We start from the raw sequence: 114,696 nt of genomic DNA, 5'->3' as shown, positions 1-114,696 counted from the left end.
ATGGCCTGCAGCGCCCAGGCGAGGCCGCCGATATCGACGCCCATGTCGGAGGCGCGCTCGCGGTCGATAGTGATCGAAAGCTGCGCCTGGTTGGCCTCGTAGTTGAGCCGGACGTTCTCGAAGCGGCCGGTGTCTTCCATCTGGCGCACCAGTTTCGCCGCCGCATCGCCGAGCTTGTTGTAGTCGTTGCCGACGAGCGCCACCTGCAGGCCGCTGCCGGCGCCGCGAATGCCGAGACTGTTCGGCTGGATCGCAAAGACGCGAACTGAGGGAATGCGCGCCGTCACCCTGTTGATCTCGGCGACGATCTCCTGCTGGCTTCGGTCGCGCTTCTCCCAGGAGGCGAGCGTCAGCACCATGAAACCGCTGTTGACCGAACCGCCCTGCCCCGAAATCGAGAAGATGTTGTCGATCTCGCCGGATTTGACCAGCGGCTGCAGGCCGTCCTCGATGCGGCGCATCTGCGCCTGGGCATAGTCGAGTGAGACGCCCTGCGGCGCGTTGATGCGCATCATCACCTGCGAGCGGTCCTCGCTCGGCGTCAGCTCCGATTTCAGCGTCAGGAAGCCGGCAGCCCCCATGACCGTGAAGAAGGCGGCAACGACAAAGACGATCAGCGGCGAATTGAGGCAGGCGCGAAGCGTCACCCGGTAGAAGCCGGCGGCGCGTGCCCCGAACCGCGCCATCGGCCCCGGCACCGTGTGCTGCTCCTTCGTCAGCATGCGCGAGGCAAGCATCGGGCAGAGTGTTAGCGACACGAAGGAGGAAAGCAGGATCGAGAAGGCGAGCACGAAGCCGAACTCGCGGAAAAGACCGCCCGTCTGCCCCGGCAGGAACGACAGCGGTACGAAGACGGCAGCAAGCGTCGCCGTCGTCGCCAGCACCGCGAAGAACACTTCGAGCGTGCCGTGCACGGCCGCTGCCCGTGGACCGAGCCCCTCGGCGCGCCGCCGCACGATGTTTTCGAGCACCACGATGGCGTCGTCGACGACGAGGCCGGTCGCAAGAACGATCGCAAGCAGCGTCAGGATGTTGATGGAGAAGCCCGCGAGATAGATCGCCGCCACCGTGCCGATCAGCGCGATCGGCATGCTGATCGTCGGGATCAGCGTCGCCCGCCAGTCGAGCAGGAACAGGTAGATGACCAGCGTCACGATGAAGACCGCGACGATCAGGGCGATCTCCACCTCATGGATGGCGCCGTTGATGAAGACCGCATCGTCGCTGGTGATCCTGAGCTGTGTGCCCTCCGGCAGGATCTGCGTCTGGATCGTATCGACGACCTTGCGCACGCCCTCGGAAATATCGACCGTATTGGACTGCGCCTGGCGCACGATGCCAAGCCCGATGCCCTGGCGGCCGTTGGAGCGCAGCGCCGTCGTGCCGGTATCGGGACCGAGCGTCACGGTCGCCACGTCACGTAGGCGCACATTGTTGACGAGGATCAGGTTTTCGAACTGCTCCGGCGTCTGCAGGTCGGCCGTGGCGCGCACGGAGATATCCTGGCTGGCGCTGGTGAGCTTGCCGGCCGGCACGTCATAGGAGGCGTTGGCAAGTGCTGTCCGGAGGTTTGCCACCGTCACCCCGCGCCCGGCGAGCTTCGCCTGGTCGAGGTCGATGCGGAAGATCTTCTCCTGGTCGCCATAGACGGCGACGTCGGCCACGCCTTCGACGGCAGCCAGCCGGTCGCTGATCTCGTTTTCGACGAGCAGCGTCATGTCTTCCATCGACATGGTGTCGGAGGTGAGCGCCAGCCGCATGATCGGCTGGCTGTCGGCGTCGGCTTTGACGATGCTCGGCTCGTCGACATTGTCCGGAAGCTGGTTGCGCACCCGGCCGAGCGCGTCGCGGATGTCGTTGGAGGCCTGACCGATATCGGTCGTGTCGGAGAATTGCAGCGTCACGCGGCTGCGGCCAAAGGACGAGGTCGACGAGATGTCGCGGATGCCCTGCACACGCGAAACGGCACCTTCGACGACTGAGGTCACCTCGCGGTCCATCGTCTCGGGGGCGGCGCCATCGAGCGTGGTGGTCACCGAGATGACAGGCTGGTCGACCTGCGGCAGCTCGCGGATCTCGATGCCGTTCCAGGCGGCAAGGCCAGCAACGACGATCAGCGTGTTGACCACCAGCGCGAAAATCGGCCGGCGGATGAAGAGTGCGGTAAAGCCGGTCTTGCCGCGCTCGCGGGCGGACGTCTTGCTGTGCCCTTCGCCGCCGCTCACTTGGTTTCCTCCGCGACCTTCTGCGCAGGTTCTTGGCTGCGCTCGCGACCGGCGATGCGCACGTCGCCGCCGTCACGCAGGCGCTGCACGCCTTCGGTCACGATCTCGTCGCGTTCGTTAAGGGCCGCGTCGACGAGCACCTTGTCCGGATTGCGCTGGATGATCTTCACCGGCACCTTTTCGCTCTTATCGCCGGCAACGCGCCAGATGTAGGAGCCTTCCGAGCTCCACTGGATCGCCAGCGGATCGACGGTCGGATAGGTGTCGCCGTCAAACGCGACGGTAACGGAGAAGGACATGCCCGCCCGCAGCATATCGTCGGGGTTTTCGAGCCGTGCGCGCACACGCAGCGTGCGGCTTGCCTGGTCAAGGCGGTTGTCGATCGCGTGGATTGCGCCGTCGAGCTGGTTGCCCGGCTGGGCGATCGCGAAAGCCGTGACCGGCTGGCCGACGGTGATCTTGTTGGCGAAGCGTTCCGGCACCCAGAAATCGACGAGGATTTCCGAGCGATCGTCGACAACGGCGATCGGCGTCGTGGTCGTGACATAGTCGCCGACATTGACGGTGATGATGCCGACGACACCCTTGGACGGCGCGACGATATCGCGGCGCTTGAGGTCGAGTTCGGCAGTCTTCAGCGCCAGTTCGGCGGTCTGCATCGCGATCTCGGCATCACGCACTTCCACCGCCGTCACCGCCCGCGCCGTGCTGAGGTTGCGATAACGCTCGACCTTTTCGCGGGCGCTGTCGCGGTTGAGCCGCGCCTGGTCAGCGGCGATCTTCTGGTCGTCGCTGTCGAGCCTGGCGATCACCTGGCCCTGGGCCACCTTTTCGCCGGAGCGCACCAGGATTTCGGTGAGATTGCCGGTGGCCGTCGGGGTCACGGTGACAGAGTGGATCGCTTCGCCGTTGCCGATCGCGTTCAGCCGGTCGTTGACGACAGCGGTCGCCGAGGGGCGAACCATGACGAGGATGGCATTGTTGCCACCCTGGCCGCGACCATTTCCGCGCTCGCCGCCCTCGCCGCCGCCGGCGCCGGGCTTGGACAAGGCATCGATCAGCGGGTGCGAAACGCCGATGGCGGCGAGCGTTTCACCTGCGCCGGGCACGAACCGTACCCAGACGGTTGCGCCCACGAGAAGCACAGCGGCGCTCACCGCAAGCTGTTTCCAAACCCGCATTCAAGTCTCCAGATTAAGCATAAAACACGCCCCAGCGCGGCGCGGCCGGCGGTTCGTTCCGAATGGGCGGAGTATCCCCGTTCGCGCGCGTCGGGGCAATGACGGAATGCCATCATTACGCAATTGTAATAAAAGCGAATTTGGTGGCGGCATGATGACGTGCGGAGCATTTGTACCGCAGCTTTCAGCGTGAACCGCACTTTGCTGCATAGGTCGGCATTTACAGCGGCTTCTGTCGCGCTATCCTGCAACCGCCGGCCGCGTTTTCGAGCGGTTTCGCCGTCTGGTTTTCAAGTTTCTTGAAGGAGAGCAAGAGCGATGTGCGATGTCTGTGTGATGGAAACAGTGAAGGCGCGCATGCTGTCGCGCCGCAGCTTCTTCAAGGCCGCAGCAGTTGGAACTGCCGGCCTTGCCGTGGCGAGCACCGGTGCGGCACCCCCGGCATTGGCTCAGGGACATAGTAATGTCACGGACTTGACCCACGAGCTGCACGAGGATTTCCCGACCTTCTTCGGCCAGCAGCAGTTCTTCCGCGAGCAAAAGTTCAGCTACGCCAAAGAAAAGTTCAATCTGTTCGAACTGCGGGTGAACGAACACACCGGCACCCATGTCGATGCGCCCCTGCACTTTTCCGCCGATGGCCTGTCGGTCGCCGAGCTGCCGGTGGAAAAACTCGTCGTGCCGCTCTGCATCGTCGACATCCGCGAAAAGGCTGGCGCCGACCCCGATGCGCAGGTGACACCCGACGACCTCAAGGCCTGGGTCGCCACCAATGGCGAGATCCCGGAAAACGCCTGCGTCGCCATGCTTTCGGGCTGGGCCGCGCATATGGGCACGGAGAAATTCCGCAATGCCGATGGCAACGGCAAGTTGCACTTCCCCGGCTTTCACGCGGAGGCGGCGAAGTATCTGATCGAGGAGAGCAAGGCCGCCGGCATCGCCGTCGATACGCTCTCGCTCGACCATGGCCCCTCGCCGGATTTCGCCACGCACTATGCCTGGCTGCCCGAGGGTCGCTGGGGGCTGGAGGCTGCCGCCAACCTCGACAAGCTGCCGGCCAAGGGCGCGACGCTCATCCTCGGCGCGCCGAAACATCGCGGCGGCACCGGCGGCCCGGCGCGCGTCTTCGCCCTTGTTTGATCCATACGCTTCAATCCGGCGGCGCAAGGCCGCCGGCAACCCCCATGGAGGAAAGCCCATGAGCACCGTTACCCCGCCGAAGAACCCGGAAGCCGACCCGCGCGTCAAAGCCGTGTTCGACGATATCCGCGCCACGCGCAAATCCGATTTCATCAACAATATGTGGCTGTGGCTCGCCTTCGACCCGGATCTGCTGGAGAAGACCTGGCGCGACGTCAAGGCGGTGATGGCAACGCCTTCTGCGCTCGATCCGCTGGTGAAGGAGATGCTCTATATCGCCGTCTCCGTCACCAATGGCTGCGGCTACTGCGCCCATTCCCATACCGCCGCAGCAAGGGCGAAGGGCATGAGCGATGCCGAGCACGCGGACCTCTTGCGGGTGATCTCGCTCGCGGCCCGCACCAACCAGCTTGCGACGGCGCTGCAGGTCCCGGTCGACCCCGTCTTCGACAAAACGGCTGGATAAAGCACACCGCGCAAAAGTGCGCAGCGGTTTTGCGATACGACAAGCGACAAATCAAAACGTGCGACCAAGAATAAGCGGTCTCGAAATCGCCTGTCTTTCCACAGGCTTGGTGCGGCTGGCGCAGAAAACGGAATAAAAGAAGAACATCCTTTCTGGCCTTTCCCCACCGAATCACTACATTGAGCCGCATGATGAGTGGTTTCGACGACATTCCTTTTTTCGACGAGGAGCCGGCGCCGCGCAAGCAGCCGCCAGCCCCCGGAGGTATCCCCGCCGCCGGCGGCATTGCCGCGCGCGCCATGGCTGCGCGCGATCGCGCCCAGCCGCGCCCGGACTATCTCTCCGGCCTCAACCCGGAACAGGCCGAGGCGGTCGAAACGCTTGACGGTCCCGTGCTCGTGCTTGCCGGCGCCGGCACCGGCAAGACCCGCGTGCTGACGACCCGCATCGCCCACATCCTTTCCACCAACCGCGCCTTCCCTTCGCAGATCCTTGCGGTGACCTTCACCAACAAGGCGGCGCGCGAGATGAAGGAGCGCATCGGCGTGCTCGTCGGCCATGCGGTCGAAGGCATGCCCTGGCTCGGCACCTTCCACTCGATCGGCGTCAAGCTTTTGCGCCGTCACGCCGAGCTCGTGGGCTTACGCTCCGATTTCACCATTCTCGACACCGATGACGTGGTGCGGCTGATCAAGCAACTCATCCAGGCCGAAGGCATCGACGACAAGCGCTGGCCGGCCAAACAGTTCGCCGGCATGATCGACGGCTGGAAGAACAAGGGCCTCGATCCCGCCCAGATCCCCGAGGGCGACGCCCGCGCCTTTGCCAATGGCAAGGGCCGCGAACTCTACGCCGCCTACCAAAACCGGCTTTTGACGCTGAACGCCTGCGACTTCGGCGATCTGCTCCTGCACCCGATCCGCATTTTCCGTAACCATGCGGACGTGCTGAAGGATTATCACGACAAGTTCCGTTACATCCTCGTCGACGAGTACCAGGACACCAACACGGCGCAGTACATGTGGCTGCGCTTGCTCGCCCAGCGTCCGAAGCCGTCGAGTGCCGCAGCTCATCCGGGTGCAGCCCGGCAAGGCCAAGCGGCCGCCGCGCCTGATGGCGCGCCCCCGCGGAGCGAGCCGCGCAGCGGCGACAGCGTGAGCGCAAACAAACAGCAGCAGATCAATATCTGCTGCGTCGGCGACGACGACCAGTCGATCTATGGCTGGCGCGGTGCGGAAGTAGACAACATCCTGCGCTTCGAGAAGGATTTCCCGGGCGCCAAGGTGATCAAGCTCGAGCGCAACTATCGCTCGACCGAACATATCCTCGGCGCTGCCGGCCACCTGATCGCCCACAATGAAGGCCGCCTCGGCAAGACGCTCTTTACCGACCGCACCGATCCGGACGACGAAAAGGTGCAGGTGCACGCCGCCTGGGATTCGGAAGAGGAAGCCCGCGCCGTCGGCGAGGAAATCGAGCAGCTCCAGCGCCAGAAGCACAATCTCAACGACATGGCGATCCTGGTGCGCGCCTCGTTCCAGATGCGCGAGTTCGAAGACCGCTTCGTCACGCTTGGCCTCAACTACCGCGTCATCGGCGGCCCGCGCTTCTACGAGCGCCTCGAAATCCGCGATGCCATGGCCTATTTCCGCCTGGTCTGTCAGCCGGCCGACGACCTCGCCTTCGAGCGCATCATCAACACGCCGAAGCGCGGCCTGGGCGACACCACCGTGCGCACGCTGCACGACTATGCCCGCGCCCGCGATATCCCGATGCTGGCGGCTGCCAGCGACATCATCGAGACCGACGAGCTGAAGCCGAGGGCGCGCAAGGCGCTGTTCGACGTCGTCACCGACTTCCGCCGCTGGCAGAGCCTGCTCGAAACGACTGTGCACACCGAGCTTGCCGAGCAGATCCTCGACGAGAGCGGCTACACCGCGATGTGGCAGAACGACAAGTCGGCCGAAGCTCCCGGGCGGCTCGAAAACCTGAAGGAACTCATCCGCTCGATGGAGGCCTTCGAGAGCCTGCGCGGCTTCCTCGAACACGTCGCCCTCGTGATGGATGCCGAGCAGAACGAAAACCTCGACGCCGTCTCGATCATGACGCTGCACTCGGCCAAGGGGCTGGAGTTCGACACGGTGTTCCTGCCCGGCTGGGAAGAAGGTCTCTTCCCGCACCAGCGCGCGCTCGACGAAGGCGGCCGCTCCGGCTTGGAAGAAGAACGGCGCCTTGCCTATGTCGGCATCACCCGCGCCAAACACCGCTGCCACATCTGGTTCGTCTCCAACCGTCGCATCCACGGCCTGTGGCAATCGACGCTGCCCTCGCGCTTCCTCGACGAGCTGCCGCCCGCCCATGTCGACGTGGCCGAGAGCGAGCAATCCTATGGCGGCTATGGCCGCGGCGGTTACGGCCAGTCACGCTTCGACAAGGCCGACCCCTTCCAGAACACCTATTCGACACCGGGCTGGAAGCGCGCCCAGCAGCACCGTTCCGACGCCACCCGCGACAACTGGGGCACCCGCTCCGGCCACGCGGTCGAGCGCATCGGCTACGGCGAAAGCGGGCCGCGCGGCCGCACCATCGACGGCGAGCTGGTGGCGAAATCGACGGCCACGGAACCCTCGCGCTTCTCGGTCGGCGACCGCGTCTTCCACATGAAGTTCGGCAACGGCAACATCGCCGCGATCGAAGGCAACAAGCTCACCATCGACTTCGACCGCGCCGGCCAGAAGCGCGTGCTGGATGGGTTTGTCGAGAAGGTGTGAGGAGGTCAGAGCTCTCCTCACGTGCATTCCCAGTGACCGCGCAACCATCGATCTCATGGCGTCGACCGGCGAAGTGCACTAATAATTGCAGGCACAATTCTCGCGTTTGAACGAAACCTTGTACCGATCTCCCTCGACGCGAAGTGGATGGAGACATGTCCTGGACGAGCGCTGTTCGCGGCCTGCTGGAGGTAGGCGCTTCACATGCTGCCGAGGATGACCGGCAAGGCATTCTCGTTGCGAATGTCGCGGCGTGCGTGATCGTCGTCACCACCACGGGTTGCTCTCATCTACGCACTGCACGGCGAACCAAGTCTGGTCCCGCTCGTCTATGCCAATCTCGCTCTGGCGGCGGCCGCCGCGCTGACGCCGCTCTTTCATCGGTTCGGGCGCGTGGCATCCGGGCTTTGGGAGTTCGGGATCTGCGTCGTGATCCTCGTGTGGATCGCCTCCTATGTCGGCAGAGACTCCGGCGTGCTTTTGACGCTGCTCGGCGCAACGCCGGTCGCCTTCGCGATCCTTGGGTTCCAGAACGTCGCCCTGGTGGCGGTCTTGAGCGCCACGGCCACGATCACGGTCATCGCGGCATCCATCGCGTTCCCGGAGGCGCGGTCAGGCATCTATGACGCCAGCGGCTTCCTGCAGCTCATCTATTCCTCGTCGATCGTCACCCTCACCCTCATGTGCTTCGCCACGATCTACTATGCCTTCCACCTGGCGAGAGAAGCACAAGGGCGGCTGGCCCGCCTCATGGCGTCGATCATGCCGGACGAGATCGTGGCGCGCCTGCTTAGGAATGAGCGGGAAACGATCATCGACGAGTTCGAGCACGCGACCGTGGTCCTGACCGACATCGTCCAGTTCGTGAGCCTGTCAAACAGCCTGGGACCGGAAAGGACCGTGAGCCTGCTCAACGAACTCTTCAGCGAATTCGATCGGCTGGCGGCGGCGGTCGGTGTTGAGAAGATCAAGACCATTGGCGATGCCTATCTTGCCGTGGCCGGCGTGCCGACCCGACACCCTGCCCCCGAGAAGGCGGCCGCCGCGTTCGGCTTCGGCGCCATCGCCGCTGCCCGCGAGATCGGCGACCGCTATGGCGTCATGCTGAGGCTTCGCGCCGGCATGGCGTCGGGATCGGTAACGGCCGGCGTGCTTGGGCGAACGAAATACGCCTACGACGTCTGGGGGGCGCCGGTGAACCTCGCCGCGCGCCTGGAAGCGATCGGCAAGCCCGGCTGCATCACGACGACCGCGGAGATCAGGCGGCGCCTGAACGAGCACTTCCGCTTCGAATGCTCGGGCCATGAAGACATCAAGGGCTTCGGCTCGACCGAAATCTGGACCATGCAGTTACCGAGCCCCGGTACAAACGAAGTCGGCAACCTCGCGAAGGCGGATATGTGAGGTGCCGCACACCGCTTTGTCGCGCTGTTCGCGCGGCCCCAAGCATGTCGCGCAAAGGTGCGCAGCGGTTTTGCGATAACGACGCGCGAAATACCGAAAACTTAAAGTGCCTGGAGCGATCTGAAAGATCGCGACGTGCCTTAAGCGCCTCAAACCATCTTGCGATAGACGATAAATCCCGACTTCTCCGCCACCTTGTCGTAGAGCGCCATCGCCGTCTCGTTGGTCTCGTGCGTCTGCCAGTAGACCCGCGGCGAACCGGCGGCCCGCGCCGCCTCGTAGACGCCCTCGATCAGCGCTCGCCCGACGCCCTTTCCGCGTGCCTCGGCGTTGGTGAAGAGGTCCTGCAGATAACAATTCGGCTGGATCGCCGTCGTGCTGCGGTGGAAGAGGTAATGGGTGAGCCCGATCAGCCGTCCGTCGCTCTCGGCCACCAGCGCATGCATGGGCTCATAGGCATCGAAGAAGCGCGACCAGGTCATGGCGGTGATTTGCGGGTCGAGCGCGGTTTCGCCGGATCGGCCGTAAAAGGCGTTGTAGCCGTCCCAGAGCGGCAGCCATTGCTCGTAGTCGTTCCCTTGAAGCGGGCGAATGCGAAGTGCGTCGGTCATTATCGGTCCTGTGATCGATTGGATGGACTGGCACTGCCGCCCTAGCGCTTGGTCATCGCCGTGGTGATGGCCTGAACGTCGGTCATGATCGCATCGCCCATGAAGACGATGTTTTCCATCGAGCGTTCACCCGCCTCATGATGCCCTGCCCCGCAGGCGTCGCGCACCACGATGGGCACCAGGCCAAGGTCGGTGGCGTGGCGCACCGTCGGGTCGATGCCGATTTCGGTGGCGATGCCGCAGATCGCAAAGGAGGTGAGCCCGAGATCACGCAGGATCATGGCAAGCGGCGTGCCCTCGAAGGCGGAGAACGTGATCTTGTCGAGGATGGCCTCGTCTTCGCGAGGCGCAAGTTCGGGCACCAGTTCGAAGCCAGGCGTGCCGCGCAGGAACCAGGGATGCACCGCATCCGGATCGTCCGTCCGCTGCCACGCCATCGCCTGGCGCATCTGGAAGGCGCCCATCAGCGGCTTCGGCATTGAGAGGTGCCGAAGGAAGATCACCGGAAAGCCGCCTGCCCGCGCTGCGTCCAGCACCTTCAGCACCTGGCCAGTAATCTCGGCACCATTCTTCATCTGCCTGGTGATACCCACCTGCATGTCGTAGACGACCAGCGCCATGCGCTCCGGACGACAGAAATCCTCGAGCGTCTTTCCAATTTCCAGCTTCGCGGCCATAGTCCCTCCTCAGGGTCGCCTCCTCCGGCGCCCACTCCGCCAACATCTCGCGCCGGGAATGTGGCGCGTGAGGCCTGCCGTTGCAATACGGCCAGCGCGCTTCATGCAACTATTCGGACGGGTTTCGGCGTTCACGGCAACCGAGGCGCCAGCGTCGACGCATTCAACTCTCGTCTTCCCGCCGTGCCTTCTTCATCAACGCGATCACTTCTTCATCGCTAGTCTGCTCGAAGTCGCGGTAGTGCAGGCCGACGGCTCGGAAGGCAAAGGGCGTGGCGAGGCAGATGACGCGGTCGACGGAACTGCGCAACTCGGCAAGCTCGCCTTTCGGCGCCACCGGAACCGCAAGGATCAGGCGGCGTGGGCTTGCCCGGCGCAACGCCCTGATCGCCGCGCGCACGGTCCCGCCGGTGGCAATTCCATCGTCGACGAGGATCACGTCGCGCTCCCTGGGTGAGATCGGCGCGCGATCGCCGAAGTAGAGGGTGCGGCGCCTCAGGATTTCGGCATGCTGGCGTTCGGTTTCCGCCTCCACATAACCCTTTGCCGGACGCACAAGCCGGATCGCCTGGCGGTTGAGAACCAGTTCGGGCTCCTCGCCGTCGACCAGCGCGCCGAGCCCGAATTCCGCGTGCCCCGGCGCGCCGATCTTGCGCACGATCAGGATGTCGAGCGGCGCGCCGATGCGAACGGCGATCTCATAGGCAACCGGCACGCCACCCCGCGGCAGCGCCACCACCAGCGGATCGATCAGCGTCTCGCCCGCGATCGCCTCGGCGAGCTGCCGTCCGGCATCCGCCCTATCTTCGAAGAGCCATGTTCCTGTAAACACCTCATCTCTCCCAGGTGTCCACCGTGACCGCGGGTCGGATCCCCATCCAGTGGACGAGGAGGTTGGCCCGCAGACGCGGAATGAGGAAAACTCGGTCGGGTTCCGCCCGCGCCCAGTGCTTGCTGTCCGCCCGGCCCGCCCGTCGTTTCGCGCAGCCCGCGTCCCGGCCGGAGGGGACCTTTGAACCTATCGTCCAGGCGCGCCTGAAGGCCGGGATGATCCACCATCTGTCGGTTGCCGGGGTGCGCATCTGAACAACCGTGCCAATCCCGACAAATCGGTAAAATTGCATCGGATTTCACCGGGTTTCGTTAAGGCGCCCTCGCTACCAATTGGCCTTGCATATCTGGCTGAGACGCAAGCCGCCTTTGTTGACTTTAGCACGACAGGCCGTTTCGAAATGAGCTTTCTCCCTGCCATATCGATCATCGCACTCCTGGCGATGCTCCCGGTCCTGATTTCGCTGCGGGCCTCGATGGTCGAGGGCGGCACGGACTTCGCCGCGGCCTGTGCGGTGGCCAGTGCCGCGACCCTGTTCATGATGCTCTCCGCGTTTCCGGCGCTGCAGCCTCTGTCTCTGATCGGCCTCGTGTTTCTGGCCGGCGCCTGCCTGCTCGTGCTCCTCGGTTTTCACCACGCGCTCGGCGTTCAAAGACGCACCTCGACATCCCTCGTCGCGGCCGCGTCCATGGCGTTCGTCGCGCTGTTGATTGCCGCATTCGGTGCAGAGAGCCCCACCTTGCATGCGCTCTCCGTCATCGGCATTGCCGCCGCCTTCGTGCTGATCATCGCCGTCTGTTCGCAGCACCGGCGCCAGCCGCCCGGGCCGATAGAGCGGCTCTGCGTCATCGCCTGCGTGGCAACCGGCTGCTCGACGCTGCTCGCGGTCACCGTGTTTTCGCCTGTCGCCCACGCGACCGCATCGGTCGCGCCTGCACCCGTCAGCTGGGATTTCGCTTGCGCCGTCATGCGTTACTTCTACCTGCCTGCGCTGTTCCTGGGCGTCATCCTGATGATCCAGAACCGGGTGATCACCGAGCTCAAGACCACGATCGCGCGCGACGAGCTGACGGGCGTTCTGTCACGGCGTGCCCTGCTTGATCTCGGCCAGCGCGCCCTCACCACCAGTCTCGCACGACAACAGCCGGTATCCTTCCTGCTGCTGGATCTCGATTACTTCAAGCAGATCAACGATCGTTATGGCCATGCGGTCGGCGATGCCGCCCTCGGCCATTTTGCCGGCACCGTCGCCACCTGTCTCACCGGCCGCGGCACGCTGGGGCGCATCGGCGGCGAAGAGTTCGGCATCGTCCTGCCCAATTGCACGGAGGATGCCGCTTTTACGCTTGCCGAGGAGATCGGCCGCGTGGTGCGCGACACGCCGATCGGCCGCTTCGATCGGCCGATCCGGCTGACGGTGAGCATCGGTCTTGCCGAGGCCGTGCCGGGCGACACGATCAGCGACATCATGATCCGCGCCGATATGGCGCTCTATGATGCCAAGGCCGACGGGCGCGACCGCTGCACGATTGCCGGCCGCTTCCAGCCGGACGCGAGCGCGCGGGCGCTCGCGGCTGCAGCCGCACAGATGCGGGCCGCCGATAGCCGAAGCTTCGAGCCGCGGCTGCTGCGCGATACCGGCTGACTGACCCCCGCGGCTTGTAATGCCGCTTCCCGAACCTATGTGAGCTTGGCCCAATGCATGTCTCCTTGGACCGCAAACGATCCAAGGACGAAACATGCAGCCATCGAAACGCTACGGCGGCCTCTCACGCGTCTCAGTGACGCGCGTCGCTGCAGGAGGACATCCATGTTGCGTGCTGTTCGCGCTCTCTTCGTCGCCGGTCTCGCCGCCTTTACGGTGACCGCCCTGCCCGCCCGCGCCGAAACGGTCGGCGAGGTCGGCGTCGACTGGCTCGGAAACGATATCATGATCGATGCCGTCACCGACCCGAAGATCAAGGGCGTCACCTGCCACGTCACCTATTTCGACCGCAGTGTCATCGACAGGCTGAAGAACGGCAACTGGTTCGAAGACCCATCGAACAACTCGATCGCCTGCCGGCAGACCGGCCCGATCGAAATCGGCGACATCGAGCTATCGAAGGAGGGCGAGGAAGTGTTTCGCTCAGGGCTGTCGCTTGTCTGGAAGAACCTGCTGGTCACAAGGATTTACGACCGGAAGAACGATACGCTGATCTATCTCGCGCATTCGCGTGAATTGACCGACGGCTCGGCCAAGATGTCGATCACCACCATTCCGCTCTATGGCCAGACGGTGACCTGGCAGAACGGAAAGCCGCAGTAAGCGCTTCCCTGCCGCCTGCGTCAGCCGGCAAGGATGTCCGTCCCAAAGCTGCGAAGCGCCCGCCCCTTCACGGGCGCTTGCGAAACCTCATCAGAGCGGAACAGGGCGAAGTGTCTGGGAGCACCTCATTCCGCTTCAGCGTGCATAGAGCGCCGTGCGTTCGCACGAACGCACAAAGGACGCTCTAGTACTTTGATTCTAGCGCATCTTTCCGCCTCCAGTGACTCCACTTGAGAGCGGGATACTCTAGTAGGAGTTCGGCGGGACGATGCCCTGATAGTATTCGCCGTCGCCACCATTATATCCGCCAAACGGCTGGCGATCGCGATAGACGGGCGCCGGTGTGGTGGGTCGGTTGATGCTGCCGGTTGACATCGTGTCAACCGGTGCGGCCGATCGATTCATCAGCGGCCTGTGGCTCTGCGTTCCGGGAGGATTGTTGGTGTCGATGCCCTGATAGTAGCTGTCAGCCAGCGCCGGCCCGGCCATGAGCATGGTTACGGAGAGCGCTGCAATGAGTTTCCTTACAGAGATTGTCATGAGTCCAACTCCTGTTGTCGGGACCAAGCACCCGGCCTCCGTTCGGGCACCCAGCAACAACGGTAAGTTAGTACAAGTATTCCAGCTCGCCACATGACGATTTGTCACATTGGCATCGCCCAAGCGTGAAGATCATTGCCGAAGTTTAACTTGACCGGCGCGATCCACTACCTGCCGAAACGAAAAACACCCCGGCGGAGATCCCGCCGGGGTGCCCATCAATTCTGCCAGGTGTCGAACTCAGGCGGCCTGGGCCAGCTCGTCGGCAATGACCGTATCGAGGTTGAGGAAGCAGACCATGGTCTTTTCCAGAGCGACGATGCCGCGGCAGAAGGCGCGCTGCGCCTCCGGAATGATCTCCGGCGCTGGCTGCAGGGCTTCGCTCTTGATCGTCATCATGTCGGAGACCTGCTCGACCAGCAGGCCGACCAGCTTGCCGGCGATGTCGGTGACGATGATCGCCGAGCGTTCCGACGGCTCGGTCATCTTCATGCCGAGGCGGGCGGCCATGTCGATGACCGGGATCACCGCGCCGCGCAGGTTGATGAGGCCGAGCACGTAAGGCGGCGTGTGCGGCATCGGCGTCACCGGCGCCCAGCCGCGGATTTCGCGGATCGCCATGATATCGATGCAGAATTCTTGGTCGCCGAGATGAAACGACACGATTTCGAGATAGGCACCGGACTGCTTGAGTGCGTTGGTCATGATCAGAATTCTTCCCAGTTTTCACCGGAGGCCGTCGTCGACGGCACCGAGCCCGGTTTGTTGCCGAATGCGCCCGCGAGCTTGCCCATCAGGGCCTTTGCGGGAGATGGAGTTGGAAACGAGGCCATTTTAGCGGTGCCGATCTTGCGCAGCGGCACCGGTTCGCCGGTGCCCTTGGCGGCCGGCCGTTGAACGGCAGACGCCGAAGGGGTTTTCGTCTGCACCGGAGCAATTGCCGGCCTTGCCGGTGGTGCCACTGGCGCCAGGGTGGGCATGGCGCGCTGCATCGTATGGCCTTCTCGGAACTGGCCGACGAGGCCGGTCAGGCGCTCGGCGTCCTGCGCCAGCGTGTGGCTCGACGCATTGGTCTGCTCGACCATCGCGGCGTTCTGCTGCGTCATCTGGTCGAGCTGGCCGACGGCGGTGCTGATCTCGTTGAGGCCGGTCGACTGTTCGCGCGCAGCCATGACGATCGAGGTCATGTGTTCGTTGATGCGCGCCACGTCGGCGCCGATACGGCCGAGCGCCTCGCCCGTCGCCTGGACGAGCTTGACGCCGCTGCCGACCTCGTTGCCGGAGCGGCTGACCAGCGCCTTGATATCCTTGGCGGCCCCGGCGGCGCGCTGCGCCAGTTCGCGTACTTCCTGCGCCACGACCGCAAAGCCCTTGCCGGCTTCACCAGCGCGGGCCGCCTCGACGCCGGCATTCAGCGCCAGAAGGTTGGTCTGGAAGGCAATCTCGTCGATGACGTTGATGATCTTGCCGATCTCGTTCGAGGCACTTTCGATCCGCGCCATGGCGGCGATCGCCTCGCCGACGATGCGGCCGGATTCCTCCGCATTGGTGCGCGTCTCGCCGACCATGCGGCTTGCCTCTTCGGCGCGCTGGGTCGCGGTGCGGACCGTGACCGTGATTTCGTCGAGGGCTGCCGACGTCTGCTCCAGCGAAGCCGCCTGTCGTTCGGTGCGACGCGCGAGATCGTCGGCGGCCGTGCGCATCTGGCGACCGTTCGATTCGATCGAGAGCGCATTCTCCTTGACGCTCGAAAGCACCACGCGCAGCCGCTCGACCGTCTGGTTGAAGTTCTGGCGGAGCTGATCGAGATCGCCGTCGAAGGGCCGGTCGATCGCAACGGCTAGATCGCCGTCGGCAAGCTGGGTCAGGGCACGGCCGAGATTGTCGATCGCCGCCTGGATACGGCGCACCGCTTCCTCGCGCTCGCTCTGCTGCTCTTCGCGTTCCTTTTCGATTTCGCGCCGGCTGAGCGCGGCGCTCTGTTCCAGCGATTGCTTTTCGATGGCCGAAAGGCGGAAGAGATCGACCGAGCGCGCCATCACGCCGATTTCGTCGCCCCGGTCGAGCGCCTCGACCTTGGTTGAAAGATCGCCGTTCTGGATCCGCTGCATACCGTTGCGCAGGCTGAGGATGCCGGCGCGGAGCGTGCTGCCGTGGAACCAGAGCAGATAAAGTAGTGTCGCCATCGCCAGCAGCCCAGCCGCCACCTGAAGCTGGAACGCCTGGTCGGACACAGTGCGCGCCTCGGCAACGCGCGTCTGCACCAACTCGGTCGCCGCTTCGGAAAGTCCGGTCAAAGCCGTGGCGACCCGTTCGCCGGCGCCATCGATCGAATCGTCGATCTTGCCGAAGTCGTCGGCCGAAGCCTTACCTTCGATCAGCGTCTTCAGGTCGGTACCGATCGCCTTGCGCAGTTCCGCGACATCGGCGTCGAAGGTCGAAAGCACCTCGCTGCGGCCCAAGAGCTTGGCAAGCGCCTGGATCTCGACGGACTTCGTTTCGAGCAGCTTCAGGATCTCGGCAATGCTGGCGGCCCGCGCCGGCTGGATCGCGCCCTCTTCTCTGTCGATGATGCTATCCATCGCGTTGAGCACGAGATTGGTCGTCGCCAGATGGACCTCATCGACGGTCGTCAGCCCGTTTTGCGCCGCGACAGCGCCCTGCAAGGCGCTGTTGGCTTGCCCGCCCTGGTACCAGCCCACCCCGAGCACGGAGCCAAAGCCGACAAAAGCGGCGCCGGCAAGCGTCGCCAGCCGCTGGCTCACGGAAAGATTGCGTTTCAGGGAGGGAGATGTGGCAGTCATAGGGAGTCCATGGTCACGGATCCGCGTGAAGCGGAGTCCTCCTACGATCGATACGGAAAACCGGGGCCGATAAAGCCGGCTGACCTCATGTCATATCGGAGCACGAACACTCCGACCGCGTGGAAAAACAGTGTCAAACAGACCTTAAGCATTCGCTAAGGCGGCCGCCCAATCCCCAGCGAAATCGGCTATTTCAATGTTTGCGCATATGCGCTGCAAGCTCTGGTTTCCCGGCATTTGCGGGCACAATCGACCGGAGCCCCAGACGCGGTTTTCCACCGTTTCCTGCACCGGGCGGAACGCGCCTACGGGCGCACCCGGCAAATCGCCCGGCTTCCCCTTGCCGCGCGAGATGTTATGATGACGCCATGAACACGAAGACCCAGCGCTCGATCCGCCTTCCCCTTGCCGCAACCCTTACGGCTGCGATCGCGGTTGTGCTCCTGCTCGCCTTCCGCGGCTGGGTCGAAAATGGCGCCGATATCTTCCTGGCGCTCGCCCAATCCGGCCTTTCCTGGTGCTTCTAGGACGGCCCAACAGCTTCGAGGCCCGCCTCCGCCCCTCACCCTAACCCTCTCCCCGCTTGCGGGGAGAGGGGACGAGCACGATCGCTGCGTCAGAGCGCCAAGAATCACTGTGGAGCACGGGTGCGCAACGCGGTTCCTTCTCCCCGCTGGCGGGGAGAAGGTAGCGGCAGCGGGATGAGGGGCAGCCCTTAACGAGAGGCTCCGCGGCCACAACCTGCGGCAATTGTCCCATTTGCGCGGCCCCGGTGAAGGCGGTATCAAGGGCCTATCAACCGGACATGGCCGTCTTCGGCCCCAACAAAATCGGTAGCACGCATGAAAACCATCCGCATCGTCCTCTGGGCCGCCGTCGTCGTCATGGCGGGCATTCTGGGCTGGCTGACCTATGAAATGACCCAGTCGAAGCAGCAGGCCGCCACCGGCCCCTTCGGCGTTCCCTTCACGCTGGTCTCGCAGGACGGCAAGGAGATTACCGAGAAGGCGTTTACCGGCAAGCCGACCGCGCTCTTCTTCGGCTTCACCCATTGCCCGGAAGTCTGCCCGACGACGCTGTTCGAACTGAACGGCTGGCTGGAAAAGGTCGACCCGGAAGGCAACAAGCTTCAGGCCTATTTCATCACCGTCGATCCCGAGCGCGACACGCCCGAAATCCTCGGCCAGTACGTCTCCAACGTTTCCAAGCGCATCACCGGCATTTCCGGCCCGGCCGACAAGGTGATGGAGATGGTCAAGGGCTTCCGCGTCTACGCCAAGAAGGTGCCGGTCGACGCTGCCCAGCCCAACGGCGACTACACCATGGACCACACGGCCTCCGTCTTCCTGCTTGACGCCAACGGCCACTTCTCCGGCACCATCGCCTATGAGGAAAACCCGGAAACGGCGGTCAAGAAGCTGGAAAATCTGACCAAGGGCTAACACGCGCCCTCGACCGATCGATTGCAAGCGCCGGCCCTGCCCGGCGCTTTGCGTTTGCGGGGCAATCGTGATAGCGCACAGCGCACGATTGCCGACGCTTAGCGCACCCCTCCACGGTTTGATGCGGGCGGCGGATTTCCCAGCCGAAGGACAGGGCCTTGAGCGAGATCAGACTTTTCGTCACCACCACCGAGAAGCAGGCGGAAGCCGTGCTCGACCGCCTGAGCGAGGTCTTCGGCGAAGAGGACTTTGCCATCGGCACGACGGAAGTCGACGAGAAGCGCGATGTCTGGGAAGCCTCGATCTACATGATGGCAGTCGACGAGGAGAGCGTGAACGAACGCCTCACTGACGCACTTGCCGAAGACTTCGCCCATCTTTCGATCGAGCGCGAAGTGCTGCCGGATATCGATTGGATCGCCAAGTCGCTCGAGGGCCTGGCGCCCGTGCGCGCCGGCCGCTTCGTGGTGCACGGCTCGCATGACCGAGACAAGGTGAAAACCGGCGAGATCGCCATCGAGATCGACGCAGGCCAGGCCTTCGGCACCGGCCATCACGGCACCACAGCCGGCTGCCTCGAAGTGCTCGCCACGGTTGCCCGCACCCGCACCGTGCGCAACGTGCTCGATCTCGGCACCGGCAGCGGCGTGCTTGCGATCGCCGCCTGGAAGCTCATGCACGTGCCGGTGCTTGCCACCGACATCGACCCGATCGCCACCCGCGTCGCGGAAGAAAACGCCCGCGTCAACGGCGTCGTCACCGGCATGACGTTTGCCACCGCCCCCGGCTTTCATTCGACGGCCTTCAGCACCAACGGCCCCTTCGACCTGATCATCGCCAATATCCTCGCGCGCCCCTTGATGAAGATGGCACCACAGCTCGTCGCCAATCTCGCCCCCGGCGGCTCGGTGATCCTGTCCGGCATTCTCGCCGAACAGCGCTGGAAGGTGCTTGCCCACTACAACGGCCAGCACCTGCGCCACGTGCGCACCATCTGGCGCAACGGCTGGGTGACGATTCATCTGGAGAAGTGATGCGGGCGCCACGGCTGGGCGACCGTCACAGACGCGTGCCGTCAGGCCAGATACGTCCCATTCGTTGTTGAGGTAATAGCCCCTCACCCTAACCTTCTCCCCGCAAGCGGGGCGAAGGGACCTGCGGCGCTCTCTTGCCCAATCACAACCGCCGGCTTGTCGCCAAGCCGTGCGACCCGCGTCCCTCGGGGGGGGTGTGCCGGGCTTCGGGCACGTCCCCTCGCCCCGCCTGCGGGGAGAGGGTTAGGGTGAGGGGCTTGGGTCGACATATAAACGCGCACCAGGCAGCAACGACCGCCTGGGAATTGTGAGCATTAAAGGGCTGTCACAGGGCAGGATGTTGGGTTTCCATCAGCCACGTAAACCTGACCAGCGCTTCGCGCTCGGCCAAATCTGCATCTCCAAAGAGGCCGAACTCACCGTAAATCGGCTTCCACCCTTCTGCGACGAGTTCCCCCTCGATCACATTTTGATACCATTCCTCGGGCTTGATGACGTACACGCCGTCGTAGCGCTGGACGATCCAAACACGCCTCAGACTGTCGCCGCCTTGAAGAAGTTTGACTGCTTTGTCTGCAGTGGCAGGCTCTGACCGCATCTTTTTCCATTCTCCTCAAAAGCAGCGTGGCGTCCATCAAACGCATAGGGAGCACGACAAAAATGTCGCCCCGCTGTTCTACCTAGTAGCGGAAAAACGAAAAGGCCGCCACGTCTATCATGACGGGCGGCCTTTCGAAACAAAGGCGATGCCAGGGGCATCGCCTGCTGGTTGGCTTGTGGCCAACCATGCCCGCGAGCCTGAGGAGGAGGAGTGCTCGAGCGGGCGTCTACCGTTCCGAAGCTGGCCACCCTTGAGGGAGGAGGAGAACAGAATGACCAACTATTCTCGGAACCGCAGTCTTTTGAACCACCGGATGTTCGTCCGTGTTCGTTGAGGCGGCTTATAAACTATCATTCCGATAGAGAAAGAGGCTTCTTAGCATGGGTGCCATGCGCTGAGCGCATATGTATGGTAAATGGGCAATTGCTCTCCAGCCAAACTGCAACCAGAAGCGTCACTGTGTACTGGATCGCAGGATATCGCCTCTTTCCCGGCACGGGCGATTTCCGCTAACATGCCTCCCACATGTTTCCCGCGGTTAGCCGCTCAATCTACCGGAATTCCCCCATGTTTCAGTCTTTTGAAGTCACCTCCACGCCGCAATTCGGCAAGGAGCGCACCGAGGCCCTGCGCGCGTCCTTCGCGGCCCTCGGCATCGACGGCTTTCTCGTGCCGCGCGCCGACGAATTCCAGGGCGAATATGTGCCCGCTTCGTCCGAACGCCTCTCGTGGCTGACCGGCTTCACCGGCTCCGCCGGTGTTGCCCTCGTCACGCAGCGTGAAGCGGTTGTCTTCGTCGACGGACGTTACGTCACGCAGCTGAAGGAACAGGTCGACGGCAGCGTTTTCATCGGCGGCGATCTCATCGGCGAGCCGCCGCATCTGTGGCTGGAAAACCATGGAGCCAAGGGCTTCAAGCTTGGTATCGATCCCTGGCTGCACACCGGCGCCGAAGTCCGCCGGCTGGAAAAGGCGCTCGCCGTCATCAGCGGCTCGCTCGTTTTCCTCGATCACAACCCGCTCGACAGGATCTGGACGAACCGTCCCGCCGCACCGCTCGGCAAGGTCAGCATCCAGCCGATCGAACATGCCGGCGAACTCGCCAAGGACAAGATCGCCAGAATCGCGGCGGGCCTTTCCAAGGCCGATGCCAGCGCCGTGGTCTTGACGGACCCCTCCTCCGTCGCCTGGACCTTCAACATCCGTGGCAGCGACGTGCCGCATACGCCGCATCCGCTGGCCCGCGCCATCATCCATGCCGACGGCCGCGCCGAGCTCTTCCTCGACAAGCGCAAGACCGGCATCGAGCAGGAAGCCTATCTCACCCAGATCGCCGACATCGTCGCCCCCGCCACTTTCGACGATAGCCTGGCAGCGCTCGGTGCCGCCGGCACCGCCGTCATGATCGATCCGGACCTCGCCTCCTTTGCCATTTCCGAGCTGATCCGCTCCAAGGGCGGCAAGGTGGTGGAAGCGGTCGATCCCGCCCGCCTGCCGCGCGCCCAGAAGAACAAGGCCGAGATCGACGGCTCGACCCGCGCCCACCTGCAGGACGGCGCCGCCATGGTCGAGTTCCTCGCCTGGCTGGACAGCCAGCAGCCCGGCACGGTCAGCGAGATCGCCGCCACCAACCAGCTGGAAGCAGCGCGCGCCACCGTTGGCGAGCGCATGCAGAACCCGCTGAAGGATATTTCCTTCGACACGATCTCCGGCGCCGGTGCGCATGCCGCGATCATGCACTACCGCGTCACCACCGCCACCGACCAGGCGATCGAAGCGGGCACCATGTTCCTGATCGATTCCGGCGCGCAATACATCAACGGCACTACCGACATCACCCGCACGGTGGCGATCGGCGCGGTTCCTGAAGAACAGAAGCGCTTCTTCACCCTGGTGCTGAAGGGGATGATCGCGATCAGCACGGCGCGCTTCCCCAAGGGTTCGCGCGGCGTCGACCTCGATCCGCTCGCCCGCATCGCGCTGTGGAAGGCGGGCGCCGACTATGCCCACGGCACCGGCCACGGCGTCGGCTCCTATCTCTCGGTGCATGAGGGCCCGCAGCGCATCGCCCGGCTTTCCACCCAGGAGCTGCTGCCCGGCATGATTCTTTCCAACGAGCCCGGCTACTACCGCCCTGGCGCCTTCGGCATCCGCATCGAAAACCTCGTGGTGGTGCAGCCGGCAACGATGGTGGATGGCGGCGACCTGCCGATGCACCGCTTCGACACCCTCACCTTCTGCCCGATCGACCGCCGCCTGGTGTTGCCGGCGCTCCTGACCGACGAGGAGCTGGATTGGCTCAACGCCTACCACGCCGAGACCCGTGAAAAACTGCTGCCACTTCTTGCCAGCGAGGAGACCCGCGACTGGCTGAAGGCGGCAACGGAAGCGCTTTCACGCTGAGTCAGGCGTTCCGCCTGGGCTCCTGCTGTCGCGGGAGCCCAGACAACGAGACGTCACGCAGCCGATTCCGTGCTGCGCCTCTCCTGCCAGACCTTGGTCTCCGGAAATCCCGGTTTCTCGTTCAGATGCCCAGAAGCTTCTTCGCTTCGCCAAGGGTTGCCTCCGAAGCGGCGTGATCGCCAGCCTGGTGTTGTTCCTCGCCCTTGGCACGCAACTCCTTGACCTTGGCCATGTCGGCGTCGGACAAAGAGGCGGTCGGCATGGCCGCGTCGATCGCAGCCATCATGGTCGGGCATTGATTGGCAAAGGCGGTTGCCGGCGCGAGCGCCAGCAAAAGGGCAATCGATATCCTGTTCAACATGGTCGCTCCTCCACCGCCGGGAGGCCGCGCCTTGCAGAGGCAGCGCAGATGGCGCGTGCGGCTCTGTCGTGCCTCTCCGGCAACCGAAGAATGATAGTCCAGGATGCCTTCGCCGCCAAATAAGACGGGCGACTCGGATGGATGACCTACATCACCACATGCCGGATCAGCATCACCACCACCCAGCCGATGACCAGCATGCGCAGGGTCGAGAGGTTGAGGCCGAGCGCGATGGCGAAGGCGACGAACATCGCGATCGTCACGTCGAGCCCGCCATAGACGAAGGCCGGCGCCACCAGCGTCGTCAGGACCGCCGCCGGCACGGCGTTGAGCGCCGCTTCCAGCCGCGGCGGGATCTCTTTCATCTGGGTAATCAGGATGTAGCCACCGACACGCGTCAGGAAGGTCGCGACCGCAGCTGCGATGATCAGATAAATGAGGTTGAGGTGTTGCGGATCCATGATCACGCCTCCTTCTCGACGCCGGTTGGTGCGGTGGCCCGCTCGCTCGGCGGCAGGCAGGCGGCAAGCACGATGCCGGCAAGCGCCCCGATGCTCACATGCCAGGGCGAGCCGACGAAATGCATGCCGGCGACCGACGCAAGCGCCGAGACGGTGACGATCGGCAGGAAGCGGTCGCGCTTGCGGAAGCCCATGACCAGCCCCATGAAGTAGACCGGCAGCAGCACATCGAGGCCGATCGCCTTGGGATCGCCGATCATCTGCCCGAAGATCGCGCCGACCAGCGTGTTGATGATCCAGGGAATGTAGATGACGAGGCCGAAGCCGAGATACCAGGCAAAGGTGATCGGCAGGCCGCGCTCGCCGCGCTTTTCGGTCTCGGCATATTGCGGATCGACCAGCAGGAAGAAAGCCAGGAACTTCTGCCCGAAGGTGAAGTGCCGGACATATTTGGCGATCGAGGCCGAATAGAGCACGTGGCGGAAGTTGACCGCAAAGACCGAAAGCACGACGAGCCAGGGCTGGACATGATTGCCGAAGAGCTCGATGCCGACCATCTGGCTGGCGCCGGCATAAACGGTCGCGCTCATGAACACCGCATCCGCAATCGTAAAACCGTTGTCGACCGCAAGCGCCCCGAACAGCGCGCCAAAGGGCGACGCCGCCAGCATGATGGGAAAGCCGCCACGCATGCCTTCCCAGAATTGATCTTTTGTCATGGAAACCTCCGCCGGCCGAGGCGATGAAAGCGCCGTGCGGCCGGTGCCGGACTGATAGGCGCTTGCGCCCCCGGCAACAATTCAAATGCGCTGATACATTGATTGAATTTTATGATGCCTTGCCCGAACAAGGCTTGAACAAAATGCGCACCGATCGGGAAACCGGTGCGTTTTGCAGGTGCAATTCGGAGGCCCGTGCGGGGCTGGCGTCCTACTTCTTGACCTGGAACGTGTGTTCGATGCCCGGGAAGCTGCGCGCCTTCACTTCCGCCGCGTAGTCTTCGGCAGCCTTCGAAATCGCCGGCGCCAGCTCGGCGAAGTGCTTGACGAAGCGCGGCTTGAAGTCGTTGAAGAGGCCGAGCATGTCGTCCGAGACGAGGATCTGCCCGTCGCAGGCGGGAGACGCGCCTATGCCGATGGTCGGCGAACGCAGTTCCGCGGTGATGTCGCGGGCGACCGGTTCGACCGTGCCCTCGATGACGATCCCAAAGGCGCCGGCATCGTCGATCGCCTTGGCGTCGCGGCGGATCTTCGCCACTTCCTTGTCGTTGCGGCCGACGGAGCGATAGCCGCCGGTCGTGTTGACGAGCTGCGGCATCAGCCCGACATGGCCGAGCACCGGAATGCCGCGGCTGACGAGGAATTCGACCGTCTCGGCCATCTCCGCACCGCCCTCGAGCTTCACCGCGCTGCAGCCGGTTTCTTTGAGGATACGCGCGGCGCTGCGAAACGCCTGCTCTTTCGATTCCTGATAGGAGCCGAAGGGCATGTCGATGACGACGCAGGCGCGCTCCGAGCCACGCATGACCGCCTGGCCGTGAGCGATCATCATCTCGAGCGTCACGCCGACTGTCGTGTCCAGACCATAAAGCACCATGCCGACGGAATCGCCGACAAGCAGAAAATCGACATGCGGATCGAGCAGCCTTGCGATCGGCGTCGTATAGGCCGTGAGGCTGACGATCGGGCGCTCGCCCTTCAGCGCTTCGATGTTGGCGGGGCTGAGCCGGCGCTTGGCGGTCTGGACGCTCATGTCAGGCAACCTTTGCAAATAACGCGGATTTCGGGGCGATCACGCGGTTGTCGAGCAGCTTCGTCGTGCCGAAGCGGACGAAGAGCAAAAGCAGCACCGGCCGGTCGCCGATCGTCTCGATGGTTTCGAGCGTTTCGGGATCGCGCACGGCCACGACCTCGGGCCTGGCCAGCGGTTCGCTCGACAGAAATTCGGTGACGGCATTTTCGAGCGCCGCCACGTCGCTGACGCCCGACGCCACCAGGCGCTGCGCCTCTTCCAGCGCCTTCGGCACGATTGCCGCAGCCCGGCGCTCCTCGGCCGTCAGATAGACATTGCGCGACGAACAGGCGAGCCCGTCGGCCTCGCGCACTGTCGGCACGCCGATGACCGTCACCGGCTGGGCGAGATCAGCGACCATGCGGCGGATGATCTGCAGCTGCTGGAAATCCTTCTCGCCGAAATAGGCGCGATCCGGCTGGACGATGTTGAAGAGCTTGGTGACGACGGTGGCAACGCCGGCGAAATGTCCGGGACGAACCGAGCCTTCGAGTTCGCTGCCAAGCGTCGGCACATCGACGACGGTCTCCATCGGCCGCGGATACATGTCGGCAACACCGGGCGCAAAGAGATAGTCGACCTTGCCTTCGTCCAGCATCGCCTGATCGCGGGCGAGATCGCGCGGGTACTTGGAAAGGTCCTCATTCGCACCGAACTGCAGCGGATTGACGAAGATGCTGGCGACGACGATGTCGTTTTCCTCACGCGCGCGGCGCATCAGCTCCATATGGCCGACATGCAGGTAGCCCATGGTCGGCACGAAACCGACCGATTTGCCTGCCCGGCGATGTTCGGCAAGTGCTGCACGCAGCTCGGCAATCGTGGTGAAAGTCTTCATGTCCGGACCCTCCAATCCGCGCCGGCGCCCTGCCCTTAAGGGTGCTGGCGCGCTGCCTTCGGGACTGGCGACGACCCTGCTCCGCGAAAAGGCATTTGCACAAAATTCGGCTGCAATCCTCTATCTTGTGCAGCGCAAAAAAACAATCGGATTGATGACAGGTTGATGACGCTCAGCCGTGCTTGACTTCCATCGGCAGCCTGTCACGGTTGGCCATCGACGCCACTGCAACCCACGCTGGAGAGCGAGATGAAACCCGGCCTGCGCCTTCTCGGCATTCTTGTCCCGCTGCTTGCCTTCGCCGGTGCGGCGGAAGCGAAGATCCCCCTCGTCAACGCCACCTGCCCCGGCAAGATCGAGTTCCACGCCGATGAAGGCGGCCCGATCTACATCAACGGCAAGGAAACCAAGCTCAAGGTGTTCAACGAGAACTATTACGAGGCGCACGGTGCCGGCGTCACCATCTCCTTGAGCATCAATCCCGACGGCTCACCCAGCGTCTCCTACACCGGTAAGGGCGGCGCCAATGGCGTGTGCACGCTGAAATAGTCGGCTGCACTCGAAGCATTTCGGAGCTATCCAAAGTCCTCACGGGGGGCGCGAAAGGCGCCTCATTCTCCCTCATCCTCGCCCTCGTGGCGGGGATCCAGCGACCCGACGTCTGTCGGGTCAAAGGACTTCTCAGCCCAAGGACTTGGGCTGATCCCGCAGTTCCACGGAACTGCTAGAGGATTCCTGTGACGAGCACAGGAATGAGGGAGGGTGGTGTCAAAGCCGAGTTCTCCCCGCGACTTACGCCGAGAACGCGATGCCCGTTTCAGCAAGCGACGGCCATCACCTACGCGGCACGCCGCCTATCTCCCAACGCGCTGCTGCAGATGCTGCGGATAGCGCGCGCCCTGCACTTCGACGGCGGAGAGCGCCGCCTGGATGTCGCCAAGCTCCTCGGACGTCAGGATGACATCGGCAGCACCGAGGTTTTCTTCGAGCCGATGCAGCTTCGTCGTGCCGGGGATAGGCACGATCCATGGCTTCTGCGCCAGCAGCCAGGAAAGCGCGACCTGCGCTTTCGTTACACCCTTGGCCTCGGCAATCACGCCCAGGAGATCGACCAGCGCCTGATTGGCTCTGCGCGCCTCCGGCGAAAATCGCGGCACGATCGTGCGAAAATCGCTTTGGTCAAAGGTCGTATCCTCATTGATCGCGCCCGTGAGAAAACCCTTGCCGAGCGGGCTGAAGGGCACAAAACCAATGCCGAGTTCTTCCAGCAGCGGCAGGATTTCGGTTTCTGGCTCCCGCCACCAGAGTGAGTATTCGCTCTGAAGTGCGCTCACCGGCTGGACTGCATGGGCCCGGCGGATCGAGTCGGCGCCCGCCTCCGACAGACCGAAATGCCCGACCTTGCCTTCCGCAATCAGCTCTTTCACTGCGCCGGCCACATCCTCGATCGGCACGTTGGGATCGACACGGTGCTGGTAGAAGAGATCGATGCGGTCGGTCCGCAACCGCGTCAGTGCGGTTTCGGCAACCTCGCGAATGCGTTCGGGGCGGCTGTCCAGGCCCTGGCTGACGTCGCCATTGACGAAGCCGAACTTGGTGGCGATCACCACCTGGTCACGGATCGGCGCCAGCGCCTCGCCGACCAGATCCTCGTTGCCGGTATAGGCCTCGGCACTGTCGAAGAAGGTGACGCCAAGCTCATGCGCCGCACGGATCAGCCGGATCGCCTCACTGCGCTCCGTTGCCGGGCCGTAGCCGTAGCTGAGGCCCATGCAGCCAAAGCCGATGGCCGAGACTTCGAGGTTGCTCTTTCCAAGCTTGCGTTTCTGCATTGTCTTGCTCCTTGATCAGGCCGCGAGGTCTGGGGAAACCGGGTGGCAATTCTGGCAGGCGACGGAACGTCCGATCGCCGGACGCTCCACGCGCTTCGCATTGTGCGGCCGTACGATCAGCGCGACGACGGCAAGCGCCAGCGCCAGTAGGACCGTGCAGCCGATGAGAACATTATCGACCCGATGGGCGAGCAGAGCGCTGCCACCAAGCCCATCGGCACCGAAGGCGGCGACGGCGACCAGCACGCTGAGACCGAGCGAGTTGCCGAGCTGGTGGGCGACATTAACGACGCCGCCGGCAGCCCCGGCGTCACCGGGCGCCACACCGGCAATGCCGGCGACCGTCAGCGGGCTCAGGGTGAAGCCCTGGCCAAACCCGATCAGCATCAAGGGCGGCGCCATGCCGAAGAGATAGGACGTATCCGCCGAAACCTGACTGATAGCGATCATGCCGACCAGAGCCGAGATCAGGCCAAAGGCAAGCAGACGTCGATTGCCGAACCGAGGGGTCAGCCGTGGCACCGAAATCGCCGCGACAAAGTTGACGAGCGTGGCGGGTATGAAGGCAAGGCCGGAGGCGAGCGGATCGAAGTGCAGGACTCCTTGCAGATACTGGGTGAAGAAGAAAAAGAAACCGATCATCGCCGCCAGAAACAGGACGCGCGCCAGATAGGCGCCGACGCGCTCGCGGCTGGCAAAGAGCCTGAGCGGCATGATCGGCTGCCTGGCGTGCCGTTCGTTGGCGACGAACACGGCAATGAGCAGAAGGCCCAAGGCGAGGGTTGCGAGCGTCAGCGGATCGCGCGCCCCCTCTTCCGCCGAGCGGACGATGCCATAGACCAGCGCCGTCATGCCGAGCGTCGAACTCACCGCGCCCGCAAGGTCGAATTCGCCGGTGCGCCGTTCCGTCGCGCCGACGTACTTGCGCGCTGCGAGCATCAGGGCGATGCCGATCTGCAGGTTGATGAAGAAGCCGACCCGCCAGCTGAGCCAGCCGGCAAGCAGACCGCCGAGCACCATGCCGAAACTGGCGCCATGCCGGCGACCGAGCTGTAATAGGCGACCGCCCGCGTGCGTTCCGGTCCTTCGGAAAAATGGGTCTGGATCAGCGCCAGCGTGGCGGGCGCCAGGATCGCCGAGCCGAAGCCCTGCACGGCGCGTGCGCCAAGCAGCCATTCCGGCGACGGTGCCAGCCCGATCACCACGGAGGCTGCCGTGAAGATGACAAGCCCGGCAATGAACATGTGGCGACGGCCGAGAATGTCACCCGCCCGCGCCCCCAGCAGCAGGAAGCCGCCAAAGGCCAGCGTATAGGCGCTGTGCACCCAGGAAAGCCCGGCGTCACTGAACTGCAGCTCGTCGCGGATCTTCGGCAGGCCGGTGATCACGATCGAAATATCGAGCACGATCATCAGGTAGCTGACGATGATGATCGCCAGCACGGCCGTCTTGCGGGTGGGATCGTTCTTCACAGAGGTGACGTCCATCGTCGTGCCTACTCCGCCTGCGCAGCGCCGTATTGCGCGTCCGTCACCTTTTCCATCCAGTCGACGGCCTTGCCGTCGAGCGTCTCCTGGATGGCGATATGGGTCATGGCTGTCGTCGGCGCTGCCCCATGCCAGTGCTTCTCGCCCGGCTCGAACCGCACGACATCGCCCGGCCGGATCTCCTCGATCGGTCCGCCCTCCCGCTGCACCCGGCCACAGCCGGAAACGACGATCAGCACCTGGCCGAGCGGATGCGTATGCCAGGCGGTGCGCGCGCCGGGCTCGAAGGTGACGGCATTGCCGGCCGCGCGCGCCGGCTCCCGCACGGCAAACAGCGGGTCGATGCGTACGGTTCCGCTGAACCAGTCCTCTGGCCCCCTGGCCGAAGGTTGCGAGCCGCTTCTGCTGATATCCATCGTTTGTCTCCTTGGCGAACCGGGACCGTCCGCCGCCTGTTCTGTTGCTGCGCACAATCTAGCCATGGCTGCCGCCAGCGATTAGATGGTATAAACGGCATGAACCTATGAGAAGGATTCATGAATGCTGCGCGAGAACATCAACGACCTGCTCGCCTTCGCGGCCGTTGCGCGCGAGCGCAGCTTCACGCGGGCCGCGGCCCAGCTCGGCGTTTCACAATCGGCGCTCAGCCACACCATGCGGGCGCTCGAAGCACGTCTCGGCGTCCGCCTGCTCACGCGCACCACCCGCAGCGTCTCCCCCACCGAGGCCGGCGAGCGGCTGCTTGCCACCCTCGTCCCCCACTTCGAGCAGTTGGAAACCGAACTCTCGGCTCTGAGCGACGTTAGGGACAAGCCCGCAGGCACCGTGCGCATCACCACTGCCGAGCACGCGGCCGAGACCGTTCTCTGGCCGAAGCTCGAAAAACTCTTGCCCGATTATCCCGATATCAAGGTCGAGATCATCATCGACTATGGCCTCACCGATATCGTCGCCGAGCGTTACGACGCCGGCGTCCGGCTCGGCGAACAGGTCGCCAAGGACATGATCGCCGTGCGCATCGGGCCGGACATGCGCATGGCCGTCGTCGGCGCGCCCGGCTATTTCGAGAAACACCCGAAGCCTGTCGTCCCGCAGGACCTGACCCAGCACCGCTGCATCAACCTGAGGCTTCCGACCTATGGCGGCATCTATGCATGGGAGTTCGAAAAGGACGGCCGCGAACTGAAGGTCCGCGTCGACGGGCAACTGGTCTTCAGCCGCCTCGCCCACCGGCTCACCGCCTGCCTCGCCGGCTTCGGCCTCGCCTTCGTACCAGAGGAATCGGCCCTCACCCACATCGCCGAAGGGCGGCTGATCCGCGTGCTCGAAGACTGGTGCGACCCGTTCCCCGGCTACCACCTCTATTACCCCAGCCGCCGCCAGTCCTCGCCGGCCTTTGCGGTGCTGGTAGAGGCACTGCGCTATCGGGGGTAACGGAATACGGACCGGCCGGCCGCGCCCCCTTGCTAGGACTCTTGAATGCCCAGGGTTGCGCCCCACATCAGCCCGGCTCTAAAAAATCTTTGAGCCGGTGTCGGGATCGTCGGCCGGCATTCGTCCTTAGGGCAATTCCAGGAAAAGTGCGAAGCGGTTTTCCGTCCGGAATTGCGCAATTTCAAAGAGTTGGATCATTTCACGGATGGTGTGAAATGATCTGAGGCGTAAACACAAAATCCATTCCCAAGGAGCAATTCATGCGCATGATATTCGTAAACCTGCCGGTCAAGGATCTGAAGGCTTCGCGCGCGTTCTTCGCCGCGCTCGGCTTCACCTTCAACGAGCAGTTCTCCGATGACACCGCCGCCTGCACGGTGATCTCGGACAATATCTTCGTCATGCTTTTGACCGAGCCGAAGTTCCGCGACTTCATCACCGGCGAGATCAGCGATGCCCGCAAGGGAACCGAAGTCATCACCGCGCTTTCGGCCGGGAGCCGCGCCGAAGTCGACGACATGCTCGCCAAGGCGCTTGCCGCCGGCGCCAAGCCCTGGAAGCCGGCGATCGACTACGGCTTCATGTACGGCATCTCCTTCCAGGACCTCGACGGTCACGTCTGGGAATTCATGTGGATGGACCAGGAGGCGGCGCAGCAGCAGGGCTGATTGCCGAACTGATCAAGACGTCAGAAACCGCCCAGGCCTCCCGGGCGGTTTTTTGTTTGTGATGAGGTATCGACGCTTCGGCATCCGCTTGGACATGACAGAGTCTTCTCGCCCGGCCGATCCGCGGCTCACCCCCCGATCAGCGCCAGCCACTCGTCCTCGTCCATGGTCTCGACGCCGAGTTCGCGGGCCTTGTCTAGCTTGGAGCCGGCACCCGGTCCGGCGACGACGATGTCGGTCTTCTTCGATACCGATCCGGCGACCTTGGCCCCCAGGCTCTCGGCCTTGGCCTTGGCCTCGTCACGGGTCATCTTTTCGAGCGAGCCGGTGAAGACGACCGTCTTGCCGGCGACCGGGCTGTCGGTTGCAACCGGTGCTTCCGCCGCCTCCGGCGTCACCTCGGAAAGCAGCCGGGTGACCACCTCGAGATTGCGCGGCTCCTTGTAGAACTCGACGATGGCGCGGGCGACGACCTCGCCGATGCCGTCGATGCTGTTGAGTTCGTTCCAGGCGTCGCCGGAGAGGGTGGCCGCCTCGCTCATCGCCGTGCCAAAGTGCTCGTAGTTGCCATAGGAGCGCGCAAGCAGCTTCGCCGTCGTTTCGCCCACATGGCGGATGCCGAGTGCATAGATGAAGCGGTGAAGCGCGATCGAGCGGCGCGTGTTGATCGCCTCATAGAGCTTGCGCACGCTGACCCGGCCGAAGCCGTCGATGTTTTCGAGTTTGGTGAGCGACGCCTCCTGGCGCTTCTCCAGCGTGAAGATATCGGGCGCCGTGCGGATATTGAGCGTCGGGTCTTCGCTTTCGAAGAAGAACTCGATCTGCTTCGAGCCGAGGCCCTCGATGTCATAGGCGTTGCGCGAGACGAAATGCTTGAGGTGCTCGACGGCCTGGGCGCGGCAGACGAAACCGCCGGTACAGCGGCGCACCGCATCCACCTTGCCGGTCTTCTCGTTGATGTCGCGCACCGCATGGCTGCCGCAGACCGGGCACGTCGTCGGGAAACGATAAGGTTCGCTCCCCTCCTTGCGTTCGTCCATGACGACATCGACGATCTGCGGGATGACGTCGCCGGCGCGCTGCACGATCACCATGTCGCCGATGCGGATGTCACGGCCCTCGCGGATCGGCTCGCCCGAATTGCCGAGCCCCTTGATGTAATCCTCGTTGTGCAGCGTCGCGTTGGTGACGACGACGCCGCCGACGGTGATCGGCTCCAGTCGTGCCACCGGCGTCAGCGCGCCGGTCCGGCCCACCTGGATGTCGATCGCCGTCAGCCGGGTAAAGGCCTGCTCGGCCGGGAACTTGTGCGCTGTTGCCCAGCGCGGCGAGCGCGAGCGGAAGCCGAGACGCGCCTGCAGGTCGAGGCGATCAACCTTGTAGACGACGCCGTCGATATCGTAGTCGAGATCCGGCCGTTCGCGCTCGATGTGATGGTAGTGCTCCAAGAGCGCGTCGGCAGACGTCAGCCGCTGCATCAGCGGGTTGACCGGGAAGCCCCAGGACTTGAACACCTCGACCATGCCCATTTGCGTATCGGCCGGCATCTCCGAGATCTCGCCCCAGGCATAGGCGAAGAAGCGCAGCTTGCGGCTGGCCGTCACCTTGGCGTCGAGCTGCCGCAGAGAGCCGGAAGCGGTGTTGCGCGGGTTGACGTAGAGCGGCTTGCCGAGTGCCGCCATTTCGGCGTTGAGCGCGGCAAAGTCGGATTTCGCCATGTAGATTTCGCCGCGCACCTCGACCACATCGGGCGCGCCCGCCGGCAGCGTCTGCGGGATCATGCCGATGGTGCGGATGTTGGCGGTGACGTTTTCGCCGGTCGTGCCGTCGCCGCGCGTTGCCGCAGTCACCAGCCGGCGGTTCTCGTAGCGCAGCGACATCGACAGACCGTCGATCTTCGGCTCCGCCGTGAAGGCAATTGAGTTGTCCGGCAGCTGTCCGAGGAAGCGATAGACCGATGCGACGAAATCGCGGGCGTCTTCGTCCGAGAACGTGTTGTCGAGCGACAGCATCGGCCGCGCGTGGACGACCGGCTGGAAGGTGACGGAGGGTGCCGCCCCAACCTTCCTCGACGGGCTGTCCTCGCGGATGAGCGCCGGAAACTGCGCCTCGATCGCATCGTTGCGCCGCTTCAGCGCGTCATAGTCCGCATCCGAAATCTCCGGTGCATCCTGGCCGTGATAGAGCGCATCGTGGCGGGCAAGCTCGGCGGCGAGAAACGCCAGCTCCGCGACCGCTTCCGTTTCGTTGAGATTCTCGACGGGTTTCAATTCATTGGACATGCGCGACGACTCCGGATTCGGAGTCGTTTTGTAGAGCAACTATCGGGAAAGAAAAGAGAGAGCTTAGCCGTTACCCGCCAGCAACCGTGCCGCTGCCGCCCTCGCCTCTTCCGTGATCGAGGCGCCGGCGAGCATGCGGGCGATTTCCTCGGTGCGGGCCTTGTCGTCCATGCGGGCCACGCGGGTCGCGATCGTCTCGGCCTTCTCGGCGGACGGGCCCTTGGAGATCAGCAGATGCGTTGCGGCCCGCGCCGCCACCTGCGGCGCGTGGGTGACGGAAAGCACCTGGACGGTGCCGGAAAGCCGCTTCAGCCGCTGGCCGATGGCATCGGCCACGGCACCACCGACACCGGTGTCGATTTCGTCGAAGACGAGCGTCGGCGCCGAGCCGCGATCGGCAAGCGCCACCTTCAGCGCCAGCAGGAAGCGCGAAAGCTCGCCGCCCGAGGCGACCTTCATGATCGGCCCCGGCCGGGTGCCCGGGTTGGTCTGGACGTGGAACTCGACGAGGTCGATGCCTTCGGCCGTCGCCTGTGCCGGATCGCTTTGAACTTCCACCATGAAGCGTGCACGTTCGAGCTTCAGCGCTGGCAATTCGGCCATGACGGCGGCGGAAAGGGCCGACGCCGTGCGCTGGCGCTTTTCCGAGAGCGAGCGCGCCGACGCATCGAAGGCGGCCTTGGCAACGCCGACCTGGCTTTCGAGCTGCTTCAGTCTTTCCTCGCCGGCATCGAGATCGGCAAGATCGGAGATCATGCGCACGGCGAGCGCCGGCAGTTCGGTGACCGGAACGGAATATTTGCGGCTGGCGGCCCGTAGCGCGAACAGGCGCTCTTCCACCCGTTCCAGCTCCTTCGGGTCGAATTCGGTGTTGCGCAAGGCGCGCTCGACCGCCATCTGCGCGTCGGAAAGCTGGTTCAGCGCACCGTCGAGCAGTTCCACCGTTTCTTCGAGCAGGCCCGGTGCCTCATGGCTCTTGCGCTCCAGGCGCCTTACCAGCGACGCAATCAGCGGAACCGGCGAACCATTGCCGTTCAGGAACTCCGAGGCCTCGTTGATGTCGCCGGCAATGCGCTCGGACTTCATCATTCGCGCCCGCTTCTCGGCAAGCTCGTCCTCTTCGCCGTCGCGCGGGCTGAGCTTTTCCAGTTCCTCGACCGAAGAACGCAGGAAATCCGCCTCGCGCGCGGCAGCTTCGACGCGTTCGCGATGCTTCTTCAGACCGCGCTCGGCGTCCTTCCAGGCGCGATAGAGATTGCCGACATGTTGCGCCTCGTCGGAGGTGCCGCCGAAGGCGTCAAGCAAGGTGCGGTGCGCGTCGATGTCGACAAGCGCGCGATCGTCGTGCTGCCCGTGAATTTCGACGAGCGTCTGTCCGAGCTGGCGCATGAGCTGGACGCTGATCGGCTGGTCGTTGACATAGGCCTTGGTGCGGCCGTCAGCGGATTGCACGCGGCGGAAAATCAGGTCGCCATCATCGTCGATGCCGTTTTCGTGCAGCATCAGCCGCGCCGAATGCCCGGCGGGCACGTCGAAGACCGCCGTCACCTGCCCCTTGTCCGAGCCATGGCGCACCAGCGAGCCGTCGCCACGGCCGCCAAGGGCCAGCGACAGGCTGTCGAGCAGGATGGATTTGCCGGCGCCGGTTTCACCGGTCAGCACCGAGAGCCCGGCGTCGAAAGCCAGATCAAGCCGTTCAATCAGGACGATATCGCGGATCGAAAGCTGGGCGAGCATCCGGGTTCGTATCTTCCTTGACGGGCGCCGATAAGGATCAGGCGCCGATGAGGTTCTTGGCAGCGCGCGATATCCAGGAGTTGCCGCTTTCACGCGGCTCCAGGCCGCCAGACTGCAGCAACTTGAAGGAATCGGCGTACCATTGGCTGTCCGGATAGTTGTGGCCGAGAACGGCAGCAGCGGTCTGCGCCTCCGTGGTCACGCCCATCGCGTAATAGGCCTCGGTGAGGCGCGCCAGTGCTTCCTCCACCTGGTTGGTGTTCGGATACTGCTCGATGACGACGCGGAAGCGCGATACGGCCGCGAGATATTCCTTGCGCTCGAGATAGTAGCGGCCGACCTGCATTTCCTTGCCGGCGAGCTGGTCGCGGGCAAAGCGGATCTTCGACTTGGCGTCGTCGACATATTCGGAGTCCGGATAGCGATCGACGACGGCCTGCATGGCCTCGATCGCCCTCATCGCCGGCTTCTGGTCCTGCGTCACCGCGGGGATCTGCTTGGTATAAGCCAGTCCCTGGATGTACTGCGCATAGGCCGCGTCTTCCGACTGCGGATAGAGATTGAGGTAACGACCGGTGGCGTTGATCGCCTCCTGGTACTGCCCGTTTCGGTAGGAAACGAAGGCGTTCATGACCAGCGCCTTGCGGGCGTATTCCGAGAACGGATGCTGGCGGTCGAGCGCTTCGAACTTGCGCGACGCTTCCGTCGTCTTGCCGGCGTTGAGGTTGGCAAGGCCCTGATTGTAGAGCACTTCCGGCGGATCCGTCTCCGCCGTCAACTTGGTGATGTCGATATCGGGATCGTTCTGGCAGGCGGTAATCAGGGCGCTGCCGGCAATGGCCGCGACGATCACGGCGGCGACGCGCGCTGACTTTCTCAGATCAACAGAAACTGCAAGAACCATCGGATATTCCCGTTCCACGCTGCGGGCTTGGACCCCGCCAGACATGCGCTTTTAGAGCAAGTTACCTTGAGACCGCAACGTCATGATCGGTGATTCATGCAAATTTGTGGCGGCCCTATCATGAAAATGCCGGCCTTTCGGCCGGCGACTGGAGGAGATGATGACTTTTTTTGTTTATGCGGACCAGGGCGCAAAGCCCGGAACTGCGACTGCAACCATGTCGCGGGCGCGGGTGCGCTGACGCGGGGTCGCCGTTTCGACGACTTCATAGGCCGTCGGATCGCTGAGAAGTGCCTTCAGTGCGTTGGCGTTCATCTTGTGGCCGCCGCGGTAGGAGCGGTAGCAGCCGATGAACGGCGCGCCGGCAAGCGAGAGATCGCCGACCGCATCGAGCGTCTTGTGACGAACGAACTCGTCCGTGTAGCGCAGGCCCTCGACATTGATGACAGTGTTGTCGTCGGAGATGACGACCGAGTTTTCGAGCGAGGAGCCGAGCGCAAAGCCGGCAGCCCAGAGCCGCTCGACGTCACGCATGAAGCCGAAGGTGCGGGCCCGCGACAGTTCGCGCTTGAAGACGGACGGCGTCATGTCGCCCTTCCACGCCTGGCGACCGATCAGCGGGCAATCAAAGTCGATCTCGACCTCGAAGCGCATGCCGTCATAGGGCGTGAACTCCGACCAGGACGCGCCCGATTCGATGCGCACCGGCTTGACGACGCGGATGTAGCGACGCTTGACCGCAAGGGCGCGAACGCCCGCCTGTTCGATCGCGTCGATGAAGGGTTCGGAGCTGCCGTCCATGATCGGCATTTCGGCGCCGTGAACTTCGACCGTCAGGTTGTCGAGGCCGAGCGCGTAAATCGCCGCCATCACATGTTCGATCGTGGCGATCGATGTCGCCGGCGACATGCCGAGAACGGTGCAGAGATCGGTGTTGCCGACCTGCGAGGAAACCGCCTTGTATTCGCTGATCCGGCCATTGGCGAGAACGCGCTGGAACACAATGCCCGCATCGGCTTCCGCCGGATGGAAGGTGATCGACACTTCCGCACCCGAGTGAACGCCAATTCCCTTCAGCGTTACCGGGCTTGCAATCGTCGTCTGAAACCCGAGCAATTCGATTCCCATTCTCGTCACTTTCAATACCTGTGGCCGATGGCCAAAACCTGCTGGCGGACGCAGCGAACTTCAGGGCACAAACAAGGCGCCCGAGAGTCTCGGAGCAAAATCCGATCCTCTGCGTTTCGAACAGACAGCGCTTGATCGAATCGCATGCGTCCCCAATTCCGAGTCTGAAAATAGGAGTTTGGAGGCACCATTCCAAATCACTGTTCGTTTCGCTTTGTTACGTATTTGCGACGGTCCGTAACATCGGATCAAACATCTGAAATGATGAAGAAAATGCAAAAATGCCCGGGCAGTTGCCCGGGCATTCGGCAAGGTGAAGGAACGGGCCTTCCAATCAGTTCGACTGACGGCGCAGGAACGCCGGGATTTCGAGCTGATCATCTTCTTGCGGGCGCGCCTGCTGCGAAACGCGACCGTGATCGTCAAGCTGGCCGCGACGCGGCGCATAGAGGCTCGCTTCCGGCGAGAGCGGCCGGCGCTGCTGGGAAGCAGCGGTCGGTGCGGAAGCCGTCATGTCGGCGGCCGCCGGGGTCTGTTCGCGCTCACGCAGGCCAAGCGAGCTGGTGATGCGGTTGAGAAGACCCATCGGGCCACGCTCTTCCGCGATCGGGGCTGCCGGCTGGGCGCGACGGTCCATCTCGGCCTTCACGACTGGCGGAAAGTCTTCGACCTTCGGCATGCGAACCTGTTCCGGCTGCTGGCGCATGACCGGAGCAACGGGCTCCTGGCGCATCACCGGCTGCGGCTGAGGCTGGGCCTGAACCGGCTGCATCTGCGGCTGCGGCTGGCGCATCACCGGAGCGGCCTCTACCGGTGCTGCACCGGCGAAAAGCTTGCTCTGGGGACGGAAGTTCTCTTCATGCGCTTGCTGAGCCGGAGCCTGGACCTGTGCCTGGGCGGCGCGGGTCGCGATATCGAGCTCGCGCTCCATTTCGGCTTCACGGATCGCAGCCGCGATGTGATCGACAGACGGCTGCTGCTGAACCGGCTGCACCGGCTGGGCGACCGGCTGCTGCATTACCGGCTGATGAACCGGGGCCGGCTGGTGCTGGGCGACCGGCTGCTGCTGCTGAGCAGGAATGGCGGCCGACGGACGAACGACCGGCTTGGCTGCTACCGGACGAAAGTCGGCGGAACGACCCGCCACCTCCGCGGCCGTACGGTCGATGCCGGTGGCGACGACCGAGACGCGGATCAGGCCTTCGAGTTCTTCGTCGAACGTCGCGCCGAGGATGATGTTGGCATCCGGGTCGACTTCTTCGCGAATACGGGTTGCAGCTTCGTCGAGTTCGAACAGTGTCAGGTCGCGGCCACCGGTGATCGAGATCAGCAGGCCCTGGGCGCCCTTCATCGAGGTCTCGTCGAGCAGCGGGTTGGCGATCGCGGCTTCGGCAGCGGCCAGTGCGCGGCCTTCGCCCGAGGCTTCGCCGGTGCCCATCATGGCGCGGCCCATTTCACGCATCACCGAGCGGACGTCGGCGAAGTCGAGGTTGATGAGGCCTTCCTTGACCATGAGGTCGGTGATGCAGGCAACACCCGAATAGAGAACCTGGTCGGCCATCGCGAAGGCGTCCGCAAAGGTCGTGCGGTCGTTGGCGATGCGGAAGAGGTTCTGGTTCGGGATGACGATCAGGGTGTCGACCGACTTCTGCAGTTCGGCAATGCCCTGGTCGGCGAGGCGCATGCGGCGCGCGCCTTCGAAATGGAACGGCTTGGTGACGACGCCGACCGTCAGGATGCCCTTGTTGCGGGCGGCCTGGGCAACGATCGGGGCTGCACCCGTGCCGGTGCCGCCGCCCATGCCGGCGGTGACGAAGCACATATGGGTGCCGTTCAGGTGATCGATGATCTCATCGATGCATTCTTCGGCGGCCGCGCGGCCGACTTCCGGCTGCGAACCGGCGCCGAGACCTTCGGTGACGGCGACGCCCATCTGGATGATGCGCTCGGCCTTGGTCATGGTCAGTGCCTGGGCATCGGTGTTGGCGACGACGAAGTCGACGCCCTGGAGGCCTGCAGTGATCATGTTGTTGACGGCGTTGCCACCGCCACCACCCACGCCAAAGACGGTGATGCGCGGCTTCAGCTCCGTGATATCCGGCTTCTGCAAGTTGATAGTCATTGTACCCGTTCCTTCTGTTTTCTGGCCGCCTTGCCGAGCCGGCCAAATCTTTCAAAGTTTGTCTTCACCCGGCCCCGTCCCTGTCGGAGCCAGACGTACTCAAAAGCTCTCTTTCAGCCACTGGCCCATGCGGGCGATGCGGCCGTTGCCGGCGCCGAGCGCCGAGAACATGCCGCCGTGGGAGGCATGGGTCTCGAGGTCGGCGACCTGCGGATAGATCATCAGGCCGACCGCCGTGGAGAAGGCGGGACCCTTGGCAGCCGCCGGCAGCCCGGAAACTCCGAGCGGACGGCCGATGCGAACGTTGCGGGCGAGGATGCGGCGCGCCGCTTCCGGCAGGCCGGTCAGCTGGCTGGCGCCACCCGTCAGAACGATGCGCTTGCCGACGATCGGGCTGAAGCCCGAGCGCTGGATGCGATCGCGGATGAGTTCGAGCGTCTCTTCGATGCGGGCGCGCACGATGCGCGAGACGAGCGCGCGCGGCACATGCGTCGGCTGGTCGCGGTCGTCCTCGCCGATCGGCGGAACCGAGACGATGTCGCGCTCGTCGGCGCTGTTCGGCAGCGCCGAGCCGTGCACGACCTTCAGCCGCTCGGCGTCTTCGATGCGGGTCGAAAGACCGCGCGCCAGGTCCGTCGTCACGTGATGGCCGCCAAGGCTGACAGCATCAGCGTGAACCAGTTTGCCTTCGGCAAAGACCGAAATCGTCGTCGTGCCGCCGCCCATGTCGATCGCCGCACAGCCGAGTTCGACCTCGTCGTCGACGAGAGCAGCAAGACCGCTGGCATAGGGGGTCGCCACCATGCCCTCGACCGAGAGGTGGGCGCGGTTGACGCAGAGTTCCAGGTTCTTGAGCGCTGCCCGCTCGGCCGTCAGCACATGCATGTCGACGCCGAGAACGTCGCCGAACATGGCGAGCGGATCACGGATGCCGCGCTCGCCATCGAGCGAAAAGCCCGTCGGCAGCGAATGCAGGATGGCGCGGTCGGAGCGCAGCGACTGCTGGCCGGCGGCGGACAGAACCTTGCGCAGATCGTTGGCGTCGACTTCCTGGCCGCCGAGATCGATCGTCGCGGTATAGACGTCGCTCTGCAGCCGGCCGGCCGAAACATTGACGATCATGCTGTCGATGGTAAGCCCGGCCATACGCTCGGCCGCGTCGACCGCAAGCCGCACGACGCTTTCGACCGCATCGAGATCGGCGACGACGCCGTTCTTGACGCCCCGCGACTTCTGATGGCCGATGCCGATGATTTCGACGTTGTGGGTGCGGTTCGGCAGGATCTGGCTCTCGGCGCGCGGCGTCAGCCGGCCGATCATGCAGACCACCTTGGTCGAACCGATATCCAGCACCGAGACGACGTGAGACCGCTTCGACGAAAGCGGCTTCAGGCGCGGCAGGCCAAAGCTGGAGGAACCGAACAAATTCATATCCGCCCCTCTTTCTTCTTTTCGGTCTCCTGCGCCTTCAGCATTTTGTCCCTCGCCTTCAAGGCAACTTCGCGCCGGGTGACTGCACCCGGTGTCAACTGAACTGTGGTTCGATCCTGCAGCCTCAGATCCACGGCCGCGATGTCGCGCTCCAGGAGCTGGTGCTGGCTTTCCATGTCGGAGAGCACTTGCATCGCCTGGGCGACGTCGTGCTCCGGCAACTTGACGATGATGCCGTTGTCGAGGCGCAGGTCCCAGCGGCGACCGGCGACACGGACGAAGGCCCTCACCCGCGAGCGGATCTCCGGCCAGCGGGAAAACTCGTCGTAGAAATCGGCGGCCGCCGTTTCGGCGTCGCGGCCAACGAACAGCGGCAGGGCCGCGAACTTGTTGTCGCGCAAGGGCGCGATCACGCTGCCGCTTCTTTCGATCAGCGAAAGATCGGAACCGTGCTGCCAGATGCCGAAGGCCTTGCGCTCGGTAAGGTTGACCTCGATCGTGCCGGGATAGACCTTGCGCACCGTCACGCCCTGAACCCAGGGCATTTCCGCGATCAGCTTGCGGGCCTCGGCGATATCGAGCGCCACCAGCGACGTCGTGCCGTCGAGGCCGAGCTGCTGGAGGATGTCGATCTCCGAGGTCTGGTCGTTGCCGGAAACCTTGACGTCTTCGATGGCGAAGCCCGCAGCCGTGGTCGAGGCTTGGGCGAAATTCTGCGTATGGCCGCCAAGCGACATGCCGTAGAAACCGGTCGCGGCGAAAAACGCGAGCGCCGAGACCGTACCCGTATGCGCGGGGAAGCGAATGCGGCCGGTCCCGAGGCTGACGAGGAAACGAACGGCACGGCGGAGCGGACGCGGCAGCACACGGCCGCCGTCCACGTCGACGGCTGCAGCGCCATCGAGGTGACGAACCCTCTTGCCCCTTCTGCCCCTCAACGCAAACACGACGCTTCCTCCACCATCCAACTCAAAAACTCACCGAAACTATAGCCGGCATGCGCGGCCATCTCGGGCACCAGGGAGGTTGGCGTCATGCCGGGCTGGGTGTTGATTTCCAGCCAGATCAGCTCGCCCTCACCGGAGGAACTGTCATCGAAACGAAAGTCGGATCGGCTGACGCCCCGGCAACCGATTGCCTGATGCGCCTTCAGAGCGAGTGTTTGTATTTTTTGGTAAATATTTGGTGAAATCTGTGCCGGAATGACGTGGCGAGAACCACCTTTTACGTACTTGGAGTCATAATCGTAGAAGGCATGGCCCTGCGGGATGATTTCGGTCACGCCAAGGGCCTTGTCGCCCATCACGCCGCAGGTCAGTTCGCGACCGGCGACATAGCGCTCGACCATGATTCGGTCGCCATAGCGCCATTCGCTCGACGTCACCACCTGCGGCGGATGCGACTGATCTTCCTTGACGATGACAACGCCGAAGCTCGAGCCCTCACGGACCGGCTTGACGACATAGGGCGGCTTCATCGGGTGCTTTGGGCCGAAGGCATGGCGATCCATCACCTGCGCGTCCGCGACCGGAATGCCGGAGGCGGCCGCAACGTGCTTGGCCTGCGCCTTGTCCATGGCAAGCGCTGAGGCGAGCACGCCGGAATGGGTGTAGGGAATTTCCAGATATTCGAGGATGCCCTGGATCGTGCCGTCCTCGCCGAACGGACCATGAAGAGCATTGAAGGCGACGTCCGGCCGGAGTGCCGCCAGCACCTCGGCAACGTTGCGACCGACGTCGATTCGGGTGACGCGATAGCCGGCGGCCTCAAGGGCATCCGCGCAGGCAGCCCCGGACGACAGGCTAACCGGTCGCTCCGAAGAAAATCCGCCCATCAGGACAGCCACATGCTTGCCGCTCATTCAAACCCCCAAACAATACGCCACTATCGCAAGGTTTCCTTGCGTCTGGCTGATTCCGGTCCCCGCGAGTCACCGGTGCCATTGGGTCACTAGAACGGCATTATGGTTAACGAACCGTTTACTTTCGTTAACCTTAGTCGGGAAACGAAACACGCGCCGTGCGTGCGCGCGCATAGGCGACAGGGCATTTTAGCGGGAGATCAAAGGGTTGCGGAGCAATCCTGAATCTATTGCGTAACACGCGAAAAAAACGAAAAACCCGCCGCAAACGAGGCGGCGGGCTCCAATCTGACGATATGAGGGATTAGTCGTCGTCGCCGACGATCTTCCAGACGATGCCGGCGATTGCCGCACCGATGATCGGGGCCACCCAGAAAAGCCACAGCTGCGCCAGCGCCCAATCGCCGACGAAGAGCGCCTGCCCCGTCGAGCGGGCCGGGTTGACGGAGGTGTTCGTCACCGGAATCGAGACCAGGTGAATAAGGGTGAGCGCCAGGCCGATGGCGATCGGCGCGAAGCCGGCCGGCACGCGGCCATGCGTTGAACCGAGAATGATGAACAGGAAGAAGAAGGTCAGCATCACCTCGGCAACGAGCGCAGCGGTCAGCGAATAGCCGCCCGGCGAATGTTCTCCATAGCCGTTGGCGGCAAAGCCACCGAGCTGGAAACCGGCCTTGCCGCTGGCGATCAGATAGAGCACGCCCGCAGCGGCAATCGCGCCCAGCACCTGCGAGATGACGTAGCCGACGAGCTTGTGAGACGGAAACTTGCCGGCAACCATCAGCCCGACCGAAACGGCCGGATTGAAGTGTCCACCGGAGATGCCGCCGACCGCATAGGCCATGGTGAGTACGGTGAGGCCAAAAGCAAAGGAAACACCGAGCAGGCCGATGCCGACCTCAGGAAAGGCAGCCGCCAGCACCGCGCTGCCGCACCCGCCGAAAACGAGCCAGAATGTACCCAGAAATTCCGCAGAAAGCCTTTTGAACATGCATTCGCTCCTGAAAAACGAAGCCGATCGCTTCGGTTGCCGAGAGTTTGCCACAATTTGATTCTGGTCAAGACGGGTTGTCCGACGACGTCAACGCGCGCAAAAGGCGAAATCGACCGAACGCAACGCAATAGATTGCCCAAGGAAGAGGCAGGCTTAACCGTTGCCGCAGAGAGCCATGCACCAGCGGAATAATGCTGCGCATGACGCCACTATCGTTCGCATTTCTTACGGTTTCCGGCTTTCGCCATGCCGAAACTTGCGTTAATAGGCCTCATCCGCCTCCCAAGACGGTATGAAATCCACATCAGGAACTATGAAAATGACAGACGCGACAACCTCCCTGTCGCCGAAGGACAATGCATCGAAGCACGCGGCAGTGAACTCCCCTGCCCGGGTGCTGTTCGCAAGCCTCGTCGGCACGACCATCGAATTCTTCGACTTCTACGTTTACGCCACCGCCGCAGTGCTGGTTTTCCCGCATCTCTTCTTCCCCTCGGCCGATCCGACCTCGGCGATGCTGCAATCCTTCGCGACCTTCTCGATCGCCTTCTTCGCCCGTCCCTTCGGCGCCGTGATCTTCGGCCATTTCGGCGACAAGGTTGGCCGCAAGGCGACGCTCGTGGCGGCACTGATGACCATGGGGATTTCCACTGTCGTGATCGGCCTTTTGCCGACCCACGCGACGATCGGCGTCGCAGCGCCCCTGCTCCTGGCCCTTTGCCGTTTCGGCCAGGGCCTCGGCCTTGGCGGCGAATGGGGCGGCGCGGTGCTGCTCGCCACTGAAAACGCGCCCGAGGGCAAGCGCAGCTGGTACGCCATGTTCCCGCAGCTCGGCGCCCCGATCGGCTTCATCCTGTCGGCCGGCACCTTCCTGATCCTCGGCGAAGTCATGAGTGACGAAGCCTTCCTCGCCTGGGGCTGGCGCGTGCCCTTCATCGCCAGCATCCTTTTGGTCGCCGTCGGCCTCTATGTCCGCCTGAAGATCACCGAAACGCCGGAGTTCCAGAAGGCAGTCGACAAGCACGAGCGTGTGCAGGTGCCGATCGCCGAGATCTTCCGCTTCCACAAGCGCAGCCTGGTGCTCGGCACTTTCGTTGCCCTCGCGACCTTCGTGCTGTTCTATCTGATGACCGTGTTCTCGCTGTCCTGGGGCACGGCGAAGCTCGGCTACTCGCGTGAGCAGTTCCTGGTCGTGCAGATGACCGGCGTCGTCTTCTTCGGCCTGATGATCCCGGTTGCCGGCATCCTCTCGGACCGGTTCGGCCGCCGCCTGATCCTGATCCTCACCACGATCGGCATCGGCGTCTTCGGCCTCTTCATGGCCCCGCTGCTGGCCGGCGGCATTGGTGGCGCCTTCCTGTTCTCGATCATCGGCCTCGGCCTCATGGGCCTCACCTACGGCCCGATCGGCGCAGCGCTTGCCTCCCCCTTCCCGACCTCGGTGCGCTACACCGGCGCGTCGATGACCTTCAACCTCGCCGGCATCTTCGGCGCGTCGCTGGCGCCCTATATCGCCACCTGGCTCGCCACCAACTACAGCCTGGATTACGTCGGCTACTACCTGCTGGCCGCTGCCGCCATCACGCTGCTGTGCCTCGTACTGTCGACGGAAGACGAAGTTTCGGCCTGAGATCGGTTTGGCTGCGCAGCGCGCGGCGGAGAACAAACAAGAAGAGCCGCAGCGGCAACGCTGCGGCTCTTTGTTATTGGGGATGGGGCCGAGGAGGAATGTCCTCTCCCGTTGCCCCACCCACCTGCCGTCATCCTCGGGCTTGACCCGAGGATCCACTTCCAGGCGACCCAGGCGGAGCATGGATGCTCGGGTCAAGCCCGAGCATGACGGAGAGTGAGGAACGCGCATTCGCCTGAAAGCAAAAGGGCCGCAGCGTTACCGCCGCGGCCCTTCTAAATCATCTTGCGCAACCCAGCCTCAGGCGATGCTGCGGCCGAGGAATTCCTTGATCTCGTAGCCCGGCATGAAATTGCCGATGCGCTTGATTTCCCATTCGAGCCGCACACCCGAATGTTCGAGCACCTGCTGGCGCACGGTTTCGCCGAGATATTCGAGCTCGTAGCCGGTCGCCTGGCCGGTATTGATCATGAAATTGCAGTGCAGCGGCGACATCTGCGCGCTGCCGACCATCAGCCCCCGGCACCCGGCTTCGTCGATCAACTTCCAGGCCGAGTGACCCTCCGGGTTCTTGAAGGTCGAACCGCCGGTTTTTTCGCGGATCGGTTGGACCGTTTCGCGATGTTGACGCACTGCATCCATGTCGGTGCGGATCTTGTTCTTGTCCTCGGCGTAACCTTCGAACACCGCATGGGTGAAGATCAGGTCCTTCGGCGCCGATGAGTGGCGGTAGGCATAACCCATGTCGGCATTCGACAGCACATGCTGGTTGCCCTTGCGGTCGACGGCATGGACCTCGACGACACGCTCACGGGTCTCCGTGCCGTTGGCGCCGGCGTTCATACGCAGGGCGCCGCCGAGCGAGCCGGGGATGCCGTAAAAGAAATAGAAGCCGCCGATGCCGTGATCGAGCGCCATGGCCGCAATGTTCTTGTCCGGGCAGATGGCGCCGGCCTTGATGCGGTTTTCGCCGACGAGTTCGAGATCGCCGAAACCCTTGGCCGAAAGCCGGATGACGACGCCGGGAATGCCACCGTCGCGCACGAGCAGATTCGAGCCGACGCCGACGACCATGACCGGCACTTCGGTCGGAACCAGCTTCAGAAAGGTGACGAGATCATCCGTGTCGTGCGGCTGGAACATCAGTTCGGCAAGACCGCCGGCGCGGAACCAGGTGACGCGATCCATCGGCGCATCGGGCGTGATGCGGCCGCGCACAGCGCTGACACCGCTTCCGAGCGATTCCAGTAGTTTCTGACCGTTGACCTGTTTCATGCTCAAATTCCTGAAATATCCGCGAGTTCCTTGGGCAGGGCAGCAGCCCAGTAGGTGATGCTGCCAGCCCCCAAGAGAACCACAAAATCGCCGGGCTGCGCAATCTTGCTGACAACCGGCGCGATCGCTTCCGGACCGGAGACGTAACGAGCGTCGCGATGGCCACCGGCCTTGATACGATCCACCAGCTCCTCGGCCGTCGCGCCCGGGATCGCTTCTTCGCCCGCCGCATAGACCGGCGCGATCAGGATCGTGTCGGCGTCGTTGAAGCAGGCGGAGAATTCCTGGAACAGGCTCGAAAGGCGGCTGTAGCGATGCGGCTGGTGCACGGCGATGATTCGCCCCTGGCAGGCCTCCCGCGCGGCCCTTAAGACCGCCTTGATCTCGACCGGATGGTGGCCGTAGTCGTCATAGACGCGAACGCCGTTCCATTCGCCGGTCAGCGTGAAGCGGCGCTTGACGCCGCTGAAAGAGGCAAGGCCCTTGGCGATCGCTTCCGGGCTGATGCCGAGGCGCTGGGCAACCGCAATCGCGGCAGTCGCGTTCGATACGTTATGGCGACCGGGCATCGGCAGGCGCAGATCCTTCATCGGGATCACCTGACCGGTGCGGCGACGGCGGATCTCGATGTCGAAGATCGAGGTGCCGTTGTCCATGCGAATGTTGTGGAAGCGCACGTCGGCCTGCGGGTTCTCGCCGTAGGTGACGACCTTGCGGTCCTCGATGTTGCCGACCATGGTCTGCACTTCCGGATGGTCGAGGCAGAGCACGCCAAAGCCGTAGAAGGGCACGTTCTCGACGAACTGGCGGAAAGCCGCGCGCACCGCGTCGAAATTGCCGTAGTGGTCGAGGTGTTCGGGGTCGATGTTGGTGACGACGGCCACGTCGGCCGGCAGCTTCAGGAAGGTGCCGTCGGATTCGTCGGCCTCCACCACCATCCATTCGCCCTCGCCCATGCGGGCATTGGTGCCGTAGGCATTGATGATGCCGCCGTTGATGACGGTCGGGTCGAGGTTGCCGGCTTCGAGCAGCGCTGCAACCATCGAGGTCGTCGTCGTCTTGCCGTGGGTGCCGCCGATCGCGATCGCATTGCGGAAGCGCATGAGCTCGGCGAGCATTTCGGCGCGGCGCACGACGGGAAGGAATTTCTCGCGAGCAGCGATCAGTTCCGGGTTGTCCTTCTTGATCGCGGTCGAAACGACGATCACCTCGGCGTCGCCGAGATTTTCGGCCTTGTGGCCGACGAAGACCTCGATGCCCTTGGCGCGCAGGCGCTGCACATTGGCGCTGTCGGATTGGTCGGAGCCCTGCACCCGGTGGCCGAGATTGTGAAGAACCTCGGCGATGCCGCTCATACCGATGCCGCCGATACCGATGAAATGGACCAGCCCGATGGTTTTCGGCATTTTCATGAGCGTGTTTCCCTGAATTTCTCGACTGTCAAACCGCTGGCAATAGCCTCTACGAGGGATGCAAGCAAGCTTGCTGCGTCCGGCTTGCCGGTTTCCCGGGCGCTTGCCGCCATCTGGGCGAGCGATTGTGGGTTGCCGATCGCATCCTTGAGGATGCCGGCGAGACGGTCTGCGGTCAGCTCGCTCTGCGCGATCACCCGCGCACCGCCCTTGGCGGCGAGTGCTGCGGCATTGGCCGCCTGGTCGTGGTCGAGCGCATAGGGATAGGGCACCAGGATCGCCGGGCGACCGATGACCGCAAGCTCGGAAACCGTCGAGGCGCCGGATCGGCAGATGACGAGTTGGGCACCGGCTATGCGCTCGGCCATGTCGGTGAAGAACGGCGAGACCTCGGCCGGTACGCCAAGCTTCTCATAGGTCGCGATCACGCCGTCCCTGTCTTCCGGGCGCGCCTGCTGGGTGATCGTGAAGCGCTGGCGAACGTCGTCATCTAGGCGGCAGATCGCCTGCGGGACCGCCTTGGAAAAATATTGCGCGCCCTGGCTGCCGCCGAAGACGACAAGATGGAACGGCGCGTCGCCGCTGGCGGCGGCATAGGGCGAATTGGCGGCGGCAAGCACCGCCGGGCGCACCGGATTGCCGGTTGTCACGGTCTTGGCGGCAAAGGCGCCCGTACCCTCCGGCAGGAAGCCGCCGGCAATCGCCTTAACGCGCGAAGCCAGTGCCTTGTTGGCGCGGCCCATGACGGCATTCTGCTCGTGGATGATCGACGGCACGCCCATGCCGGTTGCGGCCAAGAGTGGCGGCACGGTCGGGTAGCCGCCGAAGCCGACGACGGCCTTGGGCTTCAGCCGCGCAATCAGCTTGCGCGCGGCACGCATGCCCGTCCACAGCGTCCAAAGCGACTTCGCAACACTGATCGGGTTCTTCGAGCCGATCGTCGCCGAGGGCACGACATGCACCTCGTCGGCCGGGAACTTGCCGGCATAACGCTCGGCCCGGCTGTCGGTGACGAGATGGACCGAATAGCCATTGGCTTTCAGTTCGTGGCCCAGCGCCTCCGCCGGAAAAAGGTGGCCGCCGGTACCGCCGGCGGCAAGCAGGATGATGCCTTTAGTCATATTTTACTCCGCCGGCACGCCAATGCCGGACCGAAACAGGCTGCGCTCCACGGCGCGCTTCTCCGGGCGGTGACGGGTCAAGGCCAGGATGAAGCCGGCAGTGACGCAGATCGCCACCATGGACGAGCCACCATAGGAGATCAGCGGCAGGGTCATGCCCTTGGCCGGAAGCAGTTCGAGGTTCACGCCGATGTTGATCATCGACTGGATGCCGATCTGGAGAACCAGGCCGGCAACGGCGAACCGGTTGAAGTCGTTGCGTTCGCGGAAGGCATGGTTGAGGCCGCGCATCACCAGGAAGGCGAAGATCAGCACGATAACCATGCAAAAGACGATGCCGAATTCCTCGGCCGCAACGGAGAAGACGAAGTCGGTATGGCTATCCGGGATGATGCGCTTGACGATGCCTTCGCCAGGACCCCGGCCGAACCAGTCGCCGCGAATGATCGCCTCGCGCGCCGTATCCATCTGGAAGGTGTCGCCCTCGCCGGTCAGGAACTTGTCGATACGGGCCGCCACGTGCGGCAGCATCGTATAAGCGACGAAGAAGCCGCCGAGCGCCGCACCGCCAAGCAGGATGATCCACAGCCAGGGCATGCCGGCCATGAAGAACATGCCGCCCCAGACCGCGGTCGTCAGGATCGTCTGGCCAAGGTCGGGCTGGGCGACGAGAAGCGCTGCGACGATGCCGAAGAGCAGGATGGCAAAGAGATTGCCGGGGATTTCGGGTTGGCGCGCATGCTCGGAGAAGAGCCAGGCGCAGACGACGACGAAGGCCGGCTTCATGAATTCCGAGGGCTGGATCGAGATGCCGGCGATCGAAAGCCAGCGCATCGAGCCCTTCACCTCCTCGCCGATGAAGAGCACCAGCACCATCATCGCGAGCGAGCCGCCGAGAAGCAGGATCGCAGCGCGCCTGACCTGGCGCGGCGAGAGGAACGAGATACCGACCATCACCACCAGTGACGGCAAGAGGAAGAGCGCGTGGCGCTTGACGAAGTGGAAGCTGTCGAGGCCGATGCGCTCGGCGACCGCGGGGCTTGCGGCGAAGGACAGCATGAAGCCGACGCCCATCAACAGGATGAAGGTCGCCAGAAAGAACCTGTCGATCGTCCAGAACCAGTCGGCCACGGGGCCACGTTCGGCTCGGCTTACCATCTTGTCAGTCCCCTTCTCCGGCGCCCTTCGCGCCCCACGTCCGAAAACTCAGCACCGCTTCCGCTTCGACCGGCGCCTCTCGCGCCGGCCTACTGCATGTTTCCTTTAATCGTAGCCGGTTAAAGGACAAAAACATGCAGCAATTCAAAGTGCTACAGCGACCTTTGCGCGTCTGATCAGACGCGCGGCGCTGTAGCGGGCTAAATCAGCATCGTCACGCCATCGATCGCGCGCACATGGCCGACAAAGGCATCGCCGCGCACCTCGAAGTTCTTATACTGGTCGAAGCTTGCGCAAGCCGGGGATAACATCACCGCCGAGGGGCCGGCTTCGTCCTTGCCTGCCTCTGCCGCCGCATGCGCCACCGCCTGCTCCAGCGTGCCCGAAATCTCGTAAGGTACCGCCTCGCCGAGCGTCGCCGCAAAGGCGGGCGCTGCCTCGCCGATCAGATAGGCCTTGACGATCTTCGGGAAGAACGGCGAAAGCGTCGTGATGCCGCCTTCCTTCGGCAGACCGCCGGCGATCCAGTAGATGCGCTCATAGCTCGAAAGCGCCGGCGCTGCCGCGTCGGCATTGGTCGCCTTGCTGTCGTTAACGAAGACGACCGCGCCCTTGCGTCCAACCGGCTGCATGCGGTGCTTGAGGCCCGGGAAGCTCTTCAGCCCATCGCGGATCTCGGCCGCGTTGACGCCGACCGCAAGGCAGGCGGCAATGGCCGCTGCCGCGTTCTGAGCGTTGTGGCCGCCGCGCAACGTCTGGATGCCGTCGAGATCGACGAACAGGCTGGACGTGCCGCTTTCTGCCTTCAGGATGCGCGAGCCTTCGGCATAAAGACCATTGGCAAGCACATGGCGGCGCGAGATCCGGACCGTCTTCGTGCCGGCGCGTTCGACGCGGTCGGCGATCAGGGCCGAGAAGCTGTCGTCGACGCCGACGATGGCGGTGCCGCTGCCGGCGACCAGCCGTTCCTTGATGTCGGCATAGTGCTGCATCGTGCCGTGGCGATCGAGATGGTCGGGCGTGAGGTTCAGGAGAATGCCCGCGGTCGGGTTCAGCGTCGGCGCCAGATCGATCTGGTAGGACGAGCACTCGACCACGTAGAAGCGGCCGGCCTTGGGCGGATCAAGGGTCAGCACCGCCGTGCCGATATTGCCACCGAGCTGGGTGTCGCGACCGCTTTCGCGAAGAATATGCGCGATCAGCGCCGTCGTCGTCGACTTGCCGTTGGTGCCGGTAATCGCGATGAACGGGCAATCGGGCGCATGCGCGCGGCGTTCGCGCACGAAGAGCTCGACGTCGCCGATGATCTCGACGCCCGAAGCATGGGCGAGATCGACCGTCCAGTGCGGCTTCGGGTGGGTGAGCGGCACGCCCGGCGAAAGCACGAAGGCGGCAAAGCCGGACCATTCGACCGTGCGCAGGTCTGCCGTCGGCACGCCGGCGGCGGAAGCCTTGGCGACGCTGTCCGGGTTGTCGTCCCAGGCGGTCACCTCGTCGCCGCCGGCAACCAGCGCCTGCGCTGTCGCAAGCCCCGAGCCGCCGAGACCGAAGAGAGCGACCTTCCTGCCCTTGAATGTGGTGACCGGGATCATCGTCCGCTCACCGCAGCTTGAGGGTGGAAAGACCGACCATCGCCAGGATGACGGCGATAATCCAGAAGCGGATCACGACCTGGCTTTCGGTCCAGCCCTTCTTTTCGAAGTGGTGGTGGATCGGCGCCATCAGGAAGACGCGGCGGCCGGTGCGCTTGAACCAGAACACCTGGATGATGACCGACAGCGTCTCCATGACGAAGAGGCCGCCGATGATAATCATGACGATCTCATGCTTGACGGCGACGGCAACGGTACCGATCAGGCCGCCAAGTGCCAGCGACCCGGTGTCGCCCATGAAGATTGCCGCCGGTGGCGCGTTGAACCAGAGGAAACCGAGGCCGGCGCCGATGACGGCGCCGAGGATGACGGCAAGCTCGCCGGTGCCGGGCACGAAATGGATCTGCAGGTAGTTTGCGAAAACGGCGTTACCGGCGAGATAGGCGATCAGGCCAAAGGCGGCAGCAGCGATCATGACCGGCACGATCGCAAGGCCGTCGAGACCGTCCGTCAGGTTCACGGCATTGCCGGCGCCAACGATGACGAAGCCGCCGAACAGCACGAAGAAGTAGCCGAGATTGAGGATGAGGTCCTTGAAGAAGGGGAAGGTGACCGAGGAGCCGAAGGTGGAGCTGGCCGCACCGCTCGAAAGCGAGGCCTGCATCATGAAGAAGACGGCGATCGCAGCGATGATGAATTCGAAGCCGAGGCGTGCCTTGCCGGAAAAGCCCTTGTCCGACTGCTTGGTGACCTTGAGATAATCGTCATAGAAACCGATTGCACCGAAGCCGAGGGTGACGAGCAAGGTCGAGACCACATAGACGCTGGAAAGATCGGCCCAGAGCAGCGACGAGACGACGATGCCGGCCAGAATCATCAGGCCGCCCATGGTCGGGGTGCCGGCCTTCTTGAAATGCGTCTGCGGCCCGTCGGCGCGGATCGGCTGGCCCTTGCCCTGGCGGATGCGCAGCGAAGCGATCATCGCAGGGCCGAACAGGAAGACGATCATGGCCGAGGTGAAGAGCGCCGCGCCGGTGCGGAATGTGATGTAGCGAAAAAGATTGAAAAACTGAAAGTGGTCCGCCAGTTCCACGAGCCAAATGAGCATAAGGGACCTTCCCCAAAGGATTGGTAATAGACGTCGTCCAACAGAATCATCTGAAAAACGATACGCATTACAGCGCCGCGCGTCTAACGAGACGCGCAAAGGTCGCTGTAACATTTTGATCCGCTGCATAATTTCGCCCCTAAATCGATTCCGATTTAAGGAATTATGCAGCAGCATGCGAAAGTGTTAGGGCGCGCCCACCTAACCCCAGGCTGTATCCATCGCGCCCATCATGGGCGGTGTCGCCGGCTTATTCCTCGGCTTCCGGTCCCTCGGCATGCGCTGCCGGATAGGTCTCGATCAGCGCCTGCACGATCTTGGCGCAGCCGGTTCCCTTCGACGACTTGATCATGACGACATCGCCGGGCGCGACGGCGGCCAGCGCATAAGTCTTCAAGTCCTCGACGCTCTCGCGATAGATCACGGAAACCTCGGGCGGCAGTGCATCACGCAGATGCGCCATCAAAGGTCCTGCAAGCCAGACATCGGTGATGCCGGCTTCGACGAGCGGACGGGCGAGTGCCGCGTGCACCTCGACGGCGTGTTCGCCCATTTCCAGCATGTCGCCGAGCACGGCGATGCGGCGGCCGCCGACCGGCGGCTCGCTGTCACGCAGAAGCGCGATCGCTGCCCGCATCGAGCTCGGATTGGCATTGTAGCTTTCATCGATCAGCTTCAGCGTACCGGTGCCGATCGCCAGAGTGTGGCGCCGCCCCCTGCCCGTTTCGGCCTGCATGGTCGCAAGGGCCGAAGCCGCAAAGTCGAGATCGCCGCCGGCAAGCTTAACGGCTGCCAGAACGGCAACCGCGTTCTCGGCAATGTGCCGCCCGGGCGCGCCGATCGCCACTTCCAGCGTCCGCCCGCCGATGCCGGCCCAGAGGATGGAGCCTTCCGCACCGGGGCTGAATTCGACGAGACGGAATTCGGCCTTGGGATTGGCGCCGAAGGAGTGGATATGGCTGACGCCGGCCGCAGCCGCGGCATTTTCCAGAAGCTTGTATTGAGGGCTGTCGTGAATGATCAGCGCATGGCCGCCATTGACGACACCTTCGAAGATCTCGGCCTTGGCGTCGGCGATCTCATCGAGGCTCTTGAAGTTGCCGAGGTGGGCGGCGGCGATGCTCGTCACCATGGCCACATGCGGACGCACCATTGCAGTCAACGGCCGGATCTCGCCCGGATGGTTCATGCCTATCTCGAAGATGCCGAAGTCGGTTGCCTCGGGCATGCGCGCAAGCGTCAGCGGCACGCCCCAGTGATTGTTGAAGGATGCGACCGAAGCATGCACACGGCCCTGAGGCTTAAGCACATGGCGCAGCATCTCCTTGGTCGTCGTCTTGCCGACCGAACCGGTGACGGCGATGATCTTGGCGGCGCTGCGGTCACGCGCCGCGCATCCCAGCCGGATCATCGCTTCGAGCACATCGTCGACGACGATCAGCGGCGCGTTGAGGCGTCCGAGTGCCGGCAGCTTGCCTTCGCTGACGACCAGGACCGCCGCGCCATTGGCGAGCGCGATGCCGGCGTAGTCGTGACCGTCGACGCGATCACCCTTGATCGCAAAGAAAGCTTCGCCCTTGCCGATCGAGCGGCTGTCGATGGAGATCCCGCTGATGCCTTCCGGCAGGTTGCCGACAGGCCGGCCGTTCATCGCGGCCAGGAGATCGCTGCTTGTCCAGAGCCAGTTCAAATCACAAGCCTCCCAATGCCTTGCGGACCTCCGCATGATCCGAGAAGGGCAGCGTCACGGAGCCGACCGTCTGGCCCTCCTCGTGTCCCTTCCCCGCAACGATCAGCGTGTCGCCGGTCTTCAGCATGCCGACCGCCGTGCGGATCGCCTGAGCGCGGTCGCCGATCTCGATCGCGCCCCTGGCAGCAGTCATGATTTCGGCGCGGATCACCTCGGGGATCTCCGAGCGCGGATTGTCGTCGGTGACGATCGTCACGTCGGCAAGCCTTGTTGCGATCTCGCCCATGATCGGGCGCTTGCCCTTGTCGCGGTCGCCGCCGCAGCCGAAGACCACGACGACGCGGCCGGTCGTGAACGGACGCACCGAGGCGAGCACATTTTCCAGCGCATCCGGCTTGTGGGCGTAGTCGACATAGGCGAGCGCGCCGTCCCTGGTCTGGCCGACCAGCTCGAGGCGGCCGGAGGCGCCCTGCAGCTTTTCAAGCGCCGAAAACGCAGCCTTGGCGCTGATGCCGGTCGACATCGCAAGGCCCGCCGCGACCAGCGCGTTCGCCACCTGGAAATCGCCGGCGAGCGGAATGTGGATTTCGAAGATGTCGTCGCCCACATGCACTTCGGCCGATTGCTTGTGGCGGAAGTGCTCGACGCGTTTCAGCGAGATGAAATCGCCCTTGCGGCCGACCGTGCGCACGTCGAGCTTCGCCTTGCGGGCGGCAGCGATCGCCTGGTCCGACCATTGGTCGTCGGCAAAGATCACCGCCGGCGCGCCCTTCGGCAGCAGGGTATTGAACAGCCGCATCTTGGAGGCCATGTAGTGCTCGACCGTCGGATGGTAGTCCATGTGGTCGCGGCCGAGATTGGTGAAGGCGGCAGCCGAAAGGCGCACGCCGTCGAGACGGCTCTGGTCGAGGCCATGGCTGGAGGCTTCCATCGCCGCATGGGTAACGCCGGCATCGGCAAGTTCGGCCAAGAGCTGGTGCAACGATACCGGGTCGGGCGTCGTCAGCGAGCCGTAATCGTTGCGGCCGGGAGCGACGACACCGGTGGTGCCGATCATCGCGGCCGCGAAGCCCGAATGCGCCCAGATCTGGCGGGTGAAGGAGGCGACCGAGGTCTTGCCGGCGGTGCCGGTCACGGCGACCATGGTTTCCGGCTGGCGGCCATAGAAGGCGGCAGCGGCGCGCGCCAGGAAAGCGCGGGGCTCAGAGAGCTTCAGGACCGGCGCCGAGGAGGCATCGACATCCGAGCCCGCTTCGGTGACCACGGCGACCGCGCCGCGCTTCAGCGCGTCGGCAATATAGGTGCTGCCATTGGCCTTGCTGCCGGTAACTGCGACGAAGAGATCCCCTGGCTGAACCTGCCGACTATCGGCCGTCAGTCCGGCAACGTCGATATCGGCGGCAGCGCCGCCCAGTTGCGCCGAAAGTTCCGGGAAGTTCGATCCCGCCAGGTCTTTGATCTTCATGAACGCACGTCTCGCATCGATTTCGATCCGCAAGAATCGCGAATCGTCCGCTTTCTCATTTCATGTCTAATAAGACACAAGCAAGGCAGAACCGTCTTCTCCAAACTTTGGTTCGACACCGAGCAGCGGCGCGGAGCGGCTGATGATGTCGCGAACCATGGGAGCAGCGTTCGAGCCTGCCGTGCGCCCGCCACCCTCGCCGGTCTTCGGCGCGTCGATGAAGGTCAGCACGATGTATTTCGGGTTGTCGATCGGGAAGGCCGCGAGGAAGGCGTTGAAGTTCTGGTCGCTGGCATAGCGGCCATTGACCACCTTGTCGGCCGTACCGGTCTTGCCACCGACATTGAAGCCCGGCACCAGCGCGCGCTTGCCCGAGCCGGCAATGCCGTTCCAGCGAAGCAGGAAGCGCATGTCGTCGCTGGTGCTCTTCTTGACCACCGGCGTGGCGACTGCGTTGGCCTGCTCCTCGGTGCGCGGCAGGAAGGTCGGCTCGATCAGCTTGCCGCCGTTGACGAGTGCAGCACCGGCAACCGCCGTCTGCAGCGGCGTCGTCGAGACGCCGTGGCCGAAGGAGATGGTGATCGAGTTGATCTTCTTCCATTCACGCGGCTGGGTCGGGGATTTCACCTCCGGCAGTTCGGTCGGCAGCTTCGAAAGCAGGCCGATACGGGTGAGGAATTCCTTGTGGCCGGGAATGCCGATGAGGTCGGCGATCTTCGCGGTGCCGATGTTCGACGAATACTGAAAGATTTCCGGAACGGTCAGCACGCGGCGCTTGCCGTGGAAATCCTTGATGGTGAAACCGCCGATGCGGATCGGCGCCGAGGCGTCGAAGCTGTCGTTGAGCGTCACCTTGCCGGAATCCAGACCCATGGCGATGGTGAAGGTCTTGAAGGTGGAGCCCATTTCGAACGTGCCGTTCGACATGCGGTTCATCCAGCCCTCTTCCGCTCCCTCGGCCGGCTTGTTCGGATCGTAGTCGGGAACGGACGCCATCGCCAGCACTTCGCCGGTATTCACGTCGAGCACGACGGCGCCGGCGGCCAGCGCCTGATAGTTCTTCATGCCGGCGTCGATGACGTCGCGCACGATGTTCTGCACGCGCACGTCGATCGAGAGCTTCACCGGCTCGAGCTTGGCGTCGCTGGTCATGCCGATCGCGGCAAGGTCGGCGAGACCCTGGCTGTCGATGTAGCGCTCCATGCCGGCAACGCCGCGGTTGTCGATGTTGACGTGGCCGAGAATATGCGCGGCTGTGCGGCCGCCGGGATAGAAGCGGCGCTTTTCCGGACGGAAGCCGACGCCGGGAATGCCGAGCGCCAGGATCTCGCTCTGCTGCTTCGGCGTCAGCTGGCGGCGCAGCCACTGGAAACGCGATTTCGACTTCAGCTTGTTGTAGATTTCGCGCGCATTGATATCAGGCAGAACCGTCGACAGGCGCTCGACCGCCTCGTCGGCATCGACGATCTTGTGCGGCTCGGCATAGAGCGAGACGGTGCGGATGTCGGTCGCGAGGATCTCGCCGTTGCGGTCGAGAATGTCAGGGCGCGAGGCCATCAGATTGTCGGCCCGGCCGATACTGGAAACCGTTTCCGGCTGCGCCATGCCGTATTGCACCAGGCGCCCGCCGATGACGGCATAGACGATGCCGAAGCTCGCGATCACGATGGCGACGCGGTTCTTCGCCTGGTTGGCGGTCTTCTTGCGCGTCCCCTGAAAGGTGACGTTGAGGCCGCTTTCGGCCGGTCGGTTGTTGCCGCCTGCCGAGAAGTGCGCCTTGCTCTTCAATACCATGATGCGGGAGAGAAACGACATCAGCGCGCCACCGAGCCAGTTGCCATGTTATCGGTCTTGTTGATGATGGCGGCGATACCGTCCTTCGCAGCCTTTTCGTCTTCAGGCACCGGCAGATCCGCCGTCAGCATCGGCAGTTCCTGCGGCTGGGCGAGCTGTGTGGAAGGCGTCGGCGCGAGCTGCAGGTCGGCACCGAAAGCACCGACCAGACGCTCGAGCCGGTTCGGCTGCGTCAAGAGCGCCCAGTCGGCGCGAAGCAGATCGATCGTGTCCTCTTCCAGCTTGATCGCCACGTCGAGCTTGCGGACTTCCTCAAGCTTGTTTTCGGCGCGGTGCTTGATCGTATAGGTCACTGTCGCGGCGGCCGTCATGACGACGATCAGAACGATATCGAGCGTTCGAAGCATGTCTTGTCAGCCCCCCAACCGTGCAAGGCTTGCCAGTTCCGGCAGATTGAAAATGGATAGATCGTTTCCCGGCGACGCAGCTTGCGTGCGGATGCCGGCGCGCAGCTTTGCGGAGCGGGCGCGCGGATTGAGGGACGCTTCTTCCTCGCTGGCCGCCACCATAGGCTTGCCAACTGGCGTGAAGGTTGCCGCCCGCGCAGAAACCATGGGCAGGTGGCGCGAGCCACTCGCCTTGCCGGAGCGATCCTGGAAGAAGGCCTTGACGATCCGGTCTTCGAGCGAATGGAAGGTGACGACGACAAGACGGCCACCTGGCTTCAGCGCCTTTTCGGCCGCAAACAGCGCTTGAGCGAGCTCGCCGAGTTCGTCGTTGACGAAAACGCGCAGCGCCTGGAAGACGCGGGTCGCCGGATGGATCTTGTCTTTTGCCTTGCGCGGCGTCACCACCTCGATCAGGCCCGCAAGGTCGCGGGTCGTCTCGAAGGGCTGCTCGGCCCGGCGCTTCTCGATGGCACGGGCAATGCGGCCCGCCTGCTTCTCTTCGCCGAGAAAGCCGAAGATGCGGATGAGATCGGAGACCTTGGCGCGGTTGACGACATCGGCGGCCGAAACGCCCGAGGCCGACATGCGCATGTCGAGCGGCCCCTTCTTCTGGAAGGAGAAGCCACGCTCGGCCTCGTCGATCTGCATGGAGGAAACGCCGATATCGAGCACGACGCCGTCGAGCCCCTCGGCCGGCGCATAGGCGGCAAGCTCGGAGAACTGCGAATGAATGAGCTTCAACCGTCCGCCCCACTCGGCGACCTGCTTCTCGCCGGCGGCAATCGCCGTCGGGTCGCGGTCGAGCGCGATGACATCGGCGCCGGCCTTGAGGATTGCGGAACTGTAGCCGCCTGCACCGAAGGTGCCATCGAGGATGACCTTGCCGGGCGCAGGCTCGAGCGCCGCGAGAACCTCCGACAGGAGGACGGGAATGTGACGAACCGGTCCGCCTTCGGCTTCAGGAATACCTCCGCCTTGTTCCGTCACCATTCCGCCTCTCCATTCTAGTCTGGACGCAACCCCCGTGATTTGCGCCCTTCCCGGGCCACCGCCTGCGCCTTGACAAAGGCCTGCGGCTCCCAGAGCTGAAAATAATCGCCCCGCCCGACGAACATCACGTCGGTCAAGATTCCGGTGAAGTCGCGGATGAAATCCGTCACCATCAACCGGCCTTCCGGATCGAGCTTCACGAAGACGCCGCCCCCATGAACGAGCAGCGACATCTCGTTGGCTTCCGGGGAAAACGGATCCTCGGCCGCCATCTGCCTCTCGAACCGATCCAGGAGCTCCGGCCCGCCGACGCTGATCGCCGGGAAGACGAAATCCTGAAAACAGTATAGCTCCCGGACGCCCCCATCCGACAGCACGGAACGAAACACCGAGGGAACGGAAACCCGCCCCTTCGCATCGATCCGATTGGCAGCATGTGACAAGAAGCGGTTCATAACGCGAAACGGCCGCCCAAGACTGACGGGCCACGATCATCGACCCGCGAGAACACGTAACCGCACACACAAGACACCCCTGCCGGACACCGGAATGTCCGCCCACCCTCCGAAGCCGGAAGGCACTGGAAGCTTGCGATGTTGGGCCGCGAAGCAGCCCCTGCGCAGTGCCATTATGGGATATCATGGGACCATATGGGCGTCAATGGGATTGGGCTCGTAAACAGCCGTCGGGCTGATCAAATATTGATAGGTTGTTAAGTTTAACGAAGGGTTACGAAGAGACCCCCACCGTCCGGGAATGCGACGGCGGAACGGCTTCAAATCGTTGGAAAATCAGAATGTGAGAAAGAGCGCAGCAACGTGGCTGTGCAGAGGTGTTTGCGCGTCACAGCAGGATGGGAAAGCGCATTGGCAACGAAAAAGCCGCCTGCACCGAAGCGGTCGCTGGCGCGAAAAACGACGCGCGGTTCGGGCCGATTTGCAAGGGCCGCTCAGGGAGATCAGGGGGAGCACCCGCAGCGAAATCGTCAGGAAAGAACGCGCCAATACGCCGTCAACGTGTGCCGCACGCAGCAGTCGGAGAGAAATCGCCAGTTGGCCTGTAAGCCGGGTTCTGTATGGCCCCGCAGCCCGAAGGCAACGGAACGTGGCAGCCATTCATCTGGGACTGCGCTTGCACGCAGCCTCTTGCAACCCACCCGGATGACTGGCCCGGAAACAGGCTGGACGCTTGCGCGCCCGCGTCATCCCTATTCGGTCTTGCTCCCGGTGGGGTTTGCCGTGCCGTCCATGTCGCCATGTCCGCGGTGGGCTCTTACCCCACCCTTTCACCCTTACTCCGCCAAGCGGAGCGGTTTGCTTTCTGTGGCACTTTCCCTGAGGTCGCCCTCGCCGGACGTTATCCGGCACCGTATTTCCGTGGAGCCCGGACTTTCCTCCCCCCGCGGCCTTTCGGCACTTGCGGAGAGCGGCTGCCCGGCCAACTGGCACGCGCTCCTTAAACCAGCCCGCCGCAGCGCGCCAGAAAAAACGGCAGGGTTTTTGAGCTGCCAACAGGGCAGATCAGATCAAGGCGATCTTGACGCCCCGATCTAGCGAAACGCGACGGAGAAATCCGCATCGTATTCGGGCTCGTCGATCCGGCCGTTGAGCACGAGAACCGCGCCGAGCCGGCCGATCTCGTCGGAGCTCTTTGCCGCCTGGCCGTTGCCGCCGGTGACGACGGCGATACGGCTGCGCTCGGCAAAGCCGATATAGGGCAGCCCGTGCCGGGTGAACGAGGTGACGCAGGGCGAAAAGTGAGTGGAGACAGGCTGGAAGCCGGGCATCACCTCGGCCAGCAGCCCGCGCAAATGCTCCGCCGCTGTCGCGCTGCCCGGCCCGCGGAACCATTGCCGCAACGCCGGTTCGCCTTCGAGGATCCTGTCGGTCGGATCGCCGCCGATCTTGATGTAATGCTTGCCGTCCGCATAGCCGACCGGCGGCAGAAGATAATAGCTTCTCTCCTGCTCCGACGCCGCACCGATCAGCGACGGCATGCCCTCGAAACCAGACAGATCGCCGTTTGCCACTTCGGCAAAGAATACGGTTCGCGCTTTGACGGTGAGATCGATCGGCCGCGGCAGGAGCGTTGCGGAAATCGAGAACCCGCCGGCAGCAACGATCACCCGGCCTGCCGCGAAATGCTTTCCGTCGACGGTCGCGACAACCACACGGTCGCGCTCCTCCGATACGGTCGCGACCTCGCTGCGCACGATCCGGGCTCCCGCCTTCTCGGCGCATACCGTCTGCGCCGCGACCAGCGCCCGCGGGTTGATGTAGCCGGCCCCGCGCCTCTCGTGAACGCCGGCGGTGCCATCGGGGAAACGGAACCAGGGGAAATGCTGCGACAGCGCCTCGCCATCGTAGAGCGGCGCCTCGACGCCAAGCGCGTCGCGCGCCTTCTCGACCTGTTCGATATAGTCGTAGGAAGATCCGGGCGCCGGCCCGGCGATCAGGCAGCCGACTTCGTGGTAGAAACCGATGCCGCTTTCGCCTTCGATTTCGCCGTAACGCTCGATCGAGCGCCTGGCGAGCCGCGCCCACACTGGATCGTCGTCGATCGTGCGGGTGATGCGGGCATTATCGTAGTGGCTCGAAAAGACGCCGGCATGATTGGCCCAGTCCGTCGGCTCATCAGGGCCGATCAGCGCGATCTTGGCTCCCGAAAGCGCCAGGTGGCGGGCGGCCGCAGCCCCCATCATGCCCTTGCCGACGACAATGAAATCAAAGCTTTCCGACATGCCGGTCCTCGTCCCTTTTGCTCAAGGGAGATAGCATGCCGGCGCCTGTATGGCACGATGGTTGTAGGGTTTTTCCCTGTGCGCCGGAACGCGAGACCTGTCCGGCTACTGCACGTCTCCTTAAATCGACCTCGATTTAAGGACAAAGACATGCAGAAAATCAAAGTGCTACAGCGACCTTTGCGCGTCTGATTAGACGCGCGGCGCTTTCGCCAAGCGAAAGAACGCGCCGGCGCTCGTCATGCAATCGATCAGTCGATGATGTTCTGCACCTTGCCGCAGTAGCGCTTGGAAACCGGGTTCATGCGCTTGGCGCCGTGGCCGGCATTGTACTTGAGAACCGTGCCGCACGTCGTACCGCCGGACAGCTCATGCGCCATGGCGAGATACTTCATGCCGAATTTGATGTTGGTTTCCGGATCGTAGAGACCCTTGGAGGAACCGGAATAGCCCATCATGCGAGCGGTAGCAGGCTTGATCTGCATCAGGCCGATTTCGCCGGCGCTGCCGCGTGCCTTGGGATTGAAATTGCTCTCGACCTTGACGATCGCATGCGCCAGATCGACCGGAACGCCGTATTGCTTGGCGTAGGACTTGATCAGACCCGTGTACTGGACGTTCGAGACGAGATCGGGCTTGGGATAGCCTGTGGTCCGGGTGACGGACTGGATGGATGAGGTCTTGATGGTCTTATCGACATTCCCCGCATACGACGTACCCATCCCGGCGAAGAACATGCCAAGGCATGCCGCCACCGCAGCAACAGACGATATTCTCATTTAGTTTGAATTCTCCGGCCTGGGGAATGGACCGAAGCGCACCCCGCTTCGAACCTCACTTCCCGATCGTTTCATTCACAGGAAGTGAGCGTTGCGCCCTGATACCCCTGCAGTTCCAATGGGGCCGGAAATGAATGCCGCATCATGGTAAACATGTGGCAAAGCTAAAAAAACATGCCAAGAATATCTGCAGAAGTGCCGTTTTGACGAAAAAATCTTCCGCGTCAGGCGGTAAATTGCGGCAGGCCGGAAAGCAGCCGGTGGAGCGTATCGAGGGTTGAGATGTCAGCGATGCCATCGACCCTTTGTTGCCGGAAGTGCCGCTGGAACGCCGCGACCGAGCCCTCGGTCTTTTCACAGAATTCGCCAGTTACATCAATGCCATAACCGTAGAGCGACAGCATCGACTGGATGGCCTCCACCGGCTGGCCCTGGTCACCGCGCTGGAAAAAGCGTCCGCCGCTGATCGGGGCCGGTTCCACCCAGTGCCCGACCCCTTCGCGATGAAGAATGTTCCAGGGAAATTTTTCTCCCGGATCGACCTTGCGAATGGGGGCGATATCGCTGTGGGCGAGCACTCTCTCGGGCGCGATCGACCAGCGGTCGCCGCAGTCCCGACACAATTCCACAACTGCCGCGATCTGTTTTTCCGGAAAGTCCGGCAGACCGCCTGGGTGACCCGGGTTGGCGATCTCTATTCCGATCGAGCAGGAATTGATATCGGTCTCGCCCTTCCAATAGCTCTTGCCGGCATGCCAGGCACGGCGCGCCTCCGGCACAAGCTGATCGACACGCCCATCCTCGTGGACGAAGTAATGGCTGGAGACCTGGCTTTCCTCGCGGCAAAGCCATTCGAGCGCCGAAGCGCCCGTCGGCATGCCGGTATAATGCAGAACGATCATATCCGGGGCGCGCTGGTCGACGCGGTCGCCGAAATTGGGCGACGGCATGAAGCGTGCACCCGGATAGTCGCAGTATTTGGAGGTCATGCGGCTCGGCGTTCTTTCTCGATCGCCTCATAGGCGGCATTCAGTGCCGCCATGCGATCATTGGCGATCGCGTGGAATTCGTGCGGTACGCCGCGCGCAACCAGCATGTCCGGGTGGTTCTCCGAAACGAGCACCCGGTAGCGCCTGCGGATATCGGCGAAGTCATCCTTACGCGAAACACCGAGCACCTGATAGGGGTCGCGGCCGTCACCATGGACATGACGGGCCATGATGCGCTCGAAATGTCCCTCGTCCATGCCGAAGATGTCTGCCACGCGCAACAGGAAGGCGAGCTCGCGCTCATGCACGGCGCCATCCGACTTGGCGATGTGGAACAGGCCGTCGACGATGTCCTCGAGGATCGGGCAATTCTTTTCGCAGGACGAACACAGCGACGCCATCTTCTCCGCATAGGCCTCGTAACCGGCGACGTCCTGGCGCGCCAGGTTATAGAGACGCGCGACGTTCTGCGCCTGATCCGGCGGAAACTGAAAGATGTCGCGGAAGGCGTCGACCTCGGCCTCGGTCACGATGCCGTCGGCCTTGGCCATCTTGGCCGAAAGCGCGATCATGGCGACGGAGAAGGCCACCTTGCGCCGCGTTTCCGGATCGCCCTCGAACAGGGTGCGCACGGCCTCGACCACGCCGGCAAGTGCATTGCCGGTGGCGATAACGATCTTGAGGAGGCTGTCCCAAAATGACATGCGAGGTTCCCTGTCTCTCCACTCTATAGCATGGACCGATGTGGTGGCAAATCGCAAGCGGTGGACGGCCCGGACCACGAGGATGACGAATTTGTGATGGCCCCTCACTATTGTCAATCCATCGATTGGAACTTGCGACAGTCAGCCGATGGAAAGCTGTTCCCGCGGGAACAGCCTTTCAATAAAAAAGAGATGTCATCGCGGCCGGAAAAGGCAGCAGTTCCACCGTTCGCAACAGCCAGCCTGCGCGCCCACGGGCAGCGCGCCCTGCGACAATCCGCGCGCACCTGCCCTGCCCGTCATTCCGGCGCTCAATGGCTCCTTGCGGCAGCAGTTCGACACAACATCCACAGACCCGTCATTTAATTTCCATCCGATTTGCGTTATGGAGGCCCCACCTATCGCATGCCAAAGTCCCGAGGAGGAAACATGGCCAAGAAAAAAGTCGCAATGCTGACGGCCGGCGGGCTCGCGCCCTGTCTGTCATCTGCCGTTGGGGGCCTGATCGAGCGCTATACGGATGTCGCGCCCGAATATGAGCTGGTCGCCTATCGCTCCGGCTACCAGGGCGTGCTCTTAGGCGACCGCATCGAGATCACCCGCGACATGCGCGAGAAGGCGCATCTCCTGCACCGCCATGGCGGCTCGCCGATCGGCAACAGCCGCGTCAAGCTCACCAACGCGGCCGACTGCGTCAAGCGCGGCCTCGTCAAGGATGGCGAGAACCCGCTGCGCATCGCCGCAGAGCGGCTTGCCAATGACGGCATCTCGATCCTCCACACGATCGGTGGCGACGACACCAACACGACGGCCGCCGACCTTGCCGCCTATCTCGGCGCCAACGGCTACAACCTGACCGTGGTCGGCCTGCCGAAGACCGTCGACAACGACGTCGTGCCGATCCGCCAGACGCTCGGCGCATGGACGGCCGCCGAATACGGTGCCCGCTTCTTCGACAATGTCAGCAACGAGCAGAGCGCCGCGCCGCGCACGCTGGTCGTCCACGAGGTCATGGGCCGTCATTGCGGCTGGCTGACCGCGGCCACCGCCCGCTCCTATATCCAGGCGATCGACGACAAGGAGTTCGTCGACGGCTTCATGATGAACCGCCAGATGAAGAACATCGACGGTCTCTACCTGCCGGAGATGAAGTTCGATCTGCAGGGCGAAGCCGATCGCCTGCGTAAGATCATGGACCGCACCGGCTTCGTGACGCTGTTCGTCAGCGAAGGCGCCTGCCTCGATGCGATCGTCACTGAGCGGGAAGCGGCCGGCGAAACGATCAAGCGCGATGCCTTCGGCCACGTGAAGATCGACACGATCAATGTCGGCAACTGGTTCTCGAAGCAGTTCGCGGCACTGCTCGGCGCCGAACGCGCGATGGTGCAGAAGTCCGGCTACTATGCCCGCTCCGCACCGGCCAATGGCGACGACCTGCGCCTGATCCAGAGCATGGTCGACCTCGCGGTCGAAAGCGCGCTCAACAAGGTCTCCGGCGTCACCGGTCACGACGAGGACCAGGGCGGCAAGCTGCGCACGATCGAGTTCCCGCGCATCAAGGGCGGCAAGCAGTTCGACACCTCGGTCAAGTGGTTCGGCGACGTGATGGACGTCATTGGCCAGAAATGGCAGGCGCAGAAGCACTGATACCATGCGAACCCCGGCGGGTGCGTATGCCGCCCGCCGACAACGCCTGATTTAAAAGATTGACGGCTCCGCGTTTCCATGGCTGGCTCGGCCAATTCATTGCCGAATACCAGTTAAATGCGGAGCTTTTTCATGTCCTTTGAACATTGGTTTGCTTTTGCCGCAGCCTCTGCCGTGCTGCTCGCCATCCCCGGTCCCACCATTCTTCTCGTGATCTCCTATGCGCTCGGCCATGGCCGCAAGACGGCAGGCGCCACCGTCGCCGGTGTCGCGCTCGGCGATTTCACCGCGATGACCGCCTCCATGCTCGGCCTCGGTGCGCTGCTGGCGACCTCGGCGGCGATCTTCACCGTGCTGAAATGGGTGGGAGCGGCCTATCTCATCTGGCTCGGCATGAAGCTCTGGCGCGCGCCGGTCGCAGCCGGCGGCGATGCCGACGTCGAAACCACCCCCACCGAGCGCCCGCTGCGTATCTTCTTCCACACCTATGCGGTGACCGCGCTCAACCCGAAGAGCATCGTCTTCTTCGTCGCCTTCCTGCCGCAGTTCCTCGACCTCAGCCAGTCGCTCTTTACCCAGATGGCGATTTTCGAGCTCACTTTCCTGACGCTCGCGATCGTCAATGCCAGCCTCTACGCGGCCCTTGCGACCGCGGCGCGCAGCACGATCTCAAGGCCTAATATCCGCCGCATCGTCAACCGCGCCGGCGGCTCCATGCTCATCGGCGCGGGGCTTCTGACGGCGACGATGAAGCGCGCCTCGGCTTGAAATCGTCGCCCGCGCTTGCCGCCGCCAGCCTCATAGGTTAATGGAGATTCACTCTTGGCGGCTGGCAACCGCTGATTTGCAGGGGCTACGGGGCCCAGAAGCACGAAAGTGACAGAATGGCGAAGTACCGTATTTCCCTTACCAAACAGACGTTTGGCATGGCAGCTATTCTGTCGGCGACCATCGTCTCGGGATGCTCAACGGTAGAGCACACGTCGCTTGAAGAACTGACGGCCGTGCAGACGGTCACCCCGCTCGCAAAGCCCGGCACTGAAATGACCGCCTACGCGCTGCCCACGCCCGACGGTGTGGCCACCGCAACGAGCGCTGCGCTGACGGCACAGACGGCAGCCCAGGCATCGGGCATCGCGGTCACCTATCCGGTCGCGGCTGACCTGGCGCAAGGCGCCGAAGCCGCCCCCTCGATGGTAGCGGTCCCCGCTGCCAAGCCCGGCGACACCATGGCGCTTGCCATGGTCGCTCCGACAACGCAAACGAATGCGACCGCTGCCATCGCCGCCGCCGGAACCCCGCTGTCGGGCGACGCGACGCAGCTGGCGGCAGCAGCCGCTTCGCCCGCCGCGACCAAGACGGCCCGCGTCCAGGATCTTCCGGTTTCGACGCTCGCAGTTGCCGCCGCGATGGAATCGGACTTCGACACCGGCGAGCCCGTCGGTCTCGAAACGCTGGTCGCCAACCGCATGATTGTCCCGACCGAGCGTCCGAAGACAGGCGTCATCGGCTCGACGGTCGCAGCCGTCGCCAGCGTCATTCCGGATTCGATGAAGCTCACCAAGGCGCCGACCAGTTCGCGTCCCGACCTCGACAAGCTGATCAAGTATTATGCCGATCTGAACGATATTCCGGTCGAGCTGGTTCACCGCGTCGTCAAGCGCGAGAGCAACTACAATCCGCGCGCCTACAGCAAGGGCAATTACGGCCTGATGCAGATCCGCTACAACACCGCCAAGGGCCTCGGCTATGACGGTCCGGCGGAAGGCCTGTTCGACGCCGAAACCAACCTCAAATACGCGACGAAGTATCTGCACGGCGCCTGGATGGTGGCCGACAACCAGCACGACGGCGCGGTCAAGCTTTATGCCAGCGGCTACTACTACCACGCCAAGCGCAAGGGCCTGCTCGAAGAACTCGGCATGAAGTGAGCTGACGCTCACTCCATCCAGTTGCTTAATTGCGAGGCGCTCAATCGAGCGCCTCTATTATTTTGGCATTGAGCTTCTGCACATCATAGCCGAGCCGCGAGGGCGTGAGCCCCAGCCGGACCACTGCGAGCTTCAGCGAAGGCACGAGCATGATCGCCTGGCCGTCATGGCCGAGCATCCAGAAAGCGTCCGCCGGGAAACTGCCGGAACCGGCGCGCACGCCGTTTTCCTCCAGCCACACCTGGCCCTGGCCGTATTTTCCGCCTGAGGCCTTGGCCGGTCGGCGCATGAAGGCGACGTAGTCCTTCGGCAGCATCGCCCTCCCCTTCCAGACGCCATCCTGCAGCAGGAACTGCGCGAAGCGCGCCCAGTCCTGCGCGGTGGCATACATATAGGACGAGCCGACGAAGGTGCCGCTTGCATCGGTTTCGAGCACGGCGCTGCTCATGCCCAAGGGCGCAAACAGGGCGTCATGCGGGAAGGCAAGTGCCGCCGCCGGATCCTCGAAGGTGCGCATCCAGATGCGCGACAGCAACGTGCTGGTGCCGCTGGAATAGCTGAACGTCGCGCCGGGATCGGACGTCAGCGGCTTGGTGGCCGCATAACCCGCCATGTCCTTCTCGAGATAGAGCATGCGCGTCACGTCGGTGACGTCGCCATAGTTCTCGTTGAATTCGAGACCGCTCTGCATGCCCATCAGATCGGCAAGCGTGATGCTGGCCCGCTCGTCGCCCGCCCACTCCGGCAGGAGCCCGGCACGCGCCACTTCCATTCGGCCCTCGGCCACACGCAGGCCGATCAGCGCCGCCGTGACCGATTTTGTCATCGACCAGCCGAGCAATGGCGTCGAGCGGTTAAAGCCCCGACCATAGGTCTCGGCGACCAGGCGGCCATCGCGGATGACGGCGATCGCCCGCGCGCCCGGACCGGCAAGATCGGCATCTTCGATCAGTCTCTGCAGGGCGGGATCGATCGCGGCTCCCTCGCCTTCCGGCCAGGGTGCTTCGGAAGCCGGCGCCGTCACAGCCGTCGCGGTCTTGATCGGCGGCAGGCTCGTTCCGCCGCCATCCGGCAGGTTCGTGCATCCTGCGCCCGGCCGGTAGGCGGCGTAGCCCGCTGCTGCAAAGCCGAGGATCCGGGCGGTCACCATCTGTTTTTCCGGTTCGACGGCAACATTCACCAGCTTCAGCAGGGGGTGCCCTGGCGCCTGGACATCATCGGCCAGCACCTTCTGAGCATCGCGTCGCGCTATGAAGACATTGGAGCAGACGATCTTCGCGGCGTACCCATCGCCGACCTTGAGCAATTCCGGCGGCGCGAGCGCGAGCCAACCGAACAGGGCGGCGACACCCAACACCAACGCCGCACCTGATATTTTCAACATGCGTCTCATGCGTTCCCTCCGGCCGTCTCAAAGATCCTTGAAGTCGAGCCGACCAAGGACAGAAAGATGCAGCAATTCAAACAGCGGTAGCGCTGGTCCGATGGGACGCGCGGTCGCTGTCGAGTTGCAGAGAGAACCAGTATTTCGCCAACAGGAAAAGCCCGCAGACTGCAAGTTTCCAATTTCCTGATAATGGTGACCTGGGGTGCGCTGGTCCGCGGCGTTAAAGCCTGTCGCGCAAAAGTGCGCAGCGGTTTTGCGACAACGACATGCGAAACATCAAAAACTTAAAGCGCAAGGAGCGAATCTGAAAGATCGCGACGCGCTTTAGGCCGAGCGTCGCAAATCCGCCGCTTCGCCTGTCTCCGGCAATACCGCCACATCCGTGAGCGCAGGCGATATCCACGCACCACGGACTTCCACGGCGCCGCTTGCCTGCGCGCAATCCATCTCGCTTTCCTTTTCGATGCCGCGCACGGCGATCGGCAGGCGCAACACCTGGCCGGTCTTGATGAGGCAGGCGAGCAGCGCAACGCTGCGCTCGCTGCCGTGGGTCGCCCGGATGGCGGTAAGGTCGATGGTCACCTGGTCAGGCTGCAGTTCGGCAATCAGGTTCAAAGGCAAGGATGAACCGGCGCCGCCGCCAAGCGCAATCCGCACACCAAGCGCGCGCAACCCCTGGAGATTTTCGGAAATCAGGGCGAGATCCTCGGCCGAAAAGTCCCCGGTGATCTCGATCGTCAGGCGTCCCGGTGGCAAGCTCGCTTCGGCGAGGCATTGCCTGACCTGCGCAACAAAGTCTCGATCCTTGAGTTGCGGGGCAAAGGGGGCGACGGTGAGCCCGGTCGGCGAAGCCCAGCGGGCAGCCTCCGTGCAGGCCGCCTGAAGTGTCCAATAGCCAAGCGAAAGCGCACTCGTGCTCTGCTCAGACGGCTCTATGAAGGCCTCCGCACCGATGACGCCGCGAAGCGGGTGCCGCCAGCGCAGCAGCGCCTCGAAGGCGCGGATGGCTCCGCTTGCTGTCCCGGCAATCGGCAGGAATTCGAGGAAGAATTCGTCGTTCTCGAGCCCACGTGCCACATCGCGCTCGGCCTCCGCCCGCTGCCGGGCGGCGTGGGTCAGCGTTTCCGAGTGGAAGGCGTGGCTGTTGCCGCTCATCGCCTTCGCCTCGTAGAGCGCCAGGTCTGCACGCTTCAGCACGTCGCCCGTCGCCGTATCGCCTCGCTCGACGAAAGCGATGCCGATGCTGCAGCCGGATGCGACCCGTGCACCACCGAGATCGAACGGCGCTTCGAACAGCGCCTTTACCCGCGCGGCGAGTATTTCCGCCTCGGCTTGTGACGCGGCATCGGCGGCTGCAAGCACGAACTCATCGCCCCCGAGCCGGTAGACGGTTGCCTCCCCGGAAAAGGCGCGCCTCAGACGAGCGCCGAACAGTGCAAGCAGCCGGTCGCCGGCATCGTGACCCATCGTATCGTTGATCGCCTTGAACCGGTCGAGATCAAGAAGGAGCAAGGCATTGCGCTCGAAGGCCGGCCCTTCGGCACAAAGCGCCTGACGAATGTCCGCTTCCAGCGCCGCGCGATTTGCGAGCCCTGTGAGCTTGTCGCGGTGGACTTCGTGGCGCAAGCGCCGCTCGGCGCGGCGCGCTGCATGCAACTCGTGTTCGAGGCGGCGCGAGTAACGCCAACGATAGAAGGATCCACCGAGGAGGAACGGCATGGCGCCAGCCGCAAGCATTGCCGGGACATCCCAATGCGATTGTTTTGCGAGCACGGTTTCCGTCGCCAGCCACGCCGCAGAAACCAGAGCCCCCAATGCCGCGCCGGCAGCCGCAAATCGCTGCTCGGGCTTCGGCAGAAACGTTCTTAACATCATGTCGACGCCCCCGAATATAAGCCGGTGCTAGCACGCCAGGGTTTAATGATTTCTTATGGGTGAAAAATTGTATGGCGGCCGTTCGAGCGCGCTCTGGGGGCTGTGGAAACCTCGTCATCAAAGTGTAGCGGAGTCACTTTAGAAGCGGCTAAGTTTCAACTGGATGAGCGGCAGAGATGACCGAACTAGCCCCCGACGTCGGCTTTGGCAGAAAAAATCCGAAGCTGAAAAACGCCCTGCTCCAGCACAAGACCTTCTCCCTTGCCGGCCTCTCGGAGCGTCTCTTCGGCCTGCTTTTTTCCGGTCTTGTCTACCCGCAGATCTGGGAAGATCCGATCGTCGACATGGAAGCGATGCAGCTCGGCCCGGAGCACCGTATCGTCACCATCGGCTCCGGCGGTTGCAATATGCTGACCTATCTGTCGGCCGGCCCGCGCAAGATCGACGTCGTCGACCTCAACCCGCACCACATCGCGCTGAACCGCCTCAAGCTCGCGGCCTTCCGCCACCTGCCGAGCCACAAGGATGTCACGCGTTTCCTGGCGACCCAGGGCACGGGCACCAACGTCCAGGCCTTCGACCTTTTCATTTCGCCGAAGCTCGACACCACCACGCGCAGCTACTGGAACGGCCGCGACTTGACCGGCCGCCGCCGCATCGGCGTCTTCGGTCGCAACATCTATCGCACCGGCCTGCTCGGCCGCTTCATTGCCGCAAGCCACCTGCTCGCCCGCCTGCACGGCGTCAACCCTGAAGAGTTCGTCCAGGCCGGCTCGATGCGCGAACAGCGGCAGTTCTTCGACGAGCGCCTGGCGCCGCTTTTCGACCGCCCCGTCATCCGCTGGATTACCGGCCGCAAGAGTTCGCTGTTCGGCCTCGGCATCCCGCCGCAGCAGTTCGACGAGCTCGCAAGCCTCAGCAGCGAGAAATCGCTCGCAGCCGTGCTGCGCCATCGGCTTGAAAAGCTCACCTGTCACTTCCCGTTGCGGGAGAACTATTTCGCCTGGCAGGCCTTTGGCCGCCGCTATCCGCTGCCGCACGAAGGCGAGCTGCCGCCCTACCTCAATGCCCGCGCCTACGAGGCGATCCGCAACAATGCCGAGCGTGTCGAGGTCCACCACGCAAGCTACACCGAACTCCTGGCCAACAAGCCTGCCGCTTCCGTCGACCGCTACATCCTGCTCGATGCCCAGGACTGGATGACCGACCAGCAGCTCAACGACCTCTGGACCGAGATCACCCGCACGGCCGATACCGGCGCGATCGTCATCTTCCGCACGGCGGCAGAAGACAGCATCCTGCCCGGCCGCGTCTCCTCGGCCCTGCTCGACCAGTGGCACTACGATGCCGAAGCATCGGTCAGGCTCGGCGCCGAGGATCGCTCCGCCATCTATGGTGGTTTCCACATCTACCGGAAGAAGGCTTGAGCCGATGCGTGAGGCCGGGATTTCGCACGCGCGGCGCATGGACCACATGTACCGCTACCAGCGGCATTTCTACGATCTGACGCGGAAGTACTATCTCTTCGGCCGCGACACGCTGATCCGGGAGATGAACCCGGCCCCCGGTGCCTCTGTGCTCGAAGTCGGCTGCGGCACCGGGCGCAATCTGGCGCTGATCGGCAGCTGCTTCCCTTCGGCCCGTCTCTTCGGCCTGGACATTTCCTCGGAAATGCTGACCTCCGCCGATGCAAAGCTCAACCATAGCGGCAAGCGTCGCGCCGAGCTTCGGGTCGCCGATGCCACGGATTTCGACCCCACCATCTTCGGTGAGCGCGGCTTCGATCGCATCGTCATCTCCTATTCGCTGTCGATGATCCCCGATTGGCAGAAGGCGATCGATGCAGCCATCGCCGCGCTCAATCCAGGCGGCTCGCTGCACATCGCCGATTTCGGCCAGCAGGAGCGCCTGCCGGCGAGCTTCCGCCGGGCGCTGCACGGCTGGCTCGATCGCTTCCATGTCACGCCGCGCGCAAACCTCTTCGAGGTTCTGCGCGACAAGGCGAGCGTAAACGGCGCCGATCTCGAACGCCGCGCCATCGGTCGCGGCTACGCCTGGCTTGCGGTCTATCACCGCCCGGCGGTCGCAATCGCCGCCTGAACCCGGTTACCAGCGGCGCAGTCGGCGGGCGACCGCCCCTGTCTCACTTCGCCAGCGAGCACCGAAATCACCAAGGGGATTTCGCGTTGGAGTAGAAATCGGCGAACTTCCGCCCACCTGCAATTCCCGCTTGAGCTAACCCAATTTTTACGATGATATGGTGAAGATGAGGTTCACGCCTCGCGGGGGAAATCACCGATATGGAAGCCATCGTGTGAGGCAGGATCGTCGTTTGTCTCTAGACAGGTACCTCATGCGCCGGCTTCTTCTGGCTCTGCTCCCCATTGCCACCCTCCTTTCCGCCTGTTCGTCGACCGATTACGACCTGATGCAGACGGCATCGATCCCGCCGCGCTTTCAGGATACGGACCCGCAGAACTTCGGCGACCGCACCCCGCAGCACCACAACATCCACGGCATCGACGTCTCCAAATGGAATGGCGATATCGACTGGATGAAGGTGAAGAATTCGGGCGTCTCCTTCGCCTTCATCAAGGCGACCGAAGGCAAGGACAGGGTCGACACGCGCTTCAACGAATATTGGCAGCGGGCGCGTGCCGCCGGCATCCCCTACGCGCCCTATCACTTCTACTATTTCTGCTCGACCGCCGACGATCAGGCCGACTGGTTCATCGCCAATGTGCCGAAAAGCGCGGTCTATCTGCCTCCGGTGCTCGACGTCGAATGGAACGGCGAATCGAAGACCTGCCGCCACCGCCCGACGCCCGGCGAGGTCCGCGCCGAGATGAAGCACTTCATGGATCGCCTCGAAGCCCATTACGGCAAACGGCCGATCATCTACACCTCGGTCGACTTCCACCGGGACAATCTCGTCGACCAGTTCAAGGACTATCACTTCTGGGTGCGCTCGACCGCCAAGCACCCGAAAGACGTCTATGTCGAGCGCCGCTGGGCCTTTTGGCAGTACACCAGCACCGGCGTTATCCCGGGCATCGACGGCAGTACCGATATCAATGCCTTCGCCGGCTCGGCGAAAAACTGGAAGAAGTGGGTCGCTGCGGTCTCGCAGCCGAAGTGAGGCCGCCATTCTTGCTGGCAACTACGGCAAGGCACGCCATTTTCTTCTTTCGGTCATAATGCTCTGAAAGAGCAAAGGCAGATTTACAGCGCCGCACATCACCAAGGATGCGCAAAGGTCGCTGTAACATTTTTTGAACCGCTGCATGATTTGTCCCTATTTCGGTGACGATTTAAGGCGTTATGCAGGTCATCCAGCAATTTGGCTGCCCGTGGTGGTGTCTCCCGCACCCCGCGGCCGAAGAAAGGAATTATGATGATCCGGACTACCCGGCACGCCCTGGCCTCCGTCGCCCTCCTGGCGCTTACCGCCTCCACCGCCTTCGCCCAGACCGCGACCCAGACAGGCACGCAGAGCGCCGCTCCGGCTGCTGCCTGCGGCGGCGACCTTGGCGCGTTTCTTCAGGGCGTGAAGGCCGAAGCTGTCGCCAAGGGTGTTCCGGCCGATGTCGCCGATCGTGCGCTCGCAGGTGCCGTGATCGACCAGAAGGTGCTCAGCCGTGACCGCACCCAGGGCGTCTTCAAGCAGACCTTTACCGAGTTCTCCAAGCGCACGGTCAGCAAGTCGCGCCTGGATATCGGCCAGCAGAAGATGAAGGAATATGCCGTCGTCTTTGCCCGCGCCGAGAAGGAATTCGGCGTGCCGGCCCCCGTCATAACAGCCTTCTGGGCGATGGAAACCGACTTCGGTGCCGTGCAGGGCGACTTCAACACCCGCAATGCTCTCGTGACGCTCTCGCACGACTGCCGCCGCCCGGAAATGTTCCGCCCGCAGTTGATCGCCGCCATCGAGATGGCCCAGCATGGCGATCTGGATCCGGCAACGACCACCGGCGCCTGGGCCGGCGAGATCGGCCAGGTGCAGATGCTGCCGGAAGACATTATCGCCTATGGCGTCGATGGCGACGGCGACGGCCACGTCAATCTGAAGAAGAGCTCGCCGGACGCGATCCTGACCGCGGCCAAGTTCATCCAGAGCCTCGGCTTCAAGGCCGGCCAGCCCTGGATCCAGGAAGTCAGCGTTCCCGAAGAACTCCCCTGGGAAAAGACCGGCCTGCAGCCGGGCATGAAGGCTTCGGACTGGTTCGCACTCGGCGTCACGCCCCGCGACGGCAACACCGCCAACGGCAATCTCGAAGCCTCGCTGGTGCTGCCACAGGGCCGCAAGGGTGCAGCCTTCCTGACCTACCCGAACTTCAACGTCTATCTCGAGTGGAACCAGTCGTTCATCTACACGACCTCGGCCGCCTACTTCGCGACCCGCCTCGCCGGCGCGCCGACCTATGAAGGTGGCAACCCGGAGCCGGGCCTCGACGATGTCGCCATGAAGGCGCTGCAGACCAAGCTCCAGACGCTCGGCCACGACGTCGGCAAGGTCGACGGCATCCTCGGCTCCGGCACCCGCGCCGCACTCCAGAAGGAGCAGCTCCGTCTCGGACGTCCCGCCGACGGCTGGGCCACGCTGGAACTCTTGAACGCGCTCTAAATTTAAGTGAACCTCGGGCCACGGATGTGGCTCGTGCGCAGGTCTATCACCCCGGGGATCGGAACCGATCTCCGGGGTTTCTTTTATCGGCGGTCCAGGTGCGCCACGACCGCAGATGGAACGCCCCATGCCTGAGCGCCCCCTTGCGCACGAATACGACAAGAACCGGGTGGTCCGAGCGAAGACGCCGGGCTATGAAATAGCCGTCAGATCACAGCCGGTCCGGGAATGTCAGGCGCAGCTTTTACGCCACAATCTCTCTTCTCCGCCTGCACGAGGCTGACGGGCGACGCAATCAGCACGGACAGGCACACCTATGAATGCGCGGACCACAGTCGACGGCCATCAGATGAGCGTCAGAACCTGGGCGCTGCTCGCCCTGCTCGGTCTCATCTGGGGCGGATCCTTCTTCTTCGCCCGCGTGGCCGTTGCCCATGTGCCGCCATTCACGCTGGTGGTGCTGCGTCTGGGCCTGGCGGCACTTGCCCTGCATCTCTTCCGCGGCCGCTTCGGCATGTATCAGGCACTTTCCGGACGCTGGCGCGAATTTGCGCTGATGGGACTGATCAACAACGCCATTCCGCACGCCTTCATTTTCCTCGGCCAGACCCAGATCGGCGCCGGGCTGGCGGCGATCCTCAACGCCACGACGCCGGTCTGGACCGTTCTCATCGCCAACATTGCGACCGAGGACGAGAAGCTGAGTTCTGCCAAGATCGCCGGCTGCCTGCTCGGCCTTACCGGTACCGTGGTTCTGATCGGGCCGAATGCGGTTGCCGGCCTGTTCGGTACGGTGAGCGGCGTTCCGCTTTGGGCGCTCGTCCTTCCAGTGCTGGCCGCCGTCAGCTATGGCCTTGCGGCAACCTACGGCAAGCGCTTCCGAAATCTCGCACCACCGGTGACGGCCGCCGGCCAGCTCACCGCTTCGACGCTGATGATGCTGCCCGTTGCTGCCTTCACGGATGCGCCCTGGACCCTGCCGATGCCGCCAATGGAAGCAACGCTTGCCATCCTCGGCCTCGCGCTCGTCTCGACCGCCTATGGATACATCCTCTATTTCCGGATCATGGCGGAGGCCGGCGCCACCAACGCCTCGCTCGTCACCCTGCTGGTGCCGCCAAGCGCGATCCTGCTCGGTTACCTCTTCCTCGGTGAAACCCTGCAGGCGGCCGATGTCGGCGGAATGGCGCTGATCGCCCTTGGGCTCGCCGTGCTTGACGGCCGCATTCTGCGGCTCAAACGCGCCGCCTGAACGGGGAATCGAAGCGCCGATTTCGTGCCCTTCTGAGGCGCTCACGCACGGTTACAAACGTTTATATTAACCTTGCGGAAGCGATTGTGAAAAAAATGTGGCAGTCTGAAAAAGGTAAATATCTCAATATTATAGCCCTGTGAATAAGGCCGCTCCCCCTCACGGATTTCGCACTGCAGCACAAGTTTCGCTTTAACACATCGTGATTTCGCCCTATGTTTTAACGCGTCAACGCAGGGAGGGTCATCCATGGGCCTTACACATTCGCTGAATGTCCTCATGATCAGTGCAGCGTTCGTATTCGTGGCCACGATGCTCTTCATCTGATGAGCGGCTGCTGAGAGTCCAAACCGAATAGGACTTAAATTTCCGGAAATCCATTTTGCAGCACCAAGCAAGCTAGACCGCCAAGAGAGCAAAGGGTCTAATCGCTGCGACAAACAAGAAAGCGCCTGAAGATCGATCTTCAGGCGCTTTCTTTTTGATGGCATCTCCGCCCGGGAAATCGGGTTCGGATCCGGGGTTCAGGCGGCAGCGCCCGCCGCCCTCGTCCGTGGCGCTTCGTCGAGAGCATTGTCCGCCTCGAGCGCTACCTGCTCGAAACCGACGAGATCCAGGACCGCGGTCACCAGCGGCGAACGGTTCATTGTGTAGAGGTGGAAGTCGCGAACACCGCGTCGGGCGAGATCAACGATCTGCTCGGCAGCGATATGGGTCGCCTCCTTGAAACGCTCGACCGGCTGGTCTTCCAGATGCACCAGCCGGGTGACGATCGCCTCCGGCACGCTCGCGCCACAGAGGCCGGCAAACTTCTGCACCTGCGCCAGATTGTTGATCGGCAGGATGCCCGGCACGATCGGAATGTTGATACCGGCGCGGCGCACCCGTTCGAGATAGCGCTCGAAATCGTTGTTGTCGAAGAAGAACTGGGTCAGCGCCCGGTTGGCTCCCGCATCGACCTTGCGCTTCAGCATGTCGATATCGGCGGCCACGTCAGGGCTCTCCGGATGCTTCTCCGGATAGGAAGAGACGGAAATCTCGATATCGTCGCCCCGTGCGCGGATCGCCCGCACCAGGTCGGTGCTGCTCGCATAGCCATCCGGATGCGGCTGATAGGCGCTGCCGATGCCGCCCTGCGGGTCGCCGCGCAGCGCCACGAAGTGGCGGACGCCATAATCGATGTATTCGTCGATGACCGCATCGACTTCCGCCTTCGGTGCGCCGACGCAGGTCAGGTGCGCGGCCGTATTGGCAAAGCCCTTCTCCTCGACCATCCGCCGCACGGTCGTCAGCGAGCGCGCCTTGGTCGAGCCGCCTGCGCCGTAGGTAACCGTCACGAAGGCAGGAGCGAAGATGGAAAGATCTTCCGCAGTCTGGAACAGTTGCACTTCCATTTCGTCGGTCTTGGGGGGGAAGTACTCGAAGGAGAGCCTCAGATTGCCGCGCTCGGCCGGATAAAGCGTCTGTGCCGTCATTCTCAAACTCCCCCTGCATGGACGCGCGGCCGCGGCGTTTCATTCTCATTCACGGCGCGCCGATCGCGCGCCAGCCAGATCGTCACCGTCAGCTTTTCTTCCTCGGCCCCTTCCGGCGAAAGGTCCGTGGTCTTTTCGAGCACCAGGCCGGCCTTGGCGAGCCAATCGGAGATTACCTGGTGCGAGAAGCCAAGGCGCGCATGGGCGTGCTCGTCGCGCAGATGCTCAAGTCCGTGCGGCGCGAAGTCGATGATGACAAGGCGACCGCCCGGCATCAGCATGCGCGCGGCTTCCGCAATCGCCGCCTCCGGCTCGTCGAGGAAATGCAGCACCTGGTGAATGGTGACGAGATCGAAGGCGTGCCCGTCGAGCGGCAGGTTGAAGATATCGCCGTGGCGGATCGACGCCTTGGTGATGCCGGCGCGTTCGAGATTGGAGCGCGCAACGGCCAGCATATCGCGGCTGGCATCGACGCCGACGCCGCGACGATAGAGCCCTTCGAAGAGCTGCAGGATGCGCCCGGTGCCGGTTCCGAGATCGAGCAGGCTCTCGACCGGTTCGTCGCCGACCATCTCGCGCAGCTTCGCCTCGACATCGCGCTCGCTGACATGCAAGCGGCGAAGCTCGTCCCAGCCAGCGGCGTTGCGGCTGAAATAGGCCTGCGCCTTCTCGGCCCTCGCCTTCTTCAGGGTGGTCAGCCGCGCCGCATCGCGCGAAAGCACCGCGTCGTCAGCAGACGCCGACGCCAGCATGGCCCGCACGAGCCCGACGCGGGCGCCATCCTGCCTGAGACGGAAATAGGCCCAGGCGCCTTCCTGATAACGGTCGATGAGTTCGACTTCGGCAAGCAGCTTCAGGTGCCGCGAAATACGCGGCTGCGACTGCCCGAGAATTTCGGTAAGATCGGTAACGGTGAGGTCGCCGGCGGCAAGCAAAGCGACGAGACGCATGCGGGTCGGCTCTCCTGCCGCCTTCAGCACGTCCACCAGCGCATCCAGACCCAGTTCTCTCTGAACAGCCATCGCGATCCCCATCAACACATAAAGATATGTTTATGTGATTTGCGATGTCGGCGCAAGCGGATTTGCGCGGAGAAGCCAAACAATGGCGCTTGCGGAACAGGGCATGCAAAGGAAAACGGGCGGAGCCTGCGCTTCGCCCGTTCCCGTAACAATAGACTTTCAGTTCCAGCGTTCGCGGCGCTGCCGCGATGCACTGGGCGCCGCAAGGAAATGCGCCGCCTTGGCTCTGATCAGCGCGTCAGGCGCTTGTAGGTGACGCGCTTCGGGTTGACCGAGTCCGGGCCGAGGCGGCGGATCTTGTCCTTCTCGTAGTCTTCGAAGTTGCCTTCGAACCATTCGACCTGGCTGTCGCCTTCAAAGGCGAGGATGTGCGTTGCCAGGCGGTCGAGGAACATGCGGTCGTGGCTGATGATAACGGCGCAGCCGGCGAAGTTTTCGAGCGCAACTTCGAGTGCTGCCAGCGTCTCGGTGTCGAGGTCGTTGGTCGGTTCGTCGAGCAGCAGCACGTTGCCGCCGGCCTTCAGCATCTTGGCGAGGTGAACGCGGTTGCGCTGACCGCCCGAGAGGTTGCCGACCTTCTGCTGCTGGTCGCCACCCTTGAAGTTGAAGGTCGAGCAATAGGCGCGCGAGTTCATCTCGTACTTGCCGAGCTTGATGACTTCGGCACCGCCGGAGATTTCTTCCCACACGGTCTTGTTGCCGTCGAGCGCGTCGCGGCTCTGGTCGACATAACCGAGATGCACGGTGTCGCCGATGCGGATCGAGCCGCTATCGACCTGCTCCTGGCCGGTGATCATGCGGAACAGCGTCGTCTTACCGGCACCGTTCGCGCCGATGATGCCGACGATGCCGCCCGGCGGCAGCTTCAGCGACAGGCCGTCGATCAGCAGGCGATCGCCGTAACCCTTGGTGACGCCCTCCATCTCGATGACCACCTGGCCGAGACGTTCGCCGACCGGGATGATGATCTGCGCGTCGCCCGGACGCTGGTTTTCCGCCGCATTGACCAGTTCGTCATAGGAGCGGATACGCGCCTTGGACTTGGCCTGGCGGGCCTTGGGGCTGGATGCGATCCACTCCTGTTCGCGGGCGATCGCCTTCTGGCGGGAGGCCTCTTCACGGCCCTCCTGCTGCATGCGCTTGGCCTTGGCGACGAGGTAGGCCGAGTAGTTGCCTTCGTAGGGAATGCTGCGGCCGCGGTCGAGCTCGAGGATCCAGCCGGTGACGTTGTCGAGGAAGTAGCGGTCGTGGGTGATCATCAGCACGGCGCCCGGATATTCGCGCAGGTGCTTTTCGAGCCAGGCGATCGTCTCGGCGTCGAGATGGTTGGTCGGTTCGTCGAGCAGCAAGAGGTCCGGCTGCGACAGAAGCAGCTTGCAGAGCGCCACACGGCGCTTTTCACCGCCCGAAAGGCTGGTGACGTCGGCATCGCCTGGCGGGCAGCGCAGCGCTTCCATCGCCATTTCGACCTGGCTTTCGAGATCCCAGAGGTTCTGGCTGTCGATGATGTCCTGGAGCTTCGCCCCCTCTTCCGCCGTCTCGTCGGAATAGTTCATCATCAGTTCGTTGTAGCGCTCGACGATCGCGGTTTTCTTGGCAACGCCTTCCATCGCGTTCTCAAGCACCGTCTTGGTCGGATCGAGCTGCGGCTCCTGCGGCAGGTAGCCGACGGTGGCACCCTCGGCTACCCAGGCTTCGCCGGTGAATTCCTTGTCGAGGCCGGCCATGATGCGCAGAACCGTCGACTTACCGGCGCCGTTCGGGCCGAGGATACCGATCTTGGCGTCCGGGTAGAACGACAGATGAACGTTCTCGAGAACCTTCTTCGCGCCGTAGGACTTATTAAGTCCGGCCATATGATAGATGAACTGACGTGCCATAAGGGAATGCTCCGCAGGGAAAGGAAATTTGCCCGCTATGTAGGCGAATTATAGGAAGGGGGCAATGAGCAAAGGCATTCGCCCCGGCTTGTCCCCCCACCTATCCCATGCGGCTGCCCTGCGCCGGCAGCCCTTTCGCTGCCGAAGAACAGTGCCTGCAAAGCGGGTCAGCTTCGCCCGGCCGTATCGGCAAAGCCCTTGGCACATTTGAACTCGGTCGGTCCCGCCGCCTGGATCAGAGTCGCGAGGCTCGAGGCCTTCATGACGTCGCCGGTCAGCCCGATCGTCAGCCCGGTGATGATGCTGCGCCCCTGAACCGTCTGGCAGCGCATGCGCACCCGGTCGCCGGCGCCAGCGCCAAAACTCTGGTCGAAGGCCTGCTTGATCGTCGCCTCGTCGAGTTCGGAGCCGATGCGCTGGCGAAAGAGCGCACCGACCGCCGAGCGGTTGAGCTCCTCCAGCATGCGCAGCTGCGCCGAGAAATAGTCGTCGACCGAGCCGCTCTGGCAGGTGCCGCTGCGCAGCCACTGGTGCCGGTCGAGGCCGGATTGCACGCCGGGCATGGCGATCAGCAGCCGCGCCGCCGTGTCGTCTGCCATGGCGAGTTTCGGCAGTTCAAGCCAGCTGCCCTTGCGATCCTGCGCCCGCACCTCGGCCGTTACTCCGCAATAGCTTTTGCGCAGCGGCCAAAGGCCATGCAGCGAGAGATTGGTGGCGTCGAAACGCTCCGCGGTTTGGCTTTCGCATTCCTTGCGCTGCGGCCGCGTTTCGCAGAAGCCGGGCTGCCAGCTGACCGCCAGAACATACTCCGTGCGGCCGGTCGCGCCTTCGGAAGCCGCTTGATCCGACATTTCCTCGCCGGCAGCAAAGGCGGCCGGCGCAAGGAACAGCGCCAACGCCGCCAGCAGTCCTGCCATCGGACCCGATATCGCCTTACAGAAACTAATCATGATATCCTCCTGCGGAAACAAAACAGGAACGAATATCGCTCAAAACGGGAAAATTGCAACTCTTAATTAAGATGAGCGCACATTCGCTTGTGACCTCATGCGCAACGAGCAACAAGCGGCGATTGCCTTTGCCTTGCAAATCGATTTGATATCGAAATGTCTGTCGTTGTTGCCGGGGGAAATCGTGTTCGGGCAGGTGAAGACACATCAGAGCCCGACCGGAGCCATCTTGAGCTGGCGCCATTTCCCCGCGACCGCTCATGCCCGCGGCATCCTCCTCATCAGCCACGGCCTTGCCGAACATTCCGGCCGCTACGCCCGCTTTGCCGAAGCGATGGCCGCACATGGCTTCCACGTCTATGCCCACGACCACCGCGGCCATGGCGAAACGCGCGCGCCGGACGCCCAGCTCGGCATGTTTTCGAGCCGCGACGGCCTCGACAAAATCTTCGCCGATATCCGGGCTGTGCGCGAAATCGCGACCGCCGCCCATCCGGGTCTCCCGGTCATCCTCTTCGGCCATTCCATGGGCGGGCTGATTGCGCTGAACGCAGCCGAGGCTGATCCCGGCCTCTATGATGCACTCGCCGTCTGGAACTCCAATTTCCGTCCCGGCCTCGCCGGCCGCGGCGGCCAGATGATCCTGAAAATCGAGAAGGCGCTGAAGGGTTCGGATGTGCCGAGCCCGCTCCTGACCAAGCTTTCCTTCGGCATGTGGGGCGGCGCGATCAAGGATCGCAAGACCGATCTCGACTGGCTCTCGCGCGACGATGCCGAGGTCGCGAAATACGCGGCCGACCCGCTCTGCGGCTTCGATGCGACCGTCTCGCTCTGGCTCGACCTCTTCCGGCTATCCTTCGGCGGCGCCCGGCCCGACCGGCTGGCGCGGCTCCGCAAGGACCTGCCCATTCATCTCGTCGGCGGCAGCGCCGACCCCTCCACGGAGATGGGCAATGCCATTCGCTGGCTCGGCGCCAAGATGAAGGCAGCCGGTCTGACCAACGTCACCGTCACCGTCTATGACGGCATGCGCCACGAGACCCTCAACGAACTCGGCCGGGAACAGGCGACGGCGGACTTCGCCGCCTGGTGCTTGGGCGCCATCGCAGGCAGGCGCTGACCGGAAATATCATGGCCGACATGTCCCTTCAAAAGATCGCCACGGACCACAACCGCATCTCCTTCGGGCTGACGCTGATGGTGATCTCGGTGCTCCTGTCGCCGCTGATCGACATCTTCGCCAAGCTGGCAATCGCCACGGTTCCCTCGGCCGAAATCACTGCGGTCCGGTTCCTTCTGCAGGTCGTCTTCATCCTGCCGATCGTGCTCTTCCGCGGCAGCCTCTTCGACCTCACCTGGCGCAAGACCGGGCTCCATGCGTTGCGCGGCGGCCTGCTTGTCATCACCATGCTTTCCTTCATCACCACGCTGAAGGTGATGGAGGTCGCCGATGCGATCGCGATCTTCTTCGTCGAGCCGATCATCCTGACGATCCTCGGCAGCATCTTCCTGAAAGAGACCATCGGCTGGCGGCGCTACACCGCCTGCGGCGTCGGCTTCTTCGGCGCGCTGCTCGTCATCCAGCCGAGCATGCAGGAGGTCGGCTGGATCGCGCTTCTGCCTGTCGTCGCTGCCTTCGGCCTTGCCGTGTTCCTGCTCGTCACCCGCATGGTCGCACAGAACGAGGACCCCTGGTCGATGCAGTTTCATGCCGGCATCTGGGGCGGGCTCTTCTGCCTCGTGCTTCTCTATTTCGGAGAAGGCACGGGTTCCGGCATTTTCGATCCGGTCTGGCCGCAGGGCACCACCTGGTACTATCTGCTCGGCGTCGGCGTCACCGCCACCATCTCCGGCGTGCTCGGCGTCTATGCCTATCGTGCCGCCCCGGCTTCAGTGCTGGCGCCGCTGCAATATCTGGAAATCGTCTCGGCGACGATCTTCGGCTGGCTCGTCTTCGGCGACCTGCCTGACGCATTGAAGTGGCTCGGCATCGCCATCATCATCGGCTCCGGCCTCTACATCATCTGGCGCGAGCGCCGCATACACAAGGACACGAGCGTCGCTCCGGTGTCGCCAGCCATCTGAAAACAAAAGCCATCTGAAAACAAAAGAAAGACCATCGGGAGGAAGATCATGAAAACTGGAGGCCAGCTCGTCGTCGACGCACTCGTCGCCAATGGCGTGAAACGCATCGCTTGCGTGCCAGGGGAAAGCTACCTGGCCGTGCTGGACGCGCTCTACGACACCGACATCGACGTGCTCGTCTGCCGCCAGGAAGGCGGAGCGGCGATGATGGCGGATGCCTGGGGCCGGCTCACCGGCGAGCCCGGCATCTGCATGGTGACCCGCGGCCCCGGCGCAACCAACGCTTCGGCGGGCTTGCACGTCGCACGGCAGGACTCGATCCCGATGATCCTCTTCATCGGCCAGGTGCAGAGCGAGGCGCGCGAGCGCGAGGCCTTCCAGGAAATCGAGTACCGTCGCGCCTTCACCGAGGTCGCCAAGTGGGTGGGCGAGATCGACGATCCCGCCCGCATTCCGGAATTCGTCACCCGCGCCTTCGCCGTCGCAACGTCCGGCCGCCCCGGCCCGGTCGTGCTGACGCTGCCCGAGGATATGCTGACGCGCAGCGCCGAGGCACCGGCCGCCAAGGCCTACCAGCCGGTCGAGGGCCATCCGGGCCCGGCGCAGGTCAAGCGGCTCGGCGAAATGCTTGCCGCCGCCAAGCGGCCGATCGCCATCCTCGGTGGCACCCGCTGGACGGCGGAAAGCGTTGCGCAGTTCCAGCGTTTCGCCGAGCGCTGGAAGCTCCCCGTCGGCTGCTCCTTCCGCCGCCAGATGCTCTTCGATCACCTGCATCCGAATTACGCCGGCGATGTCGGTATCGGCATCAACCCAGCACTTGCCAAGGAGATCAAGGAAGCGGATCTCGTGCTGCTTCTCGGCGGCCGCTTCTCCGAAATGCCTTCCTCCGGCTACACGCTGATGGACAGCCCCTACCCGCGCCAGACGCTGGTGCATGTGTACCCTGATAGTTCCGAGCTCGGCCGAGTCTACCGGCCGGAGCTGGCGATCGCCGCAAGCCCGAACGACTTCGTCGCCGCCCTCGAAGGCCTTGCGCCCGCAGGCGAACCCATCTGGTCCGAGCGCACCGAAATCATGCACGCGGCCTACCTCAAGTGGTCGACCCCGCCGGAAACCGGACCGGGCGCGGTGCAGATGGGGCCGATCATGAACTGGATCGAGGCGAACACCCCTCAGGATACCATCTTCACCAACGGTGCCGGCAACTACGCCACCTGGGTGCACCGCTTCCACCGCTTCCGCCGCTTTGCGACGCAGGCCGCACCCGCCTCCGGCTCGATGGGTTACGGCCTGCCGGCCGCCGTTGCCGCCAAGCAGCTGCATCCGGATCGCGAAGTCATCTGCTTTGCCGGCGACGGCTGCTTCCTGATGCACGGACAGGAATTCGCGACCGCCGTGCGCTACCGCCTGCCGATCATCACCGTCGTCGTCAACAATGGCATCTACGGCACGATCCGCATGCACCAGGAGCGTGATTATCCCGGCCGCGTCAGCGCCACCGACCTCACCAATCCGGATTTTGCCGCCCTTGCCCGCGCCTATGGCGGGCACGGCGAGACGGTCGAGAAGACGGAAGAATTTGCCGACGCGTTCCTCAGGGCGCGCGCCAGCGGCAAGCCGTCGATCATCGAGATCAAGCTCGACCCAGAAGCGATCACGCCGACGCGCACCCTAAGCGAGATCAGGAACGGCTGAGCAGGTCTTGTTGGCGAAGGTTCAATCACGGCGCGGACGCGCCGTGGCTGGATTCCTGTGCTCGTCACAGGAATCCAGCGGCGCCGCGTCGGCGGCGCGGAGAACGACCACGCTCGCTCCCTGCCCGCGAAGTACGTCCGGCCGCCTACTCCAGCCACTCCGTCGAAAACGCACCAGCCGCGTGCAGGTCAGTCGTCTCCAGGCGCCCCGGTCCGAGATTCTCGAACTTGTGCGGCACGTTGGCCGGCGCCACGACGATCTGGCCGGCTTCGGCGTCGATGGTGCGATCGCCGACGGTGAAGCGGGCGCGGCCGACGCGTACGATGAAGGTTTCGGGATAGGGATGGCGGTGCAGCTTCGGCCCGTAGCCGATCTCGTCTGTGGAAACGAAGATCACCGAGAGGCCAGCGCCAAAGGCCCCGCCTTCAAACTCGCCCTTCCAGACCTCGGGCTCATCCGCCCATTGCTCACGCGAAATCAGATGCGCTTCGGCCATGCCGATCCTCCACTGTCAGATGGAACGAAACGGCCGAGCGTAAGAGTAAGGGTTCGCTTGGCTCAGCCGCGAATATGCTGGGTCTGCTGGTAGACGGCCGTCGAGCGTGCGCCGGAACGGCAATAGCCGAGCATCGGGCGCTGGAACTCGTCGAGCGCATCGACCATGCTCGTTACAGCGTCTGCCGTCACGCCCATCGGGCCGACGGGAATGTGCTTGGTTTCGATGCCGAGCTCTTCGGCGCGGGCAGCGATCGATTCGAAGGTCGGCTGATCCGGTGCTTCGAAATCCGGGCGGTGGCAGACGATGGACTTGAAGCCGAGCGCCTTGATCTGGTCGAGATCCTCGACGGTGATCTGGCCGGAGACCGAGTATTCGTCGTTGATCTGGCGGATGTCCATGGTCGTCTTCCCTCAAGGAAATGTGGTGGCCTCTGATGTAGGCGCAGCCCTTCCCCGCGTCAATTCAAAAGCCGCGTGTTCCAGATGCCGGATCAGACGACTGAGAAGGCGATAGCGTAGCTTCGTGCCTCACCCGGCGGGAGCGGGATCAACTCTCCGGCTGCCGCCAGCTCCGGACGCTTGGCGATGCGGTGCGAGACAGGCTCGATGCTGATCACATCCGCCTCGCCGCGCTGGCAGCGCCACATCTGCAGGAAGGGCAGCGTGTCGGTCCGGAACCGCACCTGGAGCTTGCGCCCACCGAGCCCGGCAAGGCCCGCGAGGGTGACGTCCGACCAGCCATCGGAACCAACTGCCGCCGGCAGGCAAAAATGCGCACTCTCGCCATCGCCGAAACGCCAGGCGCTCTCCCCGCCTGCAAGCGAAGCGCTGAGGATACGGGTGTCCGGCCCGAGCAGTCTGCCGGCGATGTTGACGTGATACATCATCATCGGCGGAAAGGCCGAGGTCCCCACGTTGACGACGCGATCGTCGAGCACGACTTCGTACCGCGCGGGATCAATCCGCCACCGCCGCTCGATCCGGGCCTGCCCACCATCGGCGAGCGCCACCTCGATCGTCGCCGTGCACTCGGCTCCATCGCTCGCCATCTCCGTGTGGCTGACCGCAGTCCCGGCAAGCGACCCATGCAGCGGGTAGTGCGCGCCGTCCGCGACGCCCTCGATCGGCTCAGGATGACGGATGTGTTCGGGGCCGCAGGTGAAGAGAAAGCCGGCAAGCGCCCGGTCGATCCTCGGATCGCCATCGGAGGGGATCGCGGCACCCGGCGACAGATCGACGCCATCGACGACAAAAGCCGCAACATCGAGCGCGGAAAGACGATCGAACAGCACATGATTTTCTTGGCCGTCCGCAGGTTCTTCGAGCGTTCTCAGCATGTCCTCTTCCTCAAATCGGCCGCAGAATCACTGCAATCGCAAAGAGATGATAGCTGAGGAGATCCACATTTCAGCGGTTGAAGCCGAAGTCTGCTCCGCCTAGATAGAATTTAACCGCTTGTTCATGATGAATTCATTTTTTTCACATTAACGTCGAAATCCAAATGTACCGCGCCACATTCGCTACAATGAAAACAGGTTCTCACGTGACGTCAGCGACCCGCATCGGCCTCTCGCTTCTCGCCGCAGCCGGCTTTCTCGCCGTGGATTTGACGGCCGCTTTCGCGCAGGACTATCGCGGCAGAAATCGCTATGGCGACGACGTCATGCTGGTCACGCCCAATGGCGAAATCCTCGACTACGTGCCGCGCGCCGATGAGGTGCAGACCATGCGCGACAGCCGCGGGCGCACGCTGCTGATCGATAGCTGGGGCAATGTGGTGGCGACCGTCGTGCCCAATCGCGCCCGCCGGGATAGTTACGGCGGAGGCCAGGATGGCTATGGCGGCTATCGCCGCGAGGGCGACGTCGACATCTATTCGAACCGCCGCAACCGCGACACCGAGCGCGGCTACGGCTATTCCGAGCCCGGCGAAGTCACCGGTTCCATCCCCGACTACCGCGACGTGGTGCCGCCATCCACCGATGGCAACGAGCTGCCGAACAGCCTTCCGGGCCTGATCGACGGTACTGAAGAGGCCGCGATCGACCCGTACGACAGCCAGCCCATGCGCCAGTCGATGCCGCCGGCCATGACGGTCAAGTCGAAGTCGCGCGCCGAGATCACCGCGCTGCAGGTCTTCCTCGACCGAGAAGGTTTTTCGCCCGGCGTGATCGACGGCAAGATGGGCTCGAACGTGACCAAGGCGATCGAGGCCTGGCAGGAGTCGACCGGCGAGACGCTCGACCCCAACAACACCGAGGACATCCTCGAGCGGCTGCGCATGAGCGGCGGCATGCCGATCACCAGCTATACGATCACGGCGGCCGATGCTGCCGGCCCCTATGTCGCGTCGATCCCGGAGGACTACGCGCACAAGGCGATGCTGCCGCACATGTCCTTCACCTCGACGACGGAAATGCTCGGCGAAAAGTTCCACATGGACGAAGCCTATCTGCGCGAGCTGAACCCGGGCGTCGACTTCACCATCCCGGGCACCATCATCAAGGTGATCAATCCGGGTGCGAACAAGGCCGGCAAGGTTGCCCGCATCCTCGCCGACAAGGCGCGCAAGCAGGTGCTCGCCTATGACGACACCGGCAAGCTGATCGCCGCCTATCCGGCAACGATCGGCTCGTCCGACACGCCATCGCCTTCGGGCACCGTCAATGTCGAGCGCATCGCGCTCAATCCGGGCTACACCTACAACCCGAAGATCAACTTCAGGCAGGGCAATAACGACAAGATCCTCACGTTGCAGCCCGGCCCGAACGGCCCGGTCGGCACCGTCTGGATCGCGCTCTCGAAGCCGACCTACGGCATTCACGGCACGCCGGAACCTTCGAAGATCGGCAAGACCCAGAGCCACGGCTGCGTGCGCCTGACCAACTGGGATGCGACCGAGCTCGCCAAGATGGTCAGCCCCGGCGTTACCGTCGAATTCGTCGATTGACGCCATTGCGTTCGGCTACTGCATGTTTCCTTTAAGCGTAGCCGATTGAAGGACAAAAACATGCAGCAGTTCAAAGCGCTACAGCGAACTTTACGCGTCTTGATAAGACGCGCAGTGCTGTAGGCCAACCAACGCTGCCGAAAGCTTTTTTTTGCACCATTTCCCCCAATTGGGTGAGTGACTTCCGCCAAACGGCATAGAAGATGGCATTGCCTGATTGACCATCCACGACAGGCACGTTTTTAAAGATGTATCGCCGAAGCGAGACGACGTTTCGGCAAAGATTTTTCAGACGTATACATTTACAAGACCGCAGCTGCCGACGACCCAGCTGCGGTTTTTCTTCATCACCCCCATCCCGCAGCGCCCCGATGCCTCTCGCGCCGGCCTTGCATCATGACTTCATGAAACATTGTCATGAGAATTTTCCCCGCAATCGGCTATCACCGAGAGAACCCTGACCTATAGCCGGACGTCCGGCCGCACTTGAAGGATTGCCGCGATGGCGACGGAGCGCACCCTGCCCAACCTCTGGCATGCGACGGCACCGGCCGCACCGGAAACCGGGCCGCTCAGCCGCGACCTGGCGACCGATGTCGCGATCGTCGGCGGCGGCTTCACCGGCCTATCGGCAGCCCTGCACCTCGCCGAAAAGGGCGTGAAGGCGACGGTGATCGAGGCGAAGATGATCGGCTTCGGCGGCTCCGGCCGCAATGTTGGCTTGGTCAATGCCGGCATGTGGGTCAAGCCCGACGATCTCATCTCGACCCTCGGCCCGGCCGCCGGCAACCGCCTGCTCACCGAGCTCGGCGATGGCCCGTCGATGGTCTATGCCCTGGTCGAAAAACACGGTATCGCCTGCGAGGCGGTGCGCAACGGCACGCTGCACATGGCCGTCGGTAGCGAAGGTGTCACGGAAATCAGGGATCGCGAAGCGCAATGGCAGAAGCGCGGCGCCCCGGTCGAGGCGCTCTCCGCCGAGCGGGCGCATGCGCTCACCGGCGCCGAAGGCTTTTCCGGCGCCCTGCTCGATCGCCGCGCCGGCACCATCCAGCCGCTCGCCTATGCCCGCGGCTTGGCACGCGCAGCCCTTGCTGCCGGTGCCGAGATCTACACCGACACGCCGCTGACAGGCGCCGAACGCCAGGGCGAGACCTGGGTGCTGAAGGCCGGCAACAGCGTCATCCGCGCCAAGCAGGTGATCCTTGCCACCAACGCCTATGGCGGCCTCTTCGCCGAAAGCCCGTGGCAGGCGCATACGCAGGAACTGACGATCCTGCCCTATTTCCAGTTCGCCACCAATCCGCTGCCCGATGCGGTTGCAAGCCGTATCCTGCCGGAGCGCCAGGGCACCTGGGACACCGGCCTTGTCATGACGTCGTTCCGCATGGACCAGCAGAACCGGCTGATCTTCGGCTCGATCGGACGGCTCGACGCGATCGCCGAAGGCACGCATCGTGCGTTTGCCGCCCGCTCCTTGCGCAAGCTCTTCCCCTTCATCGGCGATTTCCGCTTCGAATACTGGTGGGACGGCCGCATCGGCATGACCACCAACAACCTGCCGGCGATGCACACCCTCGCCCCCAACGTGGTTTCCGTCAGCGGCTACAACGGCCGTGGCATCGCCCCTGGCACCGTCTTCGGCCGGGCCCTGGCGAACCACGTCACCGGCGAGAGTTCGGCGATCCCGCTTGCGGAAACGCCCGTGACGCCCGACACCTGGCGTGGCGTAAAGTCGGCCTTCTACCACGCCGGCGCCCAGGCCAAACATTTCATCGACCGGCGCTTCTGAGCGCTGCTTGGCGGATAGACTGACCGGTCGTGCCGGTCCGCCACCTCGACGGCAACTATCCTTCTCTGTCGTCCTGAAGGAAGCTCCGCGCCCCCTGAGTGGACGGTCCCGGCAGACCGGCCATCTCCGCGCCGTCAGCCGGTCGGCTGGAGTTCTCGCGGCTGTTCGCTAGCGCGCGGGCACATGCGAAACCCAAAACCGATTGCAAAATAGCATCAGTAGATCTAACTTACACCGATTGCACATCGCAATCAGATCGGTGCGAACGTGCCATTCGAGACAAGGAATTGGCCATGGCAAAGCTCGTGTTCGGAATGAACCAGTCGCTGGACGGCTACGTCGATCACATGTCGTTTGCGCCAAGCCCCGTCCTCTTTCGCCACTTTATCGAGGAAGCCGAGCGGCAGGCCGGCAGCCTATATGGCCGCCGTATTTATGAGATCATGCGCTACTGGGACGACGAGCATCCTGAATGGGATGCGGAAGAACGCGCCTTCGCGGCGGCGTGGCGGAAGCAGCCGAAATGGGTCGTTTCGCGCTCCTTGACGTCAGTCGGCCCCAATGCTCGGCTCATAGACGGTGATCTTGCGGGCGCGGTGCGCAAGCTGAAGGCTGAGCACGATGGCGAGATCGAAGTGGCTGGCCCGGTCTTGGCGCACAGCCTCACTGAACTTGGCCTGATCGACGAGTATCGGATTTACCTGCACCCGGTCGTACTGGGTCACGGCAACCCCTATTTCGCCGGCCCCCGGCCGCGGCTCCGCCTGGTGTCTCATGACCGGATTGCCGAGGACGTGATGAGGTTGACCTACGTTCCTGCTTAGTTTGCTCTGCCAGTCCGACAAACCAAAACGCCCCGGATCATCCCTGACCCGAGGCGTCGTCTCTCAATACGATCACGCGGCCGCCCGGTAACCCGAGGCGACGGCAACCTGCGCCTGGCTGGAGGTCCGGAAGGCGCGCAGCCGCGTGGTGAAGTGCTCGGCCTCGCCCGTCAGCGCCCGGCTTGGTGATTTGGGCCATCTGGATAATGGCGGTAGGCCGACACCAGGCGCGGCGTCAAATCCGCCATCTACCGTGCCGGCGCCCAGGCCAAGCACTTTATCGACTGACGGTTTTGAAGGCTTTCGGAGCATGGGTCGGACCGGTGATGTTCCACAGCCCAATGAACCCCACAGAAACGCCCCGGATCATCGCTGCTCCCCCCTCGACAACGTTGCACGGAGCGCGGAAGGCCACCTAACACGATCGCTGTCTAATCGACGGTCTCACGGAGAAGCGTCAGGAAATCTGGAAAACGCTCTGCAAGGGGGTGAATCCCATCCTGACCTTGCAGTTCGTGGTACCAGAGCACAATGGACGGCTCAGATGATGAGCGATAATCGAAGCATACCAGATTTCCCCCACCGTCTTCTCCAAAGGGAATGATCTGGCGCGGTAAATCATGCTCGCTCCAGCAAGCGAGAGATGTCCATACCGACTCAGAATCCCACGGCAGAAGCGAGAGCCACAACCCGAATCCACCGGCTTGCGAGCTTCCCGCCACAGGGAACTCTGCATCACCGTAGGCACCATTGTGAGTGCGAATTAGCTCGCGGTACAATGGCGGGAAATCAACGCCTAGCATCATTGCTGCACCGACCACGACGGTGTCAGGCAAGAGGTCGTCCTTGGGTTGAAAACCAGCCACACGCATTTGCCGGGATGTCCTCTGCTGTTTTTCTAAGATAGTTTACCTTAGCCAATGGGCCTGCCTGCAAAGCGTGACACCAGTTCGCATCTAAGGAATTATTCAAGCCCCGCCTGACCGGACCTGACCTCATCCGAGACGCGTGCTACGCCGCCGCGCGGTACCCCGAAGCGGCATTGACCTGCACCTGGCCCGACGTGCGGAAAGCGCGCAGCCGCATGGCGATGTGCTCGGCCTCGACGGTCAGCGCCTGGCTTGCGGCATTGGCCTGTTCCACCATCGCGGCGTTCTGCTGGGTGATCTGGTCCATCTGGGTGATCGCCGTGTTGACTTCCTGCAGGCCGGTCGCCTGTTCGGCGGTGCTGGCGTGGATCGCCCCGAAGACGGAGCTGACTTCGACCACCTGCGCCACGATCTGCTGCAGCGACTGCGCCACCTGGTTGACCGAGTTCACGCCGTCGTCCACTTGGCCGCGCGACTTGGCGATCAGGCCCTGGATGTCCTTGGCAGCATCGGCGCAGCGCTGGGCAAGCGCGCGGACTTCCGAGGCGACAACGGCAAAGCCCCTGCCCGCCTCGCCGGCGCGCGCCGCTTCGATGCCGGCGTTCAGCGCCAGGAGGTTGGTCTGGAAGGCAATCTCGTCGATCACGTCGACGATCCGGGCGATGCTGGCCGACGACGTCTGGATCTCCTGCATCACCTCGATCGCGTGGCTGACGATCTCGCCGCTCTGCTCGGCATTGGCGCGCGCCGCAATGACGGTCGAGTTCGCCTGGTTGGCGCCTTCGGCCGTCTGCTTGACGGTACGCGTCACCTGCTCGACGGCTGCCGCCGTCTCCTCGAGATTGGCGGCCTGGCGTTCCGTGCGCTTGGCCAGATCGTCGGCGGCCGCCGCGATCTCCTTGGCGCTGGTGTGGATCTGGCTGGCGCCGGCCTCGATGCCGCCGATCGCACGCGAGAGCTCGCCGATCGCGTGATTGAAGTTTTCGCCAAGCTCCTGATAGGCCACCGGCAGATCCGAGCCGATGCGCGCCGTCAGGTCGCCATCGGCGATCTTCTTCAAGGCAGCGCCGAATGTCTTGCTGATCAGCGTGCGCTCGGCCGCCAGCACTTCTTCCTGCACGGCGCGCTGCTTGGTGACGTCGGAGGCATCCATATAGACGGAGATCGACAGATCCATGTCGAGGAAGACGCCCTTGACGAGGCTCGACAGCATCGCGCCCATGTCTTCGGCCGAGGTGGTCTGACGCGAGAACAGGCTACGCTTCGGCCAATGCGCCCTAACGATTTCGGTAATCAGATGTTCGGCGATCAGCGCATAGCCGCCGATGTACCAGCGCGGCTCAAGCCCGATGCGCGCGTGGACCTGGCCGATCGTGCGGACCTTGGCGCTATAGTCTTCATTGAAGTTGGCGTCGACGATGTTTGCCCAGTGGCCGACCTGCGCGCCCTTGGCACGATCAATATGGCTGTCGGACGAGAAGAACCGTTTCGTCTCGGGCGTCGCCTTCACCTTGCTATAGAACTTGTCGAGCGCCGGCCTCAGTTCCTTCTCGAGGATCGGCTTCAGCGCCTTGAGGCTCGTTCTGGCGGCGTCATCGAGCGCCATGAAATTCAGACGACCGGCAACATCCTGCGTGCCGGCAGCGGCGTGTTCCGTTTTCATGCGCGAACTTCCCTGCATGCTCTACTGCACGTCCCCCTAAATCCCATTCGATTTAAGGACAAAACATGCAGCAGTTCGAAGTGATACAGCGACCTTTGCGCGCCGGATAAGACGGGCGGCGCTGTAGTGGATCATGGAGACAGGATCGACGGCGCACTGCATGTTTCCTTTAATCGTATTCGATTAAAGGACAAAAACATGCAGCACTTCAAAGTGCTACAGCGACCTTTGCGCGTCTGATAAGACGCGCGGCGCTGTAGGCGTCTGAGATCATCGCCGCAGTCATGGCGGCCGATTGCCCGATTGCTGATATCGCGGGGCAAGCTGTGTCCTTGGCCACTGTTAGAAGCCTAGGGTAAAAGAAGCCTTACGGACAACAGCTATTTCGCGAAGGCTGAAATAGGATTCAACCGGAACTGACGAAACTCAATTCCGGTTGAAAGGGAACAATTCCAGGAAAAAGATCAGGCCGCGTTGCGCGACGCCCAGGACGGCATGCGTGCGGCCCAGGAACGGCGCGCCTTGACCGGCAACAGCGACTGCACTTCTTTTGCCAGCGCAAAGGCGTTTTCACGCGCCTTGTCGAGGTTGCTGACACGGGCCGGATCCATCGACTGCAGCGTGCCGCCGCAGTCGAAGATCTCGCGATAGGCGGCGCGCTCGACGATCGGCGTGTCGAGCACCGAGACGCCGCGTTCGGCGAGCATGGCTTTGATCGTCTGCAGCGCGCGCGTGGTGACGAGCGAATTGACGCGGGTCAGCACGACCGAATGGTTGATGCGTTGCCTGGACCGATCCTCGATCTGGCGGATGAGTTCGAGGATCTGCGCCGCGCCGCGCGCGTCCATGGCGCACCCCTGCACCGGGATCAGCACCTGATCGGAAATGGCCAGTGCCAGTGCGACAATTTGGTCTTTCGCGCCCGCGAGATCGATGACGATGTAATCCGCCTCATCCTTCATCTCGCGGATATGACATTCGAGCGAGCCGGGCGTGATATGCGAGATCACCGTGAGGTTGGCGATGTGGCCGGAAACTTCGGCCCAGCTCGTGATCCAGCGCTGCGGATCGGCATCGAGAACCACGACGCGATGTCCTTGCCTTGCCAGCTCCGTCGAAAGGATCAGCGCCGCCGTCGTCTTGCCCGCGCCGCCCTTTGCATTGGCGAAAGTGATGACCGCCATGATATTCCTCATTCTGTGCATGTTCCGCGCTGAACCCGACGGCTGTGGCCGGTGGTTCGCTTCTTAACGAAACCTTACAGAAGATGGTTAACGAATTGGTAACGCGGGGACGTCAAACCTGACAGTCAGGCCATGCGGCATCACCGGCAGCCGTAGGGCGGCGGGCCAAAAAGCGCTGAAAAAGACCGGAACTCAGGCCCGCAACGGAAGCGGGTCCGCCGTCCGCTGCGCGCGATAGCACATGGACGAGAATGGCCCGTGCCGTGCCGCCTCTCCCGGTGGGTCCAGCAACCTCAGCACGTCATCGGCAAAGGCGCAAGCATTGGCCTGGGCCTTTGCCAGATTGCTGACCCTGGCAGCATCGAGCGAATAGAGCGTATCGCCCTGCTCGAACAGTTCGCGAAATGCCGTACGCTCTACGAGCGGCGTATCGACGAGACGGATCTTGCATTCGGCCAGCATCAGCTTGACCTTGCGCATCGCCCGCGTCGTGACGATGGCGTTGACCCGTGTCAACAGCACCGCATGGTTGATGTTGGCGTGCGCATTGTTCTCGATATAGCGGATCAGTTCGAGCACCTGTGTGGCGCCGCGCGCATCCATGACGCAGCCCTGAACCGGGATCAGCGTCAGGTCGGAAAGCCCGATCGCAAGCGCGACCAGCACGTCGGCCGCTCCCGAGAGGTCGATGACCACATGCTCGACGCGGCCGCGCAGCCGCCTGAGGTGGTCGCTAAGGGTGGTCGTGGTGACACCGGAGATGACGGAGAGATTGCTGTCGCTTCGACCGTGCCTAAACCAGTCGGTCATGCAGGCAAGCTGGTCGCAATCGAGAACCGCAACCCGGTCGCCGCGCCGGGCAAGCTCGCTGGCGAGCAGCAACGCTGCCGTCGTCTTGCCAGCTCCCCCCTTCGCATTCGCGAGGGACATAATCGCCATTGCTCGACCCTAACTCACCGCGGCCCTCTGGTTCCGGGCCGAAACATACGCACGCTCTAATGGAAGCGTTTCAGATCGCGGTAAACGAACTGTAAAGGACACGCTTCCAGGGAACCAAATCGTGACAGTTCCGTGACAATTAGGTGACAAATCGACTGCAATGGCAAGTGGTATTTTCGACCCCTCTAAACTAAGGGAGATCTGGCGCCTCACCCGGGCGAGGCGCCAGCCACACTATGTCAGATGCACTCGCGGAAGAGTTTCTTCGCAGCGTCCAGCGTCAGCTCCACCGGGTTGCCGCCCGCCGTCGGGTCGACGATCGCCATCTCTGACATCTCGTCGATGCGGTCGGTACCGACGCCGAGTGCTGCGAGCTTGTCCGGCACGCCGAGTTCCTCGCGCAGCTTCAGCACGTAGTCGTAAAAGCCGTCGAAGCCGCCGGAAATGCCGAGATAGGCGGCGGCGCGCACGATCTTCTCTTCGATCGCCGGGCGGTTGAAACGCAGCACCGGCGGCATCACCACCGCATTGGTCATGCCGTGATGGGTGTTGTAGATCGCGCCCACCGGATGCGACAGCGAGTGGATGGCGCCGAGCCCCTTTTGGAAGGCGACGGCACCCATGGCGGCGGCACTCATCATGTTGGCGCGGGCCTCGATGTCGGTGCCGTCCTTGTAGGCACGCGGCAGGTATTCTTTCACCAGCCGCATGCCTTCGAGCGCGATACCGGCCGACATCGGATGGTAGAACGGCGAGGAATAGGCTTCCAGGCAGTGGGCAAACGCATCCATGCCGGTGCCGGCGGTGATCACTCTGGGCATGCCGACCGTCAGTTCCGGGTCGCAGATCGTGACAGCAGGCAGGAACTTCGGATGGAAGATCACCTTCTTCACGTGGCTTGCGGAATTGGTGATGACGCTGGCGCGGCCGACTTCCGAGCCGGTGCCGGCCGTCGTCGGCACGGCGACGATCGGCGCGATGCCCTCGACGCTCGCGCGGGTCCACCAGTCGCCGATGTCCTCGAAATCCCAGACCGGGCGGCTTTGCCCGGCCATGAAGGCGACGCACTTGCCGAGATCGAGGCCCGAGCCGCCGCCGAAGGCGACGACGCCGTCATGGCCGCCGTCCTTGAACGCCTTCACGCCGGCTTCGAGGTTGACGTCATTCGGGTTCGGATCGACATCGGCGAAGATCGCCCGGCCGAGATCGGCGGCCGCGAGGATGTCGAGCGCATTCTGCGTGATCGCCATCGGCGCAAGGCCGCGGTCGGTGATCAAGAGCGGCTTCTTCATGCCGACCGCCTTGCAATGGTCGGCAAGCTCCTTGATCCGGCCGGCACCGAACTTGATGGCGGTCGGATAGCTCCAGTTGGCGGTGATGGTCATGCGGTGACTTTCTTCAGATGATAGGATTTCGGACGGGTAAGGTTCTGGAAGCCGATGACCGAGAGCGAGCCGCCACGGCCGGTTTCCTTGACGCCGGTCCAGCAAAGCGCCGGGTCGAGATAGTCGGCGCGGTTCATGAAGACGGTGCCGGTCTCGATGTCGGCGCCGATGCGCGCGGCGCGCTCGGCATCCTTGGTCCAGAGCGATGCGGTGAGCCCGTACTGGCTGTCGTTCATCAGCTCGATCGCCTGGCTGTCGCTCTTCACCTTCATGATGCCGACGGCCGGACCAAAGGTTTCTTCGCGCATGAAGGCCATGGAGTGGTCGACATTGGTGAGGATCTGCGGCGCGAGATAGGCCCCGCCATCATCCTCAGGAAAGAGTTTCGGATCGATCAGCGCCTTGGCGCCCTTGGAGACCGCATCGGCGATCTGCTCGCGCACGGTCGCGGCGAAGCGCTTGTTCGCCATCGGACCGAGCGTCGTTTCCGGATCGAGCGGGTTGCCGAGCTTGTAGTTGGAAACCCAGGCGACCGACTTCTCGACGAAGGCGTCATAAAGCTTTTCATGCACGTAGATGCGCTCGATGCCGCAGCAGCACTGGCCGGAATTGTAGGTGGCGCCATCCATCAGCGTGTCGACGGCCGCATCAAGGTCCGCGTCTTCCATGACGTAGCCCGGATCCTTGCCGCCGAGTTCGAGGCCGAGACCGGTGAAGGTGCCGGCAGCCGCGCGCTCGATCGACCGGCCGCCTTCGACCGAACCGGTGAAGTTGACGAAGTCGAAGCTCTTGGCAGCAATCAGCGCCGCTGATGTCTCATGGTCGAGGAAGATGTTCTGGAAGACGTCGGCGGGAACGCCGGCTTCGACGAAGGCGCGCACCATACGCTCACCGACGAGGATCGTCTGGCTTGCATGCTTGATGATGACGGTGTTGCCGGCCATCAGCGCCGGGGCGACCGTGTTGATCGCGGTCATGTAAGGATAGTTCCACGGCGCAACGACGAAGACGACGCCATGCGGCTCGCGCGCGATGCGGCGCTCGAAGCGGTCGCTCTCCTCGATCACCAGCGGCTTCAGCGCATCGGCGGCGATCGTCGCGACATAGTTCGAGCGCTCGTTGAAGCCTTTGAACTCGCCGCCGTAGCGCACCGGCCGGCCCATCTGCCAGGCAAGCTCCGGCACGACTTCGTCGACCATCTCGTTCAGCCGGGCGACACCTGATAGCACCAGGTTGACACGTTCGTCGAGCGGACGGCGCGCCCAGGCCTTCTGCGCCTGGCGGGCGCGGGAAACCACCTGCTTTGCCAGCTCCAGCGGCATCGCCGGGCGTTCCGCGTAGACCTCGCCGTTCACGGGCGAAATGCACTTGATCATGCTCATGATCGTTTTCCTGCTTTCATTGCGAATGATTCGGTGGCCGACCCTGTTTTAGGAGCGGCCACCGGTTGAAGATCAAAGCCTGCAATCAGGCCCGCTCGAAGCCGCGCGCAACCTCCCAGTCGGTCACACGGCGATCGTATTCTTCCTGCTCCCAGCGCCCGGCCCGCGCGTAATGCTCGATGACCTCGTCGCCAAAGGCAGCACGCAGCATCTTGGATTCCGACAGCGCCGCCGTCGCGTCCCGGAGCGTACGCGGGATCTCGCGCACATCCTTGCCGCCATAGGCGTCGCCGACGAAGGGCGCTTCCAGTTCCATCTTGTTTTCGATACCGGAAATGCCGGCGGCGATCAAAGCGGCAAAGGCGAGATAAGGATTGAGATCGGAGCCGCCGACGCGGCATTCGATGCGGATCGCCTTGGTGTCCTCGCCGCAAAGACGATAGCCGGCGGTGCGGTTGTCCTTGCTCCAGACCGCCTTGGTCGGCGCGAAGGTGCCGGCCATGAAGCGCTTGTAGGAGTTGATGTAGGGCGCAAGGAAATAGGTGATCTCGCTCGCATGGGTGAGCAGACCCGCCACATAGTGGCGCATCATCTCCGACATGCCGTATTTGCCGCTCTCGTCGTAGAATTTCGAGGTCTTGCCGTCGGCGCTCCAGAGCGACTGGTGGATATGCGAGGAGGAACCGGCAGCCTGATAGTTCCATTTGGCGAGGAAGGTGATCGCCTTGCCGCGCGACCAGGCGATTTCCTTGCAGCCGTTCTTGATGATCGCGTGCCGGTCGGCCATCGTCAGCGCGTCGGCGTAACGCACGTTGATCTCCTCCTGCCCGGCCGACGCCTCGCCCTTGGAATTCTCGACCGGGATATCGGCGCCCTGCAGGCCGTTGCGGATTGCCCGCATCACGTCCTCTTCCTTGGTCGTCTGGAAGATGTGGTAGTCCTCGTTGTAGCCGCTGACGAGTTGCAGGTCGCGATAGCCGGATTGGCGGGCATCATCGTAGGACTGTTCGAACAGGAAGAATTCGAGTTCGCTCGCCATGTAGGCCTTGAGCCCCATCTTCTCGAGCCGCGCCACCTGCTTCTTGAGGATCGCGCGCGGCGAGTGCGGCACTTCCTCGTGGGTGTGGTGGTCGAGCATGTCGCAAAGCACGAGCGCCGTGCCTTCGAGCCAGGGAATGCGGCGAAGTGTCGAAAGGTCCGGCTTCATCGTATAGTCGCCGTAGCCCTTCTCCCAGCTCGTCGCCTTGTAGCCGGGAACGGTCTCCATCTCCATGTCGGTCGCAAGCAGGTAGTTGCAGCTATGCGTTTCCTTCCAGGCGCCATCGACGAAGAACTGCGCGTGGAAGCGCTTGCCCATCAGCCGGCCCTGCATGTCGACCTGGCAGGCGAGAACCGTATCGATGCGCCCGGCGGCGACGTCTTCTTTCAACTCATCAAACGTATAGCTCATCAACTTCCATCCCATGTTTGGTCACGCGGCCGTTCCCTTGGGTCACGATATTTTTGGGCCGCGTGGACGTGATCCGTTCAAGTAACCGGACAAGCTCCGGAAAAAGAAAAGGCGGAAGTCGCGGTAGCGCTCCCGCCTTTCGGTCGTTGCTTAGACTTCGCCGACGGCTTTTTCGGCAGCGGCGATTTCAGCCTGGCGGCGCGCCACTTCGTCACCGATCGGCGGACCGCGGAAGCGGCGGTTTTCAAGGCCGAACCAGACCGCGCCGGTCAGAACCAGGAAGCCGACGGTCACGTAGAGGGCCGGGTCGTTCGGCGGCTGAATACCGAGCGCGAAGATCAGCACCATCGCGATGATCGACAACACCGCGAAGAGCTTGAACATACCCTCGCCGAGGTTCCACGGGCCCATCTTGTCCCACTTCGAGGTCCCCCAGGCGAAGAGACCGAGTGTGATCGGGATCGCGAAGGAGAAGAACAGGAAGATGACCGTGCACGAGACAACGATCGTGTAAACCGGGGTTTCACCGACCTTCATGAAATCGAGCGAGGTGAACCAGACGAACAGAACGGAGAGGATCGACGCCGTCCAGATGGCCGCGACCGGCGTGCGGTAGGTCGGGCTCACCTTGGCAAGCGCCTTGGAGGCCGGCAGGCCGCCGTCACGCGAGAAGGCGAAGATCATGCGCGACGCCGAGGTCACCGTCGCCAGGCCGCATAGCCACTGGCTGACGAGAATAGCGAGGTAGAGGATGTCCTTGATGACTGGGTTGACCTGAGCATCCATCGACCAGAAGAAAACGTTCCAGCCCTGCTTGGCGGCTTCGTCCATATTCGGGATCATCAGCACGAACGAGCACAGCATGATGTAGCCGAAGAGCGCCGACCAGAGCACCGACGAGACCATGCCGCGCGGCACGGAATGGGCGGCTTTCACCGTTTCTTCCGAAGTGTGCGCCGAGGCGTCGTAGCCGGTGATCGTGTAGATCGGCAGGAGCAGGCCGAGCAGGAACACCCAGGTGCCCGACGTCTGCGGCCAGACATTGCCGCCCGCTTCACCGGAATAGTTGGAGAAGGTGAAGAGCCTTGCGATATCGTAGCTGTCGGCGGCTGCGAGGCAAACGACGGCAAGTAGGATCGCGGTTGCGAAGATCAGATAGCCTGAGAAGTCCGTCAGCTTCGCGGTCAGGCCAATGCCCATATGATTCACGAGCGCCTGCGCGCCGGTGATAACAGCCAGGAAGACGATACGCGTGGTGATCGTGTCCTCCAGTGCGAAATACGGCGTGCCGAAGGAACCCATGAAGAAGTAGTAGGTGCCGACGTTGATGGCACCGAGAACGGTGACGAGGCCGAGCAGGTTGAACCAGGCCGTCAGCCAGCCGGTGAAGCGGTTGCCGAGGATCGAACCCCAGTGATAGAGGCCGCCGGCCGTCGGATAGGCCGAGCTGATCTGCGCCATGGCGACCGCAAAGACCAAGGAAATGAAGCAGCCAAGCGGCCAGCCGATGCCGATCGCGGCGCCCCCTGCGCCCGCGGTCGCCTGGGCGAGCGAATTGATGCCGCCAGAGAGAATGCAGATGATCGAGAACGACACCGCGAAGTTCGAGAACTGGCTCATGCGCCGCTCGAGCTCCTGGGCGTAGCCCATCGAGTGCAAGACACTCATGTCCTGCTTTTTGTCCAAGTCGCTGTAGTCTGACATTTTTCTTCCCCTGATTTCTTCAGACCAGGCCGCCCCATTGCGGCTGGGTCCCATCAACCACCTGTCCCGGCGAGCCGGCACAGGACCGCGGCCAAGCCGCTCCCCAGGGTCTTTTATTGTGCTGAAAGTGCCGCTGCGCCTTTGCGCAGCAATCCTTCCAGATAGTCGGCCATGACCCTTTGGCCGATGTCATTGCGAATGAGATCGTTGCGGATCTCGATCATCACATTCGGCAGTCCGTTGAGGACGCCGTATTCAATCAGACTGTGCGTAACGCCGTCGGCCGGGCCATAGGGCTCGTTGCGGCGTATGTCGTAGGCGACCTGCCCCTTCGTCGCGACCGCCAGCATGTGGTCGGCAAGGCGGCTGTCCGCATCGTGCAGGATACCGACCTCGACGGCCCGCGGCTTGCCGAAATAGACGGGCGTGAAGCTATGCATCGTCACCAGGATCGGCGGCCTGCCGGCGGCCTTGCGCGCGGAAACGAAGCGGGCGACCGAATCGTGAAACGGGCGATAGATCTCATCGACCCGCGCCTGCCGCTCGTCGTCGGTCATCGTCCGGTTTCCCGGGATCTCGTAAACTTCGCTCAGAACCGGCATCGCCGCCTCCGCCTCGGGCGGGCGGTTGCAATCATAGGCAAGCCGCGAGAAGCGCTGGTAGATCAACGCCGCATCGAGCTTGGCGGCGAGAAGCTTGGCGACGGCGAGCGCGCCCGGGTCCCAGGCGATATGACTTTCGAGCGCCTGCTCCGTAAGCCCGAGCGTACCGAGGCGCTCCGGAACCCGGCGCGAGGCGTGCTCGCAGACGAGCACGATATCGCCCTTCCCTGTGGCGTTTTCGATCGCAACCGGATCGCCATCTGCTTCGGTCAGAAGTCGCGTCAACACCGGCATCCCCTTTTGCCCGTTAGACGTTCGTTAATGAAAAGAATTCTTCAGAGATTGGCGAGTGTCAATCGAAATCTGAAACGATCTCTTCAAAATTGCGATTGACTCCAATTGTGACAGCGATGTTTAATCTGTCACAAACCGGCTCTAGATCGGTTCAGGGGAGACATTTTGAGCAGCAAGGCGACATCGACGACGGTGTCGGATGTGATCAATGCCCACTTCACCGCGCTGACCCGCGCGGAGAAGCAACTGGCAGAGACACTTCTCGACAACTATCCCGTTTCGGGACTCGGTTCGATCACCACGGTCGCCGAGAACGCTGGCGTATCGACCCCGACCGTCGCGCGCATGGTGCAGAAGCTCGGCTTCCGCGGCTTTCCGGATTTCCAGGCGCGGCTGCACCAGGAACTGGAAGCAACGATCTCCAATCCGATCACCAAGCATGACCGCTGGGCCGCCAACGCGCCGGGAACCCACACGCTCAACCGCTTCGCCGACGCGATCACCGGCAATCTGCGCGAGACGCTGACCCAAATCGATCCACGGGAATTCGACGAGGCCGCCGCCCTCATCGCCGACCGTAAGCGCAGCATCTATCTGCTCGGCGGCCGCATCACCCATGCGCTTGCCGACTATCTCTTCACCCATCTTCAAGTCATCCGGCCGGGTGTCACAGAGATCGCCTCCAACGCCAGCGCCTGGCCGCACTACGTGCTCGACATGCGCCAGGGCGACGTCTTGATTCTCTTCGACATCCGCCGCTACGAGCAGGAGATGGCGACGCTCGCCAAATCCGCCCGCGAGCGTGGCGTCGAGATCATCCTCTTCACCGATCGCTGGACTTCGCCGGTCGCCAAATCCGCCTCCCGCGTGTTCCGCTCGCAGATCGAAGTACCGTCAGCCTGGGACAGCTCGGTGGTGATCCTGTTCCTGACCGAGGCTCTGATCGAGGCGGTGCAAAGTTCGAACTGGGAGGAAACCCGGGATCGAATGAAAACGCTCGAAGGCCTTTTCGATTCCACCCGCATCTTTCGCAAACCCGTCTAGGAGTGCTCGCCGACCCGTTCACGGAATTTCATACAGTTGTGCGACAGTGAGCCACCCCGCCAGAAAAAGAAATGTTCTTCCAACGACATAGGCGGCGCGAACGGATAAACCGCTGTCACATTACTTTCATGGCATCTCTTTAACAGCCTAGCCGAAATCGACTGAATACCCCACGAATTTGACTAAACCCATAAGGAGAACACCAGTGATTTCAAGAACCCATCGCCTGCTTTCGCTTTCCACCGCCGTTTTGCTGGCGACGACCGCAATCGCCGCCGCCGAGCCGAGCGCCGAACTCATCGAAGCCGCCAAGAAGGAAGGCATGCTGACGACCGTCGCCCTGCCCCACGACTGGTGCGGCTATGGCGACGTCATCGCCGCCTTCAAGGCCAAGTATCCGGAAATCCAGGTCAACGAACTGAACCCGGACGCAGGCTCTGCCGACGAAGTCGAGGCCGTCAAGGCCAATAAGGACAACAAGGGCCCGCAGGCTCCTGACGTTGTCGACGTCGGCCTCGCCTTCGGCCCGCAGATGAAGGCCGAAGGCCTGCTGCAGCCCTACAAGGTTTCCACCTGGGACGAGATCCCGGACAGCGTCAAGGATGCCGAAGGCTACTGGTACGGCGACTACTACGGCGTGATGTCCTTCCTCGTGAACAAGGATCTCGTCAAGGATGCGCCGAAGGACTGGGCCGACCTTCTGAAGCCGGAATATGCCGGCCAGGTCGCGCTTGCCGGCGATCCGCGCGCTTCCAACCAGGCGATCCTCGGCGTTCTCGCCGCCGGCCTTGCCAAGGGCGCAAAGTCGGGCAAGGAAGCCGGTGAAGCTGGCCTCGGCTACTTCGCCGAACTGAACAAGGCCGGCAACTTCGTTCCGGTCATCGGCAAGTCCGGTACGCTCGCCCAGGGCTCGACCCCGATCATCGTCGCCTGGGACTACAACGCGCTCGGCTGGGCCAAGACGCTTGCCGGCAACCCGCCGACCGAAGTCGTCGTTCCGGCCAGCGGCGTTCTCGCCGGCGTCTACGTTCAGGGCATCTCGGCCTACGCGCCGCACCCGAACGCAGCGAAGCTGTGGATGGAGCACCTCTATTCCGACGAAGGTCAGCTCGGCTGGCTCAAGGGCTTCTGCCACCCGACCCGCTTCAACGCGATGGTCAAGGCCGGCAAGGTTCCGCAGGCACTGATCGACGCCCTGCCGCCGGCAGCGTCTTATGAAAAGGCCTACTTCCCGACGCTCGAAGAAGTCGATGCCAACAAGGCTGCCGTCACCGGCGGCTGGGATTCCGTCGTCGGCGCGAACGTTCAGTAAGTCTTTCCACAGACATGTCGCCTCGGCCGGTTTTCCGGCCGGGGCGACATAAGTTATTCGTAAGGAATTCAAGTCTTTGGAGCGGAATGAGGAAAAATGTGCGCGGGTTTCAGCCCGCACCCCGCTCTAACTTGCAAGTATCAATAACGCCCGCGTCGATAACGCGGTTTCAGGGGCGCGAACGGAATGTCATCTGCTAAACCCGACGCCAGCCCGCCGGCGCGTCGCCTACCGCTTCACTGGCTGGGCATTCTGCCCTTTGCCGCCTTTGTGACGCTGTTTCTGATATTGCCGACGGCAAAGATCGTGGTCGGCGCCTTTCAGACACCGGATGGCAGCTTCACGTTCGAGAACATCCGTGGCCTGTTCACGCCCTCGATCCTTGCGGCCTACTGGATCTCGATCAAGATCAGCATAGCCTCGGCGCTCCTCGGCTGCCTGATTGGCTTTGCCATGGCCTCGGCCATTGTCTTCGGCGGCTTGCCGAAGGGCATCCGCGGGCCGCTTCTGACCTTTTCCGGCGTTGCCTCCAACTTTGCCGGCGTGCCGCTCGCCTTCGCCTTTCTCGCGACCCTCGGCCCGGTCGGCATCGTTACGGTGTTCCTGCGCTCGAACTTCGGTCTCGACCTTAGAATGCTCGGCTTCAACCTCCTGTCTTTCTGGGGGCTGACAGTCACCTACCTCTTCTTCCAAATCCCGCTGATGATCCTGATCATCACGCCGGCGCTCGACGGGCTAAAGCGCGAATGGCGCGAGGCAGCTGAAATTCTCGGGGCCACCGGCCTGCAGTACTGGCGCATGGTCGCCTTCCCGATCCTGCTTCCCTCGCTGCTCGGCACCCTGGCGCTGCTCTTCGCCAACGCCTTCGGCGCGGTTGCAACCGCGATCGCGCTCACCGGCTCTTCGCTGTCGATCGTGCCGATCCTGCTCTTTGCCCAGATCCGAGGCGACGTGCTCGGCAATCCGCATCTCGGCTACGCGCTTGCCTTCGGCATGATCGTCGTCACCGGCATCGCCAACGCGATCTACATCTGGCTTCGCGGCCGCAGCGAAAGGTGGCTGAAATGAAGAAGATCTGGGCCTGGGGAGCCCTCGTTTTCGGCCTCCTCTACTTCACCCTGCCGCTCATCGGTATGACCAACTTTTCCTTGAAGATGCGCCGTGGCGAATATTCCTTCGACGCCTATCAGAAGGTTTTCGCCGATCCGCGCTTCCAGGAAACCTTCAGCTATTCGGTGCTGCAGGCGCTGTTCACCATCGTCTTCGGCGTGCTGCTCGTCGTACCCACCGCCTATTGGGTCCGGCTGAAGCTGCCGCGGCTGCGCCCCTATATCGAGTTCATCACGCTTCTGCCGCTCGTTATCCCGGCGATCGTCATCGTCTTCGGCTATATCCGGCTCTACAACACCTCGAGCTGGCTGCCGCTGACGGGCTCGCTGACGGGGACCAACATCCTCCTGATGTTCGGCTACGCGACGCTCGCTCTGCCCTACATGTACCGCGCGGTCGACACCGGCCTTCGCACCATCGACGTCGCCACCCTGACCGAGGCCGCCCAAAGCCTCGGCGCCGGTTGGGCGACGATCCTCGCCAAGATCATTCTGCCGAACGTGCTCGTCGCCGTGCTTTCAGGCGCCTTCCTGACCTTTGCCATCGTCATCGGCGAGTTCACCATGGCGGCACTTCTGAACCGCCCGGCCTTCGGCCCGTACATGCAGCTTCTCGGCGCCAACCGCGCCTATGAGCCCGCCGCACTCGCCGTTATCGCATTCGGCATCACCTGGGGCTGCCTCGGCCTCATCCAGCTCGTCTCGCGCTTTCAAAAAAGCGCGCCTCCCAAGGCCTGAGGACCGCACCCATGAGTTTTCTGTCACTCACCAGCATCAAGAAGTCCTTCGGCCCTGTTCACGTCGTGCACGATTTCGACATGGACATCGAGAAGGGCGAATTCGTCTCCTTCCTGGGTCCGTCCGGCTGCGGCAAGACGACCGTCCTGCGCATGATCGCCGGCTTCGAGACACCCTCCGCCGGCTCTATCGTGATCAACGGCAAGGACCAAGGGTCGTTGAAACCCAACCAGCGCAACATCGGCATGGTGTTTCAGGCCTATGCGCTGTTTCCGAACATGAACGTGCATGACAACGTTGCCTTCGGCCTCAAGGTCGCAGGCACTGACAAGTCGGAGATCGACGCACGGGTGAAGCAGATGCTCGGGCTGATCAAGCTCGAGCACCTGGCGGACCGCTTCCCCTACCAGCTCTCCGGCGGCCAGCAGCAGCGCGTGGCGCTTGCCCGCGCCATTGCGGTCAAGCCGCAGGTGCTGCTGCTCGACGAGCCGCTTTCGGCGCTCGACGCCAAGATCCGCGTGTCGCTGCGCGAAGAAATCCGGCAGATCCAGCAGCAGCTCGGCATCACCACGGTCTTCGTCACCCACGACCAGGAAGAGGCGCTGTCGATCTCCGATCGCATCGTCGTCATGAATGCCGGACGTGCCGACCAGATCGGCACCCCCTTCGAGATCTACAACACGCCCTCGACGCGCTTCGTCGCCTCCTTCGTCGGCACCCTGAACATCATCGAAGGCAAGGTCGCGGATCCGGCGGCAGGCGCCGTGACGATTGGCGACCAGCGCGTCTCGCTGAAGGATTCAATCACCGGCATGAAGGGCGGCGACAACATCTCGCTGGCGCTGCGTCCTGAAGCCGGCTCGATTGCCGAGGGCGCCACGGGCGACACGTCGCTTGCCGGCGAAGTCGTCTCAACGAGCTTCCTCGGCTCGGTCATCCGTACGCGGCTTCGCGTCGGCGGCGATGTCATCTCCTTCGACATGTTCAACAATCCGGGCGTGACCCCGCCGGTTTCCGGCGACAACGTCACGCTGCGCTTTGCCGCCAAGGATCTGCTGGTCATCCGCGAGTAGGCCTTGCAGAAGACCGATGAACGCTGGCGCCTGTGGCGCCAGCGGTTATTCCGCGCCTCGGTGTACTATTGCCAGAAACCGCGAGGTTGCGATCATGGCCAAGGCTGAACCAAGCGCCTTCGTCAGGCACGTTCAGGATGAACTCTCCGACATCGGACCCGTCCAGATAGACCGTTTCTTCGGCGGTTGGGCCTATCTTCTCGCTGAAAAGCGCTTTGCCGTCAGCATCAAGGACCGCCTCTATTTCAGGGTTGATCAGGCGCTGAAAGACGCGCTTATCGCCGAGGGTTGCCAGCCGTTCACCTATGAGAAGGGCGGCAAGACTGTGGTCGTGCACCGCTTCTACGAAGCGCCTGTCGACTGCCTCGACGACCGGGATGCCCTCCTCCACTGGGCCGGGCGGGCGGTTGCCGCCGAAGACGACGATCTGCGCGGATAAGTGCCACGCGTTCAGAATGTTGCCACCTCGGCTGCGGGCAACGTGACCACCCGGATTGATGTCCTGGCGGGAACGAATTTGTCCTCACCTGCACCCCACAAGCAAAAATCTGTCGTGATTTCTGCTCTTTTCGTCGCGGCGTGCGTTTGACCGGGCAGCCCCGGCCTATATAGTCGCGGTGTTCTCAGGGCGGGGCGAAATTCCCCACCGGCGGTAGCGGCCGAAAGGCCGAAGCCCGCGAGCGCTTCGGGGTTTTGCCCTGGAGGTCAGCAGATCCGGTCAGATTCCGGAGCCGACGGTCACAGTCCGGATGGAAGAGAGCAAGCAGCAACGTGAGCCCCACGCGGGACCTCGCGCGCATGCATGTTCGCCCGACGGGATCATTGGAAAACGCCAAACCCTGAAAGGCTTGAGACCATGACCATTCTTTCCCACCCCACCGCCAAGATTGCGATTGTACGCGCCCGCTGGCACGCCGATATCGTCGACCGCTGTGTTGATGCCTTCATCGCGCAGTGGACGAAGCTCGGCGACTCTGCGGCCGACGTCGAGATCTTTGACGTGCCGGGCGCACTCGAAATCCCGCTGCATGCGCAGACGCTGGCCAAGACCGGCCGCTATGCGGCGATCCTCGGCACCGCCTTCGTCGTGGACGGCGGCATCTACCGCCACGACTTCGTCGCCGGCACCGTGCTCGACGGCATGATGCGCGTCCAGCTCGACACCGGCGTGCCGGTGCTTTCGGCCGTGCTGACGCCACACAATTTCCAGGAAAGCGAACCGCTGATCGCCTTCTTCCGCGAGCACTTCGTCACCAAGGGCACGGAAGCGGCCAACGCCTGCTCGCAGATTTTGGATGCCCGCGCCAAGCTGGCGCTTGTCAACGCCTGATCGGCGACGCGCCCACGTGATCCAGCGCACCGCCTGATGGGCTCGCCCCTCATCCGGCTGCCGCCACCTTCTCCCCGCTCGCGGGGAGAAGGACACGCGTGGCACGCTCCGCTCCGTGCCCGACCGCGGCCGTTTGATACAAGCAGGATTGACGATGCTTCGCCGCAGCACCGCTCCTACATCCGCTACGGAATGAGAAGCCCGCGGCACGCTCGACTGTCCCCTCTCCCCGCCTGCGGGGAGAGGGCTAGGGTGAGGGGCAAAGCGCTCCATGCGCTCCAGGCTCACGGCCCCTCATGGTGACGGCGCGCCTTTTGAATCAACCTCTGAACCACCTGAATCAAACCGCCAGCCCCGGCCGATAACCTCCTGTTCCGACTCTCAAATTCGCGCCTACCGCGCTGCCTCGCCCTCATGCAGGCTACGCTCCAGCGCCGCCAGGCGGTGACGGTGGCCGCCGGCCTCGTAGCCGACGACGGTGATCACGGGTGCAAACATCAGGATGATCAGGCACATCGCCATATCGAGCCCAACCATCGCCGCGACGATGGACGCAGCCAGCACCAACGCCGTGCCTGCAAGCAGCCAGAGATGCAGCCGGTTCGTCTGCCGCAGCAGATACGCGTACATCGCGTAGAGCAGCCCGATGTAGAGTCCGACTGGAACCGCGACCGTCAGCACGGTTGCGACCGAGCCAATATGCGCCTTGTGCTCGATATAATAGGCCGCCACATGCAGCCCGGCGCCGGTCGCCACGATCGCGGCGAAGATCGCAATGTGGCCATAGCCCCAGACGAAGGACCGCTTGAGGCGGTGATGGTGCAGGACTTCGGCGCTCGGCAGCAGAAAATAGATCCACCACATGCCGAAGGTGAGCCCCGTGCCCGCCAGGCAGACAAGTGCGACATCGAGGTTCCAGCCCGCCCCCTCGACCACCGCCGAGATCGAGGCGACCGTTCCGACCACCCCTTCCCCGAGCGCGATGATCGCCAGCAGCCCGTAACGCTCGGCGATGTGATGCGCGTGCCAGGGCGTACCGCCGTAGCGCATCTCGGCCACATAAGGACCGAGCATCTCGACCGCGGTCAGCGCGACGACCATGGCAAAAGTCACGGCCAAGGAGAAGTCGAAGAAGATCAGAATGATCCAGCCAAGCTGGGCGACGCTGATCGCCTTCACATAGGCCATGCAGGCCTCCTGCCGCGCCGGATCCTGCCGGCTGGCGCGCAGCCATTGAAAGACCATCGCCACGCGCATGACGACATAGCCGAGCACCATAACACCGTTGTTGAGGTGCTCGCCCTTGTCGATCGATTCGAACATCGGCGGCAGTCCGATTGCCAGGATCAGCACGCCGACCATCTGCACCATGGTGACGCTGCGAAAGATCCAGTCGTCGGTGTCGTAGGCCGATGCGAACCAGCTGAAATTGATCCAGGCCCAGCAGATGGCGAAGGTGGCAAAGCCGAAGCCGATCAGCCCTGCGGTGAAGTGGCCCTCGGCGAAGAGATGCGCGAGCTGCGAGGCGGCTAGGCTGAAGGCGATGACGAAGGTGAGGTCGAACAGGAGTTCGAGTGTCGTCGCAGTCCTGTGATGCTCAAGCGTATCGCGACCGCTCATGCGGGCCACGTGGTGGTGAGCGCTCGGATGCGGCTCGGTCGAGGTTGCTTCGCTCATGCGGTAAGGTCCCTGCTGACGATCTGCAAGCATATTCAAATATTTGCGGAAGCGTCGTCAAGGCGTGGTGCGCGCCAGATATGAAAACGCCCGGCATCTCTGCCGGGCGTCTCGTCACGATGCCTGAGGGAGGATCAACGGGCGTCGCGATATTGGGTTCAGGCCTTAGCAAGAGAGGAATGCGGGCGGAAAACCGCACACACTTTCCTCACCCCGCTCTGACGGAATCCAGGCGATCGATCGCATCGACGTTGCCGGCCGAAGGACCATTCGGGTCGAACTCGGACGCGAGCCAGGTATCGACGATCGACTTCGCCAACTCCGGCCCGATGACCCGCGCACCCATGGTGATGATCTGGGCGTTGTTCGACTTCGCCGCACGCTCGGCCGAATAGGTGTCGTGCGTCAGTGCGGCGCGAATGCCCGGCACCTTGTTGGCCGAGATGCAGACGCCGATGCCGGTGCCGCAGAACAGGATGCCGCGGTCGTGCTTGCCCTCGACGACCTGCTGCGCCAACTTCTGCGCGAGATCCGCGTAAAAGCCGGACTGGCTGAGGTCCACGACCTCCACGTCGTCCCTGCCGCCGAGATGGGCGGCGATCACATCCAGCAGGGGCTTGCCGGCGCTGTCTGCCCCGATTGCAATCTTCATGATTGTTCCTTTCCTAAAGAGCTGGCGCGGCCGAAGGCTCAGATCGCCTTTACGACGCGCTGCAGAATGTCGAGATAGCCGGCGACGTCCCAGGCGGAGCGGCCGATGAAGAGGCCGTCGATATGCGGCTGAGCGATCAGCTCTTCGCAATTGCCGGGATTGACGCTGCCGCCGTAGAGCACCGGTACGCGCTTGCCGAGCGCCGCTTCGGCGACGTCAGCGATGCGCTTGTGGCGCTCGTCGGCATAGTCTGATGTCGCCGGAATGCCGTTGACGCCGATCGCCCAGACCGGCTCGTAGGCAAGCAGGATGGTCGCCTGCTTGGCGTCGCCGTCAACGAGCGCCAACGCGCCTTCGACCTGTCGCTTCAGCACCGTGTCCGCTTCGCCCGCTTCGCGCTCGGCCAGCGTCTCGCCGATGCAGACCAAAGGCACCAGGCCGTGGCGCACGGCGGCCGCCGTCTTCAGGCCGACGGTGCGGTCGGTTTCGCCAAAATGCTCGCGCCGTTCGCTGTGGCCAAGCTCGACCACGTCGAGATTGCAATCCCTCAGCATCAGCGGCGAGACTTCACCGGTCCAGGCGCCGGCATCGTCCCAGTGCATGTTCTGCGCACCGACCTTCACGCTGGTTGCGGCCAGCCGCTCCTTGACCTGCCGCACCGCCGTGAATGGCGGAATGACGAAGCGCTGGACGCGTTCATCGCGCATCGCGTCGGCCGCAACCAGACCGTCGGCGAAGGCCATCGCTTCGGCCAGCGTCTTGTTCATCTTCCAGCTGGTGCCGACCCAGAGCCCGGACTTCTTCATGCTTTCTCCTTGCGATTATCGACCCTGACCAGCCGGATGCCGGCGTCCTCGAGCGGCGCGGCATGCTCCGCAGCCACCTCGGCGCCGGTCAGCACCGCGTCGAAGGCATCGAGCCCGGTCAGGAAATGGAGCGCCGAGCGCCCGAATTTGTCGTGGTCCACCAGCAGGTATTTGCGCTTGGCCGCCTTCACCATCAGGCGCTTGGCTTGCACCACCTCCTGGTCCTGATGAAAGGCGGTGGTCCCTTCGATCGCAGAGCTGGAGAGAAAGGCGATGTCGACGCGCAGCGACCGCAGCGCCTCGTCGGTGACGATGCCGAAGAAGCCGTTGAACTTCTTGCTATATTGACCGCCGAGCGCGATCACGTTGATGCCCGGCGCGCCTGAGAGGCTGGTGATCACGCCGAGATTGTTGGTGATGACGGTCAGCGGGCGAATGTCGCGGATACAGTCGGCGATCGCGCCCGTGGTCGAGCTGTCGTCGATCAGGATGCTCTGCCCCGGCTCGATCAAGGAGGCGGCATGTTCGGCGATGCGGCGTTTCTCGGCGGTGGCGATCTTCTCGCGGTAGCGGAAATCGCTCTCGAATTGCGGACTCGACTGGATCGAGGCGCCGCCATGCACCTTGCGCAATAGCCCCGCCTGCTCGAGGTCGTCGAGATCGCGATGCACCGTCATCTTGCTGACGCCGAAGCGCAAGGACAGATCCTCGACGGACGCCGCTCCGGCCTCCATCAGCACATCCATGATCGCCTGTCGCCTGTCTTCCGGCTTCATCATCTCGGCTCCGTTCGCGCGCAGCCGTGGCCGCGCTCACAGTGAGAAGATAACAGCTATTTGTTATATTTCAATTTCCTCTATGTGATTTTGTGATGTTTTAATGTGATTTCTGTGTGTGATTGAAACCGGTGTCGATGTAAGGTTCCCAGAA

99 protein-coding genes, 1 other RNA gene, 1 pseudogene and 1 riboswitch (2 of these 102 running past the window's edge) are annotated in these 114,696 nt (G+C 63.3%); of the genes and pseudogenes, 35 read left to right on the top strand and 66 right to left on the bottom strand.

Annotated elements, in window-relative coordinates; all coding sequences use genetic code 11:
* Positions 1-2,225 carry the 5' portion of an efflux RND transporter permease subunit gene (locus tag V7S54_RS11450; RefSeq protein WP_336408351.1) on the bottom strand. 913 nt of this gene lie to the left of the window's left edge, so 2,225 of the gene's 3,138 nt are visible here — the first part of the coding sequence; the start codon lies at positions 2,223-2,225; its stop codon lies off the left edge, out of view.
* The gene (locus tag V7S54_RS11445; protein WP_336408352.1) at positions 2,222-3,406 is read right to left on the bottom strand and encodes an efflux RND transporter periplasmic adaptor subunit; all 1,185 of its coding nucleotides are present in this window, start codon (positions 3,404-3,406) and stop codon (positions 2,222-2,224) included. The genes V7S54_RS11450 and V7S54_RS11445 overlap by 4 nt, the downstream gene beginning before the upstream one ends.
* Positions 3,407-3,724: 318 nt before the next feature.
* Here V7S54_RS11445 and V7S54_RS11440 point away from each other — a divergent pair, with 318 nt between their 5' ends.
* The 4 genes from V7S54_RS11440 (at position 3,725) to V7S54_RS11425 (ending at position 9,187) form a co-directional block, all read left to right on the top strand.
* Positions 3,725-4,546, top strand: coding sequence for a cyclase family protein (locus tag V7S54_RS11440; protein WP_336408353.1), 822 nt, complete (start codon positions 3,725-3,727; stop codon positions 4,544-4,546).
* Between the two features lie 58 nt (positions 4,547-4,604).
* On the top strand, positions 4,605-5,012 hold the full coding sequence (locus V7S54_RS11435; RefSeq protein ID WP_065374948.1) for a carboxymuconolactone decarboxylase family protein: 408 nt from the start codon (positions 4,605-4,607) through the stop codon (positions 5,010-5,012).
* A 188-nt stretch (positions 5,013-5,200) separates the two neighbouring features.
* Positions 5,201-7,783, top strand: coding sequence for an ATP-dependent helicase (locus V7S54_RS11430; protein ID WP_065374949.1), 2,583 nt, complete (start codon positions 5,201-5,203; stop codon positions 7,781-7,783).
* A gap of 288 nt (positions 7,784-8,071) precedes the next feature.
* The gene (locus tag V7S54_RS11425) at positions 8,072-9,187 is read left to right on the top strand and encodes an adenylate/guanylate cyclase domain-containing protein (RefSeq protein ID WP_336556963.1); all 1,116 of its coding nucleotides are present in this window, start codon (positions 8,072-8,074) and stop codon (positions 9,185-9,187) included.
* A 149-nt stretch (positions 9,188-9,336) separates the two neighbouring features.
* On the opposite strand, the gene V7S54_RS11420 is transcribed toward V7S54_RS11425, so the two are convergent.
* From V7S54_RS11420 to V7S54_RS11410, 3 genes are all read right to left on the bottom strand, one after another.
* On the bottom strand, positions 9,337-9,798 hold the full coding sequence (locus tag V7S54_RS11420) for a GNAT family N-acetyltransferase (protein WP_065374951.1): 462 nt from the start codon (positions 9,796-9,798) through the stop codon (positions 9,337-9,339).
* A gap of 41 nt (positions 9,799-9,839) precedes the next feature.
* On the bottom strand, positions 9,840-10,475 hold the full coding sequence (locus tag V7S54_RS11415; RefSeq protein ID WP_065374952.1) for a cysteine hydrolase family protein: 636 nt from the start codon (positions 10,473-10,475) through the stop codon (positions 9,840-9,842).
* 163 nt (positions 10,476-10,638) lie between these two features.
* Entirely contained in the window at positions 10,639-11,307 is a 669-nt protein-coding gene (locus V7S54_RS11410; RefSeq protein ID WP_065374953.1) for a phosphoribosyltransferase, read from the bottom strand.
* 400 nt (positions 11,308-11,707) lie between these two features.
* Between V7S54_RS11410 and V7S54_RS11405 the strand changes: the two genes are divergently transcribed.
* Entirely contained in the window at positions 11,708-12,952 is a 1,245-nt protein-coding gene (locus V7S54_RS11405; RefSeq protein ID WP_065374955.1) for a GGDEF domain-containing protein, read from the top strand.
* Positions 12,953-13,117: 165 nt separating this feature from the next.
* Positions 13,118-13,615, top strand: coding sequence for a CreA family protein (locus V7S54_RS11400; RefSeq protein ID WP_065374956.1), 498 nt, complete (start codon positions 13,118-13,120; stop codon positions 13,613-13,615).
* A gap of 246 nt (positions 13,616-13,861) precedes the next feature.
* Here the strand turns inward: V7S54_RS11400 and V7S54_RS11395 are convergent, their stop codons facing one another.
* The 3 genes from V7S54_RS11395 to V7S54_RS11385 form a co-directional block, all read right to left on the bottom strand.
* Complete coding sequence (locus V7S54_RS11395; RefSeq protein WP_336408354.1) at positions 13,862-14,155, bottom strand: hypothetical protein; 294 nt, start codon at positions 14,153-14,155, stop codon at positions 13,862-13,864.
* 240 nt (positions 14,156-14,395) lie between these two features.
* The gene (locus V7S54_RS11390; RefSeq protein ID WP_057253527.1) at positions 14,396-14,860 is read right to left on the bottom strand and encodes a chemotaxis protein CheW; all 465 of its coding nucleotides are present in this window, start codon (positions 14,858-14,860) and stop codon (positions 14,396-14,398) included.
* Positions 14,861-14,862: 2 nt separating this feature from the next.
* Positions 14,863-16,959 (bottom strand): methyl-accepting chemotaxis protein, encoded by a 2,097-nt coding sequence (locus V7S54_RS11385; RefSeq protein WP_065374958.1) that lies wholly within the window; start codon positions 16,957-16,959, stop codon positions 14,863-14,865.
* A gap of 368 nt (positions 16,960-17,327) precedes the next feature.
* On the opposite strand from V7S54_RS11385, the gene V7S54_RS11380 reads away from it, so the two are divergent.
* From V7S54_RS11380 to V7S54_RS11370, 3 genes are all read left to right on the top strand, one after another.
* Positions 17,328-17,486: a hypothetical protein gene (locus V7S54_RS11380; protein WP_176707573.1), complete on the top strand. Its 159-nt coding sequence runs from the start codon at positions 17,328-17,330 to the stop codon at positions 17,484-17,486.
* 315 nt (positions 17,487-17,801) lie between these two features.
* Positions 17,802-18,401 carry an SCO family protein gene (locus V7S54_RS11375; protein WP_058321259.1) on the top strand — a complete coding sequence of 200 codons (600 nt, stop codon included), beginning with the start codon at positions 17,802-17,804 and terminating at the stop codon, positions 18,399-18,401.
* Between the two features lie 158 nt (positions 18,402-18,559).
* Positions 18,560-19,435 carry a 50S ribosomal protein L11 methyltransferase gene (locus V7S54_RS11370; protein ID WP_065374959.1) on the top strand — a complete coding sequence of 292 codons (876 nt, stop codon included), beginning with the start codon at positions 18,560-18,562 and terminating at the stop codon, positions 19,433-19,435.
* Between the two features lie 325 nt (positions 19,436-19,760).
* On the opposite strand, the gene V7S54_RS11365 is transcribed toward V7S54_RS11370, so the two are convergent.
* On the bottom strand, positions 19,761-20,033 hold the full coding sequence (locus tag V7S54_RS11365) for a hypothetical protein (protein ID WP_065374960.1): 273 nt from the start codon (positions 20,031-20,033) through the stop codon (positions 19,761-19,763).
* Positions 20,034-20,603: 570 nt separating this feature from the next.
* Here V7S54_RS11365 and V7S54_RS11360 point away from each other — a divergent pair.
* Entirely contained in the window at positions 20,604-22,439 is a 1,836-nt protein-coding gene (locus tag V7S54_RS11360; protein WP_336408355.1) for an aminopeptidase P family protein, read from the top strand.
* Between the two features lie 121 nt (positions 22,440-22,560).
* Here V7S54_RS11360 and V7S54_RS11355 read toward each other — a convergent pair whose 3' ends face one another.
* From V7S54_RS11355 to panC, 5 genes are all read right to left on the bottom strand, one after another.
* Positions 22,561-22,800, bottom strand: a complete 240-nt coding sequence (locus tag V7S54_RS11355) for a hypothetical protein (RefSeq protein ID WP_065374962.1) — start codon at positions 22,798-22,800, stop codon at positions 22,561-22,563.
* Positions 22,801-22,946: 146 nt separating this feature from the next.
* The gene (locus V7S54_RS11350) at positions 22,947-23,261 is read right to left on the bottom strand and encodes an AzlD family protein (RefSeq protein WP_065374963.1); all 315 of its coding nucleotides are present in this window, start codon (positions 23,259-23,261) and stop codon (positions 22,947-22,949) included.
* Positions 23,262-23,263: 2 nt separating this feature from the next.
* On the bottom strand, positions 23,264-23,980 hold the full coding sequence (locus tag V7S54_RS11345) for an AzlC family ABC transporter permease (RefSeq protein ID WP_065374964.1): 717 nt from the start codon (positions 23,978-23,980) through the stop codon (positions 23,264-23,266).
* A gap of 211 nt (positions 23,981-24,191) precedes the next feature.
* Positions 24,192-25,013: a 3-methyl-2-oxobutanoate hydroxymethyltransferase gene (gene panB / locus V7S54_RS11340; RefSeq protein WP_065374965.1), complete on the bottom strand. Its 822-nt coding sequence runs from the start codon at positions 25,011-25,013 to the stop codon at positions 24,192-24,194.
* A gap of 1 nt (position 25,014) precedes the next feature.
* Entirely contained in the window at positions 25,015-25,890 is an 876-nt protein-coding gene (panC, locus tag V7S54_RS11335) for a pantoate--beta-alanine ligase (protein ID WP_065374966.1), read from the bottom strand.
* Positions 25,891-26,139: 249 nt separating this feature from the next.
* Between panC and V7S54_RS11330 the strand changes: the two genes are divergently transcribed.
* Positions 26,140-26,439 (top strand): hypothetical protein, encoded by a 300-nt coding sequence (locus tag V7S54_RS11330; protein ID WP_336408356.1) that lies wholly within the window; start codon positions 26,140-26,142, stop codon positions 26,437-26,439.
* Between the two features lie 305 nt (positions 26,440-26,744).
* Here the strand turns inward: V7S54_RS11330 and V7S54_RS11325 are convergent, their stop codons facing one another.
* From V7S54_RS11325 to V7S54_RS11315, 3 genes and pseudogenes are all read right to left on the bottom strand, one after another.
* On the bottom strand, positions 26,745-27,722 hold the full coding sequence (locus tag V7S54_RS11325) for an aldo/keto reductase (RefSeq protein ID WP_336408357.1): 978 nt from the start codon (positions 27,720-27,722) through the stop codon (positions 26,745-26,747).
* A gap of 15 nt (positions 27,723-27,737) precedes the next feature.
* Positions 27,738-29,134: pseudogene (locus V7S54_RS11320) on the bottom strand (MFS transporter).
* Between the two features lie 83 nt (positions 29,135-29,217).
* On the bottom strand, positions 29,218-29,625 hold the full coding sequence (locus V7S54_RS11315) for a (R)-mandelonitrile lyase (RefSeq protein WP_065374968.1): 408 nt from the start codon (positions 29,623-29,625) through the stop codon (positions 29,218-29,220).
* A gap of 124 nt (positions 29,626-29,749) precedes the next feature.
* Between V7S54_RS11315 and V7S54_RS11310 the strand changes: the two genes are divergently transcribed.
* A complete protein-coding gene (locus tag V7S54_RS11310; protein ID WP_065374969.1) occupies positions 29,750-30,643 on the top strand; it encodes a LysR family transcriptional regulator in 894 nt (297 codons plus the stop codon).
* 260 nt (positions 30,644-30,903) lie between these two features.
* On the top strand, positions 30,904-31,311 hold the full coding sequence (locus V7S54_RS11305) for a VOC family protein (RefSeq protein WP_057253499.1): 408 nt from the start codon (positions 30,904-30,906) through the stop codon (positions 31,309-31,311).
* A gap of 128 nt (positions 31,312-31,439) precedes the next feature.
* Here V7S54_RS11305 and ligA read toward each other — a convergent pair whose 3' ends face one another.
* The 9 genes from ligA to aqpZ form a co-directional block, all read right to left on the bottom strand.
* Positions 31,440-33,593: an NAD-dependent DNA ligase LigA gene (ligA, locus tag V7S54_RS11300; protein WP_065374970.1), complete on the bottom strand. Its 2,154-nt coding sequence runs from the start codon at positions 33,591-33,593 to the stop codon at positions 31,440-31,442.
* Between the two features lie 63 nt (positions 33,594-33,656).
* Positions 33,657-35,330: a DNA repair protein RecN gene (recN, locus tag V7S54_RS11295; protein WP_065374971.1), complete on the bottom strand. Its 1,674-nt coding sequence runs from the start codon at positions 35,328-35,330 to the stop codon at positions 33,657-33,659.
* Between the two features lie 37 nt (positions 35,331-35,367).
* Complete coding sequence (locus V7S54_RS11290; protein WP_065374972.1) at positions 35,368-36,234, bottom strand: outer membrane protein assembly factor BamD; 867 nt, start codon at positions 36,232-36,234, stop codon at positions 35,368-35,370.
* Between the two features lie 174 nt (positions 36,235-36,408).
* A complete protein-coding gene (gene lpxC / locus V7S54_RS11285; protein ID WP_065374973.1) occupies positions 36,409-37,362 on the bottom strand; it encodes a UDP-3-O-acyl-N-acetylglucosamine deacetylase in 954 nt (317 codons plus the stop codon).
* A gap of 334 nt (positions 37,363-37,696) precedes the next feature.
* Positions 37,697-39,484, bottom strand: a complete 1,788-nt coding sequence (gene ftsZ / locus V7S54_RS11280) for a cell division protein FtsZ (RefSeq protein ID WP_065374974.1) — start codon at positions 39,482-39,484, stop codon at positions 37,697-37,699.
* Between the two features lie 99 nt (positions 39,485-39,583).
* Positions 39,584-40,915: a cell division protein FtsA gene (gene ftsA, locus V7S54_RS11275; protein WP_065374975.1), complete on the bottom strand. Its 1,332-nt coding sequence runs from the start codon at positions 40,913-40,915 to the stop codon at positions 39,584-39,586.
* Complete coding sequence (ftsQ, locus tag V7S54_RS11270; RefSeq protein ID WP_065374976.1) at positions 40,912-41,862, bottom strand: cell division protein FtsQ; 951 nt, start codon at positions 41,860-41,862, stop codon at positions 40,912-40,914. The genes ftsA and ftsQ overlap by 4 nt, the downstream gene beginning before the upstream one ends.
* Positions 41,850-42,776 (bottom strand): D-alanine--D-alanine ligase, encoded by a 927-nt coding sequence (locus V7S54_RS11265; RefSeq protein ID WP_065374977.1) that lies wholly within the window; start codon positions 42,774-42,776, stop codon positions 41,850-41,852. The genes ftsQ and V7S54_RS11265 overlap by 13 nt, the downstream gene beginning before the upstream one ends.
* A 304-nt stretch (positions 42,777-43,080) precedes the next feature.
* The gene (aqpZ, locus tag V7S54_RS11260; protein WP_065374978.1) at positions 43,081-43,767 is read right to left on the bottom strand and encodes an aquaporin Z; all 687 of its coding nucleotides are present in this window, start codon (positions 43,765-43,767) and stop codon (positions 43,081-43,083) included.
* Positions 43,768-44,089: 322 nt separating this feature from the next.
* Between aqpZ and V7S54_RS11255 the strand changes: the two genes are divergently transcribed.
* Positions 44,090-45,400, top strand: coding sequence for an MFS transporter (locus V7S54_RS11255; RefSeq protein ID WP_065374979.1), 1,311 nt, complete (start codon positions 44,090-44,092; stop codon positions 45,398-45,400).
* A 300-nt stretch (positions 45,401-45,700) separates the two neighbouring features.
* On the opposite strand, the gene murB is transcribed toward V7S54_RS11255, so the two are convergent.
* The 17 genes from murB to V7S54_RS11170 all read right to left on the bottom strand — a co-directional run bounded on the left by murB (position 45,701) and on the right by V7S54_RS11170 (position 64,666).
* Positions 45,701-46,675 (bottom strand): UDP-N-acetylmuramate dehydrogenase, encoded by a 975-nt coding sequence (murB, locus tag V7S54_RS11250; protein WP_065374980.1) that lies wholly within the window; start codon positions 46,673-46,675, stop codon positions 45,701-45,703.
* Positions 46,676-46,677: 2 nt separating this feature from the next.
* Positions 46,678-48,087 (bottom strand): UDP-N-acetylmuramate--L-alanine ligase, encoded by a 1,410-nt coding sequence (gene murC, locus V7S54_RS11245; protein ID WP_065374981.1) that lies wholly within the window; start codon positions 48,085-48,087, stop codon positions 46,678-46,680.
* Positions 48,084-49,208, bottom strand: coding sequence for an undecaprenyldiphospho-muramoylpentapeptide beta-N-acetylglucosaminyltransferase (gene murG / locus V7S54_RS11240; protein WP_065374982.1), 1,125 nt, complete (start codon positions 49,206-49,208; stop codon positions 48,084-48,086). Before murG ends, murC begins: the two co-directional genes overlap by 4 nt.
* 3 nt (positions 49,209-49,211) lie before the next feature.
* Positions 49,212-50,366 (bottom strand): putative lipid II flippase FtsW, encoded by a 1,155-nt coding sequence (gene ftsW / locus V7S54_RS11235; RefSeq protein WP_057253468.1) that lies wholly within the window; start codon positions 50,364-50,366, stop codon positions 49,212-49,214.
* A gap of 200 nt (positions 50,367-50,566) precedes the next feature.
* Positions 50,567-51,958, bottom strand: a complete 1,392-nt coding sequence (murD, locus tag V7S54_RS11230; protein ID WP_336408359.1) for a UDP-N-acetylmuramoyl-L-alanine--D-glutamate ligase — start codon at positions 51,956-51,958, stop codon at positions 50,567-50,569.
* Positions 51,959-51,965: 7 nt separating this feature from the next.
* Complete coding sequence (gene mraY, locus V7S54_RS11225; protein ID WP_065374984.1) at positions 51,966-53,066, bottom strand: phospho-N-acetylmuramoyl-pentapeptide-transferase; 1,101 nt, start codon at positions 53,064-53,066, stop codon at positions 51,966-51,968.
* Between the two features lie 250 nt (positions 53,067-53,316).
* Positions 53,317-54,756: a UDP-N-acetylmuramoylalanyl-D-glutamyl-2,6-diaminopimelate--D-alanyl-D-alanine ligase gene (locus V7S54_RS11220; RefSeq protein ID WP_065374985.1), complete on the bottom strand. Its 1,440-nt coding sequence runs from the start codon at positions 54,754-54,756 to the stop codon at positions 53,317-53,319.
* Position 54,757: 1 nt separating this feature from the next.
* Positions 54,758-56,221 (bottom strand): UDP-N-acetylmuramoyl-L-alanyl-D-glutamate--2,6-diaminopimelate ligase, encoded by a 1,464-nt coding sequence (locus tag V7S54_RS11215; RefSeq protein ID WP_065375040.1) that lies wholly within the window; start codon positions 56,219-56,221, stop codon positions 54,758-54,760.
* Between the two features lie 66 nt (positions 56,222-56,287).
* Complete coding sequence (locus tag V7S54_RS11210; protein WP_065374986.1) at positions 56,288-58,036, bottom strand: peptidoglycan D,D-transpeptidase FtsI family protein; 1,749 nt, start codon at positions 58,034-58,036, stop codon at positions 56,288-56,290.
* Complete coding sequence (gene ftsL / locus V7S54_RS11205) at positions 58,036-58,422, bottom strand: cell division protein FtsL (protein WP_065374987.1); 387 nt, start codon at positions 58,420-58,422, stop codon at positions 58,036-58,038. Before ftsL ends, V7S54_RS11210 begins: the two co-directional genes overlap by 1 nt.
* A 6-nt stretch (positions 58,423-58,428) precedes the next feature.
* Positions 58,429-59,454 carry a 16S rRNA (cytosine(1402)-N(4))-methyltransferase RsmH gene (gene rsmH, locus V7S54_RS11200; RefSeq protein ID WP_057253457.1) on the bottom strand — a complete coding sequence of 342 codons (1,026 nt, stop codon included), beginning with the start codon at positions 59,452-59,454 and terminating at the stop codon, positions 58,429-58,431.
* Between the two features lie 14 nt (positions 59,455-59,468).
* Positions 59,469-59,909, bottom strand: coding sequence for a division/cell wall cluster transcriptional repressor MraZ (gene mraZ, locus V7S54_RS11195; RefSeq protein ID WP_065374988.1), 441 nt, complete (start codon positions 59,907-59,909; stop codon positions 59,469-59,471).
* A 589-nt stretch (positions 59,910-60,498) separates the two neighbouring features.
* An RNA gene (rnpB, locus tag V7S54_RS11190) (RNase P RNA component class A) lies at positions 60,499-60,899 on the bottom strand.
* Positions 60,900-61,003: 104 nt separating this feature from the next.
* Positions 61,004-62,194 (bottom strand): NAD(P)/FAD-dependent oxidoreductase, encoded by a 1,191-nt coding sequence (locus V7S54_RS11185; protein ID WP_065374989.1) that lies wholly within the window; start codon positions 62,192-62,194, stop codon positions 61,004-61,006.
* A 251-nt stretch (positions 62,195-62,445) separates the two neighbouring features.
* Complete coding sequence (locus tag V7S54_RS11180) at positions 62,446-62,973, bottom strand: lytic transglycosylase domain-containing protein (RefSeq protein ID WP_057253452.1); 528 nt, start codon at positions 62,971-62,973, stop codon at positions 62,446-62,448.
* A 224-nt stretch (positions 62,974-63,197) separates the two neighbouring features.
* Complete coding sequence (locus V7S54_RS11175; protein WP_065374990.1) at positions 63,198-63,962, bottom strand: N-acetylmuramoyl-L-alanine amidase; 765 nt, start codon at positions 63,960-63,962, stop codon at positions 63,198-63,200.
* The gene (locus V7S54_RS11170; protein WP_058321238.1) at positions 63,959-64,666 is read right to left on the bottom strand and encodes a J domain-containing protein; all 708 of its coding nucleotides are present in this window, start codon (positions 64,664-64,666) and stop codon (positions 63,959-63,961) included. Before V7S54_RS11170 ends, V7S54_RS11175 begins: the two co-directional genes overlap by 4 nt.
* 429 nt (positions 64,667-65,095) lie before the next feature.
* On the opposite strand from V7S54_RS11170, the gene V7S54_RS11165 reads away from it, so the two are divergent.
* The 3 genes from V7S54_RS11165 to V7S54_RS11155 all read left to right on the top strand — a co-directional run bounded on the left by V7S54_RS11165 (position 65,096) and on the right by V7S54_RS11155 (position 68,244).
* Positions 65,096-66,313: a pyrophosphate--fructose-6-phosphate 1-phosphotransferase gene (locus tag V7S54_RS11165; protein WP_065374991.1), complete on the top strand. Its 1,218-nt coding sequence runs from the start codon at positions 65,096-65,098 to the stop codon at positions 66,311-66,313.
* 132 nt (positions 66,314-66,445) lie between these two features.
* Positions 66,446-67,081 (top strand): LysE family translocator, encoded by a 636-nt coding sequence (locus tag V7S54_RS11160; RefSeq protein WP_065374992.1) that lies wholly within the window; start codon positions 66,446-66,448, stop codon positions 67,079-67,081.
* Between the two features lie 116 nt (positions 67,082-67,197).
* Positions 67,198-68,244, top strand: coding sequence for a lytic transglycosylase domain-containing protein (locus V7S54_RS11155; RefSeq protein ID WP_065374993.1), 1,047 nt, complete (start codon positions 67,198-67,200; stop codon positions 68,242-68,244).
* A 40-nt stretch (positions 68,245-68,284) separates the two neighbouring features.
* On the opposite strand, the gene V7S54_RS11150 is transcribed toward V7S54_RS11155, so the two are convergent.
* Both V7S54_RS11150 and V7S54_RS11145 read right to left on the bottom strand, forming a co-directional pair.
* A complete protein-coding gene (locus V7S54_RS11150) occupies positions 68,285-69,637 on the bottom strand; it encodes a serine hydrolase domain-containing protein (RefSeq protein ID WP_065374994.1) in 1,353 nt (450 codons plus the stop codon).
* Between the two features lie 318 nt (positions 69,638-69,955).
* A complete protein-coding gene (locus V7S54_RS11145) occupies positions 69,956-71,506 on the bottom strand; it encodes a putative bifunctional diguanylate cyclase/phosphodiesterase (protein ID WP_083203680.1) in 1,551 nt (516 codons plus the stop codon).
* Between the two features lie 176 nt (positions 71,507-71,682).
* Between V7S54_RS11145 and V7S54_RS11140 the strand changes: the two genes are divergently transcribed.
* From V7S54_RS11140 to V7S54_RS11120, 5 genes are all read left to right on the top strand, one after another.
* Positions 71,683-72,933, top strand: a complete 1,251-nt coding sequence (locus V7S54_RS11140; RefSeq protein WP_065374996.1) for a DUF3419 family protein — start codon at positions 71,683-71,685, stop codon at positions 72,931-72,933.
* A 4-nt stretch (positions 72,934-72,937) separates the two neighbouring features.
* Complete coding sequence (locus V7S54_RS11135; RefSeq protein WP_065374997.1) at positions 72,938-73,606, top strand: class I SAM-dependent methyltransferase; 669 nt, start codon at positions 72,938-72,940, stop codon at positions 73,604-73,606.
* A 253-nt stretch (positions 73,607-73,859) separates the two neighbouring features.
* Positions 73,860-74,645, top strand: a complete 786-nt coding sequence (locus tag V7S54_RS11130) for a glycoside hydrolase family 25 protein (RefSeq protein WP_065374998.1) — start codon at positions 73,860-73,862, stop codon at positions 74,643-74,645.
* Between the two features lie 255 nt (positions 74,646-74,900).
* Entirely contained in the window at positions 74,901-76,130 is a 1,230-nt protein-coding gene (locus V7S54_RS11125; RefSeq protein WP_065375041.1) for a lytic murein transglycosylase, read from the top strand.
* 349 nt (positions 76,131-76,479) lie between these two features.
* A complete protein-coding gene (locus V7S54_RS11120; protein WP_336408360.1) occupies positions 76,480-77,382 on the top strand; it encodes a DMT family transporter in 903 nt (300 codons plus the stop codon).
* 524 nt (positions 77,383-77,906) lie between these two features.
* Here V7S54_RS11120 and metF read toward each other — a convergent pair.
* From metF to V7S54_RS11100, 4 genes are all read right to left on the bottom strand, one after another.
* Entirely contained in the window at positions 77,907-78,857 is a 951-nt protein-coding gene (gene metF, locus V7S54_RS11115) for a methylenetetrahydrofolate reductase [NAD(P)H] (protein ID WP_336408361.1), read from the bottom strand.
* A 2-nt stretch (positions 78,858-78,859) separates the two neighbouring features.
* On the bottom strand, positions 78,860-79,879 hold the full coding sequence (locus V7S54_RS11110) for an ArsR/SmtB family transcription factor (RefSeq protein ID WP_112994827.1): 1,020 nt from the start codon (positions 79,877-79,879) through the stop codon (positions 78,860-78,862).
* Positions 79,880-80,109: 230 nt separating this feature from the next.
* Positions 80,110-81,759 carry an energy-dependent translational throttle protein EttA gene (gene ettA, locus V7S54_RS11105; protein ID WP_057253423.1) on the bottom strand — a complete coding sequence of 550 codons (1,650 nt, stop codon included), beginning with the start codon at positions 81,757-81,759 and terminating at the stop codon, positions 80,110-80,112.
* 167 nt (positions 81,760-81,926) lie between these two features.
* Positions 81,927-82,709, bottom strand: coding sequence for a ribonuclease T2 (locus tag V7S54_RS11100; protein ID WP_336408362.1), 783 nt, complete (start codon positions 82,707-82,709; stop codon positions 81,927-81,929).
* Between the two features lie 184 nt (positions 82,710-82,893).
* On the opposite strand from V7S54_RS11100, the gene V7S54_RS11095 reads away from it, so the two are divergent.
* Genes V7S54_RS11095 through V7S54_RS11085 form a run of 3 tightly spaced genes read left to right on the top strand, consistent with a single transcriptional unit; the run spans position 82,894 to position 86,489 of the window.
* A complete protein-coding gene (locus tag V7S54_RS11095; RefSeq protein WP_336408363.1) occupies positions 82,894-83,829 on the top strand; it encodes an alpha/beta hydrolase in 936 nt (311 codons plus the stop codon).
* A gap of 11 nt (positions 83,830-83,840) precedes the next feature.
* The gene (locus tag V7S54_RS11090) at positions 83,841-84,794 is read left to right on the top strand and encodes a DMT family transporter (RefSeq protein WP_065375044.1); all 954 of its coding nucleotides are present in this window, start codon (positions 83,841-83,843) and stop codon (positions 84,792-84,794) included.
* Between the two features lie 48 nt (positions 84,795-84,842).
* Positions 84,843-86,489: a thiamine pyrophosphate-binding protein gene (locus V7S54_RS11085; protein WP_336408364.1), complete on the top strand. Its 1,647-nt coding sequence runs from the start codon at positions 84,843-84,845 to the stop codon at positions 86,487-86,489.
* A 145-nt stretch (positions 86,490-86,634) separates the two neighbouring features.
* Here the strand turns inward: V7S54_RS11085 and V7S54_RS11080 are convergent, their stop codons facing one another.
* From V7S54_RS11080 to V7S54_RS11070, 3 genes are all read right to left on the bottom strand, one after another.
* Complete coding sequence (locus V7S54_RS11080; protein ID WP_336408365.1) at positions 86,635-86,985, bottom strand: cupin domain-containing protein; 351 nt, start codon at positions 86,983-86,985, stop codon at positions 86,635-86,637.
* A gap of 62 nt (positions 86,986-87,047) precedes the next feature.
* Entirely contained in the window at positions 87,048-87,386 is a 339-nt protein-coding gene (locus V7S54_RS11075; RefSeq protein ID WP_065375003.1) for a TIGR01244 family sulfur transferase, read from the bottom strand.
* 92 nt (positions 87,387-87,478) lie between these two features.
* Positions 87,479-88,324, bottom strand: coding sequence for a DUF4432 family protein (locus V7S54_RS11070; protein WP_141679433.1), 846 nt, complete (start codon positions 88,322-88,324; stop codon positions 87,479-87,481).
* A 164-nt stretch (positions 88,325-88,488) separates the two neighbouring features.
* Between V7S54_RS11070 and V7S54_RS11065 the strand changes: the two genes are divergently transcribed.
* From V7S54_RS11065 to V7S54_RS11055, 3 genes are all read left to right on the top strand, one after another.
* A complete protein-coding gene (locus V7S54_RS11065) occupies positions 88,489-89,937 on the top strand; it encodes a L,D-transpeptidase family protein (protein WP_065375004.1) in 1,449 nt (482 codons plus the stop codon).
* A gap of 502 nt (positions 89,938-90,439) precedes the next feature.
* A complete protein-coding gene (locus V7S54_RS11060; RefSeq protein ID WP_065375005.1) occupies positions 90,440-91,729 on the top strand; it encodes an NAD(P)/FAD-dependent oxidoreductase in 1,290 nt (429 codons plus the stop codon).
* Between the two features lie 293 nt (positions 91,730-92,022).
* Positions 92,023-92,553, top strand: a complete 531-nt coding sequence (locus V7S54_RS11055) for a dihydrofolate reductase family protein (protein WP_065375006.1) — start codon at positions 92,023-92,025, stop codon at positions 92,551-92,553.
* Between the two features lie 431 nt (positions 92,554-92,984).
* Here V7S54_RS11055 and V7S54_RS11050 read toward each other — a convergent pair whose 3' ends face one another.
* From V7S54_RS11050 to V7S54_RS11010, 9 genes are all read right to left on the bottom strand, one after another.
* Positions 92,985-93,389 carry an SMI1/KNR4 family protein gene (locus tag V7S54_RS11050; protein ID WP_336556961.1) on the bottom strand — a complete coding sequence of 135 codons (405 nt, stop codon included), beginning with the start codon at positions 93,387-93,389 and terminating at the stop codon, positions 92,985-92,987.
* A 175-nt stretch (positions 93,390-93,564) separates the two neighbouring features.
* On the bottom strand, positions 93,565-95,085 hold the full coding sequence (locus tag V7S54_RS11045; RefSeq protein WP_065375008.1) for a globin-coupled sensor protein: 1,521 nt from the start codon (positions 95,083-95,085) through the stop codon (positions 93,565-93,567).
* 464 nt (positions 95,086-95,549) lie between these two features.
* Positions 95,550-96,269 carry a ParA family protein gene (locus V7S54_RS11040; protein ID WP_065375009.1) on the bottom strand — a complete coding sequence of 240 codons (720 nt, stop codon included), beginning with the start codon at positions 96,267-96,269 and terminating at the stop codon, positions 95,550-95,552.
* 192 nt (positions 96,270-96,461) lie between these two features.
* The gene (locus V7S54_RS11035) at positions 96,462-97,208 is read right to left on the bottom strand and encodes a ParA family protein (RefSeq protein WP_065375010.1); all 747 of its coding nucleotides are present in this window, start codon (positions 97,206-97,208) and stop codon (positions 96,462-96,464) included.
* Between the two features lie 239 nt (positions 97,209-97,447).
* Positions 97,448-98,593, bottom strand: coding sequence for an iron-containing alcohol dehydrogenase (locus V7S54_RS11030; RefSeq protein WP_065375011.1), 1,146 nt, complete (start codon positions 98,591-98,593; stop codon positions 97,448-97,450).
* A complete protein-coding gene (locus tag V7S54_RS11025) occupies positions 98,590-99,975 on the bottom strand; it encodes an aldehyde dehydrogenase family protein (RefSeq protein ID WP_065375012.1) in 1,386 nt (461 codons plus the stop codon). Before V7S54_RS11025 ends, V7S54_RS11030 begins: the two co-directional genes overlap by 4 nt.
* Positions 99,976-100,060: 85 nt before the next feature.
* Positions 100,061-101,425 carry a glutamine synthetase family protein gene (locus V7S54_RS11020; protein WP_065375013.1) on the bottom strand — a complete coding sequence of 455 codons (1,365 nt, stop codon included), beginning with the start codon at positions 101,423-101,425 and terminating at the stop codon, positions 100,061-100,063.
* A gap of 150 nt (positions 101,426-101,575) precedes the next feature.
* Positions 101,576-103,129, bottom strand: coding sequence for an amino acid permease (locus V7S54_RS11015; protein WP_065375014.1), 1,554 nt, complete (start codon positions 103,127-103,129; stop codon positions 101,576-101,578).
* Positions 103,130-103,242: 113 nt separating this feature from the next.
* On the bottom strand, positions 103,243-104,016 hold the full coding sequence (locus tag V7S54_RS11010) for an N-formylglutamate amidohydrolase (RefSeq protein WP_083203687.1): 774 nt from the start codon (positions 104,014-104,016) through the stop codon (positions 103,243-103,245).
* 174 nt (positions 104,017-104,190) lie between these two features.
* Between V7S54_RS11010 and V7S54_RS11005 the strand changes: the two genes are divergently transcribed.
* The 7 genes from V7S54_RS11005 (at position 104,191) to V7S54_RS10975 (ending at position 110,631) form a co-directional block, all read left to right on the top strand.
* A complete protein-coding gene (locus V7S54_RS11005) occupies positions 104,191-105,069 on the top strand; it encodes a MurR/RpiR family transcriptional regulator (protein WP_065375016.1) in 879 nt (292 codons plus the stop codon).
* A 205-nt stretch (positions 105,070-105,274) separates the two neighbouring features.
* Entirely contained in the window at positions 105,275-106,381 is a 1,107-nt protein-coding gene (locus tag V7S54_RS11000) for an ABC transporter substrate-binding protein (protein WP_065375017.1), read from the top strand.
* A 186-nt stretch (positions 106,382-106,567) separates the two neighbouring features.
* Positions 106,568-107,449, top strand: a complete 882-nt coding sequence (locus V7S54_RS10995) for an ABC transporter permease (protein WP_057253381.1) — start codon at positions 106,568-106,570, stop codon at positions 107,447-107,449.
* A complete protein-coding gene (locus V7S54_RS10990) occupies positions 107,446-108,228 on the top strand; it encodes an ABC transporter permease (RefSeq protein ID WP_057253380.1) in 783 nt (260 codons plus the stop codon). Before V7S54_RS10995 ends, V7S54_RS10990 begins: the two co-directional genes overlap by 4 nt.
* An 11-nt stretch (positions 108,229-108,239) precedes the next feature.
* Positions 108,240-109,301, top strand: coding sequence for an ABC transporter ATP-binding protein (locus V7S54_RS10985; RefSeq protein ID WP_065375018.1), 1,062 nt, complete (start codon positions 108,240-108,242; stop codon positions 109,299-109,301).
* 94 nt (positions 109,302-109,395) lie between these two features.
* Positions 109,396-109,740: a TfoX/Sxy family protein gene (locus V7S54_RS10980; RefSeq protein ID WP_065375019.1), complete on the top strand. Its 345-nt coding sequence runs from the start codon at positions 109,396-109,398 to the stop codon at positions 109,738-109,740.
* Between the two features lie 176 nt (positions 109,741-109,916).
* Positions 109,917-110,066, top strand: a riboswitch (FMN riboswitch).
* A 91-nt stretch (positions 110,067-110,157) separates the two neighbouring features.
* Entirely contained in the window at positions 110,158-110,631 is a 474-nt protein-coding gene (locus tag V7S54_RS10975) for a 6,7-dimethyl-8-ribityllumazine synthase (protein ID WP_065375020.1), read from the top strand.
* A 393-nt stretch (positions 110,632-111,024) separates the two neighbouring features.
* Here V7S54_RS10975 and V7S54_RS10970 read toward each other — a convergent pair whose 3' ends face one another.
* The 5 genes from V7S54_RS10970 to V7S54_RS10950 form a co-directional block, all read right to left on the bottom strand.
* The gene (locus V7S54_RS10970) at positions 111,025-112,308 is read right to left on the bottom strand and encodes a low temperature requirement protein A (protein WP_065375021.1); all 1,284 of its coding nucleotides are present in this window, start codon (positions 112,306-112,308) and stop codon (positions 111,025-111,027) included.
* Between the two features lie 208 nt (positions 112,309-112,516).
* Entirely contained in the window at positions 112,517-112,960 is a 444-nt protein-coding gene (derI, locus tag V7S54_RS10965) for a D-erythrulose-4-phosphate isomerase (protein ID WP_058321847.1), read from the bottom strand.
* Between the two features lie 38 nt (positions 112,961-112,998).
* Complete coding sequence (locus tag V7S54_RS10960) at positions 112,999-113,766, bottom strand: triose-phosphate isomerase (RefSeq protein WP_065375022.1); 768 nt, start codon at positions 113,764-113,766, stop codon at positions 112,999-113,001.
* The gene (locus V7S54_RS10955) at positions 113,763-114,542 is read right to left on the bottom strand and encodes a DeoR/GlpR family DNA-binding transcription regulator (protein WP_065375047.1); all 780 of its coding nucleotides are present in this window, start codon (positions 114,540-114,542) and stop codon (positions 113,763-113,765) included. Before V7S54_RS10955 ends, V7S54_RS10960 begins: the two co-directional genes overlap by 4 nt.
* A 100-nt stretch (positions 114,543-114,642) precedes the next feature.
* On the bottom strand, positions 114,643-114,696 hold the end of the coding sequence (locus tag V7S54_RS10950; protein WP_065375023.1) for a sugar phosphate isomerase/epimerase family protein. 885 nt of this gene lie beyond the right edge of the window; 54 of the gene's 939 nt are visible here — the last part of the coding sequence; the start codon falls outside the window, past its right edge; its stop codon occupies positions 114,643-114,645.

This window comes from Ensifer sp. CCNWLY38, from assembly GCF_037120565.1.
GTDB lineage: Bacteria > Pseudomonadota > Alphaproteobacteria > Rhizobiales > Rhizobiaceae > Ensifer > Ensifer adhaerens_H.
Note: the sequence above shows the minus strand (reverse complement) of the source record. Positions and strands in the feature narration are given on the sequence as shown.

What these genes read in the sequence shown, in the direction of transcription:
- V7S54_RS11110 (WP_112994827.1), bottom strand. Translation starts at nt 79,879, where the DNA reads ATGGCTGTTCAGAGAGAACTGGGTCTGGATGCGCTGGTGGACGTGCTG.
- metF (WP_336408361.1), bottom strand. Translation starts at nt 78,857, where the DNA reads ATGACGGCACAGACGCTTTATCCGGCCGAGCGCGGCAATCTGAGGCTC.
- V7S54_RS11415 (WP_065374952.1), bottom strand. Translation starts at nt 10,475, where the DNA reads ATGGCCGCGAAGCTGGAAATTGGAAAGACGCTCGAGGATTTCTGTCGT.
- derI (WP_058321847.1), bottom strand. Translation starts at nt 112,960, where the DNA reads ATGAAGATTGCAATCGGGGCAGACAGCGCCGGCAAGCCCCTGCTGGAT.
- V7S54_RS11215 (WP_065375040.1), bottom strand. Translation starts at nt 56,221, where the DNA reads ATGAAGATCAAAGACCTGGCGGGATCGAACTTCCCGGAACTTTCGGCG.
- V7S54_RS11085 (WP_336408364.1), top strand. Translation starts at nt 84,843, where the DNA reads ATGAAAACTGGAGGCCAGCTCGTCGTCGACGCACTCGTCGCCAATGGC.
- V7S54_RS10970 (WP_065375021.1), bottom strand. Translation starts at nt 112,308, where the DNA reads ATGAGCGAAGCAACCTCGACCGAGCCGCATCCGAGCGCTCACCACCAC.
- V7S54_RS11145 (WP_083203680.1), bottom strand. Translation starts at nt 71,506, where the DNA reads ATGATGTTAAGAACGTTTCTGCCGAAGCCCGAGCAGCGATTTGCGGCT.
- V7S54_RS11325 (WP_336408357.1), bottom strand. Translation starts at nt 27,722, where the DNA reads ATGCAGAAACGCAAGCTTGGAAAGAGCAACCTCGAAGTCTCGGCCATC.
- V7S54_RS11175 (WP_065374990.1), bottom strand. Translation starts at nt 63,962, where the DNA reads ATGACCTCCAAATACTGCGACTATCCGGGTGCACGCTTCATGCCGTCG.
- V7S54_RS10995 (WP_057253381.1), top strand. Translation starts at nt 106,568, where the DNA reads ATGTCATCTGCTAAACCCGACGCCAGCCCGCCGGCGCGTCGCCTACCG.
- V7S54_RS11330 (WP_336408356.1), top strand. Translation starts at nt 26,140, where the DNA reads ATGAAACCCGGCCTGCGCCTTCTCGGCATTCTTGTCCCGCTGCTTGCC.
- V7S54_RS11420 (WP_065374951.1), bottom strand. Translation starts at nt 9,798, where the DNA reads ATGACCGACGCACTTCGCATTCGCCCGCTTCAAGGGAACGACTACGAG.
- V7S54_RS11290 (WP_065374972.1), bottom strand. Translation starts at nt 36,234, where the DNA reads ATGGTTCTTGCAGTTTCTGTTGATCTGAGAAAGTCAGCGCGCGTCGCC.
- murD (WP_336408359.1), bottom strand. Translation starts at nt 51,958, where the DNA reads ATGATCCCGGTCACCACATTCAAGGGCAGGAAGGTCGCTCTCTTCGGT.
- V7S54_RS11380 (WP_176707573.1), top strand. Translation starts at nt 17,328, where the DNA reads ATGAACACGAAGACCCAGCGCTCGATCCGCCTTCCCCTTGCCGCAACC.
- V7S54_RS11020 (WP_065375013.1), bottom strand. Translation starts at nt 101,425, where the DNA reads ATGAGCTATACGTTTGATGAGTTGAAAGAAGACGTCGCCGCCGGGCGC.
- V7S54_RS11445 (WP_336408352.1), bottom strand. Translation starts at nt 3,406, where the DNA reads ATGCGGGTTTGGAAACAGCTTGCGGTGAGCGCCGCTGTGCTTCTCGTG.
- V7S54_RS11440 (WP_336408353.1), top strand. Translation starts at nt 3,725, where the DNA reads ATGTGCGATGTCTGTGTGATGGAAACAGTGAAGGCGCGCATGCTGTCG.
- V7S54_RS11125 (WP_065375041.1), top strand. Translation starts at nt 74,901, where the DNA reads ATGATCCGGACTACCCGGCACGCCCTGGCCTCCGTCGCCCTCCTGGCG.
- V7S54_RS11405 (WP_065374955.1), top strand. Translation starts at nt 11,708, where the DNA reads ATGAGCTTTCTCCCTGCCATATCGATCATCGCACTCCTGGCGATGCTC.
- V7S54_RS11130 (WP_065374998.1), top strand. Translation starts at nt 73,860, where the DNA reads ATGCGCCGGCTTCTTCTGGCTCTGCTCCCCATTGCCACCCTCCTTTCC.
- V7S54_RS11120 (WP_336408360.1), top strand. Translation starts at nt 76,480, where the DNA reads ATGAGCGTCAGAACCTGGGCGCTGCTCGCCCTGCTCGGTCTCATCTGG.
- V7S54_RS11315 (WP_065374968.1), bottom strand. Translation starts at nt 29,625, where the DNA reads ATGGATATCAGCAGAAGCGGCTCGCAACCTTCGGCCAGGGGGCCAGAG.
- V7S54_RS11210 (WP_065374986.1), bottom strand. Translation starts at nt 58,036, where the DNA reads ATGTCGTTTCTCTCCCGCATCATGGTATTGAAGAGCAAGGCGCACTTC.
- V7S54_RS11360 (WP_336408355.1), top strand. Translation starts at nt 20,604, where the DNA reads ATGTTTCAGTCTTTTGAAGTCACCTCCACGCCGCAATTCGGCAAGGAG.
- mraZ (WP_065374988.1), bottom strand. Translation starts at nt 59,909, where the DNA reads ATGAACCGCTTCTTGTCACATGCTGCCAATCGGATCGATGCGAAGGGG.
- ftsZ (WP_065374974.1), bottom strand. Translation starts at nt 39,484, where the DNA reads ATGACTATCAACTTGCAGAAGCCGGATATCACGGAGCTGAAGCCGCGC.
- V7S54_RS11070 (WP_141679433.1), bottom strand. Translation starts at nt 88,324, where the DNA reads ATGCTGAGAACGCTCGAAGAACCTGCGGACGGCCAAGAAAATCATGTG.
- recN (WP_065374971.1), bottom strand. Translation starts at nt 35,330, where the DNA reads ATGCTCGCCCAGCTTTCGATCCGCGATATCGTCCTGATTGAACGGCTT.
- V7S54_RS10955 (WP_065375047.1), bottom strand. Translation starts at nt 114,542, where the DNA reads ATGAAGCCGGAAGACAGGCGACAGGCGATCATGGATGTGCTGATGGAG.
- V7S54_RS11055 (WP_065375006.1), top strand. Translation starts at nt 92,023, where the DNA reads ATGGCAAAGCTCGTGTTCGGAATGAACCAGTCGCTGGACGGCTACGTC.
- V7S54_RS11430 (WP_065374949.1), top strand. Translation starts at nt 5,201, where the DNA reads ATGATGAGTGGTTTCGACGACATTCCTTTTTTCGACGAGGAGCCGGCG.
- V7S54_RS11390 (WP_057253527.1), bottom strand. Translation starts at nt 14,860, where the DNA reads ATGACCAACGCACTCAAGCAGTCCGGTGCCTATCTCGAAATCGTGTCG.
- V7S54_RS11045 (WP_065375008.1), bottom strand. Translation starts at nt 95,085, where the DNA reads ATGAAAACGGAACACGCCGCTGCCGGCACGCAGGATGTTGCCGGTCGT.
- V7S54_RS11150 (WP_065374994.1), bottom strand. Translation starts at nt 69,637, where the DNA reads ATGAGACGCATGTTGAAAATATCAGGTGCGGCGTTGGTGTTGGGTGTC.
- V7S54_RS11265 (WP_065374977.1), bottom strand. Translation starts at nt 42,776, where the DNA reads ATGAGCGGCAAGCATGTGGCTGTCCTGATGGGCGGATTTTCTTCGGAG.
- V7S54_RS11065 (WP_065375004.1), top strand. Translation starts at nt 88,489, where the DNA reads ATGTACCGCGCCACATTCGCTACAATGAAAACAGGTTCTCACGTGACG.
- V7S54_RS11400 (WP_065374956.1), top strand. Translation starts at nt 13,118, where the DNA reads ATGTTGCGTGCTGTTCGCGCTCTCTTCGTCGCCGGTCTCGCCGCCTTT.
- V7S54_RS11030 (WP_065375011.1), bottom strand. Translation starts at nt 98,593, where the DNA reads ATGACCATCACCGCCAACTGGAGCTATCCGACCGCCATCAAGTTCGGT.
- V7S54_RS11365 (WP_065374960.1), bottom strand. Translation starts at nt 20,033, where the DNA reads ATGCGGTCAGAGCCTGCCACTGCAGACAAAGCAGTCAAACTTCTTCAA.
- V7S54_RS11015 (WP_065375014.1), bottom strand. Translation starts at nt 103,129, where the DNA reads ATGTCAGACTACAGCGACTTGGACAAAAAGCAGGACATGAGTGTCTTG.
- V7S54_RS11395 (WP_336408354.1), bottom strand. Translation starts at nt 14,155, where the DNA reads ATGACAATCTCTGTAAGGAAACTCATTGCAGCGCTCTCCGTAACCATG.
- V7S54_RS11255 (WP_065374979.1), top strand. Translation starts at nt 44,090, where the DNA reads ATGACAGACGCGACAACCTCCCTGTCGCCGAAGGACAATGCATCGAAG.
- rsmH (WP_057253457.1), bottom strand. Translation starts at nt 59,454, where the DNA reads ATGGTGACGGAACAAGGCGGAGGTATTCCTGAAGCCGAAGGCGGACCG.
- V7S54_RS11345 (WP_065374964.1), bottom strand. Translation starts at nt 23,980, where the DNA reads ATGACAAAAGATCAATTCTGGGAAGGCATGCGTGGCGGCTTTCCCATC.
- V7S54_RS11185 (WP_065374989.1), bottom strand. Translation starts at nt 62,194, where the DNA reads ATGTCGGAAAGCTTTGATTTCATTGTCGTCGGCAAGGGCATGATGGGG.
- lpxC (WP_065374973.1), bottom strand. Translation starts at nt 37,362, where the DNA reads ATGGGAATCGAATTGCTCGGGTTTCAGACGACGATTGCAAGCCCGGTA.
- V7S54_RS11350 (WP_065374963.1), bottom strand. Translation starts at nt 23,261, where the DNA reads ATGGATCCGCAACACCTCAACCTCATTTATCTGATCATCGCAGCTGCG.
- V7S54_RS11060 (WP_065375005.1), top strand. Translation starts at nt 90,440, where the DNA reads ATGGCGACGGAGCGCACCCTGCCCAACCTCTGGCATGCGACGGCACCG.
- V7S54_RS11025 (WP_065375012.1), bottom strand. Translation starts at nt 99,975, where the DNA reads ATGAGCATGATCAAGTGCATTTCGCCCGTGAACGGCGAGGTCTACGCG.
- murB (WP_065374980.1), bottom strand. Translation starts at nt 46,675, where the DNA reads ATGAAACAGGTCAACGGTCAGAAACTACTGGAATCGCTCGGAAGCGGT.
- V7S54_RS10980 (WP_065375019.1), top strand. Translation starts at nt 109,396, where the DNA reads ATGGCCAAGGCTGAACCAAGCGCCTTCGTCAGGCACGTTCAGGATGAA.
- murG (WP_065374982.1), bottom strand. Translation starts at nt 49,208, where the DNA reads ATGACTAAAGGCATCATCCTGCTTGCCGCCGGCGGTACCGGCGGCCAC.
- ettA (WP_057253423.1), bottom strand. Translation starts at nt 81,759, where the DNA reads ATGGCACGTCAGTTCATCTATCATATGGCCGGACTTAATAAGTCCTAC.
- V7S54_RS11080 (WP_336408365.1), bottom strand. Translation starts at nt 86,985, where the DNA reads ATGGCCGAAGCGCATCTGATTTCGCGTGAGCAATGGGCGGATGAGCCC.
- ftsA (WP_065374975.1), bottom strand. Translation starts at nt 40,915, where the DNA reads ATGAATTTGTTCGGTTCCTCCAGCTTTGGCCTGCCGCGCCTGAAGCCG.
- ftsL (WP_065374987.1), bottom strand. Translation starts at nt 58,422, where the DNA reads ATGCTTCGAACGCTCGATATCGTTCTGATCGTCGTCATGACGGCCGCC.
- V7S54_RS11385 (WP_065374958.1), bottom strand. Translation starts at nt 16,959, where the DNA reads ATGACTGCCACATCTCCCTCCCTGAAACGCAATCTTTCCGTGAGCCAG.
- V7S54_RS11140 (WP_065374996.1), top strand. Translation starts at nt 71,683, where the DNA reads ATGACCGAACTAGCCCCCGACGTCGGCTTTGGCAGAAAAAATCCGAAG.
- V7S54_RS11090 (WP_065375044.1), top strand. Translation starts at nt 83,841, where the DNA reads ATGGCCGACATGTCCCTTCAAAAGATCGCCACGGACCACAACCGCATC.
- V7S54_RS11180 (WP_057253452.1), bottom strand. Translation starts at nt 62,973, where the DNA reads ATGAGAATATCGTCTGTTGCTGCGGTGGCGGCATGCCTTGGCATGTTC.
- V7S54_RS10960 (WP_065375022.1), bottom strand. Translation starts at nt 113,766, where the DNA reads ATGAAGAAGTCCGGGCTCTGGGTCGGCACCAGCTGGAAGATGAACAAG.
- aqpZ (WP_065374978.1), bottom strand. Translation starts at nt 43,767, where the DNA reads ATGTTCAAAAGGCTTTCTGCGGAATTTCTGGGTACATTCTGGCTCGTT.
- V7S54_RS11135 (WP_065374997.1), top strand. Translation starts at nt 72,938, where the DNA reads ATGCGTGAGGCCGGGATTTCGCACGCGCGGCGCATGGACCACATGTAC.
- V7S54_RS11355 (WP_065374962.1), bottom strand. Translation starts at nt 22,800, where the DNA reads ATGTTGAACAGGATATCGATTGCCCTTTTGCTGGCGCTCGCGCCGGCA.
- V7S54_RS11305 (WP_057253499.1), top strand. Translation starts at nt 30,904, where the DNA reads ATGCGCATGATATTCGTAAACCTGCCGGTCAAGGATCTGAAGGCTTCG.
- V7S54_RS11310 (WP_065374969.1), top strand. Translation starts at nt 29,750, where the DNA reads ATGCTGCGCGAGAACATCAACGACCTGCTCGCCTTCGCGGCCGTTGCG.
- V7S54_RS11100 (WP_336408362.1), bottom strand. Translation starts at nt 82,709, where the DNA reads ATGATTAGTTTCTGTAAGGCGATATCGGGTCCGATGGCAGGACTGCTG.
- V7S54_RS10985 (WP_065375018.1), top strand. Translation starts at nt 108,240, where the DNA reads ATGAGTTTTCTGTCACTCACCAGCATCAAGAAGTCCTTCGGCCCTGTT.
- V7S54_RS11075 (WP_065375003.1), bottom strand. Translation starts at nt 87,386, where the DNA reads ATGGACATCCGCCAGATCAACGACGAATACTCGGTCTCCGGCCAGATC.
- V7S54_RS11155 (WP_065374993.1), top strand. Translation starts at nt 67,198, where the DNA reads ATGGCGAAGTACCGTATTTCCCTTACCAAACAGACGTTTGGCATGGCA.
- V7S54_RS10975 (WP_065375020.1), top strand. Translation starts at nt 110,158, where the DNA reads ATGACCATTCTTTCCCACCCCACCGCCAAGATTGCGATTGTACGCGCC.
- V7S54_RS11375 (WP_058321259.1), top strand. Translation starts at nt 17,802, where the DNA reads ATGAAAACCATCCGCATCGTCCTCTGGGCCGCCGTCGTCGTCATGGCG.
- V7S54_RS11170 (WP_058321238.1), bottom strand. Translation starts at nt 64,666, where the DNA reads ATGTCATTTTGGGACAGCCTCCTCAAGATCGTTATCGCCACCGGCAAT.
- panB (WP_065374965.1), bottom strand. Translation starts at nt 25,013, where the DNA reads ATGAGCGTCCAGACCGCCAAGCGCCGGCTCAGCCCCGCCAACATCGAA.
- ftsW (WP_057253468.1), bottom strand. Translation starts at nt 50,366, where the DNA reads ATGGTAAGCCGAGCCGAACGTGGCCCCGTGGCCGACTGGTTCTGGACG.
- V7S54_RS10990 (WP_057253380.1), top strand. Translation starts at nt 107,446, where the DNA reads ATGAAGAAGATCTGGGCCTGGGGAGCCCTCGTTTTCGGCCTCCTCTAC.
- murC (WP_065374981.1), bottom strand. Translation starts at nt 48,087, where the DNA reads ATGAAAATGCCGAAAACCATCGGGCTGGTCCATTTCATCGGTATCGGC.
- panC (WP_065374966.1), bottom strand. Translation starts at nt 25,890, where the DNA reads ATGAAGACTTTCACCACGATTGCCGAGCTGCGTGCAGCACTTGCCGAA.
- V7S54_RS11035 (WP_065375010.1), bottom strand. Translation starts at nt 97,208, where the DNA reads ATGGCGATTATGTCCCTCGCGAATGCGAAGGGGGGAGCTGGCAAGACG.
- V7S54_RS11435 (WP_065374948.1), top strand. Translation starts at nt 4,605, where the DNA reads ATGAGCACCGTTACCCCGCCGAAGAACCCGGAAGCCGACCCGCGCGTC.
- V7S54_RS11040 (WP_065375009.1), bottom strand. Translation starts at nt 96,269, where the DNA reads ATGGCGGTCATCACTTTCGCCAATGCAAAGGGCGGCGCGGGCAAGACG.
- V7S54_RS11160 (WP_065374992.1), top strand. Translation starts at nt 66,446, where the DNA reads ATGTCCTTTGAACATTGGTTTGCTTTTGCCGCAGCCTCTGCCGTGCTG.
- V7S54_RS11165 (WP_065374991.1), top strand. Translation starts at nt 65,096, where the DNA reads ATGGCCAAGAAAAAAGTCGCAATGCTGACGGCCGGCGGGCTCGCGCCC.
- ligA (WP_065374970.1), bottom strand. Translation starts at nt 33,593, where the DNA reads ATGTCCAATGAATTGAAACCCGTCGAGAATCTCAACGAAACGGAAGCG.
- mraY (WP_065374984.1), bottom strand. Translation starts at nt 53,066, where the DNA reads ATGCTCATTTGGCTCGTGGAACTGGCGGACCACTTTCAGTTTTTCAAT.